Source organism: Desulfovibrio desulfuricans (assembly GCF_004801255.1).
Lineage (GTDB): Bacteria > Desulfobacterota > Desulfovibrionia > Desulfovibrionales > Desulfovibrionaceae > Desulfovibrio > Desulfovibrio desulfuricans_C.
The window spans coordinates 495,001-610,343 of the sequence record NZ_CP036295.1; the positions used below are offsets into that span (position 1 = coordinate 495,001).

At 55.3% G+C, this 115,343-nt stretch carries 91 protein-coding genes, 2 tRNA genes, 2 rRNA genes, 3 pseudogenes and 1 riboswitch (2 of these 99 only partly in view); of the genes and pseudogenes, 39 read left to right on the top strand and 59 right to left on the bottom strand.

The genetic code is table 11. From position 1 onward, the window contains the following. The 4 genes from DDIC_RS01975 to DDIC_RS01990 all read left to right on the top strand — a co-directional run. Window positions 1–893, top strand: a 23S ribosomal RNA gene (locus DDIC_RS01975) (it extends 2,041 nt beyond the left edge of the window). Window positions 894–941: 48 nt separating this feature from the next. Then, window positions 942–1,056: ribosomal RNA gene (rrf, locus tag DDIC_RS01980) — 5S ribosomal RNA — on the top strand. A 2,386-nt stretch (window positions 1,057–3,442) separates the two neighbouring features. Next, a complete protein-coding gene (locus DDIC_RS01985) occupies window positions 3,443–5,293 on the top strand; it encodes a bifunctional diguanylate cyclase/phosphodiesterase (RefSeq protein WP_168732438.1) in 1,851 nt (616 codons plus the stop codon). Window positions 5,294–5,352: 59 nt separating this feature from the next. Continuing rightward, the gene (locus DDIC_RS01990; protein ID WP_136398898.1) at window positions 5,353–7,107 is read left to right on the top strand and encodes a methyl-accepting chemotaxis protein; all 1,755 of its coding nucleotides are present in this window, start codon (window positions 5,353–5,355) and stop codon (window positions 7,105–7,107) included. 127 nt (window positions 7,108–7,234) lie between these two features. Here DDIC_RS01990 and DDIC_RS01995 read toward each other — a convergent pair whose 3' ends face one another. From DDIC_RS01995 to DDIC_RS02005, 3 genes are all read right to left on the bottom strand, one after another. Next, window positions 7,235–7,843: an indolepyruvate oxidoreductase subunit beta gene (locus DDIC_RS01995; RefSeq protein WP_136398899.1), complete on the bottom strand. Its 609-nt coding sequence runs from the start codon at window positions 7,841–7,843 to the stop codon at window positions 7,235–7,237. Window positions 7,844–7,857: 14 nt separating this feature from the next. Then, window positions 7,858–9,708, bottom strand: a complete 1,851-nt coding sequence (iorA, locus tag DDIC_RS02000) for an indolepyruvate ferredoxin oxidoreductase subunit alpha (protein WP_136398900.1) — start codon at window positions 9,706–9,708, stop codon at window positions 7,858–7,860. 127 nt (window positions 9,709–9,835) lie between these two features. Then, entirely contained in the window at window positions 9,836–10,585 is a 750-nt protein-coding gene (locus DDIC_RS02005; protein WP_136398901.1) for a tetratricopeptide repeat protein, read from the bottom strand. A gap of 185 nt (window positions 10,586–10,770) precedes the next feature. Between DDIC_RS02005 and DDIC_RS02010 the strand changes: the two genes are divergently transcribed. The 7 genes and pseudogenes from DDIC_RS02010 to DDIC_RS13915 form a co-directional block, all read left to right on the top strand. Continuing rightward, on the top strand, window positions 10,771–12,030 hold the full coding sequence (locus tag DDIC_RS02010) for a glutamate-5-semialdehyde dehydrogenase (RefSeq protein ID WP_136398902.1): 1,260 nt from the start codon (window positions 10,771–10,773) through the stop codon (window positions 12,028–12,030). Further along, window positions 12,031–12,744, top strand: coding sequence for a nicotinate (nicotinamide) nucleotide adenylyltransferase (gene nadD / locus DDIC_RS02015; RefSeq protein WP_136398903.1), 714 nt, complete (start codon window positions 12,031–12,033; stop codon window positions 12,742–12,744). Beyond that, the gene (locus DDIC_RS02020) at window positions 12,738–13,556 is read left to right on the top strand and encodes a tetratricopeptide repeat protein (protein ID WP_136398904.1); all 819 of its coding nucleotides are present in this window, start codon (window positions 12,738–12,740) and stop codon (window positions 13,554–13,556) included. The genes nadD and DDIC_RS02020 overlap by 7 nt, the downstream gene beginning before the upstream one ends. Window positions 13,557–13,962: 406 nt before the next feature. Next, a tRNA-Ser gene (locus DDIC_RS02025) sits at window positions 13,963–14,056 on the top strand. A gap of 599 nt (window positions 14,057–14,655) precedes the next feature. Further along, a complete protein-coding gene (locus tag DDIC_RS02030) occupies window positions 14,656–16,653 on the top strand; it encodes a GNAT family N-acetyltransferase (protein ID WP_136398905.1) in 1,998 nt (665 codons plus the stop codon). Next, on the top strand, window positions 16,643–17,059 hold the full coding sequence (locus tag DDIC_RS02035; RefSeq protein WP_136398906.1) for an ASCH domain-containing protein: 417 nt from the start codon (window positions 16,643–16,645) through the stop codon (window positions 17,057–17,059). The genes DDIC_RS02030 and DDIC_RS02035 overlap by 11 nt, the downstream gene beginning before the upstream one ends. A gap of 152 nt (window positions 17,060–17,211) precedes the next feature. Then, window positions 17,212–17,411, top strand: a pseudogene (locus DDIC_RS13915) (integrase core domain-containing protein); the annotation flags it as partial. Between the two features lie 254 nt (window positions 17,412–17,665). Here the strand turns inward: DDIC_RS13915 and DDIC_RS02045 are convergent. Next, complete coding sequence (locus tag DDIC_RS02045; RefSeq protein ID WP_136398907.1) at window positions 17,666–18,865, bottom strand: iron-containing alcohol dehydrogenase; 1,200 nt, start codon at window positions 18,863–18,865, stop codon at window positions 17,666–17,668. Between the two features lie 1,020 nt (window positions 18,866–19,885). Here DDIC_RS02045 and DDIC_RS02050 point away from each other — a divergent pair. Together DDIC_RS02050 and DDIC_RS02055 are read left to right on the top strand one after the other, a co-directional pair. Beyond that, window positions 19,886–20,941, top strand: coding sequence for an acyltransferase family protein (locus DDIC_RS02050; RefSeq protein ID WP_136398908.1), 1,056 nt, complete (start codon window positions 19,886–19,888; stop codon window positions 20,939–20,941). Between the two features lie 341 nt (window positions 20,942–21,282). Beyond that, window positions 21,283–22,296 carry a glycosyltransferase family 9 protein gene (locus tag DDIC_RS02055; RefSeq protein ID WP_168732439.1) on the top strand — a complete coding sequence of 338 codons (1,014 nt, stop codon included), beginning with the start codon at window positions 21,283–21,285 and terminating at the stop codon, window positions 22,294–22,296. Here DDIC_RS02055 and DDIC_RS02060 read toward each other — a convergent pair. The 3 genes from DDIC_RS02060 to DDIC_RS02070 all read right to left on the bottom strand — a co-directional run bounded on the left by DDIC_RS02060 (window position 22,261) and on the right by DDIC_RS02070 (window position 26,768). Next, entirely contained in the window at window positions 22,261–23,568 is a 1,308-nt protein-coding gene (locus DDIC_RS02060) for an oligosaccharide flippase family protein (protein ID WP_136398910.1), read from the bottom strand. The genes DDIC_RS02055 and DDIC_RS02060 overlap by 36 nt on opposite strands. Further along, window positions 23,556–25,016 (bottom strand): oligosaccharide repeat unit polymerase, encoded by a 1,461-nt coding sequence (locus DDIC_RS02065; protein ID WP_136398911.1) that lies wholly within the window; start codon window positions 25,014–25,016, stop codon window positions 23,556–23,558. Before DDIC_RS02065 ends, DDIC_RS02060 begins: the two co-directional genes overlap by 13 nt. Before the next feature lie 972 nt (window positions 25,017–25,988). Beyond that, window positions 25,989–26,768 carry a dienelactone hydrolase family protein gene (locus DDIC_RS02070; protein WP_168732440.1) on the bottom strand — a complete coding sequence of 260 codons (780 nt, stop codon included), beginning with the start codon at window positions 26,766–26,768 and terminating at the stop codon, window positions 25,989–25,991. A gap of 447 nt (window positions 26,769–27,215) precedes the next feature. Here DDIC_RS02070 and DDIC_RS02075 point away from each other — a divergent pair, with 447 nt between their 5' ends. Together DDIC_RS02075 and DDIC_RS02080 are read left to right on the top strand one after the other, a co-directional pair. Beyond that, on the top strand, window positions 27,216–29,090 hold the full coding sequence (locus tag DDIC_RS02075) for an ATP-binding cassette domain-containing protein (protein ID WP_136398913.1): 1,875 nt from the start codon (window positions 27,216–27,218) through the stop codon (window positions 29,088–29,090). Between the two features lie 444 nt (window positions 29,091–29,534). Next, window positions 29,535–31,265 carry a bacteriohemerythrin gene (locus DDIC_RS02080; RefSeq protein WP_168732441.1) on the top strand — a complete coding sequence of 577 codons (1,731 nt, stop codon included), beginning with the start codon at window positions 29,535–29,537 and terminating at the stop codon, window positions 31,263–31,265. 123 nt (window positions 31,266–31,388) lie between these two features. Here the strand turns inward: DDIC_RS02080 and DDIC_RS02085 are convergent, their stop codons facing one another. The 4 genes from DDIC_RS02085 to rdgB form a co-directional block, all read right to left on the bottom strand. Further along, complete coding sequence (locus tag DDIC_RS02085; protein ID WP_136398915.1) at window positions 31,389–32,465, bottom strand: GGDEF domain-containing protein; 1,077 nt, start codon at window positions 32,463–32,465, stop codon at window positions 31,389–31,391. Between the two features lie 290 nt (window positions 32,466–32,755). Further along, the gene (gene fliS / locus DDIC_RS02090) at window positions 32,756–33,403 is read right to left on the bottom strand and encodes a flagellar export chaperone FliS (protein ID WP_136398916.1); all 648 of its coding nucleotides are present in this window, start codon (window positions 33,401–33,403) and stop codon (window positions 32,756–32,758) included. A 50-nt stretch (window positions 33,404–33,453) separates the two neighbouring features. Further along, window positions 33,454–36,543 carry a flagellar filament capping protein FliD gene (gene fliD, locus DDIC_RS02095; RefSeq protein WP_136398917.1) on the bottom strand — a complete coding sequence of 1,030 codons (3,090 nt, stop codon included), beginning with the start codon at window positions 36,541–36,543 and terminating at the stop codon, window positions 33,454–33,456. 558 nt (window positions 36,544–37,101) lie between these two features. Next, a complete protein-coding gene (gene rdgB, locus DDIC_RS02100) occupies window positions 37,102–37,731 on the bottom strand; it encodes an RdgB/HAM1 family non-canonical purine NTP pyrophosphatase (protein ID WP_136398918.1) in 630 nt (209 codons plus the stop codon). A 197-nt stretch (window positions 37,732–37,928) separates the two neighbouring features. Here rdgB and DDIC_RS02105 point away from each other — a divergent pair, with 197 nt between their 5' ends. From DDIC_RS02105 to DDIC_RS02120, 4 genes are all read left to right on the top strand, one after another. Beyond that, window positions 37,929–38,990, top strand: coding sequence for an N-acetylneuraminate synthase family protein (locus tag DDIC_RS02105; protein ID WP_136398919.1), 1,062 nt, complete (start codon window positions 37,929–37,931; stop codon window positions 38,988–38,990). Between the two features lie 2 nt (window positions 38,991–38,992). Further along, window positions 38,993–40,720 carry an LIC12162 family transferase gene (locus DDIC_RS02110; RefSeq protein ID WP_136398920.1) on the top strand — a complete coding sequence of 576 codons (1,728 nt, stop codon included), beginning with the start codon at window positions 38,993–38,995 and terminating at the stop codon, window positions 40,718–40,720. Window positions 40,721–40,723: 3 nt separating this feature from the next. Continuing rightward, the gene (locus DDIC_RS02115; RefSeq protein ID WP_136398921.1) at window positions 40,724–41,767 is read left to right on the top strand and encodes a tetratricopeptide repeat protein; all 1,044 of its coding nucleotides are present in this window, start codon (window positions 40,724–40,726) and stop codon (window positions 41,765–41,767) included. Between the two features lie 102 nt (window positions 41,768–41,869). After that, a complete protein-coding gene (locus DDIC_RS02120; RefSeq protein ID WP_247647519.1) occupies window positions 41,870–42,919 on the top strand; it encodes a GlxA family transcriptional regulator in 1,050 nt (349 codons plus the stop codon). A 105-nt stretch (window positions 42,920–43,024) separates the two neighbouring features. Here DDIC_RS02120 and speB (DDIC_RS02125) read toward each other — a convergent pair whose 3' ends face one another. The 8 genes from speB (DDIC_RS02125) to DDIC_RS02160 all read right to left on the bottom strand — a co-directional run bounded on the left by speB (DDIC_RS02125) (window position 43,025) and on the right by DDIC_RS02160 (window position 49,988). After that, complete coding sequence (speB, locus tag DDIC_RS02125; RefSeq protein ID WP_136398922.1) at window positions 43,025–43,978, bottom strand: agmatinase; 954 nt, start codon at window positions 43,976–43,978, stop codon at window positions 43,025–43,027. A gap of 105 nt (window positions 43,979–44,083) precedes the next feature. Beyond that, window positions 44,084–44,683, bottom strand: coding sequence for a DUF1989 domain-containing protein (locus tag DDIC_RS02130; RefSeq protein ID WP_136398923.1), 600 nt, complete (start codon window positions 44,681–44,683; stop codon window positions 44,084–44,086). A 23-nt stretch (window positions 44,684–44,706) separates the two neighbouring features. Then, complete coding sequence (locus DDIC_RS02135) at window positions 44,707–45,504, bottom strand: amino acid ABC transporter ATP-binding protein (protein ID WP_136398924.1); 798 nt, start codon at window positions 45,502–45,504, stop codon at window positions 44,707–44,709. A 14-nt stretch (window positions 45,505–45,518) separates the two neighbouring features. Beyond that, a complete protein-coding gene (locus DDIC_RS02140) occupies window positions 45,519–46,199 on the bottom strand; it encodes an amino acid ABC transporter permease (protein ID WP_136398925.1) in 681 nt (226 codons plus the stop codon). Then, a complete protein-coding gene (locus DDIC_RS02145; RefSeq protein WP_136398926.1) occupies window positions 46,199–46,840 on the bottom strand; it encodes an amino acid ABC transporter permease in 642 nt (213 codons plus the stop codon). The genes DDIC_RS02140 and DDIC_RS02145 overlap by 1 nt, the downstream gene beginning before the upstream one ends. A gap of 249 nt (window positions 46,841–47,089) precedes the next feature. Further along, window positions 47,090–48,049, bottom strand: coding sequence for an agmatinase (speB, locus tag DDIC_RS02150; RefSeq protein WP_136398927.1), 960 nt, complete (start codon window positions 48,047–48,049; stop codon window positions 47,090–47,092). An 84-nt stretch (window positions 48,050–48,133) separates the two neighbouring features. Further along, entirely contained in the window at window positions 48,134–48,970 is an 837-nt protein-coding gene (locus tag DDIC_RS02155) for a transporter substrate-binding domain-containing protein (protein ID WP_136398928.1), read from the bottom strand. Between the two features lie 286 nt (window positions 48,971–49,256). Then, the gene (locus tag DDIC_RS02160) at window positions 49,257–49,988 is read right to left on the bottom strand and encodes a sulfite exporter TauE/SafE family protein (RefSeq protein ID WP_136398929.1); all 732 of its coding nucleotides are present in this window, start codon (window positions 49,986–49,988) and stop codon (window positions 49,257–49,259) included. A gap of 1,031 nt (window positions 49,989–51,019) precedes the next feature. On the opposite strand from DDIC_RS02160, the gene DDIC_RS13750 reads away from it, so the two are divergent. Then, the gene (locus DDIC_RS13750) at window positions 51,020–51,781 is read left to right on the top strand and encodes a GGDEF domain-containing protein (RefSeq protein ID WP_168732442.1); all 762 of its coding nucleotides are present in this window, start codon (window positions 51,020–51,022) and stop codon (window positions 51,779–51,781) included. Window positions 51,782–51,796: 15 nt separating this feature from the next. Here DDIC_RS13750 and DDIC_RS02170 read toward each other — a convergent pair whose 3' ends face one another. The 4 genes from DDIC_RS02170 to DDIC_RS02185 form a co-directional block, all read right to left on the bottom strand. After that, window positions 51,797–54,457: a bifunctional diguanylate cyclase/phosphodiesterase gene (locus DDIC_RS02170; RefSeq protein ID WP_136398931.1), complete on the bottom strand. Its 2,661-nt coding sequence runs from the start codon at window positions 54,455–54,457 to the stop codon at window positions 51,797–51,799. A 284-nt stretch (window positions 54,458–54,741) separates the two neighbouring features. Then, a complete protein-coding gene (locus DDIC_RS02175) occupies window positions 54,742–57,948 on the bottom strand; it encodes a type I restriction endonuclease subunit R (protein ID WP_136398932.1) in 3,207 nt (1,068 codons plus the stop codon). Beyond that, complete coding sequence (locus DDIC_RS02180) at window positions 57,945–59,210, bottom strand: restriction endonuclease subunit S (protein ID WP_136398933.1); 1,266 nt, start codon at window positions 59,208–59,210, stop codon at window positions 57,945–57,947. The genes DDIC_RS02175 and DDIC_RS02180 overlap by 4 nt, the downstream gene beginning before the upstream one ends. 1 nt (window position 59,211) lies before the next feature. After that, window positions 59,212–60,759, bottom strand: coding sequence for a type I restriction-modification system subunit M (locus DDIC_RS02185; protein ID WP_136398934.1), 1,548 nt, complete (start codon window positions 60,757–60,759; stop codon window positions 59,212–59,214). Between the two features lie 526 nt (window positions 60,760–61,285). On the opposite strand from DDIC_RS02185, the gene DDIC_RS02190 reads away from it, so the two are divergent. Further along, window positions 61,286–62,506 carry a tyrosine-type recombinase/integrase gene (locus DDIC_RS02190; RefSeq protein ID WP_136398935.1) on the top strand — a complete coding sequence of 407 codons (1,221 nt, stop codon included), beginning with the start codon at window positions 61,286–61,288 and terminating at the stop codon, window positions 62,504–62,506. A 252-nt stretch (window positions 62,507–62,758) separates the two neighbouring features. Here the strand turns inward: DDIC_RS02190 and DDIC_RS13755 are convergent, their stop codons facing one another. From DDIC_RS13755 to DDIC_RS02265, 15 genes and pseudogenes are all read right to left on the bottom strand, one after another. Then, complete coding sequence (locus DDIC_RS13755) at window positions 62,759–62,920, bottom strand: hypothetical protein (RefSeq protein ID WP_168732443.1); 162 nt, start codon at window positions 62,918–62,920, stop codon at window positions 62,759–62,761. Window positions 62,921–63,127: 207 nt separating this feature from the next. Continuing rightward, window positions 63,128–64,750: a cobaltochelatase CobT-related protein gene (locus DDIC_RS02195; protein WP_168732444.1), complete on the bottom strand. Its 1,623-nt coding sequence runs from the start codon at window positions 64,748–64,750 to the stop codon at window positions 63,128–63,130. A 4-nt stretch (window positions 64,751–64,754) separates the two neighbouring features. Further along, window positions 64,755–65,792, bottom strand: coding sequence for a DUF3150 domain-containing protein (locus DDIC_RS02200; protein ID WP_136398937.1), 1,038 nt, complete (start codon window positions 65,790–65,792; stop codon window positions 64,755–64,757). A 369-nt stretch (window positions 65,793–66,161) separates the two neighbouring features. Next, window positions 66,162–67,130 (bottom strand): annotated as a pseudogene (locus tag DDIC_RS02205) (AAA family ATPase); the annotation flags it as partial. A 91-nt stretch (window positions 67,131–67,221) separates the two neighbouring features. After that, on the bottom strand, window positions 67,222–68,385 hold the full coding sequence (locus tag DDIC_RS02210; protein WP_136398939.1) for a hypothetical protein: 1,164 nt from the start codon (window positions 68,383–68,385) through the stop codon (window positions 67,222–67,224). 68 nt (window positions 68,386–68,453) lie between these two features. Beyond that, window positions 68,454–69,179: an ERF family protein gene (locus DDIC_RS02215; RefSeq protein WP_348769734.1), complete on the bottom strand. Its 726-nt coding sequence runs from the start codon at window positions 69,177–69,179 to the stop codon at window positions 68,454–68,456. 262 nt (window positions 69,180–69,441) lie between these two features. Further along, a pseudogene (locus DDIC_RS13920) lies at window positions 69,442–70,304 on the bottom strand (IS3 family transposase); the annotation flags it as partial. A gap of 335 nt (window positions 70,305–70,639) precedes the next feature. Beyond that, the gene (locus tag DDIC_RS02230; protein WP_136398942.1) at window positions 70,640–70,873 is read right to left on the bottom strand and encodes a DUF2188 domain-containing protein; all 234 of its coding nucleotides are present in this window, start codon (window positions 70,871–70,873) and stop codon (window positions 70,640–70,642) included. Between the two features lie 13 nt (window positions 70,874–70,886). Then, on the bottom strand, window positions 70,887–72,041 hold the full coding sequence (locus DDIC_RS02235) for a hypothetical protein (protein ID WP_136398943.1): 1,155 nt from the start codon (window positions 72,039–72,041) through the stop codon (window positions 70,887–70,889). Window positions 72,042–72,048: 7 nt separating this feature from the next. Further along, window positions 72,049–75,324, bottom strand: a complete 3,276-nt coding sequence (locus DDIC_RS02240; RefSeq protein ID WP_136398944.1) for an AAA family ATPase — start codon at window positions 75,322–75,324, stop codon at window positions 72,049–72,051. Window positions 75,325–75,335: 11 nt separating this feature from the next. Further along, complete coding sequence (locus DDIC_RS02245) at window positions 75,336–76,565, bottom strand: exonuclease SbcCD subunit D C-terminal domain-containing protein (RefSeq protein ID WP_136398945.1); 1,230 nt, start codon at window positions 76,563–76,565, stop codon at window positions 75,336–75,338. A 4-nt stretch (window positions 76,566–76,569) separates the two neighbouring features. After that, window positions 76,570–79,146 (bottom strand): AAA family ATPase, encoded by a 2,577-nt coding sequence (locus DDIC_RS02250; protein ID WP_136398946.1) that lies wholly within the window; start codon window positions 79,144–79,146, stop codon window positions 76,570–76,572. A gap of 294 nt (window positions 79,147–79,440) precedes the next feature. Beyond that, window positions 79,441–79,623: a hypothetical protein gene (locus DDIC_RS02255; RefSeq protein ID WP_136398947.1), complete on the bottom strand. Its 183-nt coding sequence runs from the start codon at window positions 79,621–79,623 to the stop codon at window positions 79,441–79,443. Window positions 79,624–79,639: 16 nt separating this feature from the next. Continuing rightward, window positions 79,640–79,921: a hypothetical protein gene (locus DDIC_RS02260; protein ID WP_136398948.1), complete on the bottom strand. Its 282-nt coding sequence runs from the start codon at window positions 79,919–79,921 to the stop codon at window positions 79,640–79,642. Between the two features lie 459 nt (window positions 79,922–80,380). Continuing rightward, window positions 80,381–80,848, bottom strand: a complete 468-nt coding sequence (locus DDIC_RS02265; protein ID WP_136398949.1) for a helix-turn-helix domain-containing protein — start codon at window positions 80,846–80,848, stop codon at window positions 80,381–80,383. Window positions 80,849–80,886: 38 nt separating this feature from the next. Here DDIC_RS02265 and DDIC_RS02270 point away from each other — a divergent pair, with 38 nt between their 5' ends. The 3 genes from DDIC_RS02270 to DDIC_RS02280 all read left to right on the top strand — a co-directional run bounded on the left by DDIC_RS02270 (window position 80,887) and on the right by DDIC_RS02280 (window position 82,628). Further along, window positions 80,887–81,336, top strand: a complete 450-nt coding sequence (locus DDIC_RS02270; protein WP_136398950.1) for a hypothetical protein — start codon at window positions 80,887–80,889, stop codon at window positions 81,334–81,336. A 21-nt stretch (window positions 81,337–81,357) separates the two neighbouring features. Continuing rightward, on the top strand, window positions 81,358–81,720 hold the full coding sequence (locus DDIC_RS02275; RefSeq protein ID WP_136398951.1) for a hypothetical protein: 363 nt from the start codon (window positions 81,358–81,360) through the stop codon (window positions 81,718–81,720). A 230-nt stretch (window positions 81,721–81,950) separates the two neighbouring features. Further along, window positions 81,951–82,628, top strand: coding sequence for a lysozyme inhibitor LprI family protein (locus DDIC_RS02280; RefSeq protein ID WP_168732446.1), 678 nt, complete (start codon window positions 81,951–81,953; stop codon window positions 82,626–82,628). 193 nt (window positions 82,629–82,821) lie between these two features. Here DDIC_RS02280 and DDIC_RS02285 read toward each other — a convergent pair whose 3' ends face one another. From DDIC_RS02285 to DDIC_RS02335, 11 genes are all read right to left on the bottom strand, one after another. Continuing rightward, window positions 82,822–83,565: an endonuclease gene (locus DDIC_RS02285; RefSeq protein WP_136398953.1), complete on the bottom strand. Its 744-nt coding sequence runs from the start codon at window positions 83,563–83,565 to the stop codon at window positions 82,822–82,824. 65 nt (window positions 83,566–83,630) lie between these two features. Next, complete coding sequence (gene hxsA2, locus DDIC_RS02290) at window positions 83,631–83,885, bottom strand: His-Xaa-Ser repeat protein HxsA2 (protein WP_136398954.1); 255 nt, start codon at window positions 83,883–83,885, stop codon at window positions 83,631–83,633. Window positions 83,886–83,893: 8 nt separating this feature from the next. After that, window positions 83,894–85,018: a His-Xaa-Ser system radical SAM maturase HxsC gene (hxsC, locus tag DDIC_RS02295; protein WP_136398955.1), complete on the bottom strand. Its 1,125-nt coding sequence runs from the start codon at window positions 85,016–85,018 to the stop codon at window positions 83,894–83,896. Continuing rightward, window positions 85,005–86,453, bottom strand: coding sequence for a His-Xaa-Ser system radical SAM maturase HxsB (hxsB, locus tag DDIC_RS02300; protein ID WP_168732447.1), 1,449 nt, complete (start codon window positions 86,451–86,453; stop codon window positions 85,005–85,007). The genes hxsC and hxsB overlap by 14 nt, the downstream gene beginning before the upstream one ends. Continuing rightward, entirely contained in the window at window positions 86,446–86,784 is a 339-nt protein-coding gene (gene hxsD / locus DDIC_RS02305) for a His-Xaa-Ser system protein HxsD (RefSeq protein WP_136398957.1), read from the bottom strand. The genes hxsB and hxsD overlap by 8 nt, the downstream gene beginning before the upstream one ends. 117 nt (window positions 86,785–86,901) lie before the next feature. Further along, the gene (locus tag DDIC_RS02310) at window positions 86,902–87,525 is read right to left on the bottom strand and encodes a YagK/YfjJ domain-containing protein (RefSeq protein WP_136398958.1); all 624 of its coding nucleotides are present in this window, start codon (window positions 87,523–87,525) and stop codon (window positions 86,902–86,904) included. Between the two features lie 489 nt (window positions 87,526–88,014). Then, window positions 88,015–88,626: a DUF3987 domain-containing protein gene (locus DDIC_RS14020; RefSeq protein WP_136398959.1), complete on the bottom strand. Its 612-nt coding sequence runs from the start codon at window positions 88,624–88,626 to the stop codon at window positions 88,015–88,017. Then, the gene (locus DDIC_RS14025; RefSeq protein ID WP_136398960.1) at window positions 88,626–89,072 is read right to left on the bottom strand and encodes a DUF3987 domain-containing protein; all 447 of its coding nucleotides are present in this window, start codon (window positions 89,070–89,072) and stop codon (window positions 88,626–88,628) included. The genes DDIC_RS14020 and DDIC_RS14025 overlap by 1 nt, the downstream gene beginning before the upstream one ends. A 2-nt stretch (window positions 89,073–89,074) precedes the next feature. After that, window positions 89,075–89,833 (bottom strand): DUF3987 domain-containing protein, encoded by a 759-nt coding sequence (locus DDIC_RS02325; RefSeq protein ID WP_136398961.1) that lies wholly within the window; start codon window positions 89,831–89,833, stop codon window positions 89,075–89,077. An 81-nt stretch (window positions 89,834–89,914) separates the two neighbouring features. Further along, window positions 89,915–90,181, bottom strand: a complete 267-nt coding sequence (locus tag DDIC_RS02330) for a hypothetical protein (protein ID WP_136398962.1) — start codon at window positions 90,179–90,181, stop codon at window positions 89,915–89,917. Beyond that, window positions 90,165–90,578: a hypothetical protein gene (locus tag DDIC_RS02335; protein ID WP_136398963.1), complete on the bottom strand. Its 414-nt coding sequence runs from the start codon at window positions 90,576–90,578 to the stop codon at window positions 90,165–90,167. Before DDIC_RS02335 ends, DDIC_RS02330 begins: the two co-directional genes overlap by 17 nt. 542 nt (window positions 90,579–91,120) lie before the next feature. Here DDIC_RS02335 and DDIC_RS02340 point away from each other — a divergent pair. After that, on the top strand, window positions 91,121–92,512 hold the full coding sequence (locus tag DDIC_RS02340) for a hypothetical protein (RefSeq protein ID WP_136398964.1): 1,392 nt from the start codon (window positions 91,121–91,123) through the stop codon (window positions 92,510–92,512). A 218-nt stretch (window positions 92,513–92,730) separates the two neighbouring features. On the opposite strand, the gene DDIC_RS02345 is transcribed toward DDIC_RS02340, so the two are convergent. The 4 genes from DDIC_RS02345 to DDIC_RS02360 all read right to left on the bottom strand — a co-directional run bounded on the left by DDIC_RS02345 (window position 92,731) and on the right by DDIC_RS02360 (window position 97,314). After that, window positions 92,731–92,806: transfer RNA gene (locus DDIC_RS02345), tRNA-Asn, on the bottom strand. A 70-nt stretch (window positions 92,807–92,876) separates the two neighbouring features. After that, window positions 92,877–93,581, bottom strand: a complete 705-nt coding sequence (locus DDIC_RS02350; RefSeq protein WP_136398965.1) for an epoxyqueuosine reductase QueH — start codon at window positions 93,579–93,581, stop codon at window positions 92,877–92,879. After that, window positions 93,554–96,298 (bottom strand): Rne/Rng family ribonuclease, encoded by a 2,745-nt coding sequence (locus DDIC_RS02355; protein ID WP_136398966.1) that lies wholly within the window; start codon window positions 96,296–96,298, stop codon window positions 93,554–93,556. Before DDIC_RS02355 ends, DDIC_RS02350 begins: the two co-directional genes overlap by 28 nt. A 329-nt stretch (window positions 96,299–96,627) precedes the next feature. Then, entirely contained in the window at window positions 96,628–97,314 is a 687-nt protein-coding gene (locus tag DDIC_RS02360) for a metallophosphoesterase family protein (protein ID WP_136398967.1), read from the bottom strand. Window positions 97,315–97,386: 72 nt separating this feature from the next. On the opposite strand from DDIC_RS02360, the gene DDIC_RS02365 reads away from it, so the two are divergent. From DDIC_RS02365 to cobI, 6 genes are all read left to right on the top strand, one after another. Next, window positions 97,387–98,088 carry a 5-formyltetrahydrofolate cyclo-ligase gene (locus DDIC_RS02365; RefSeq protein ID WP_247647520.1) on the top strand — a complete coding sequence of 234 codons (702 nt, stop codon included), beginning with the start codon at window positions 97,387–97,389 and terminating at the stop codon, window positions 98,086–98,088. Further along, window positions 98,079–98,834 carry a polyphenol oxidase family protein gene (locus DDIC_RS02370; protein ID WP_136398968.1) on the top strand — a complete coding sequence of 252 codons (756 nt, stop codon included), beginning with the start codon at window positions 98,079–98,081 and terminating at the stop codon, window positions 98,832–98,834. Before DDIC_RS02365 ends, DDIC_RS02370 begins: the two co-directional genes overlap by 10 nt. A 26-nt stretch (window positions 98,835–98,860) precedes the next feature. Next, window positions 98,861–99,038: riboswitch (cobalamin riboswitch) on the top strand. 210 nt (window positions 99,039–99,248) lie between these two features. Continuing rightward, on the top strand, window positions 99,249–100,328 hold the full coding sequence (locus tag DDIC_RS02375) for a FecCD family ABC transporter permease (RefSeq protein WP_136398969.1): 1,080 nt from the start codon (window positions 99,249–99,251) through the stop codon (window positions 100,326–100,328). After that, the gene (locus tag DDIC_RS02380) at window positions 100,328–101,314 is read left to right on the top strand and encodes an ABC transporter ATP-binding protein (RefSeq protein ID WP_247647521.1); all 987 of its coding nucleotides are present in this window, start codon (window positions 100,328–100,330) and stop codon (window positions 101,312–101,314) included. The genes DDIC_RS02375 and DDIC_RS02380 overlap by 1 nt, the downstream gene beginning before the upstream one ends. After that, a complete protein-coding gene (locus tag DDIC_RS02385; protein ID WP_247647522.1) occupies window positions 101,253–102,140 on the top strand; it encodes an ABC transporter substrate-binding protein in 888 nt (295 codons plus the stop codon). Before DDIC_RS02380 ends, DDIC_RS02385 begins: the two co-directional genes overlap by 62 nt. Window positions 102,141–102,177: 37 nt before the next feature. Further along, window positions 102,178–102,885: a precorrin-2 C(20)-methyltransferase gene (gene cobI, locus DDIC_RS02390; protein ID WP_136398970.1), complete on the top strand. Its 708-nt coding sequence runs from the start codon at window positions 102,178–102,180 to the stop codon at window positions 102,883–102,885. 64 nt (window positions 102,886–102,949) lie between these two features. On the opposite strand, the gene DDIC_RS02395 is transcribed toward cobI, so the two are convergent. Next, window positions 102,950–103,399 carry a GyrI-like domain-containing protein gene (locus tag DDIC_RS02395; RefSeq protein ID WP_136398971.1) on the bottom strand — a complete coding sequence of 150 codons (450 nt, stop codon included), beginning with the start codon at window positions 103,397–103,399 and terminating at the stop codon, window positions 102,950–102,952. A gap of 127 nt (window positions 103,400–103,526) precedes the next feature. On the opposite strand from DDIC_RS02395, the gene DDIC_RS02400 reads away from it, so the two are divergent. Continuing rightward, the gene (locus DDIC_RS02400; RefSeq protein ID WP_136398972.1) at window positions 103,527–104,432 is read left to right on the top strand and encodes an AraC family transcriptional regulator; all 906 of its coding nucleotides are present in this window, start codon (window positions 103,527–103,529) and stop codon (window positions 104,430–104,432) included. 251 nt (window positions 104,433–104,683) lie between these two features. Here the strand turns inward: DDIC_RS02400 and DDIC_RS02405 are convergent, their stop codons facing one another. Beyond that, entirely contained in the window at window positions 104,684–105,001 is a 318-nt protein-coding gene (locus DDIC_RS02405; protein WP_136398973.1) for a hypothetical protein, read from the bottom strand. Window positions 105,002–105,018: 17 nt separating this feature from the next. On the opposite strand from DDIC_RS02405, the gene DDIC_RS02410 reads away from it, so the two are divergent. Next, on the top strand, window positions 105,019–105,789 hold the full coding sequence (locus DDIC_RS02410) for a methyltransferase domain-containing protein (RefSeq protein WP_136398974.1): 771 nt from the start codon (window positions 105,019–105,021) through the stop codon (window positions 105,787–105,789). A 109-nt stretch (window positions 105,790–105,898) separates the two neighbouring features. Here DDIC_RS02410 and DDIC_RS02415 read toward each other — a convergent pair whose 3' ends face one another. From DDIC_RS02415 to DDIC_RS14030, 4 genes are all read right to left on the bottom strand, one after another. Then, entirely contained in the window at window positions 105,899–106,861 is a 963-nt protein-coding gene (locus tag DDIC_RS02415) for a carbohydrate deacetylase (RefSeq protein ID WP_168732448.1), read from the bottom strand. Continuing rightward, window positions 106,858–107,823 (bottom strand): glycosyltransferase family 2 protein, encoded by a 966-nt coding sequence (locus DDIC_RS02420; protein WP_136398976.1) that lies wholly within the window; start codon window positions 107,821–107,823, stop codon window positions 106,858–106,860. Before DDIC_RS02420 ends, DDIC_RS02415 begins: the two co-directional genes overlap by 4 nt. A gap of 9 nt (window positions 107,824–107,832) precedes the next feature. Further along, complete coding sequence (locus DDIC_RS02425) at window positions 107,833–109,473, bottom strand: translation initiation factor 2 (RefSeq protein ID WP_136398977.1); 1,641 nt, start codon at window positions 109,471–109,473, stop codon at window positions 107,833–107,835. Between the two features lie 487 nt (window positions 109,474–109,960). Beyond that, window positions 109,961–110,083 (bottom strand): hypothetical protein, encoded by a 123-nt coding sequence (locus DDIC_RS14030; RefSeq protein WP_282097275.1) that lies wholly within the window; start codon window positions 110,081–110,083, stop codon window positions 109,961–109,963. A gap of 1,097 nt (window positions 110,084–111,180) precedes the next feature. On the opposite strand from DDIC_RS14030, the gene DDIC_RS13760 reads away from it, so the two are divergent. The 6 genes from DDIC_RS13760 to neuB form a co-directional block, all read left to right on the top strand. Continuing rightward, the gene (locus DDIC_RS13760) at window positions 111,181–111,378 is read left to right on the top strand and encodes a hypothetical protein (RefSeq protein ID WP_168732449.1); all 198 of its coding nucleotides are present in this window, start codon (window positions 111,181–111,183) and stop codon (window positions 111,376–111,378) included. Next, complete coding sequence (locus tag DDIC_RS02435; RefSeq protein ID WP_136398979.1) at window positions 111,378–112,385, top strand: NAD-dependent 4,6-dehydratase LegB; 1,008 nt, start codon at window positions 111,378–111,380, stop codon at window positions 112,383–112,385. Before DDIC_RS13760 ends, DDIC_RS02435 begins: the two co-directional genes overlap by 1 nt. Before the next feature lie 25 nt (window positions 112,386–112,410). Beyond that, on the top strand, window positions 112,411–113,565 hold the full coding sequence (locus DDIC_RS02440; RefSeq protein WP_136398980.1) for a LegC family aminotransferase: 1,155 nt from the start codon (window positions 112,411–112,413) through the stop codon (window positions 113,563–113,565). Then, entirely contained in the window at window positions 113,565–114,242 is a 678-nt protein-coding gene (locus DDIC_RS02445) for a hypothetical protein (protein WP_136398981.1), read from the top strand. The genes DDIC_RS02440 and DDIC_RS02445 overlap by 1 nt, the downstream gene beginning before the upstream one ends. 69 nt (window positions 114,243–114,311) lie before the next feature. After that, a complete protein-coding gene (locus tag DDIC_RS02450) occupies window positions 114,312–114,956 on the top strand; it encodes an acetyltransferase (protein ID WP_136398982.1) in 645 nt (214 codons plus the stop codon). Next, window positions 114,949–115,343 carry the start of an N-acetylneuraminate synthase gene (neuB, locus tag DDIC_RS02455; protein ID WP_136398983.1) on the top strand. The gene runs 619 nt beyond the window's last position, so 395 of the gene's 1,014 nt are visible here — the first part of the coding sequence; it begins with the start codon at window positions 114,949–114,951; the stop codon falls past the right edge of the window. The genes DDIC_RS02450 and neuB overlap by 8 nt, the downstream gene beginning before the upstream one ends.

Sequence of the window (115,343 nt, forward strand, 5' to 3'; positions counted from 1 at the left end):
TCGGTGAAATTGAAGTCGCGGTGAAAATGCCGTGTACCCGCAGAAAGACGGAAAGACCCTGTGCACCTTTACTATAGCTTGACATTGGGATTTGGAACTGCATGTGTAGGATAGGTGGGAGACTGTGAACTCTGTACGCTAGTATGGGGGGAGTCATTGTTGAAATACCACCCTTGTTTTTTCAGGTCCCTAACCCTCTACCGTTATCCGGTGAGGGAACAGTGTCTGGTGGGTAGTTTGACTGGGGCGGTCGCCTCCTAAAGAGTAACGGAGGCATGCAAAGGTTCCCTCAGGCTGATTGGAAACCAGCCGTCGAGTGCAAACGCATAAGGGAGCTTGACTGCAAGAGAGACATCTCGAGCAGGTACGAAAGTAGGTGTTAGTGATCCGGTGGTCCCGAATGGAAGGGCCATCGCTCATTGGATAAAAGGTACGCCGGGGATAACAGGCTGATCGCATCCAAGAGTTCACATCGACGATGCGGTTTGGCACCTCGATGTCGGCTCATCACATCCTGGGGCTGAAGCAGGTCCCAAGGGTACGGCTGTTCGCCGTTTAAAGTGGTACGCGAGCTGGGTTTAAAACGTCGTGAGACAGTTTGGTCCCTATCTTCTGTGGGCGCTGGAGAATTGAAAGGGCCTGTCCCTAGTACGAGAGGACCGGGATGGACGCACCCCTGGTGGACCTGTTGTCGTGCCAACGGCACAGCAGGGTAGCTATGTGCGGAAGGGATAACCGCTGAAAGCATCTAAGCGGGAAGCCTGCCTTAAGATTAGTTCTCCCTGGAGCAATCCCTAAAGGGCCGAGGTAGACTACCTCGTTGATAGGCTGGAGGTGGAAGCGCCGCGAGGCGTGCAGCTGACCAGTACTAATAGCCCGTGAGGCTTGTTTTTGAAAAAAACTCCTTCCGTCCCTGTCAATTAATATTTTTGACAAATTTCGTTGATAGCCATGGAGGAGAGGGTACACCCGATCCCATTCCGAACTCGGAAGTTAAGCTCTCCATCGCCGATGATACTGCATAACGTCATGTGGGAAAGTAGGCCGCTGTCAACGATTGCTCCAAAGCCCCTTGCTGCTGCTAGCGCAAGGGGCTTTGTGTTTTGTTGCGCTTCCCTTGCCCTGCTTCGCCTCCTCCGGCCCCCACATACGCCCCGCAGCCGCTGCCTGTAGTTTGACCAGGCCAGCAGTACCTGCAACGCCCTGCCGTGTTCCGTCGTCGCTTCCTTCCTGCATCCCTTTTCATCACTTCCTTTTGCACCACTTCCTTCTTCCCTGAACCACCGCATCCCTTAGGCCTGCTCCCATTTGAAATCCCTTGCCTACAGTTTCTGGTGAGCCCGTCAGGCGCATTTACGCAAACCCGCCTTTTTTGGTCTGACGGCGTCAAAAGCATTTTTTTAATGCTCACGTACTTGAGTACGCTGCGCTTTAAAAAATGCTTTTTCCTTGCCAGACCAGAAAAATACGTATTTTGCAAATTCACCTAACACCAACCATCGCCTCGCTCCGCTCCGGCGAGTCAAAGGAATTCTACCCCACAACCTGCTTCTGGTGTCGGGATGTAAAAGGCAAATGCAAGTATCATCATAGTTTATGCCGCTGACTTCGTGCACAGCTTAAGGGCAGTCTTGAGTGCCGCAAATGTTGTGCTCCGCGTAAGGCGTCCCAAATTCCGCCAACCGGCGAACGATCACGCCCGAACGGCGGCAACCCGCCCAGCTCCGGCGAGTCAAAGGAAGGTTACCCCCCCAAAACCTGCTTCTGGTGACGGGCTGCGAAAGGCAAATGGAAGTAACATCGTAGTCAGTTCTTCTGACTTCGTGCACAGCTCAAGGGCAGTCTTGAGTGCCGCAATGCCGTGCGCCGCGTAAAGCGTCCCAAACTTCGTCAACCGGCGAACGATCACGCCCGGAGGGCGGCAATATTCCCAGTGCAGGCTGATCACTCGGGAGGAAAACCTTTCACCCGTGGTTTTTGGTGAGCCCGTCAGGCGCATTTATGCAAACCCGCCTTTTTTGGTCTGGCGGCGTCAAAAGCATTTTTTTAATGCTCACGTACTTGAGTACGCTGCGCTTAAAAAAATGCTTTTTCCTTGCCAGACCAGAAAAATACGTATTTTGCAAATTCCCCTAACACCAACCATCGCCTCGCGCCGCTCCGGCGAGTCAAAGGAAGGTTACCCCTCAACCTGCTTCTGCTGCCGGGCGGTTAATTGCCAATGAAAGCAACCCGCAGCCTACGCTTCTGATGCCGTGCAACTCAAAGGCAGATGAAAGCGCCGCTACAATCCGTAAATTTTACTGTGCGAAACGTGAAGACAGTTGATAAACAGCGCGAGCAATTTTTGAACACGAGTGGAGCTGGTCTAGCTCCAGACTTTCAATCATTGCAGCGGACAGTGGTTATTGGCTGAAGCGGAATAACATTCAAAGCGGCAGCGGACTTTGGCATTTACGCGGTGCGGAGGGAGATCACCTGAGCGAGCGTAGCGAGGGAAGGAAGCTCCCGCAGCTAAAGCCGCGTGCCCTCGCTAGCCCAAGGAAGCTGAAAACTTTTCCTGGGGGTGCTTCGGGGGGGATGCAAGGGGGGCCGCGAAGGGGGCGAAGCCCCATAACCGGCCCCACCTTGCCGTGCGCCGCGCAGGCGTCCCAAACTTCGCCAACCGGCGAACAATCACGCCCGGAGGGCGGCAACCCGCTCCGCTCCGGCGAGTCAACGGAAGGTTACTCCGCAACCTGCTTCTGGTGTCGGGATGTAAAAGGCAAATGCAAGTATCATCGTAGTTGATGCCGCTGACTTCGTGCACAGCTTAGGGGCCGTCTTGAGTGCCGCAATGCCGTGCGCCGCGCAGGCGTCCCAAACTTCGCCGACCGGCGAACGATCACGCCCGGAGGGCGGCAACCCGCTCCGCTCCGGCGAGTCAAAGGAAAGCTACCCCCACAACCTGCTTCTGGTGTCGGGATGTTAATGGCCAATGAACGCAACCCACAGCCTAAGCTTCTGATGCCGTGCAGTTAAAGACAGGCAGGAATCACCTGCAGCACCTCGCATGCGCACCATCCATCGCCTGTAACCCTGGCGACATATTGCCCGTCATGCAACCGTCACACTGACTGCTGAATGCTACTGCAGCTTAGTAAGAAAGCCTGTTCATTAGCATTGAGCAAATATTTTTGCCGTCAAAATCAATTATTATTGTAACGGATCCGCCATAGTATCGGCTTAGTGATGTTGGTGGCAAAGACGAGGGCCAAACTGCGGTTGCCGAGCCGCATGCCGCAAGCCATTATCACCGCACGCAGTCTCCCCCGTCCCGCCTAGCAGGATTGTCCATAATCTGGCCATGTATTCACATTATGTGGAGGGGGTCATGCCCGATTCTTCCGCGCAAGACTTGTTTGATGAAACTTTTTGTGACCTTCCTCTGACAGTGGGGCACATGCCTCATTTGCAGGCGCAGTTGCGCTGTGCGCCTGCCCTTGCTCCGCCGTCAGTTTCCATGTGTCTGCCCGTGGATGCCCCGGAGAGCAGCACCCCAGCCCGCGTTCCTGTTGAGGAGACCGACCGGCAGGCCTTTTTGGACGTCCTGCACAATCAGGAAATCACCAGCGTTCTGCAGCCTATTGTTTCACTCCGGGACGGCGCTGTTTTTGGGTATGAGGCCCTGGGGCGCGGCCCTGCGGGCACACTGCTTGAAAATCCAGAAACGCTGATTCAGTGCGCGCTTGAAAACGGCTGCATGCTGGAACTTGAGCATCTTTTCCGGCGCAGCGCGCTGCGTGCCGCCAGGCAGATGCCTACGGGCATTCGGCTTTTCCTCAATGTGAATCCCAACATCATTCAGGATCCGCATTTTGGCATGGGCTTTACCAAGGAATATCTCACCCGTTTTGCCATCAGTGCCGAGGATATTGTTTTTGAAATCACCGAGCGCGAGTCGGTGGAAAACCTGCGCGGCTTCAAGCAGATAATTGAGCACTACAAGGGGCAGAACTACCAGATCAGCATTGACGACGCCGGCGCTGGCTACTCTGGCCTCAACCTCATTTCGGACGTTCAGCCCCACTTTATCAAGCTCGATATGCAGCTTATACGCGGCGTGGACAAAGACCTCACACGCCAAGCCCTGATCAAGAGCATGCAGGAGTTTGCCGCGCTCACCAATACCCGCATCATTGCAGAGGGCATTGAGACGGAGGAGGAGCTGGCAACCCTCATCAGCTTTGATGTGCCCTATGGGCAGGGCTATTTTATTCGCAAGCCGTCGCCCTCGCCGCGCGTGGTTGAGCCCGCAGCCATGCAGGTCATCCACCGCGAAAACAAGATAAAAAACCGCTTTTTTGGGGCACGCGTTCACAAATTTCATGTGCGGCACATATGCAGGTCGGGCACGGTTATACCCCCGCATACGCCCATTCGCACGGTTGTCGAGCTGTTTGAAAACAACAGCAAGCTCAACGGGCTTTGCGTGGTCATGGGCGAAGTGCCCGTGGGGGCCCTCACCCGCAACCGCCTGCACGAGCAGCTCAGCGGCAGGTTCGGCTTTTCCCTTTTTGCGGACAAGGCCGTGGAAGCCGTAATGGACAGATCTTTTTTGAGTGTTGACCATCAGTGCACAATTGATCTTGTGGCCAGACAGGCCATGCGGCGCGACGACGCCAAACTGTATGATTTTGTCACCGTCACCCGCGAGGGCCGGTATCAGGGCGTTGTAACAGTCAAGGAGCTGCTGGAAAAAAGCATCGAACTTGAGGTGGCCAATGCCCGTCAGCTCAATCCCCTTTCAGAGCTGCCGGGCAATGCTCTTATTGATATCGAGCTGGAGAGGCTCGTGCGCCTTGGTCTGCCCAGAATTGTGCTCTATTTCGACATAGACAATTTCAAGGCTTACAACGACAAATACGGGTTTAAAAATGGCGATCGCGCCTTAAAGCGCCTCTCTTCCATTATCAAGGAGAGCGCCGCCGAAGACGATTTTGTGGGTCATATAGGCGGCGACGACTTTATCGCGGTTGCCGACGGGCGTACAGCGCAGGGCGTGTGCGAAACCATCATCAAGGCCTTTAACGAGAGTGTCCCCGCATTCTACAGCGCGGAAGACGTGCAGCGTGGTTACATTGAGGGCAAAAGCCGCAGTAATGTTGAAGAGCGCTTTCCTCTCATGTCCCTGACCATTGTCGGCGTTCGGGCCAACAATTATCAAAGCAGTTTTGATCTGGCGCGAGCCGCGGCAGCGCTGAAAAAGCAGTGCAAGCGCATACAGGGCAGCAATTATCAGCTTGAAGCATAGCCCTCACTTGCCTTTCCGCTACGCTCGCCCCCACACAAACAAGCCCCACGGGAGTCTTCATGAAGCTGACCACGAAATTAGTTCTTTCGTTCAGCAGCATCATTGTGCTTATGCTTGCCCTGTTTGGCGTATATTTTGTCAATACGGACCGCATCGACCGCGCCGTCAGTCACATGGACCAGCAGTATCTTCCCTCGCTTGTGGCGGTGCAAACCATGGCCGCCATGTTGTACTCGGCGCGGTCCGATCTGGCGGCGCTTACCCCGCACACCGACCGCGTAACCATTGCCGAATACCGCGACCGCATCAAGCGCGCCCTCAAGCAGTTTGCCAACCATGCAGAAGCCTATCAGGCCCTGATGCAGACGCGCAAGCAGGCAGGGGAACCCGTGGATGACGAATTGTGGAATAATATTGTCGCCCAGATGCGCGCTGATGAGACCACCCGAGAAGAAATCATCCGTCTTGCGGGCGAGGGCGACACGGACGGTTCCATCGCCCTGTTTACCCGCAGCAGGGCCGATTTTATTCGCCTTGCCCGCTATTTTGACCAACTGGTGCAGCACGATGTGGAGCGCAGTCAGGCAGCGGCGGCCAGCGCGCAGGATATAGCCCGCAAATCGCGGATCGCCGGGGCAGCTCTGGCCCTGGTTGGCATATTGTTCAGCATTGCCGTAACAGCGGGCATCACGCTGGCCATCAAGCGCCAGCTGGGCAAAGACCCTGCGCAGCTGCAGCTTATTGCTGGACGAGTGGCCGCAGGAGATTACGAGCTGGAGTCCTCTGGCCGCCAGCAGGGCGTATATGCCTCGCTGGTGCTCATGGTTCAGGCGCTGCAGGCTCATATAGCCAGCGCGCGCTGCGAGTCGGAAAAAGCACGGGAAGAATCCGTACGGGCCAACGCCGCCCTGCTGCAGGCTGAGGCCGCCGAGCGCGACGCTCGGGCAAAAAGCGAGGCCATGCAGCAGGTGGCCGAAGCGCTGGAGGAAGTAACCCATGTGGTGGCAACGGCATCCGGGCAGGTGAGCGACACCATCCGGCAGGCGGAAGAAAGCGCGGACAGCACTGCGCAAAGACTGGCAGAAGCCGCTACCGGTATGGAGCAGATGAATGCCACGGTGGGCGAGGTTGCGCACAATGCGTCCGTGGCTTCGGATTCCTCCGCGGCGACGCGCTCACGGGCCGAAGCTGGCTCCAAGGTGGTGCAAAATGCCCTGCAAAGCATTGAAAAAGTGCGTTCTACCTCGCTACGTCTCAAGGACGACATGGAGCAGCTTGGCGGGCACGCGCAGGCCATTACCCGTATTATGAATGTTATTTCAGACATTGCGGACCAGACCAACCTGCTGGCGCTCAATGCCGCCATCGAGGCCGCGCGGGCTGGCGATGCCGGGCGCGGCTTTGCCGTGGTGGCCGACGAGGTGCGCAAACTGGCGGAAAAAACCATGGCCTCAACCCACGATGTGGATACGGCCATCAAGGCCATCCAGCACAGCGTGGCCTGCAGCGCGCAATCGGTGCAAGAAGCAGTGCAGGGCATCGCCGTGGCGACGGAGGCTGCCCAGCAGTCTGGGCAGGCGCTTGAGGCCGTTGTGGGCACCGTGGAGGAAACCGCCAGCCAGGTCAGCGCCATTGCTACGGCAAGCGAGCAGCAGGCTGTGGCGACAAACCAGATCAACCGCACCATCGGCGAGGTAACCGACCTGTCGCGCCAGACGGCAGCGGCCATGAGCACTGCCTCCCGCGCGGTTACGGGGCTTTCCGCGCAGGCGCGAAATCTTGAAGGCCTTATTGAACAGATGCAGCAGTGCTGACTTTAGACGACGGAGCAGCAGGCACCCGGCGGGGCGAGCGGGTAGCAAGCCTGGCCCAGAATAAAAAATGGAGCCTCCTGCAGGAGGCTCCACCTGTGAAGCGTTCAGTTTGTCTGGCCGGGGCTGGCTACCTGTTGAGGTAGGCCTTTCCCAGTTCCAGGGCTTTAAGGTTGGATTCCTGCAGCTTGGGCGGCAGGAATTTTTTTATGGCCGCTTCCAGAGCGTCCACGCCAAAGGGCAGTACGCCAGAGGCGCAGACCACGCTCAGCAGCACGGTGTTGCCGCTCTGCACTGATCCGGCCTGCAGGCCAAGATCACGGCAGGCCACAAAATGGCACTGTCCGGCGACCTGACGGGTTCTTTCCATGATCTGCTGCATGTCGGGGTACACTGCCTTGCCCAGCGAAACGCTGAGCGGGGGCAGGGGGTCGCTGCTGGAAAAAACAGCGCCGCCTGGCTGCAGATAGGGCAGGGCGCGCAGGGTTTCGAGTGGTTCAAAGCCCAGCAGCACGTCGGCTTCGCCCAGATCAAGCTTGGGCGAGCGCCAGCCGCCGAGCAGCATGACAGATTCCACCACGCCGCCGCGCTGAGCCATGCCGTGCACCTCGCCTGCCACAACCTCAAGCCCGGCTTCAAGAGCCGTGCGGGCCAGCAGGGTCGTGGCCGTCAGGGTGCCCTGACCGCCAACGCCGGTAAAGAATATACGCATCCGCTTTTGCATTTCTTGTGTCTTCATAATATTTGCGCTCCCTACCGTTTCCGCGCCTTAAAGGCCGTAGGCGCAACCTGCAGACAGACCATGCAGCCCGTGCAGAGTGTGGCATCCACAGCAAGATTGTCGCCCTCGCGGTAAAAGGCGGGGCAGGCCAATTGCTCAAGGCAGCGCATGGCTTCCGGCCCCTGCTGGGCCACCTCGGCCACCTGGGGTTGGGCCTTTTTGAGCTGACGGCGGGCGTAAAGCACGCAGGGCTCTTCAGTAATAAGTACCCGCACGCCGGTCTGGGCCTTCATTTCTTCCAGCGCCTTGGCGACGGCCTTGACGTTGAACGAGCGCACCTTGGCGCACTGGGTAACGCCCATGGCCCGCACGATGGCTTCAATATCCATGTGCTGGCTCATGGAGCCGAGCATGTCCTGAATCATGCCGGGGTTGGGCTGGTGCCCTGTCATGGCCGTCGTGCCGTTGTCCAGAATGACCAGAATGATGTCATGCTGGTTAAACACCGCATTGGCCAGACCCGTCATGCCGGAATGGAAAAACGTGGAATCACCGATAAAGGCCACCACGGGTTTTCCGGAAGCACGGGCAAAGCCGCTGCCTGCGGAAACCGAGGAGCCCATGCACACCAGAAAGTCAGCCGTGCGCAGGGGCGGCAGCAGACCAAGGGTGTAGCAGCCAATGTCGCTGGAGTAGTAGGCGTCGTCGCCAAATACCTGCCGCGCGGCATAGTAGACTGCGCGGTGCGAACAACCGGCGCAGAGGTTCGGCGGGCGTCCGGGCAGCTCCAGGTCTACGCTTCGCACTGGCTTGGCCGGGCAGGGGGTGTCCAGCCAGGAGGAAATGCGGCGCATGACCAGGGTTGTGGAATACTCGCCCTGACCGGTGAGGCCTGCATCCTTGCCTTCAATGCGCACGCGGATATCGTGCTTTTGCACCATGGCGCGGATGTCCTGCTCCAGAAGGTCAACGCCTTCTTCGAGCACCAGCACGCGATCGCAGCCGTGCAAAAATTCGGTAATCATGCCCGTGGGCAGGGGCCAGGTCATGCCAAGCTCAAGCACGCGCACGCGGTCTCCCCATCCGCCCACGGCAAGGGCGTCGGACAGATAGTCGCGCGCCACGCCGCTGGTGATGATGCCAAGGCGCGTGGGCGTCTGCGGCTCGCGCACGGTGTTGAACCGGCTGGATTCAGCAAACTGGCGGGCCTTTTCTATGATGCCGTCAAGGGCCACATGGCGCTTGCGGGCAACGGCGGGCACTGGCACAAAACGGCCTGGGTCGCGCTTGAATTCAACCTTGGGCTGGGCTGCGGGCAGATCGTCAAAATCCACAGCGCCGCGCAGGTGGCTGATGCGGGTGGTGGTGCGCAGCATCACCGGCTGTTGAAGCTCGCGGGCAAGGCGAAAGGCCTCGCGGGTCATGTCCTTGGCTTCCTGAGCCGAGGCGGGCTCAAAACAGGGCAGCTGGGCAAAACGGGCATAGGTGCGGTTGTCCTGCTCGTTCTGGCTCGAGTGGCAGCCGGGGTCGTCGGCTGTGAGCACCACCATGCCGCCGGGCAGACCCGTGTATGCGGATGTGAACATCGGGTCGGCGGCCACGTTGACGCCCACGTGCTTCATGGTGACGAGGCTCATGGCGCCGCCCAGGGCCGCACCGGCGGCCACTTCCATGGCGACCTTTTCATTGACGGAATATTCCAGCCTGTAGCGGCCTTCGCCGCCAAGGCGGTGGAACGTGTCCGGCACTTCCGAGGACGGCGTGCCGGGGTAACAGCTGACCATGTGCACGCCCGCTTCAAGCGCGCCGCGCACGATGGCCTCGTTTCCCAACAGCAGGTGACGCTCGCCGCGAGCGCCCTGCAACAGCGGATTATTGCTCATGTTCCCTCCAGGCCCAGACGTGCCGCCTGAACCGCAACTGGATACAAAATGGCGCGGCCCATGCGGCCCCGCCTACAATGACGCAAGCCCGCGCTGTTTGCACATGCGCGGGCTTGCGAAGAGATATTTACTGAGCTTTGCCGGGGGCTTTATCGGCCCCGCCGTCTGGCGCCGCCGGGCTTGCGGCCTGGGCTGCTTCTTCATCAACAATCTTGGGGGCAAGCGCGGTGGCGCGGGCGCGAAAATATTCGCTGTTGAGGCCCTGAGCCTCGCGTGCAAGGGCCAGATACATACGTGCCGCCTGCTCCGGCTGCCCCGCGACCACGGCGGCCTCGGCCGTCATTTGCTTGAGCTGGGGAGCGGTAACCTCGCCGGGCAGTGACGACTGCAGCTTTTGCAGCGCGGCCAGCGCCTCGGCATATTTGCCAGCCTTGAGCAGGGCCCCCGCTTCGTTCATGCCTGCCACCAGCGCAAGGGAGCTTTTTCCCTCTTTGGCGGCCTTGGCAAAGGCATCCGCCGCAGCGGCATTGTCGCCATTGCTCATGGCGCTTTGCCCCAGGGCAAGATAGACGGAAAACCGCACATCTGCAGGGGCTTTTTCGGCCAGGGCGGCAAGCTCCTTGATCTGGGCTGGGCCGCTGGTTTGCAGCACAATGCGGGCCAGTGACTGGCGGGCCTCGTCGTTTTTGGACGTGGTGTACCAGCGCCAGATGCCCGTGCCAGCCAGCACCAGTACGAACAGCACCACAATACTGGCTATGGTGCCAGCGTGGCGCAGCATAAACTGGAGCATGGGGGCGCTTTCTGAGCTGACTTCGGCCTGCAGGTCGCGCAGCAGGGGGGATTCCTCCACGCCTTGATTCTTTTGCGGATTCATGTATCAAAACTCCTTACAGGGAGGCGGAACCGCCGTTGTTTTTCCGCGCATTTGCCCTGCGCGCGTATCATCGGCGGAGCTGGACGGAAGCTTTTTTCTTAGGCCAGAATCAACCCCTCTGTCAAAACAAATATCCTCTGGTCAGGCTGCCTGCGCGGCCACGGCCACTACCACAAGGAGCACGCATGACGCCTGCAGAAGAAATGTCGCGCCTCGGAGCGCGGGCTAAGGAAGCCGCCAGGGCCATCGCCAAGGCGCACCCCGATGCCAAAACGCAGGCCCTTTTGGGCCTGGCCAAGCTGCTGCAGGATCGCGAGCCCGAAATTCTGGCGGCCAATGCAGCGGATCTTGAGGCTGCCCGTGCAGCGGGGCAGGATGCGCCCCGGCTTGACCGACTTACGCTCACCCCTGCCATTATGGAAGAAATGCGCGCGGCCTGCCGCCACGTGGCCAACCTGCCCGACCCCGTGGGAGCCACCGAGCGTCAGTGGCAGCGGCCCAACGGCCTGCTGGTGGGGCGTATGCGCGTGCCGCTTGGCGTAATCGCCATGATCTACGAGGCGCGACCCAACGTAACCATAGACGCCGCCATCCTGTGCATCAAGGCGGGCAATGCGGTTATTCTGCGCGGGGGCAGCGAGGCCCTGCGCTCAAATATCGCGCTGGCCAAAGCCCTGTGCGACGCCCTGGTCCAGGCCGGGTTGCCGGGCGATGCCGCGCAGCTTGTCTCCATACCGGGGCACGAAGCCGTCAATGCCCTGTGCAAGCTCGACCGTTATATTGATGTGATTATTCCGCGTGGGGGCGAGGGCCTTGTGCGGGCGGTGACCGAAGCGGCCACCATGCCGGTGCTCAAGCATTTCAAGGGCGTGTGCCACGCGTATATTGACGCGGGCGCCGACCTCGACGCCGCTGTGGAGATCGTGTTTAACGGCAAGGTGCAGCGCCCCGGCGTGTGCAATGCGCTGGAATGTCTGCTGGTGCACCGTGATGCGGCTGGAGTCTTTTTGCCCAAGGTCGGGGCCAGGCTTGGCGCGGCTGGGGTGGAGTTTCGCGCATGCCCGGCGTCCCTGCCCCTGCTGGGGGCGACCGCCGTGGCCCAGCAGCCCGACGACCTGGGGCAGGAATTTCACGCGCTGGTTCTTGCCGTGCGCGTGGTGGAAAACATGGATGCGGCGCTGGACCACATCGCCCGTTACGGTTCAAACCATACGGAAATCATCTGCACCAACAACCACGAGCACGCCATGCGTTTTTTGCGCGAGGCGGACGCCTCCATGGTGGCGGTCAACGCTTCCAGCCGCTTCAACGACGGCGGGCAGCTTGGTCTGGGCGCGGAGATTGGCATTTCAACCTCAAAGCTGCATGCCTACGGCCCCATGGGCGTGGACGAGCTGACCACCACCAAGTTTGTGGTGCTGGGGCAGGGGCAGGTGCGCCGTTAAATGACCGAAACGGCCTCCCATCCGCCGGGCAGAGCCATTTTGGGCGGCAGTTTTAATCCGCCCCATGTAGGGCACATGCGTCTGGCCATTGAGGTGCGTGAAGCTCTGGGAGGCCTTGTGCAGGGAGTGGATATGGTTCCCTGCGCCGTGCCGCCCCACAAGGCGCAGCAAGGCATGCTGCCCTTTGAGCTGCGCGCCCGCATGGTGGAAGCCTGCGCGGCAAATCTGCCCTGGCTGCGCTGCAACCGCGTGGAGGCGCTGCGGCAGGGGCCGTCGTTCACCTGGGATACCCTGTGCGCCTACCGTGAAGCCGAGCCGGGCACGGATTTTTATTTTATTCTGGGCAGCCCGGATTTTGCCACGCTTTCCACCTGGCACAGGGGGGTGGAGCTGCCCCGGCTGTGCAATTTTGTCGTTGTGCCCCGTAGGGGGCACACAGCAGAAAATTTTATCGCCGCAGCAAAAACGCTCTGGCCGCAGGCTCATCCGCGCCCGTCCGTGCTGCCCTCGTGCGCGTGCGTGGCATTGCCGGGGGGAGGGCTGGCGCATTTTCTTTCTTTGCCGTGGCTGGCGGTGAGCGCCTCGCGGGTGCGGCAGTTGTGGCTGGCGGGTCGCAACGTGGATTTTCTTGTGCCAGACGCGGCCTTGCGTATTTTGCGGGAAAACTCTCAAACCGTGCGGCAGCACTGGCTGAAGGAGAGTTTGGCATGTTGACCACTGCTCCAAAAGAAATTCGGGAAAACATCGCCCGTGCCACCGGGTATCTGCGGCGCGACGAGGTTGAGCGTGCGCTTTTGACCATGAGCGAAGCCGTGCGCCAGCTTGCGGAAATAAAACTGCTGCGCTCGGTCAGGGCGGAGCTTGATATCCAGATCGGCGACTTTCTGGCGACCGTGGTGCGGCACAGCATGCTGCAGCCTCTGCTTGACCCCTGCCATACGGGCAAGCCTCGCAGCATCACCCTGCAGCCGGGCAAGGAGGCCGCGCTCTCTACCGTGCTGGATGGGTTGGCGAAAATTTTGCAAACTGCGGCGGAGCAGTCGTTGCAGCAGGAGGCCGAAGTACGGCTGGCGCGTAAAAAACAGCTCATCAGCAGTGGGCTGGATTTTTTGCGCGAGGGGCAGGTGGCCAAGGGGCGCGCCTTCTTGAAGCGCATGGTGGAAGAATTCAGCGACGAGGAAGGCATTCGACTGCAGATGGGCCAGATTTTTGCCGCTGCCGGACTGTTTGCCGAGGCCGCCGCCATGTACGAGGAATCCATCAGCCTGCAGCCGCGCGATTCGGCGGCATACAGCGGGGCCGTGGCGGCCTGGATGGAACTGCGGGAATACGAAAAGGCCGAGAAGGTGTACAAGGCCGTGCTGCGAACCTTTGGCGGGCACGCCTCCACCTTTGGCAAAATGGCAAAACTGTATCTTGTCTGGCACAAAAAACAGGCAGCGGAAGATGCGGCCCTGCGTGCCCTGCAGACAGACCCTGAACAGGCCGACGCGCTTGAGGTGATGGCGGCGCTGGACAAGCATTAGCCACCGTGGCGCGCCGTAACGGCGAGCGCTTGCGCTGATGCCGGGCCGGATGCGGTGGGCGATGCTGCAGAAACAGCGGCCGGAGCCGGGCTAAATATGACACGCTGACTTTTCCCGCGCAATTTGGGGCAAAGCCGGGGAAGCCCCAACCAAGACTGCCGCAGGCTCTGCTGCGGACGTTGATGTGAAATGTCGGGATGAACCGAGGCCAAGCCTGCAGAGAACTTTTTTTATGCGGGGCTGACGTGCGCTGGGTATGGAGCGAAAACGGCCAACGGTTACCCCTCTGGTTCAAATAAAGGCCGCATGCGGCATCTTTGCGACAGAAGCATTGCCTTTCATACAAAGATAAGCTATATACCGCCTTCGGCTGCAAGCGGGGTGCCCAACGCCCTTTGTGGCCTGCGGAGAGGTAGCGAAGCGGCCGTAACGCGCTCGACTCGAAATCGAGTTAGGGGTTAATAGCTCCTACGTGGGTTCGAATCCCACCCTCTCCGCCATTAATACGTAATAAAAACGGCGTGTTGCTTTAGATAGCAACGCGCCGTTTTCGCGTTCAAAAAGGGTATGTTTTTAGCGAGTGTGCGAACAAAATACATACCTTCTACATACTTTGATTCGATCTGCGGGGAAAATTTGAGTGAATCTGACCTTACCCGAACAAGGCATCCAGGAGGAAGCGGCTCTTAGACTTGGCGGTGAACTTTCTTCTCGGTTTAAACATAAAAGCCTTCTTTGGCTTCTTACGTCCACCTTATGGTCCAGTTTCCCGACCCCACTTCTGCTGGCAATGCTGCGCGTTGCCACAAATGCGAGTATGTGTGGGATGTCTTCAATCTGCTAGATATGTGTGGGATAGAGTCGTCTTAGCCATCTGTAGCTCCGACATTGGTGTATTTCCTTGAGCAGCGAAGGGCTGGCCTCGGCGATGATTCTGAGCTAGATGGGTTGTTTTTAGAGCTGTACGATTTCCTGTTGACTATGTTGGACGAAGATGCCGTGCTGGTGTGAGAGACCGGTGGGTATGATTAAGAAGTCCTACCAAGCTATGCTTTTGATCTAAGACTTGATATTAAAATCAGCAAGCAAGCATGCCAGTATGAAGTACTCAATACACAACATCACCGAAAAAAGGGACTTGCTCCCCGACGTGATCTCTCTTGGCGACAGTCAGAAGAAAACCCTCGGCTTTCTACCTGAAAACGCCTTTGAGGACTACGCAGCAAGAGGCAACATTATTGTTGCTGTTTCCGAGTCCAATGAAGTTCTCGGTTATGTTCTCTTTGCTCAGAAGCAAAACCTCGTGTGTAGGCTGGCACATGTTTGTGTGCGGCCGGATGCCCGAAGACAGGGCATTGCTGAAGAACTCATTTCTCATCTGAAACAACACACATCCCATATGAACCGTATAACTGTCCGATGTAGACGAGACTACGGTATAGACGTTTTTTGGGAAAAAAATGGGTTTATTGCCCGTGCAGAAACCGCCGGACGAGGGAGCAAGGAGACAACTCTGACGATTTGGGAACTTGCCCTGCAACCAACGCTTCTCTCTTTGATGCCGGACTCAGTCAAAATTTTCGTTGTATTAGACCTTAACGTTCTCATCGCTGCGAAATTAGAAAACGACATCGTATCCGAATCGCTGTTGACATTTACATATTCTGATGAAATTGATTACCGCATCTCTCGTTACTCTTTCAATGAGGTGAATAGGAGTTCAGACAAAATAAAAAGGCAACATACAAGGGATTTATTAAATTCATTTAGCGTAGTTGATAAATGTCAAAATCATGAACTTACAGAAAGTGTAGTAGCAATTGTCGGCGAAAAACATCGATATGACGCAAACCAAATAGCCTCTGCAATTTACAATAGAGCATACAGTTTTATAACAAATGATACGAAGATAATCAGTCATTCAGATGAAATTGCAAGAAAATTTGGTATACATTTGTACACCCCTACGGAGTTTGTGGTTAATTACTGCAATGATCAAGGGAAAGACCTTTACTACCCTGCCTACCTACCTCAGTCTGAAATTCAATTCCGCCCGATCGGAGAGTATCGTCATTCTAATTTGTTCAGAAAATACAAGGCAAGCGGGGAGAGAAAACACGAGTTCAAAGCCAAAACGACTATCAATCCCGCGCTAATATCCGAGTACTCATTGCTACGCATCTGCATTGACGGGGATGAAGTAGGCATTCTCATCAGCTCTATGAAAGGACAACAACTCGTTATCCAATTCCTTCGGCTAAAGCAATTTGCAAATCACCTCCACACCATAAGTATTCATATCATAGAAAAAATTTTGCTAAATGCCGTTGAAATGGGAGCCACCGAGATAGTGGTGACCGATAACGATTGCGGAGAACTTGTTGTCTCGGCTTTACTCAAGGCGGCGTTTCAGCAGACAAACAAAGGGCTTGTAAAGCCCGTTGAGAAGGGGCTTATCACTCCGCAACAAGCTTTCAATCGACTAGGCATCAACGCCGTAGACGATGAGATGCTTTCTGCTCAGTCTTTGTTCGCAGTGGAGCGCATTCTTTGGCCAGCCAAAATTCAGGGGCTGGACATTCCAACTTACATCGTGCCGATACAGCCCCAATGGGCAAAGCAATTGATTACAGCAAAAGACTTTCAAGGTTTATTGTTCGGAACCCCAGAGCACATTCTGCAAACGCGTCGTGTATACTATCGGCACAGTAAAGGAACGATGATCAATCAACCCGCCAGGATTGTGTGGTATGTCAGTCAAAATAAGCATCCTGGGCCGAATAAATGTGCTGTTGGAATTTCACTGATTGACGAAGTTGATATTGCTCCAGTAAAGAACCTTTTTCCCAGATATGAACGATTCGGGGTCTATTCTTGGAAGAATATCCTTGAGACTGCGGGGGGTGATCCGCACAAGGAGATGATGGCAATCTCCTTCTCAAAAACTGAGGTGTTCAAGACGCCTGTTCCCCTCAAGAAACTCGCGGAAATTATTGCGGAGAGCGAAGTTAGAAAACTTTTGACGGTTTCACCATACCGTATTGAATCAAAAACTTTTGAAATGATATACCAGTTAGGATTCCGCGATGTCCGATAGACAAAGCATCCTGATCTCGATCAGGCAAAAATATGTGGAAAGCATCATAAACGGGAAAAAGAGGGCTGAGATAAGACGAATGTTTCCAGATGGGGTCTCCAGAGTATACGTATATGTACCGACTCCGAAGCGACATGTAATTGGCTTTTTTGAGGTGAAAGAGGTTCATAGGTTGCCCGTTGCTCAGCTATGGAAACAGGTTGGGCGGATTTCTGCGCTATCCCAAGATTATTTTTTTGCTTATCTTTCCGGTAAAGAAGTGGGAACGTCTATATATTTTGATGAATTTACCGTCCTGCCCCACTCAACGCCTCTTGCAGAACTCAGGCAACGCTTTCCCAAATTTCATCCCCCTCAATCATTTATGTATGTCTCAGAAGATATGGAGAAGTTGTTGTTGAGATAGCGACCACGATTACTTGAGCAAAGATGACAACGACCACAACAAGATTAACCTCGCTCAAGCTAGGACACTTGCAGTGGATATATCGTTGCTTGGAGTTCGGGGGGGCGTGTGCTTGAAAAGCTACCCGTTAAGCAAGATTGCTGCAGCGTAGGAAGATTGATAACGGTCCACAATTTTGTGGTAACACCTTGGATGCATAGGCTTTTGAGCACGGTGTGCAGATTGAGTTTACTCGCCCTTGAGGCCCACGGATAATGGGCACATTGAAAGCTTTAACGGAAAATTCCGGGATGAGTGTTTAAATTAGAATGTATTTCTGTCCCTGCACGATGCACGAAGAACGGTTGAAGCATAGCGACAGGATTACAACCAGCAGCGACCATACAGCTCATAGGGCTAGCTGACACCGGAAGAATTTCGCGAAAAAATATAACCTGCAACCCATTGGAAACCACTAACTTACAGGTGGTATGCGCAGTGGGGTAAAGTCAAAAACCGGCGTGGATATTTCGCGCCGGTTTTTACACTGCATCTTTCGGGTAGCGCCGTGTTGCCCGTTGCGCTGCGCAACGGCCAAAGTCGGCAATACCGGTATTCAGCCCGTTATTACATGGCCGCCTTGTACACGGCAGCCACGTCCGCATCGGTCATGGTACGGGGGTTGGTAAAGCAGCAGACATCCTTTTGGGCATTGGCGGTCATAGTGGGGATGTCGGCTTCGCGCACGTCCTTACCGTACTTTTTGCCCAGGGCAACCAGGCCCTCGGGAATGCCCACGTCCCTGGACAGAATGTTGATGGCGGTAATGGCCTTGCGCGAGGCTTCATCGGCGCTGATGCCCTGCGTCAGCTCGCCCAGTAGCTGAGCAACGCGGCCAAAACGGCGTCGGCTGGAAATGCGATTGTATTCGCACACATGCGGCAGCAGAATGGCGTTGCATTCGCCGTGGGGCAGGTCATAAAAACCCCCAAGCTGGTGCGCCATGGCATGCACATACCCCAGGCTTGCGTTGTTGAAGGCCATGCCGGCCAGATACTGCGCGTAACACATGCCCTCGCGGGCTTCTTTGTCCCGGCCGTTGGCCACTGCACGACGCAGATAACGGTTGACGTATTCCATGGATTTTTCAGCGCAGGCGTCGGTCATGGGGGTCGCCGCAATGGAAACATAGGCCTCCACGGCATGGGTCAGCGCGTCCATGCCCGTAGCGGCGGTCAGTGCCGGGGGCATGCCCATCATCAGCAACGGGTCGTCAATGGCCACGCTGGGGGTACAGCGCCAGTCGCCAATTGCCATTTTGACTCTGCGGGAAGTGTCGGTGATGACGCAAAAACGGGTCATTTCCGAAGCCGTGCCCGCCGTGGTGTTGACAGCTACATACGGCGGGAAGGGATTTTTGGACTTGTCCACGCCTTCATAATCATGAATTTTGCCGCCGTTGCTTGCAAGAAAACCCACGCCTTTGCCGCAGTCGTGCGAACTGCCGCCGCCAAGCGTAATGATGCTGTCGCATTTTTCTTTTTTATATACGCCAAAGGCCTCAACAACATTGTTGTCGGTGGGGTTGGGAACAGTCTTGTCATATATGGCGTACTTCATTTTTGCAGCATCAAGGATGTCGGTGATCTGCCTGAGTATACCGGCGTTGACAATGCCTGGGTCGGTAACAAGCAAGGGCTTGACGCCGCCAATGTTTTTCAGACGATCAGGAATTTCTTTGGAACACCCCTCGCCGACGAGAGTGACGTTGGGAATAAAAAACGAGGTGATCTGTCCCATATGCATCCTCTTAAGCTCCGTACTCATTCGTGACTCCTTTTGTTATACATGACTACTATAGTGTAAATTGTCATGCATGGGTTAAGGTATGTTCTGTGAACAAATGTATACTACGTCGATTGACATATCAAGAAAATAGCAACAATTACTCAATTCGTTATTCTTATTTTTTTACATAAGGTGTTATTTCCTGTTCATTTTTAAATTTACGCCTGTTTTATTGAATTTTAGATGATATTTTGATTGATTGAACAACAAATTTTTTTGCAACTATGATGTGATATATTGCACAAACATTCCTTTTTCCTGAGAGCGCGGCACGCAACAATCACAGGGCAGGGAAATGAGCCGGAAAAGAGGATGTTGCATCGGGCCCAGGCGAATGAAATTGGCCCGCGCATTGCCCGCTAGCGATGCGTGAACACAGGCGATTTGCGCAATCTGCATGCATCCAAGGCAACGGCAAACAGTCTCACGATTTGCCGGATTTTGCCTCTGAGATTTTTGAGCGAGTTGCATACTTGTTTTTTATTGGTATACCTAGCTTTGGAGCCAATCCTGAACGGCTTGGCTAGGCAAGACCCTTATCAATTAAAGCAGTGAATTGTGTTAAAGCTCGAATCCCACCCTCTTCTTCATTAATACATAATAAAAACGGCGAGTTGCTTTAGGTAGCAGCTCGTCGTTTTCGCGTCTAAAATGGGTATGTTTTTAGCGATGCGCGGCCATAATTACATACCGTCATACATGCTTTGGTTGATCTGTGCGAAAATTTGGTGGGATTCGAGGATAATAGCGAAGCCACTACAACAAAAAGACATCTGAGTAGATAGGGGCAGCTTTTTGCATTTAAAGTCGCTCAGGCCACCCCCGCTGAAAAAATGAGTTCACTTGTTCGGACCAGCCAACGGCAAAACTTGGCGTGTTCGGTTTAGCGGGGGCAGCTCCATAATCTGACTACAATAACTTATTGTAACCTACTATAAAAATAATTATATTATAAAGAGACATGTTAGGTCATCTCTGCTAATCTTAGATAGGTTCATAATGAACAAAATTGCTTCTATTCAAGTTCTACGGGCTATTGCCTCAATTATGGTGCTTATTCGCCATTCTCAGTCGCAACTGTCGGGATATGAAATTAAATATGGCCTCGAGCCATCTTTTCTCAACAGTATTGATCCGCGTCAGCTTGGAGCTTCTGGGGTTGATATTTTTTTTGTAATAAGCGGCCTTGTCATGGCGCTAGTCACATACACCCCAAGAAGGGGCTTCGCAGAAATCTTGCCCTTTTTGCGAAAGCGAGTGGTTAGAATTTTTCCTCCGTATTGGTTATGGACTGGTGTGTTGATCGCTCTTCTATTACTGCTGCCCTCCGCATTCAGCTCTCGTTCTTTCTCATTGAGAGATGCCTGCTTCTCCTTGTTTCTAATTCCGTATACGCCAACGCCTGGCAACACAGCACCTCTTATGGGGTTGGCCTGGACACTGTGGTATGAAATGTATTTTTACTTACTTGTAGCTGCAGGGCTTCTTGTCCCAGAAAAAATCTATCCTTGGGCACTCGGCGGCTTCTTTTTTCTTTGTACGGTAGTGATCCCTTCGCCCGCAGGACCTGTCTGTGAGGTAATAACTAACCCCATCCTTTGGGAATTTTTCAGTGGATTTATCCTTGGGGTAATCTTTTCTCGGGGTGTGATTCTTAGTAGCGTTCTCAGTGCTACAATGATTGTGTTTTCGATAGCCTTGTTCATTTTGTCGAATGTAAGCGCATTGCCGTTTGTTCGTTGGGTTTCATGGGGCGTTCCCTCAGTCCTACTCGTTGCAGGCCTGCTTTTTTTCGAAAGGGCAAAAAAAAATTTAACCTTCCCCGCATGGCTGGTCGCGCTTGGTGACAGTTCCTATAGCCTTTATCTCAGCCACCTTCTCGTATTGGCTGTTATTGGCAAGCTATTTGTTGTTGGTGGAATAGATAAGGTCGTGCCGTCTGATATTTTTATTTTCCTGTGCGTGATTGGGTGTATATCTGTAAATGAAATTATTTTTCGATTTACTGAAAGGCCGCTTCTTCGTCTGCTGCGCCACCAAAAACGTCTTAAATAACAGAAGTAATATACTCAACACCATAAAAATTAGAAGTAGGCTCACTTCCTCGGACCAGTCAACTGCAAAACTAAGGTGGACTGGCGATGCCGTCTTTTTGGGGGAATCAGAAGGAGCCCCAGATTTGTACTGCTAGTATATCTCCATCGGCTTTCTGCCGTCAAAGGGCTTGTGCGGATGTGTGGTCGGTACGTTTCTATTTAAGTCCGCAACAACGTACTTTCCTACGATTTCCTTTTGCTGTATTTATGGCTGTCAGTCTTTCGGTCGGGCAACCTGGCAACACGCGGGTTATTATCAACTTGCAGAGCTAGAGCGCAAAAACACTTTTTAGGATGGCGATGTCTTTCTATCTAATCATTAAACTCGGCGCGATTGGTGATGTTGCCATGGCAAGCATCATGGCGGCGGAGCTGCGAAAGGTAAAACCGGACGCTCGGCTGGTATGGGTTGTGGGCCGAGCAGCGAGGCCATTGCTGGAAGCGACGGGCATTGTAGATGAAATTATTACCGCCGACGAAGATGCTATCCTGCACGGCAGCCTGCCACAAAAAATCCGCGCGGTGTGGTCTGTCCTGCGCAAGCTGGGCAGACGCAAATTTGACCTTTGCCTGATTCCGTACCGAGACTGGCGGTATCACATCCTCCGCATTGGTGTGCGGTGCAAAGAAGTGCGTTCTTTTCGGCATGGCCGCTGGCTTATTCCTGGCCGCTATCATGGGTTTGAATACTCACGCTTGGCCCTTGGCAAAGATAGCGATCCTGACGCTCCCATCGCATTGCCGCCGGTGCAATCCGCACCCTGCATTACTGAAGAAATGCCTGCCATACTGCTGGCGCCGGGAAGTCCCAGCCCTTTAGCCACAGACAGGATGCGGCAATGGCCGCTAGATTTTTATGTGCAACTGGCCAAAATGCTGTCTGAAAGTGGCCGCACGGTGGGGATTGTGGGGATTGACAAGACGGGCAAGCTGGCCGAGGCCTTCAATAATTTACCAGTGGTGTCCTTTGTCAATCGTACAACTCTTCCAGAACTGCTGCACGTGCTCAAGCAGGCACAATTGCTCGTAACGCACGATACCGGAACAATGCACTTGATGGGAATGTGCGGCGGTGCATGCGTGGCGTTGTTTGGCCCCACCCTCGCGAGTGAAAAGCTTTTTCCCGCCAGCAAAAATCTTGCGCTGCAGTCTTCCGTTTTTCTACCTTGCATGCCTTGCTATGATGGAAAGGAGTATGCGGAATGCAGCTATCTGCTCTGCATGCACAATATTACGCCGCAACAGGTTTTTCTGGCGGTATGCAACCATATGGAAAAATTATCCCACCCCGACAATGCAGGGGAAGAATCCTAGCCGGCGTTGAATAAACACGGCCTGTCCTACCGCTTGCGTTACCGTGCTGATTGCAACGGCAGCCGCAGCTCCTTCAAGTCCGTATGAGGGGATAAGCAGCCCCCCCAGAGCCATCACTGCCGCCGCCAGCCCCACAGCAATGCAGTGCTCCCTGCTGTGACCTGTGGTTATCAGGGTAATGCTGGTAGGTCCAAATATTAGCGCCAGCATTTCTCCGGCCGCGAGTATGCGCAGCGCACTGGTGCCTTGCACAAAATCCGCCCCAAGCAAACCAAGAATGGGCGAAGCCAAAAGCGCAACGCTCCCCAGCACAACAGCCGTAAGCCCGGCAATGAGGCGCGTACCATTGCGGTAATATGCCGCAATTTCGTTCATATCGCCTTTTTTTTGCAACACGGCGATCTTGGGGCCAATAACGGTGCAGCAGGCTGTCTGGATATTTGAACCAAGCAGGGCCAGCTTTTGCGCCATGGCAAAAACGCCCACAGACGTAGCTGAGGCCCAAGCTCCCAGAAAAAGAATGCCCGCCTTCGCAACCACTAGAGACAGGGCGGAAGCAATAAACAGCGGCATGCCCAGCTTAAGCAGGTTGGCAAATGCAGGCGGGTCTTGCTGGTGCGCACCAGCAAACAGGCGCGCAGACATGCCGCAGCCAGCAAAATAGGCAACCCAACTTGCCAGGGCAAACCCCATGGCAGCACCGGTTACCCCGTAGGGGATGGCCAGGGGCAAACTCAGGCACAGAGCCGCGCCAAACACCAGTACCCCGCCGCCATCGCCCTGAAGCATTTGAGATGCCCTGATGCAGCTTGCGCCTTTGAGGGTTTCAGCCTGCAAAAAAAGCAGCGTCTGCGGTATCAGCCCCGCTGTCATGGCAATAAGAGGCATATAAAGATCTGGCTTGCCAAAAACCTCGGTGCAAAACCATTGACCCAAGACGGCAATGCCAATGGTTAGTGTCAGGGCCATGCCTCCGGCAAACAAATTGGCCTGTCGACACCATGCCGCAAGCACTCCCATTTGGCCACTGGACGAGTACAGGGCCGCATGGCGCAACAGCACATAGTCAAGTCCAAACCGGCCCAAAAATGATGCAGATATCACTATGGCAAAAGCCAGGGCAAACAGTCCAAGCCCGTCGCTACCCAGCATTCTTGCCAGCACAAAATGAAGCAGATAGCTGAAAACAACGGCAAAGCCCTTGCAAAAAACGGCTATGCACATGCCCTGCAAAATTTTGTTGGTATCTCTACTGCCGGTCAGTTTTGGCATGCCAACCTCTTGAACAGCCTCTCCATAGCCCAAGCCGCGCAAGTTACCACCACCACTCCATAAAAAATGCCATAAAAGTCAGACACCATGACAGTAAGCAACGAAATTAAAAAAAACATTACCCAGCCACCTGAGCAATTTTGAATCGTTCTTTGCCTGCACCGCCATGCCCCCAAGAGTATCCCCAGAACAACGCCAAACAGGATAACTCCAACAAGGCCTCCATTAAGATATGCTTCACCAACAAACGTAGGCCTCAGGCCCCCATATGTTGGAGCAATGGGCGAAGTCTCGTTCAAAGAGAACACCTCAAGAGAGTACCGGCCAAAGCCGTAGGTTTCTCTGAAAGGAAAAATTGAGCTTGGTACAAAGGATAATAGCGCTGAAAGATACGTTTTTCCCCAGCAAAAGGGCACGTCATGCGTATTCATAGACTGAATTAACAGTGCCGCATCACTAATTTCGGGGAATACTCTTGACAGAGAATCCAGCCCTGATCGGATACGTGAGAGGGTTAAAATACAAAAAGTGGCGCCACAGAAAGCGATTGTAATCAATGCGGGCAAAAGGCGTTTTTTTGCGGGCCAGAAGAAGGTTATTCTTATGCCGATAAACAGCACAAGCGCACAGAAGTCTCCACGTGAACCACTGCCAAGCACGCATAGCAGGGTTAATGTTACGCAAAAAAAAGCTGTGATTTTTCTTTTTAAGGATAGGTTGTTGTTGATCAGGACTATAATATACATGGATGAAATCATGGAAACGGCAGAAAAAACTCTAAAGGCAAAGCGAAAAAGATTGTTGGTAAACGGGCCATTAAAGAACTGATAACGAGCCAGGGGGGGATTGTCAGAAAAAAAGGGAATGCTGCCAAAATAAGCGTAGATCATGCAAAGACCAACGCATGAACCTGCGCATAGTGCAAAAATGGTATGCCAGAAGCTGTGCGATGCAAAATGCTCAGGGGATACTGCCCAACAGAATTTTTCAACACCCTGCGAAATCCCTTGAGCCCTGGTGCCAATATGCATCCCCGCCCTCAGAGCCAGATAGCCGATAAGCAGCAGCCACAAAAATTGAACAGTCGCACTCGGTACAGGCCCCGGGGAATATATCTGACCAAAAAAATTCCACACGCCCAGGCTGCAGGCCAACAGCCACCCGGCAGCGATCAATGTCGGCCAGTTGTCTTCACAGAGTCCCCATTGCGTGCCTGCGATAATCAATTCTATCCACAGCATGTAAAGAGCTATGGTTATAAATGTGTCCGTGTTCTCTAAAAAATACCCTGCAAATAGTGCAGCGCTTGCACAAGCCAGCAACCAATGGCTCGTCCACTGAAGCAGCGACTGTTTTTCCTGTAGAGGGTCAAAAAAATTGATTCGCAATAATTTCATCAGATTGACCGAGCTTGCCTGGATGTTGGAGATTATCTTGTCTGTCAGCAAGAGGTGACCTTGCCCCACTGCGTATGCACCTGTAAATTAGTGATTTCCAAAGGTCCGCAGGGTATATTTTTCATGGAATTCTTTCGGTGTCAGACAGCCCTATAAGCTGTGTGGCCGCTGTTGGTATATCCTGTCGCCAGGCTTCAAGGGGTCTGGGCGTCGTGCCTGATAGAAACATGTTCTGGTTTAAACTTCATTATGGAATTTTTCGTTAACGTATTCAGTATGTCCATTGTCCGCGACTCCCCGGACGAGTAAACTCTATCCGCGCACCGTGTCAAAAGCCCATGCATCCAGGACCTTATCGCGAAGTTCTGGGCCGTATCAACGTTGCTCGCTGCGGCAACCTTCCTTGGAGGCGTGGTTTTTCAGGTACGCGCACGACCCGAATTCCTGGCAACGACATATCCACTTCAGGCGCAGGGCTTGAACGATCACACAGATCAGCCATCGTCAAAATCCGGCTGCGCCGTCCCCCCGCAAGGGCATCGCTTACAAAATCCATCGTCTATTGCTCATCCGGGCCGCAGGGCCAGCCTGAACAGAAGTGGGTTCACTGCACGAACCATTCAACGGCAAAACTAAGGTGGACAGCTTTATGGCTATACCGTCTTTCTGGGGCAAGACAGAGGGGAACTTCCTCGGCTTGAATGCGATGCCGTCCAGCCACACCGCAAAAAGCGGCGGGCCGCTTTAACGGCAGTTCGCCGCTTTTCGTCTGTATGTGGCACAAATTCATTAACAAATGCCGCAGGGTATGAACCCCGGCGGGTTTGACCAGCGCAGTGTTTCAGGGGGCTGCATCATCCCTGATGGTTCGTCTGCGGGGTGGGTGCGGCACTACAGGTTAGGGTTGAAAAAGATGGCCTTAACCGGGCAGCCGTGTTGCTGGCGCGTTTACACTTCCATAAAAATGGAGATTCCCATTTCCTTCAAGGGGCACCTGTCAGATCAAGTCGAAACTAGTTCATATTATGGCAACGGCAACAGATCATGTCCCGTCAGCTGCGCCTGAAAAAATGCCAGAGTGCGCTGTTCCGCATCCGCGGCGGTCGCGCCGCCAAAGCCGTGCCCCGCGCCCGGGTATACCACCATCTCCGCTGATTGGCCCAGGCTGCGGGTCATGTCTACCAGTTCCTTGCCGCGCTCCATGGGCACGGTGGCGTCGGCGTCGCCGTGCAGTTCCAGCAGGGGCGGCATGTGGGCGGGGCTGCGTTTGTCGGGGCTGCGCGTTGGGGAAATGCCCCCGTAAAAAACCACCAGCGCCGAAACCCTGTCGTCCCTGCTGGCGACATCAGCGCCCAAAAAGCCCCCCTGCGAGTACCCCACCAAGCCAACGGCGCGAGTATTGCGGCCATCCGCGAGGATAGACGTGACCACATCGCTGACCATCAGCGACCATGCCATTATCCTTTTGGCAAAATTTGCGCGGCGCTGTTCAACAGTTTTAGCGCAGGCCGCATCCTGCCCGTTGTAGTAAGACAGCAGATATGCGTTGAAGCCCGCTCGCGCCAGGCTGGCCGCATTGCGTTCGTAAAACGTCCGAAATTTTTCTAGCCCCTGGCTGCCGTGCAGAATAACGACGGCAGCGTGCCGGCCTTGGTCGGCGGCAAAAAAAGCCTTAACCGCGACCGCCCCCTGAGACGTGGCTTGGGTGGTCTCGCGTATCTGTATGTCGGCAGCATGCGCCCGCACACTCCAGGCAAGGAAAACTGCCAGGCAAGACCAGCAAAAAATTTTGGCGCTGTGCATATTGCAGCTCGTGGATAAAAGGAAAATCATCGGGTTCATACCCCCGGTTACGCTCATCAGGCGCGCAGCACAAGGCAGGCAGGTAGCCCTGGGGCGCTCCAGGCAAGCCCTTGCGAGGCGTCGCACGGTGGCTGTCAGGACTTGTGCCTACCTGCCTGCAAAATTCTGCGCGCAGTATCGCGCAGAGCGCGCATAACGCTGTCTGCACGCTACCGCTGCATACCCCCCGCGCCGCCTCCCTGCCGCATCGGGTGCGTGCACTATCCCGTGTTTCTCGGCATTTTGCAGGCCCGTTGCGTCAGTTTCGTCGCTGGGGTAATGATACGCTTCTGCGGGGGCGTAGCGGCGGGCGTTGTAGCGCGCGGCGCGCAGCCCCCAGCGGATCGCACAGACAGCATCCGCAGGGTACGGCCCTCAGCGGACTCATATCAAGAGATGGAGAATATTTTGGCATTTTTGAGCATGCAGGGCGTAACCCTGAACCTCGGCGGCAAACCGCTGCTGGACGCGGCGGATCTATCGGTTGAAGTCGGCGACAGGCTCTGTCTGGTGGGCCGCAACGGCGCGGGAAAATCTTCGCTGCTGGCGTTGCTGGGCGGGCAAATGCCGCCCAATTCGGGTCTGATCATCCATCCGGGAACCCCCATCGGCCAGATGCCCCAGGATGTGCCCGAGCGCTGGCGCGGCACGGTATTTTCCCTTGTGGCCGAGGTGCTGGGCGAGGAGGGCAAAGCCCTTGCCGCCGCCCATGCAGGGTCGGAGCAGGGCATGGAGCTGACCAGCGGCTGGGAGCGTTACGGCGATGTGCTCGCCGTTATCAACCATCTGGGGCTGGACCCTGACGCCGATTTCACCTCGCTCTCGGGCGGCACCAAACGACGGGTGGCGCTGGCGCGGGCGCTCATATGCTCTGAAGACCTCATCCTTGACGAGCCCACCAACCATCTGGATATAGCCACCATCACCTGGCTGGAAGATTTTTTGCTGCGCAAGGCCCGTACGCTGATTTTTGTCAGCCATGACCGGGCCTTTGCCAGGCGTCTTGCCACTCGTGTGGTCGAGATCGACCGGGGCAAGCTGCACAATTATTCCTGCGGCTTTGACCGTTACCCCGAGCGGCGCGAGGAACGCCTTGCCGCCGAGGAGCGCGCCTTTGCCCTGCAGGATAAAAAGCTGGCGCAGGAAGAAATATGGATACGCCAGGGCATCAAGGCCCGGCGCACGCGCAACATGGGCCGGGTACGCGCCCTGGTGGCCCTGCGGGCAGAGCGCGCCGCGCGGCGCGACAAACAGGGCAATGTACGTATGGCCGCCCAGGAGGCCGGGCGCTCGGGCCAGCTGGTTATTGAGGCCGATGCCATTACAGTTGGGTATCCCGGCCAGCCGCCGCTTATCAGCAATTTTTCCACCATTATCCAGCGCGGCGACCGCGTGGGCCTCATAGGCGAAAACGGCACCGGCAAAACTTCGCTTCTGCGCGTGCTGCTGGGCGAGCAGCAGCCCATCGAAGGCACGGTGCGTCTGGGCACAAACCTCGAAGTCAGCTATTTTGACCAGCTGCGCCAAACCCTCGACCCTGAAGAAAGCGTCATGCACAGCGTAGCCGAGGGTAACGACGTGGTCACCGTTGGCGGCAACACCCGCCATGTTGCCGGGTATCTTCAGGATTTTCTCTTTACCCCGGACCGTCTCCGGTTGCCTACCAAGGTGCTGTCCGGCGGCGAGCGCAACAGGCTGCTGCTGGCCAAGCTTTTTACACGGCCCTCGAACGTGCTGGTGCTGGACGAACCCACCAACGATCTGGATGCGGAGACCCTCGAACTGCTGGAAGAACTGCTGTCAGACTATGCGGGTACGGTTATTGTGGTCAGCCACGACCGCAGTTTTTTGGACAACCTTGTGACCAGCGTGATAGCCCTTGAGGGCGACGGTATGGCGCACGAATACGTCGGAGCATACACAGACTGGCTGCGCCAGCGGGCCACGCCAGCACCAGAGCGCAAGGCGGAAGAAAAGCCCGTCAGGCAAAATCCGCGCCCCGTGGCAGACAAACCCCGCAGACGCAGCTTCAAGGAACAGCGGGAGTTTGAGCAGCTGGGCAAGGAACTGGAGGCCTTGCCGGAACGGCTGGACGCCCTGGAGCAGGAGCAGAAAAATCTTGAGGCCGCCCTTGCCGACCCGGAGCTTTTTGCCAGAGATCCTGAAGCCTTTAGCCGCACAACTGACCGTCTTGTGGCGCTCGAGGGCGAGCAAACCGAGCTGTTGCAGCGCTGGGAGAGTGTGGAGCAACGCCTGCAGGATCTGGGCGAGCTTGCCGGCTAGGGGCGAGAGCTTTTATTGCCGCTGCGGCGGCGTGATGAGGAGCGGCCCCCTATGGCGTCCGCTCCTCTTTTTTGGCAGGTTGATTTTGTTTGTCACGAAAAATATTTTTGCGGGTAATAATGGAAAATCCCAATCATCCGTTAAGTATTTGAGAGGTAGGGCTGCCAGCAGCGCGCGGCGTATCCGGGGGGCGGCAACGGGAGGTCGGTAACCATGCGGCGGCATGTGCAGTGTACGAAGTCGAGGGCCAGTTAGGGGTCACGCCCTCTGCCTCAAGGCCTGGGGCAACCAGCAGGCGTAGACCAGCAGATTTTATGCGTTCAAAGAAAGAATGATTTTTAGCCACTGCAACGCTGTTCGGAACGTGTCAGGCCTGGCGCGGCGCCGGGTATGAAAAGACGCAGATATGGAAGTGGCGCATCTGAGCACACTATGGGAGTGAGCATGTCCATCGAAGCAGGAACAAGCCTTAAAATCCGTTTGTTCGCCTCAGCTGCCGTACTGATGTGCGGGGGCGCGGCATCATTCACCTACGGCGTTATTTCAGATGCCTCCTTGCTGGTGCATGGCGCGCTGTTCTGCATTGCGGCATTGGCGGGCGTTTTTCTTTTGTGGACAGTCTACAGTCAGTTGCTGCTGCCCTTGCGCACCATCCGCAATTATGCGCGGGATGTGGCGGCGGGGGGCGCAGCGGCCTGCCCGCGCGACGCCATGCCCAAGGAATATTCCGACCTGCGCGACAGCATCTGCTCCATGGTCGCAACCCTGGCGCAGGCCCTTGCAGATGCCCGCCGCAAGGGCGACGAGGCCGAGCGGCTCGCCGCCGACAGCAATCAGGCGTTGCAGGAAAGCCGGGCGGCGGAATCCCAGATCAGGCAGCTGCTCAACGACATGAACGTTGCCTCGCAAAAAGCGGCGACGGCCTCGGCCAGCATCTTTGCGGGCATTCGCGAGCTTGGCCAGAACATGGAAAACGTGGACCACGACGTGGTGCTGCAGCGCGAGCGTATGCAGGAGGCCTCGCAGGCCGTTGAGCAGATCAATAACGCCATCCAGAACATTGCGCTCAATACGGGCAAGGCCGCTGAAGATGCGGAAATGGCCCGGAAGGGCGCTGTCGCCGGGGCGCAGGGCGTGCGGGGCGCAGTGACTTCCATCGAGCAGGTCAAGGGGCGTATTCTGTCGCTCAAAGAGACCATGGCCAGCCTGGGTCAGCAGGCCGAGGGCATCGGGGCGGTGCTGGGGGTCATTACTGATATTGCCGACCAGACCAACCTGCTGGCGCTTAATGCTGCCATTGAGGCCGCCCGTGCGGGCGAGGCCGGGCGGGGCTTTGCCGTAGTTGCCGACGAGGTGCGCAAACTGGCGGAAAAAACCATGAACGCCACTCGCGAGGTTGGCGAGTCGCTGCGCAGCATTCAGGCCAAGGCCCGCGAAAATGTGCAGGCTGTTGACGCCGCAGCGCAGGATATTGTCAGCAGTGCGGGCACGGCCGAACAGGCCGCCGAAGATGTTAACCGTATCGCTGAATTTGTGCAGCAGGCCGCCAACGAGGTCTCCGCTATCGCCGAAGCCAGCAATGCGCAAACCACCGCCAGCGAGCAGGTGCGACGCGGCGTCACAGAAGTCAACGCCGTTGCGGCGGAAACAGCCGATCACGTCAACCGCTCCATCCATGTGCTGGTGGAAATATCGGGCCAGGCGGAAGAGCTGGACGCCATTATCGGGGCCATGGGCAAGGGCAGGTTGGGCGGCGTGGTCGATTCCGACCAGCTCATAAGCTGGACGGATGAGCTCTCTGTGGGCGTTGCGGTCATTGACGAGCAGCACAAGGGGCTTGTGACGCTGATTAACGAACTTAATGCCGCCATGCGGCAGCGCCGGTCTGATACCGTGCTGGCAGGCGTGCTCGACAGGCTGAAGCAGTACACCGTAAAGCATTTTGCCACTGAAGAAGAATTTTTTGACCGCTTTGGCTACCCTGACGCCCCCGCCCACAAAAAAGCCCACCGCGAGCTGGTGGAAAAAGTGCTGGCCTTTGAAAAAGAACTCAAATCGGGCCGTGCCAAGGTCACCATGGAGATCATGCGCTTTCTGAAAGACTGGCTGGTGGGGCACATCATGGGCACGGACAAACGCTACGGTCCCTTCCTGAACAGCAAGGGCGTGCGTTAGGGGCGCTGTTGCCGGTCGTGCGACCAGAGGCCCCGCCTGCACCGCTGCAGCATGCAAAAGAGCTGGACGCCATTGGGGGTCCAGCTCTTTTGCATTGCCGCGCAACCTCGCTGGCAGGGCGGATCAGGCCGCGTCGTCGTTTTCGTCGTCCAGGATCAGATACCGGTCGTTGGGCTTGAGCACAACGGCACGGGCGCGGGCCTTGCGCTTTGCGTGGTACAGCGCCCTGTCGGCCCGTTCAAAAAGCTGCTCGATGGTGCGGATCTGCGGCGACAGGTTGTCGAGCACGGATATGCCCGCGCTTACCGTGATGTGGAGGTTGTTTTTTTCAACGTTGCCTTCAGTATCGCGGATCAGCAGATTGAAATTTTTGATGGCATTGCAAAAGCGGTTTATGACGCCCCCCAGCGCATGCGCGTTGGGCCCGGAAATGACCATGGCAAATTCGTCGCCGCCAAAGCGGGCGGCCATGACCTCGGTCTCCTGCCCCAGTTCTTCTCTGGCCCGCTTGAGGTGCACGCCCACAACCTTCAGCACCTGGTCGCCGATGAGGTGGCCGTAGGTGTCGTTAAATGACTTGAAGTGGTCAATGTCAAACAGGGCCAGCGCAATGGGATGTCCCTCGCTTTGCCAGCGCGCGTCGGCGTTCTTCATGAACATGTCAAGGCTCAGTCGGTTGGCAAGCTCTGTCAGCGGGTCGATGAAGGCGAGATTTTCAAGATTGCAGATGTCTTCTTCAAAAAGAACCTTGACCCGGTGAAAGGCCGACTGAAGCTTTTCAAGCATCTCGGTGCTGTTGGCATTTTCAGCAACAATAGAAAGGCTCTCTGTTTCAAGGTGGGCTATGTCGCCATAGCGGGAAGAAAGCTTGCTGAAAAACTGGTCGATGACAGAGGAAGTCTCGTGAACCATGCTGTTAAGCTGATTTACGAGGGGCTTGCTGAATATCTCGCTGCATTTGCGGATTGTAGAAACAAGCTGATCGTCAGTATACTGCTTGTTTTTTAAAATCTCTGCCATCTGTGATAGAATGGCAATTTTTTGATCTTCATCAAGGTAATGATAGTCGTTCATTTCCCTGAAAAAAAGTAAAAGAGAGCGCCAGCGTGTTTCTGGTGGAACACCTGCCTTGTCAAACATCTCAAAGAGATTGAGGTAGGTGCTGGTGCAATGCGCTGAGGCTGTTGTTGATTTCGGCATGGCTGCGTTTGTTTGTATGGATGAAAATATGTAGAAGGGGTGCGGAATAGCCGTCCCGTTTTTTTCAATTCCGTGTGTAGTAACTTCTGTGCAACACCATGTCAAAGATTGTAATGATAGGTTTTCAGAAAATTAATTATCGGCGCTGCGTATGTATTCTCAAGGGTATTTTTAACCTGGCTATTTTTTAACGTAAAAGGCGGCGACATTATATGCCGCCGCCTTTTGCATCGCGCCTGGTTGCACTGCCGGTTATGGGCGGCAACCTTGCATAACTGCTGAAAAAAACGTCAGGGTTTGCCATAGCCCCCCGGCAGGCGGGGAGCAGGGGTAGCAGTCTGGGGCAGGGCCTGGTCAAATGACTGCACATGGGCGCGGGGCGCGTCCGCTGGCGCGGCATTGGGCTGGCCCGCTGGCGAAGCAGGACGCATGGCGCTGCGGCCATATGCCGCCTGGGCATGCGAACGCGGCACTGCGGTCATTGTCGGTTGAATGATGGGTTGGGCGGTTTTGGTCACCGAGCCCATGGGCTGCATGCGGCTGGCTATATCGTCTGCCGCCTTGCGGGCCTCGGGGGTTTCAATAATCTGGGCGTATGCGCCCCGCAGGCCGGAGAGTATGGATTCGACGCTGTTCAGCGAGTCCATATCCATCTTGAGGTTGGCCCGCAGCAACCGCGCAGTGCAGAGCAGGTACAGGTTGTTGAGGTTAACAGCCAGGCTGCCGCCCTTGTCCATGTTCAACGACGCGGCAAGCTCGTTGATGATATCGATGACCTTGGAAATAAGGATGCCTTTTCCCGCATAGTCATTGGCAAGCATCTTGGTGCGCGCCTGCTGGATAAACTGGAGAGCGCCGTCGTAGAGCATGAGCAAAAGCTGCCCCTGATCCGTTGTGCCTACCTTGGTCTGAAAATATGCTTGCGCCGCTTTGTTCATATATTGTCCTTATGACGGTGTTCGTTGGCGGTGTGCTGCAGGTTGCTGATTTAGCTGCTGCTAGTGGAGCTCTTCATGCTTGCGATCTGCGATGTCAGCTGATCTTTTTGCGTATTGTACTTCTTGAGCAGGGTTTCCAGATTGGCAAAATACGCCTTTTGCCGTGTTTCCCACTGCTCAAGGCGCGTCTGCTCCTGGGTAATTTTTTTGTCGATGTTGTCCATGATGGACTGATAGTTGCTTTTTAGAACCATCAGGGCGCCGTTTTGCGATTTAAGCGCAATGGCTGCCGCATTCTGGTCGTCCGTGCCGGTGGTGGTAACGTTTACATCCGTGTAGGTCAGCTCGCCCTTGAGGAAGGTGCTGACCGTCTGCACCAGGCCTTCCTTGATGCGGATCTGCCCGGAGTGGTCGCCAGCCGAGAGGTTGTCTATCTGCAGCGACAGACCGCGCGCATCGCCGGTGGCGACGCTGTAATAGTAGCCGGGCTGGCTGGTGTCGCGCGTGGCTTCCACGCCGCCCACCATGACTTTGGTTATGTTGCCCGATGCGTCCACCGAGTAGTTCACATCATATGTGCCGCCCTTGGTAATGCCAGAAATGTGGCTGCCATAGCGGAAGTCGGCGCTTGTGCTCGCACCCGTGCCGGACGAGCAGAAAAAATCCACCACATCCGACAGGTGGTTGTTGATCATGTTCTCGTAGTTGCTCTGGTCCATCTGTTGCAGTTCGGCAATGCCGGAAGACGGAGCAATTTGCAAGAGACCGTAGTTGGAGCTGGTCTGGTCGGTTTCAACCTTGATGCCCATGTTGGCCAGGTTGGCCAGCACGTCGCCCGACAGCACATCGCTGGCGGTTGTGCGGCTGGTAAAACCAGGAGGCGCGCTGTTGAGCATGGAGGTAAAGCGCGATTTGAACAGCTGCACGCCGTAGTTGCCCTGCAGCAGGCCGCCTTTTTCGGTGGTGAGCTGCGAGGTGCTGTAGTTGTCGCTGGTCTTCTTTTTGGGGTCGTTGGTGGTGACCGCCTTGTCAGGATCGTACTTGCTGGCTTCGTTGATGGTCATCAGGATGGAGTTGACCGAATCCAGAAAGCTCTGGATGGACTTTTCCACCGAGGTGATGTCCGTGCCGACCGAAAGAGTGGCGCTGCCCTTGTCCTGAATGGTAAAAACCACGCCCTCAAGGACGTCGCTGACGCTGTTGGTGGCGGATTCCATCTCCACCGGCCAGTTGTCCACAGTATATTTGGCGTTGGCCGCGCTGCGGATGTTCCAGTTGGAGGAGCTGGTAACCTGCCCGTCAATGTTCGGCCCGCTGAACGTATCGATATTGTTGAGCTTGAGGTAATAATTGCCCGTGGTGGGCAGCGTGCCTGTCTGCAGGTCGATGGTTGTCGTGCCGTCGGCGCTCACCAGCGAGCCGGTGAGGCCCTTGTTTTTGATGGCCGTGAGGATGTCGGTCATGCTGGAGCCGCCCGACAGCGTGATCGTTTGCGGGGTTGTGCTGGAGTTGGTCGTGTAGGTGTAGACCAGGTTTGGCGGCGTCTCCAGCGTATCGGTGGCCGTCATGTTGGTGATGGTGGTCGAGGCGTTTGTTTTGACGGTGACTGCATCCATGCCGCCGACAGAGCCGCCGGCGCTCATGTAAAAACTTTCGGTATTCGACAGGGTAACTGTATTGCCGCTGGCAGCGCCGTAGCTTGAGAGCTTGGTCAACAGATCCTGATAGGTCTGGTCCTGGGTGAGGCTGAAGCTCTGGGTGCTCCCGTTATGGTCTACAATGGTGTAGGTATAGCTTTTTGAGCTGTCGGCGCTGGTTCCGCCAAGCTTTTGGCTGAGCTTGGCGCTGTCAAAGGTAACGTCGGTGCTGGCGGTATAGCTTTGCGTGCCGGCGTTGCCCACGACCTTGGTGCCCATCATGGAGGCATCCGAGGTAACCGTGGAGGTTATTTTGCCAGAGTCGCTGCTGCTGTCGGCAAAGGTGAATGTCGCGCCGTTGACGTTGGAAAGGTTCAGGTCCCATCCGCCGCTGCTGTTATAGGTCATCTCGGCCGAGCTGGCCCCGGAGGCCTGCGCAATCTGCAGCGCGGCGTCCTTCATGGTGGTTCCGGCCTTGACGGTCAGCGTGCGTGTGCCGGTGGTTGCTCCGTCGTTCATGTTGAGCACCACGGTCATATCTGCGGCAAGGGTCGTGGTGGTCGGCGACGAACCCACCGTAAATTTGGTGACAGGAGTGCTGAAGGTGGTCTGCTTGTCCGCGTCGCGGCGGTACGCTGCCTTGACGTCGGTAAGCTGCAGGTTGCCCGAGCTGTCGACGCTGGCAATGTTGCGCCCCACCTGTGAATTAATGGCCGACGCAAGGTCGCTGTTGGTTTTGTTGCCGGCGATCTTGACCGAAAACGTGTTGCCGTCCTCCATGATGAGGTCGTAGGCAAAATTTGTGGGATCGGTAACGGAGCTGGACATGTCCAGCACGTTGTTGGATTTCCAGGTGGATGTGGCCCCTGTGGAGTTCATGCCCACAAGGTTTGAGCTGTGGATGACAAGCCCGTTGGCCGCGCCTGTGCTTTTGCCCGCAACCTGAAAGACATAGCCGGAGCTGGCCTGCACAATGCTGACCTTGATGCCGGGGTTGTCGGCGGCGTTGTTGATCATGCTTGCAAAGGAGTCGAGCGTGGTATTTGCCGGAACGGCCACGCTGTATTCCTTGCCCGCATATTCGTATGAAAAAGTCTGCGACGCACCGGAGGTGTTGATGATGTCGGTCTTGCTGCTGAAAACGTGCCCGGTATTGGCCCATATGGCGTTGCTGGCCACCTGGGTCACGTTGATGGTGTGCTGCACGTCGTCGGCTGCGGCGCTCGCGACAGCGGAAATGATGTTGCTGTCGCTGCTGGTCACATTTTTGGTGACAAAGCTGTTTTTGTTGGCCAGGTTGGCCAGCACGCTGCTGGCGGTGCTGACCTGGGTTATAACCTTGCCAAAAGCGTCATAGCGCAGCTTCCAGTCGCTTTTCCAGGCCTCCAGCTGGTTGAGTTGCGTGGACTCAACCTTCTTGAGGTTGGCAAGCACTGTGTCAAAGTTCGTATCCGAACCACTCAGGTTGGATATGGCATTTGAACCGGATATGCTGACTCCCATAATCGCCTCGCATGAAAGATGTGCAGCCCCTGCGCGATACTGTCGCGATCAGTGGGATCTGCCAGCCGCCGATGGTGTAAAAGCGGCAAGAGATGCCGAAAATCTGGCGGACATAAAAATTTTTGCAAGATGCGTGCAAACCGGCGGACTGTCAAAACCACAGTTTGGGGTAGCAAAAAAACATAAATAAATCGCACAATAGCGAGCGCCTTCATGCACTGCGTCGGTGTGCCGAGCGCTCAGGGGCGTGCGAACGCTTTTTGCTGTCCTGGGGGCAGTTTTTGCCCCCGCGCCGGGTGCAGGGCGGCTGACGCCCTGTAAGATCCTTAACGGAACACAGCAAAAAAAGTTTAGACAACCCGCCAGCCAATAGATGACGCGGAAGGGTAAACGCGGGGAGGCGGGCGGGCGTAGGCGAAAACCGCCAGGGTGTTGTGTCGGAGCCTTGCGGCAGGGCAGACTGCCAGGGCAACACGTCAGGCAATCGGGGGCAGGCTGTTGAGGCGGGCGGGTCTGCGACAGGCAGGTAACCTCCCCGCCCGCCGCAGCGCCAGCATGCTATTGCATAAATTCAGTCCAGCGGGCCAGCAGAGCGCGCAGGGCGTTGCCGCGATGGCTGCGGGAGTTTTTTTCGTCCCTTGTCAGCTCCGCTGCGGTTTTTCCAATAAGTTTGTCAAAAAAAAGAGGGTCATAACCAAAACCGTTGTCGCCTCGCCGGCTTTCAAGCAGCTGACCTTCCCAGGTGCCGCGCACGACCAGCTCCTTGCCGTCGGGTCTGACGGCGGCCATGCAGCTGACAAAGCGGCAGCCGCGCTTGTCCGCAGGCACATTGGCCATTTCGTGCAGCAGCTTGCGTATATTGCGGGCATCACGGCTTTCGCCGGGCTGGCTTTGCCAGTCGTCGGAATAGCGGGCGGAATAAACGCCGGGGGCCTTGGAGAGCGCGTCCACCTCAAGTCCGGAGTCGTCGGCAACGCTTACAAGGCCGGTCAGGGCCGCCACGGCCCGCGCCTTGATGAGGGCGTTTTCTTCAAAGGTGGTTCCGGTTTCTTCAATTTCGCCTATCTCGGGAAAGGACGAGAGGCCCAGAACCTCCACGCCAAACTCGGTCAGGGGGGCGGCCAGCTCGCGAACCTTGCCGGCGTTGTGTGTGGCCAGAACAATACGGAGAGCCTTGCTTTGCGACATGTATGCATCCTTTATGGGTTTGAGCAAACAAGATAGCCGCTGCCCGCCCGCAGGTAAAGCTGGCGAAGGCTGTTTTGTGCCTTGTTAAAATTATAAATTATACTGGCATGTTATAATAATGACCACCTCCCACGCTTTTCTTTTGCCGCATGCGGGAGTATAGTTTTCACCCATCATTCATCAGCGAGGAAATGAGCATGAAACTCATGGAAATATTTGACGTTCCCACCCAGGACACCCGCATCCCCGTGCCCTATGTCATTGCCGAGGCTGGCGTAAACCACGAGGGCAGCATGGATATTGCCCGTCGGCTGGTTGACGAAGCCGCCGAGGGCGGCGCGGACGCCATCAAGTTTCAGACCTACAAGGCAGGAACCCTGGCCTCCAAGGATTCGCCCGCGTACTGGGACACATCCAAGGAGCCGACCTCCAGCCAGTACGAGCTGTTCAAGAAGCACGACTCGTTCTGGAAAAACGAATTTGAAGCGCTCAAAAAGTATTGCGACGCCGCAGGCATTGCCTTTATGTCCACGCCCTTTGACGTTGAGTCTGCGCATTTTCTTAACGATCTCATGGACGTGTTCAAAATTTCCTCGTCAGACATCACCAACAAGCCTTTTATCCGCATACTGTGCGATTTTAAAAAGCCCATCATTATGTCCACCGGCGCGGCCCATTTGCATGAAATCGCCGAAGCTGTTGAGTGGATTGAAGAAAAAGGCAACAAGCTGGCCCTGCTGCACTGCGTGCTCAACTATCCCACTGCCGATGAAAACGCGGCCCTGGGCATGATACCCGCGCTCAAGCGGCATTTTCCGCAGCACACCATCGGCTACTCCGATCACACCCTGCCCAAGGACATGCACATACTGGAAACCGCGACCCTGCTTGGGGCGCGTATTCTTGAAAAGCATTTTTCGCACGACAAAACCCTGCCCGGCAACGACCATTACCACGCCATGGACAAGGAAGACCTCAAGCATTTTTACAAAAGGCTCAACGCAACCCTTGCCAGCGTTGGCGACATGGAGCTGCGCGCCCTGCCTGAAGAAGAACCCGCCCGCCAGCACGCCCGCCGCTCGCTGGTGACGGCCCGCGCCGTACCCGCCGGTCAGCCCCTTACTGCGGCCGACCTCACCTGGAAGCGCCCTGCCCACGGCATTTCACCCCGCAATTACGACGAGGTGCTGGGCATGCGCGCCCGCCGTGATCTGGCCGAAGACACCGTGCTTTCCTGGCCCGACCTCGACAGGGCCTGATCATGAGCAACGGGCGCGTAACCCTTGTTCTTGGGCGTATGCCCCTCAAGGCCGACCCCGCGCTTTTTCGCGCGGCCGGGCCTTGGTGTTTTGCCGAGCAGGAGGAGTTTTTTCCCGACTGGGACAAAACCTTTACCTTTGCTCCCGAACCGCTGGTGGACTTTGATTTGCAGTTGCGGGCCTGCAAGGAGGTCAAGGCCCTCTGCGCGGACATTCTGCCCCACATTGCAGACCGTCTGTGCCCGCATGCCCGCACACTGCCCGCCGCTTACTGGGAAACCCTGCTGACGCCATGGGCCATGAACGTCGCCAAGCAGGTGGTGGAGCGCTGGTGGCGGGTCAAGGCCATGGTGCAGAGCTGGGGGCAGGAGCCCCTGCACGTGCCCCTGCTGCCGAGGAACTGCTCCCTTACCTTTGCCACCGGGCCGGATTTTGTCCTGCACGGGGCACTGGGCCATTCATACAACCACTGGCTGTTTTCGCGCCTGCTGGAAGAGGTTTTTCCCGCTGCCTGGAGCATGGAGTACCTGCCTGCCGTGCAGAAAAGTTACGGTGAGCAGGAGCCGCTCTCCGGCAAGGAAAAACTGCGCGAGGTGCTGCGCAAGCTGATGCTGCGCCTGCCTTGCCCGCGTCTTAAGGGCATGAGCATCGGGCAGAGCCTGCGCTTTTCGCTGGCCTTGCTGCACCGCAGCAAGGGGCCGGACATGTCTCGTCCGCAGGTGGAGTACAGCAGCGCCGTCACGGGCATAGCCGCCGATTTCCCGGATAACTTTGCGCGTACCCTTGTGACCCTGTTTATGGCGTCGCTGCCGCAATTGCTGGCCAACCAGGTTCATCCCGCCAGGTTAACGCCTGATCCGCTGGGGCCGCGTCTGCGCGTGGCTAGCGTGATGGCTTACGAAGATGCCGCTTACCGGCAGTCGCTGGCCAGGTGGCGCGGTCGGGGCAACCGCCTGATGTATGTGCAGCACGGCAGCGACTATGGACAGGTGCGTTGCGTGTCCGACGTCGAGATGGTGGAATACAGCCAGCACGCCTTTGGAACCTGGGGCTGGAAAGAGCACAAGGGCAGCGCGGGCAATTTTGTGCCCCTGCCGTACCCGCAGCTGGATGGTCTGGAAGGCCGCTGGCAGGGACAGCAGGGCGAAAACCTGCTGTTTGTGGGTACGGAAATGCCCGCATTTCCCTACCGGCTGGACGCGCACCCCTCGCCCTTGCAGGTAGTGGAATACCGCAAGGACAAAGGACGTTTTTTTGCGGCGCTGGGGCGCGATGTGCAGGCCTGTTCGCTGTACCGTCCCTACTTCCCCGTGCCCGGTTCGCTGCGCGACGCCGACTGGGTGCTGGCGCGCTTCCCTCTGGTGCGCATGGCCACAGGCATGCTGTCAAAGCACCTGTACGCCTGCCGTCTGCTGGTGCTTGACCATAACGGAACCACCCTGCTGGAATCGCTGGTGGCCAATATTCCCATGGTGCTGTTTTGGCGGCGCGAGGCATGGGCGCTTACGAGCGATGCCACGGCGCTGCTGGACATGCTGGCCCAGGCGGGTATATGGCACGAGACGCCCCAAAAAGCCGCCGCCAAGGCCGCCGAAGTCTGGAAGGACCCGCTGGCCTGGTGGATGAGCGACAAAGTGCAGCAGGCGCGCCGGGCATACTGTGCGCAGCAGGCCCTGACCGTGCAGGGGGGCCCTAACCCTTACTGGCTGAAAATGCTGAAGAGTCTGTAACTCATGCAAGTTCGTGTTTTTTCGTTGTCGCTGTTGATGGCTGCGGTCTTTTGCTCGGTGCTGCTTGTGGGTGGCATGGCTTGGGCGGACGACGCCTCCACCCTGCGCGATGCGCAGGCCGCCCTGGACAAGGCCGACTATGATCAGGCCGTGCGCATCCTCAAGCCGTTGGTGGACAGCGGCAATGCCGAGGCCCTCTACGTCATGGGGCGCCTGATTCTTGAAGGAAAGGGCGTAAAGAAAAACAACACCCGCGCGGCGGAATTTTTCCGCCTTGCTGCGGAAAAGGGCGATGTCAGCGCCATGAATTCGTGGGCCACCTCGCTGGTTACCGGCGACGGCGTGCCCCGCAATTTTCACGAGGCCGCACGCTGGTTCCGCAAGGCCGCCGATCAGGGGCTGGCCATGGCCCAGTTCAATCTGGGCTATCTCTATGCTTACGGCAAGGGGCTGCCCAAGGACGAAAGCGCCGCCATCGACTGGTACACGCGCGCGGCCAATCAGGGCCTGGCCTCGGCGCAGTATTCGCTCGGCTGGACGTACATGAACGCCAAGGGCGAAAACCAGAGCGACACCAAGGCTGCCCACTGGTTTGAAAAGGCTGCGGAGCAGGACCACGCCAAGGCGCAGAACAACCTTGCCTACATGTACGCCGAGGGGCGCGGCTACGCCCAGGATCCGGCCAAGGCCGTGCAGTGGTACACTCGTGCCGCCGAACAGGGCTATTCCGAAGCGCAGTACAACCTTGGCTACATGTACGAACAGGGGCGGGGCATTGCCCAGGATTATACCCAGGCGGTGGACTGGTACCGCAAGGCTGCGGAGCAGAACGAAGCTGCCGCCCAGTACAGCCTTGGCCTCATGTACGAGCAGGGCACGGGCGTTCCGCGCAACCTGACCGAGGCCAACCGCTGGTACCAGCTGGCTGCCAAAAACGGCGACCCGGACGCCAAGGCCGCGTTGCGCAGCATGTCCACAAAGGCTCCTGCGTCAGCCAAGGCTGCCGCCAGCCCCACCAAGCAGACCCGCGAAAAAAAGAAGCAGTAACCGTCAGGGCTTTTTGCCCCGCATGCGGTTTGTCGGGCCGCCGGACATGCCTTGTTGGCGTGCCCGGCGGCTTTTGCTTTACGGAGCCGCAGGACTGGCCGTATGGATGCCCTTTGCGGACATGCTGGCATAAAAAGGCTGTTTATTGTCATTGCTGCCAGAGCGGGCATCTTTTACGCTGCCCGCATGAAGCAGAATCTTGTCATTTTTCTCTACCCCGGCATTGTCGCTCTGGACGTAACTGGCCCGCTGGAGGTGTTTGCGACGGCAACCCAACTGCTTAAGCTCGGCAACAGGCATAATGAGGGCTATATGCCGGCGTTTGCGGCCACCCGCTGCGGTTCCGTGCGTTCGGCTTCCGGTCTGAGCCTGATAGCGGAGGTGACGCTCGGGAGCACCCGCCCCGACATCCTGTTGGTGCCAGGCGGCCCGGATGCGGAATCCGCCGCTGAAGACCCTCAGGTGGGGCGGCAGGTGCGCGCGGCGGCAGCGCAGGCAAGCCGCATAGCGGGCGTGTGCACAGGGGCGTTTGTGCTGGCGGCCTGCGGTCTGCTGGACGGCAAAAGGGCCGCAACGCACTGGCTGGCTGCCTCCCGGCTGGCGGAGCGCTACCCGCAAATACAGGTGGAGGCTGACGCCATCTTTGTGCGCGACGGCAATACCTCGACCAGCGGGGGCGTAACGGCTGGCATAGATCTGGCGCTGGACATGGTGGAGGAGGACTACGGCGGCAGGCTGGCAGGGGATGTGGCGCGCATGCTGCTGCTGTACCGCCGCCGACCGGGCAACCAGAGCCAGTACAGCGCCGTGCTGGCGGCGCAGGCCCATGCGGGCAGGTTTGCCGGGCTTGTGCAGTGGATGGAGGCTAATATTGACGGCGACCTGACCGTTGAGCGGCTGGCCGAGGTTGCGCACATGAGCCCGAGGTCTTTTGCGCGGGTGTTTCCTGCTGAAACGGGCAGCAGCCCTGCGCGCTTTGTGGAAGGGCTGCGCCTTTCGCGGGCCCGCGAGCTTGTGGAGTCGGGCGTGGATTCGTTTGCCGAGGTGGCCAGACTGTCCGGCTTTGGCAGCGAGGACAGGTTGCGCAAAACTTTTGCGCGGCGGCTGGGGCTCAGCCCATACCAGTACCGTCGCCATTTTTTCAGAGGGTAGCTGGTTAGCGGTTTATCGCCCCGGCAGGGCAAAAAACAGCGGCGCAGTTCTGTGAGGGTTCGGAACGGCGCCGCTGAAGTGGTAGCGTGGTTGCGGGGCAGCCTGCTAGCGCAAGCCGCTTTTTTTCTGAAAGGCAAGGATGGACAAAAATTCAAAGCCGATGTTGGCGGCAAGATAGGCGGTCAGCTCGGCCTGATCAATGCCGGGCATGACCTCTACAATGTCAAACCCCACATAGTGCAGGTTTTTGAGCGCGCGCACGATGCTCAGCACCTCCCACGAGGTAAAACCGCCGACCTCGGGCGTGCCCGTGCCGGGGGCGTAGGCGGGGTCTACAAAATCAATGTCAAAGGTAAGGAACACCTTTGTGTCGCCTACCCTCTGCTTGATGGCTTCGACAACCGCGGGCAGGCCCATCTCGCGCATGACGTGCGCGGGCAGCACCTTGAAACCCAGATCAGCGGCAATCTTGAAGTCGTCCGGGTCGTAGAGCGAGCCGCGCATGCCCAGCTGGATGGAGGTTGCGGGGTCGATGAGCCCTTCTTCGAGAGCGCGGCGAAAGGGCGTGCCGTGGTTGTAGGGCTGGCCGAACACGGATTCGTTCAGGTCCAGGTGCGAGTCAAAGTGCAGCAGGCTTACCTTGCCGTGCCGGGCGGCAACGGCGCGCAGCTCGGCCAGGGTGATGGCGTGGTCGCCGCCAAGGCCCAGCGGTACAACGTCTGCGTCAAGCAGGGGTTGCATGAACTGGGTGATGGCCTCGTAGGACTGCTCGATATATCCGGGTATGATATTGACGTCGCCAAAGTCGCCGCCAGCCAGTTCGCCAAGAATATTGACCTCAAAGACGACGTTGTTGGGTTTGATCATGCTTGAGATGTGCCGGATGGCGGAGGGCCCGAAGCGCGAACCGGTGCGGTAGGAGCTGCCCGTGTCAAAAGGGATGCCAAAAACCGCAAAATCCATGCCCAGGGGGTCGTCCAGGCGCTGCATGCGCATAAAATTGCCGGTATTGCAAAATCGCGGGGATGAAGAAGCGCTGGGGGGCTGTTTGACAGACATATAAACCTCGATGGTTGGGCCGGTAAAACTCGGTCGATTTGGTTTGTGCCGTATTGCGGCGCAGAGGGGTGCCCTGGCGCGGGGGCGCCCCGGGCATGGACGCGGTCAGGCCGCGCAAACCCTGTATTGCACGTCCGAGGGCACGCAGTTTTTGCCGTTAATGGGCAAAATATCCTGCGGGCAGGCGGACATGACCACCACGCAGTCAAAGTGCGCCTCCAACAGCACATGGTCGCCCGGCTTGCTCAGGGGCGGCAGCCACCGGGCTGCGTTGTCCACAATGGGGGTGTTCATCCACAGGTTCAGCGGGCAGGGGCAAAAATTTACGTTTATGCCCACATTGCGCAGGGCCGCGTACATGTTGTCCGTGCAGTTGGCGTGGTAGCCCTGCACGCCAAGGCCCATGTAACGGTATATGTCGCAGGCGGCCATAAAGGTGTCGTGCGCGCCGTTGCTGGTGTCTTCGAGCATGGTGAGCACGGGGCGGCGGTAGTTGGTCACCAGCCTGTCGCCGGGGCCGGGGACGCCCTTGTTGAGGTCCGGGCGCACATGCTGCATGGACATGTATTCAAGCGGGTTGCGCAGGTTAAAGGCCCAGGTGTCCACCACCTGCTCGCCGGTGATGTTGACGATTTCAATGCGTTCTCCGGCGCGTACAACGGCGGCGTCGCCGCAGCGTCCTGGTATGGTGATGTATTGGCTCATGCGATGTTTTCTCCTGCCGCTGGTCAGGCGACCTGACCGTTGCGGTGCGTCCAGCTTTTTAAAAATGCCGCAAGCCGGGGGCTTTCGGGCGAATGAAAAAGTTTGTCGGGCGGCCCCTGCTCAACCACAGACCCGTCTTCCATAAACACGACCCGGTCGGCCACCTCGGCGGCAAAGCCCATCTCGTGGGTCACGATGAGCATGGTCATGCCGTCGCCAGCAAGGCTGCGCATAACCTGCAGCACATCGCCCACCAGCTCGGGGTCAAGGGCTGATGTCGGCTCGTCAAACAGCATGATGCGCGGCTCCATGGCGAGGGCACGGGCAATGGCTACCCGCTGCTGCTGCCCGCCGGAGAGCTTGGCCGGGTAACTGTGCGCCTTTTCCGCAAGGCCCACGCGTTCAAGGCATTCCATGCCCTTTTTTTCCGCCGTCGCGCGGGGCTTGCCCGCAACGGAAATGAGCGCCTCGGTGACGTTTTCCATTGCCGTCATGTGCGGCCACAGGTTGAAATGCTGAAAAACCATGCCCAGATCACGCCTGCTGTCGCGGATGCGCGCCTCGCCAGCCCGGCGGCGGGTGCCGTTGTATTGCATCTCGTAGCCCATCAGCGCGCCTTCAACCAAAATTTCGCCCTCGTCGTAGACTTCCAGAAAATTTACGCAGCGCAGCAGGGTGCTCTTGCCTGAACCCGAGGGGCCTATAAGACAGACGACCTCTCTGGGCATCACTTCCATATCTATGCCCTGAAGCACCTCATGTTGCCCATACCGCTTACGCACATCGCTGATCTTGATGGCCGGGGTGATTGTTTCTTCCATGGGCGTGTTCTCCTTTAGCGCGTCAGATGCCTGGTCAGGCGTGCTTCGGCCTTGCCGGACACGACGGCCACGGCCTCGGATATTATCCAGTAGAGCAGGGCCAGCAGGCAAAGCGGCATGACGATTTCAAAGCTGATGTTCATGATGCGGGTGGCTGTTTTGGTCAGCTCCGCCACCGTGATGATGGACAGCACGGCCGAATCCTTGATGAGCGTGATGATCTGGTTGACGGCGGGCGGCAGCACTATCTGCGCCATTTGCGGCAGCTCTATGCGCCACAGCCTGCGCCACGGGCGTATGCCCAGACAGTGGGCCGCCTCGCGTTGACCCTCGGGGATGGATTCAAACCCGGCGCGGAAGATTTCGCAAAAATACGCCGCCGCGTACAAGGACATGCCCAGCATGCCCGCTGGCTCAGCATCCAGCACTATGCCGACGCGTGGGCCGCCGTAATAGAGCAGGTAAAGCTGGATGAGCAGCGGCGTCCCGCGAAAAAATTCGACATAGCAGGCCACGGGTCTGCGCAGCCAGGGGCAGATGCGGCGGCCAAGCTCGGCGGCAAAGCCAAGAATCAGCCCACAGACAATGGCGACCAGGCTTATGCGAATGGTAACCCACAGGGCCGCGGCAAAATCCGCTCCGTTTTCAGCCAAAAAACTCTGCCAGCGCAGCAAAAAGGTTGTGAGTGCATCCATCAGTGCTTCCCCTTGAGGCGCTCGCCCAGGCGGGAGATGATCAGGCACAGGGCCAGATAGATAATGGCGGCGGCAAGATACACTTCCACTGGTTTGTAGGTTGTGGATACAAGCTGCTCGCTGCGGCGCATGAGTTCGGTGACGCCGATAACGGATATGAGCGAGGAGTTTTTGAACAGGATGATAAACTCGTTGACGAGCTCCGGCCCGGTCAGCGAGAGCACCTGCGGCAGCTGGATGCGCGTGAGGATGCGCATGCGGCTCAGGCCCAGAGCCTTGGCGGCCTCAATCTGCCCTGCTGGTATGGAATTGAAACCGCCACGGTATATCTCGGCCTGAAAGGCGCTGGTGTTGAGGCCAAGGGCCAGCACGGCGACCAGCAGCGAGGGAACTTCAATATTTACCGCAGAGGGCAGGTAGAACAGCAAAAACAGGATCACCAGCACGGGTATGCCCCGCAAAAAGCTGATGTACAGCCCCGCCGCCCGCACCAGCGGCCAGTATTGCGAGCGGCGCATCTGGCACACCGTAATGCCCAGGATAACGCCAAGCGATATCGCAGCCAGGGCCACAAAAACCGAAGTAATTGCGCCGTGGAGCAGCCCTGGCATTATGGAAAGGATAAATCCGACTTCGTTCATGGTAGCCTGCAGTGGGCGCGCCCACACTGTTGTCCGGTTTCAGCCGGTAGCGGCGCTTTGACGCCTACCCTGCACGGGTTGCTGCCTGCCTGAAGATAGACTGTTATGAGCAAATCGCGTGCCGTTGCAATGAATATATGTTATTATAAATAGTTAGATGAACTTTTCCCGTTTTTTGCGCAGTGATGTAAAACAAAAATGTTTCAAACCTGGAAAATCGGGGGCTTGCAAAACATTTTTGTTTTGCGTTTAGCCGTTGCCGGGCGTCTGCGTGCGCTTCCACGCGGCATGGGCCGCCAAAAAGGCAAATACCACCGATGCGCCAGCCAGGGCGGTAATGCCGGCCACATCCTTGTCGGGCAACACCTCGACCAGATCCATGCCCACGGTGCGGCACTTGCTGCAAATACCGCGCACCAGGGTCATGGCCTCGTAGGTGGTAAAGCCCTCCACCTCTGGCGTGCCGGTACCGGGGGCGTATGCCGCATCAAGAAAATCAATGTCGAAGCTCAAAAACACCGGGGCGTCGCCGATGCGCGCCAGCGCCTCGCGTATCACCGCCTGCAGGCCCATGGCGTGCGCCTCGTGCCCCATGATAATGCGCAGCCCTTGCTGGCGGGGCCAGTCGAGCGCCTCGCGGCTGTAGAGCGGCCCGCGTATGCCGATCTGGGTAGAGTGCTGGGGGAGGATCAGGCCTTCTTTAAGCGCCCAGTAAAAGGGCGTGCCGTGGTTGTATGGCTTGCCGTAATAGCTGGGTATGGTGTCGCTGTGCGCGTCAAAGTGCAGCAGAGCCACGGGCCCCATGGCCGCATGCACGGCGCGCAGGTTTGGCAGGCTTATGCTGTGGTCGCCGCCCAGAATGACGGGCAGGGTTTTTGCGGCAAAAAAAGGCGTCAGGCTGCTGGTGATGGCGGCAAAGCTGTCTTCCATGTAGCCGGGGATGGTGTCTATGTCGCCGTGATCGGCAATGCTGAAGTGCTCGTCCACATCCACATCCAGCTCGGGGCAGTAGGGCTTGAGCAGCGTGGATGCCTCGCGGATGGCCGCCGGGCCAAACCGGGTGCCCGGTCGGTACGACACGCCGCTGTCAAAGGGCACGCCAATGACCGAGACATCGGCCTGTGGGGTTTCGTCCGTGGCGGCTGATTGCCGCATAAATGTACGGATGCCGCAAAAGCGCGGCGACTTGAGGGAATTGACCGGGCACATGGCATGTCTCCTGAATGGATTGGGGCGAAAAAACAGGCCCCGGCCTCAAACGACCGGGGCCTTGCTCATGACGACGCGTGCTGGCTATTGCACGGGATTGGGCAGATCGGTGGGAATTTCCATGGTAAAGCCAAACCATTTTTTCTGCAGTTCGGCCATCTTGCCGCTGGTGATAAGCTTGCGCAGGCCGTCGTCAAAAAAGGCCACAAGGCTTGCGCTGTCTGCGTCGTTACGGCCGACCCAGGTAAAGTACACCTTGGGGCCGAAGGGAGGGGTGAGAATTTTGAACACGCCGGGGCGGCGCTTGATGACGTCGGCAAGGTTGGGGTAGGACTGCGCCACGCCGTCAAGGCGGCCAGCGGCAAGGTCGGCATAGGCTTCGTCAAAGGCCACATATTCCTTGACCTTGATCTTGTCCTTGCCGCCCAGTTTTTCGGCCAGCAGGTCAATGGCCTTGATCTGGGCGGAGCCGGTCTGACAGCCAACGGTTTTGCCGTTCAGGTCTTCCGGCTTGGCAAAGGGGCTGTCGGCCCGCACCAGCATGGCCACAGTGGCGTCGGCCACGGGTACGCTGAGGGCGTAATGTTCTTTGCGTTCCCTGGTGGCAGTGACAGATGTGACGATATAGTCAAACTTTTTTGCGCTCAGGCCGGGCAGGATGCCCTGAAAGGGAATGTCCATGCGCTTGACTTTGACGCCGGGCATGTCCTTCATGATAATATCAAGCATATCGGTGCTGTAGCCGACAATTTTGCCGTTTTCCATAAATTCAAATGGGGTAAAACGGGCTTCTGTGCCAATGACGATTTCGCCTTTGGCCTTGATGTCTGCAAGCAGGTCGGCGTGCGCCGCATTGGCGCCAAGCATAAGGGAACCGGCAAGCGCAGCGCCAAACATGAATTTTTTTAGCAGCATGTTCATACAAAAAACCTCCAGATTTACAGAAGGTAGTGCAAGATGGCTGCCAAAACTTAAAAGCGTGTTATTTTAGAGCGTTGAATTATTTAATACAGTTTCGCTATGAAATATTAAAACATTATTGTTTCATTGGGCGTGTAAAGCCAGTTTGATTTGCAAAATTGTATCAAAAGGTCCGCAGCTTTTATTTGCCGGGCAAATTTCAGGTCTGGCTGGCGCAGGCTGTAAATCTGCTGGCCCGAGGGCATAAAAAAGCCCCCTTGCGGGGGCGGTCGCCGTGGGGGCGGGCTTATAGCCATGCCCGCCAGATGCACACAAGGGCCGCTATGGCAATAATGCCTTGCAGCACATTGCGAAAGGGAGCGGGGTCGATGCGTTTTACAAAGGGGAAGGCGCAGAGGGTACCCAGCATGGTGGCAGGCAGGCCGTATGCGGCATAGCGCAGCACCTCGGGGGTGTAGAGCCCGGCCCCGGCCTGCAGCACGCAGGTGAGCGACGCGCGGATGACAAAAAAGACGCCCAGCGTGCCAAGAAATGTTCGCGGCGCCCAGCCAGCATACAGGCCGTATGCGCCCACCGGCGGCCCATCAAACGAGATGGCCGACCCCAGCACGCCCGAGGCAAAGCCCGCCATGCCGCCCGCGAGCCACGATTCGCGCCCCGGCTGGCTAAATGAGCCCTTGCGCTGCCACAGCACAAAGGCCAGCAGCAACAGCCCCGTCAGCCCCTGAAGCATGCTGCCCGGAACCATCTGCAGGATGAACAGGCCGATGATCGAACCTGGTATGGCCCCAGCAAACATGGGATAGAGCGCCCGCACCTTGCAATGCCTGAAGTGCAGGGCCGCAATCATACCATCCATGGCAATGTTGAGGATGCAGCTCAGGGCGATGACGTCCTGAATGGGAATAAACAGGGCGGCAACGGGCAGGGCGATCATAGCGCCGCCGATGCCGCTTGCGCCGGAGACAAAACCGCCTGCAAACCAGGCAAGCACAACAACAAGAGCGGGAACATCCATACAGTATTCGCAGTCCACCGTGGGGTCTATATACCGGGTACACAGGCTGCCTGCAGGGCAGGGCGACAATCCACGCCCTTGGAAGTACGCGTGATTCCCTACTTGGGTCAACCTTGCTCTCGGCAGCGTATACCCCCCCCTTGCGCCTCTTTTACTCCGATGGCCCCCAGTGCTGTGCTGTTTTGCTGGCGTTGATTTGCGGCCTGAGTCCCATGCCCTCGCGTGTCTGGACAGGCCGCCCGGCAAAATGTAGTCTTTTGCTATAAAATGGAGATGGCCGCCATTACGGTCTGAGCCTTTGACAGGAAAGAAATTTATTTTATCGGATGTTTTGTTATCAATAAAAATATATGGCGCATATCAGTGGATTTATAATCAATTATTTTAATTAATTATATAATTATCAATGCTAAAGACATGCTGCGTTGAAAAAAACTGGCTCAAAGGGTCGGCACAGGCAGCTTTTCAGGTGTTGAGTCTCGTGCTAATTTTAACAAATTATATCTTAGCAGACAGCGCGCGCAGATTTTAACCCTGATGGATCCAACATGTCGGAACTGTTGCGTAACTTTGATGCCTATACGATGGCGTTTCTCGTGGCAATTCTTTATTTGTCTTTGTCTGCAGTTCTTGTTTACACCGCATTGTACCGCCGTACGTACCCTGGATTCGGCAATATGACTCTGGCGCAGGTGTCATGGTCTGCAGGGTTGCTGTTAAATTATTTTAGACCACTGGATATAGTGCTTTCACTGTATTTTGGTTCGGTGCTTATGCTGCTTCACGGAGTGTTGCTGTACAGGGGGTTGCTGTTGTACGGCGGTGTTCCGCATAAAAAGCGCATGGCTGTAAATATTACCGCTTTTGCCGTTATTTTGTTGCTAATGGCATATTATATGTTTGTGGATTATGATACGTGCGCGCGTGTCGTTATATTTTCAACGGGTATGGCCTTCTTTTCTTTTCGCATCGCTGTAGAACCCTATGCCTCAAAAAAATGGAAACGACACGCAACGCAGTCTGTTTTTTCCGTGTTGTTTCTTCTGCTTTGCGTGATGTTTGTCGTGCGCGCCTACAAGGCCCTGCACGCCGGAAGCTGTCTGCCGTCCGGGCCGGACGATACGGCCAAACTGCTGTTTTTGATGGCAACGGTGATCACGCCGATTGTGACGTTCAGCATTATCGCCATGACCTTTGCCCGCATGGAGGCGGAGCTGCGCTGCGCCAATGAAGAGCTGCAGGCCATGTCCGAGACTGACGCCCTCACCAGCCTTGCCAATCGCCGCAAGTTTGACGCGGCCTATAAAAGCGAGTGGGACAGGGCCATGCGTCTGCAGCAGCCCATGGCGGTGGTAATTCTGGATGTTGACGACTTCAAGCACTACAACGACAGGTATGGACATCAGGTGGGCGACGCCTGCCTGCAAGCGCTGGCGCAGGTGCTCAAGGCGCATACGCGGCGTGCCATGGACGTGGCCGCCCGTTATGGCGGCGAGGAATTTGCCATGATCCTGCCGGGCATGGACGGGGCTGCTGCGACGGCCCTGGCCGAAGACGTGCGCAGGTCTTTTGAGCAGACAGGCATTGAGCACGCGGGCCTTGAACCCGCAGGCCTTGAACCCGCAGGTCCTGGCCAGACGAAGGGCCGCCAGCGCACCGTGGTTACCATCAGCGCCGGGGTTGCCGCTCTTGTCCCTTCGGGCAAGGAGCGCCGGTTTGACCTGTTGAGCGCGGCAGATACCGCCCTGTACGCCGCCAAGGCCCTGGGCAAAAATGCCGTTGTGCTTGCCTGAGCCCGCTATGGCCCGCTAGCTGTCGGGCCTGATGGTCGTCGGCCCGGCAGCGACAATGCCTTTTTGTTCCAGATCCGCCACCGAGAGGGCCTTTGAAAAAAAGAAGCCCTGCCCGACATTGCAGCCCATCATCTTGATTTTTGTATACTGGCCTTCGTTTTCAATGCCCTCTGCTATGGACAGGATGCCGAGGTATCTTGCCAGATCAATAACCGTTTGCGTGATGGCGCAGGCGTCCGGGGCCTGATTGAGATCGCGCACAAAGGACTGGTCAATTTTCAGCAGACTGATGGGGTAGTGGCGCAGTGAAGACAGCGACGAAAACCCGGTGCCAAAATCGTCAATGGAAATTTCCAGACCCATATCCCTGAATTTTCCCAGGGCGTTGCGGGCTTCCTTGGGGTCGGTCATCAGGGCGCTTTCGGTCAGTTCAATGGCCAGCAGGTGCGGCGGTATGGCGTATTTGGCAAGGATGCGCTCTATCATGGGCAATGCCGCGCCCCGCAAAAACTGCGAGGGCGAAATGTTGATGGACACCTTGGGCGGGGTTATGCCAGCGGCAAGCCACCGCTCCACCTGTGCGGCGGCGCTGTCGGCGACCCATTCGCCCAGCTTGTCGATAAGACGGCTTTTTTCCGCCTGCGGAATAAACTTGCCGGGGAACAGCAGCCCGTCGTGCGGATGCTGCCAGCGCACCAGGGCTTCAAGCCCAACTACCCGCCCTGTATCAAGCGCCACCTGCGGCTGGTAGTGCAGCACAAGCTCGTTGTCGGTGATGGCGCGGGGCAGGCCGCTCTCTATCTGCAGTTGTATGGCCGCCTTGATCTGCAGGTCGTCGTTAAAGAAACTGTAAGTGTTTTTGCCTTGTTCCTTGGCATGGTACATGGCGATGTCGGCATTTTGCAGCAGGCTGCTGATGTCGTTGCCGTGCCCGGGGTGCAGGGCTATGCCGATGCTAACCCCGGTGTAGATCTCATACTCGCTGACAGTGATTGGTTGCCGCAACGATTCTATGATCTGCTGGGCGATGGACGTGGCCTTCTGGGCGTCGGCGTCTTCAAGCAGCAGCGTAAACTCGTCGCCCCCGAAGCGCGAGACGGTGGCCTTGTTGCCCGCAGCGGCGGTGAGGCGTCTGGCCATTTCTTTCAGCAGGTTGTCGCCAGCGGCATGCCCGATGGAATCGTTGACGATTTTAAAATCGTCAATGTCAATAAAGGCGATGGCAAATTGGCAGCCCGTCGAGGGGCATGACTCCAGCAGTTTGTTCAGGCGGTCGCAGAATACGGCGCGGTTGGGCAGCTCGGTAAGCTCGTCGTGGGTTGCCAGAAACTCGATGCGCCGCTGGGTGACGGCAATTTTTTTAATGTCGGCAAATACGCCGATATAATTGGTGATGTCGCCGCGCAGGTCGCGCACAACCTTGATGTTGAGCCATTCCAGATAGTAGGTTCCGTCTTTTTTGCGGTTCCATATTTCGCCCTCCCACCAGCCCTTGGCGAGCAGCTGATCCCACATATGCCGGTAGAATTCCTGCCCGTGGCGGCCAGAAGCCAGCTCCCTCGGGGTCATGCCCAGAATCTCGGATTGCGCATAGCCCGTGAGGCGGCAAAATGAATCGTTGACCGCGAGGATATTGGTTTCACTGTCCGTAATGCAGATGGCCTCGCCGGTAAAATCAAAAACCTGCCCGGTCAGCGCCAGCTGCCTGTTGGCATCGTCGCGCCGGCGCAGGCTGTCGTAAGCAAGCAGGGCCAGCGCCACCAGCAGGGCCGATACCAGCGAGGCCCCCCACAGCGTGACGTGCCGTATTTGCTCAAAGGGCGTAAAGGCGTTGGCCACAGCGCTGCCCACCACAAAGACCATGCCGTACTGGTTGAGCTTGTAGTAGCCAAAAATGCGCTCGATGCCGTCAATTTGCGAAGGGCGTCTGAAGTTGCCGCTGACGGGCGAATTTGCATCAAGATAGGCCGTATCCCGTATTACGTGCCCGTAGACAAGCCCGTTGCCTGTGGAGCGTACAAGCAGCGTGCCGTCTGAGCGTATGACATCGATGGAATCCAGATCGTCCAGACCAAGACTGCGAAAAAAAGATGCAAAGTAGCTCGGCTCTACCGAAAGGACAATAACGCCCACAAGTTTGTCGTCGCGCACAATGGGGCTTGAAAACTGGATTGTCCATTTGCCGGAAACCCGCCCCAACACGGGTTTGCCCACGTAAACATCACGCCAGGGCGGGGTGAGGTGCACCCTGAAATGCTCGCGGTCTGCAATACTGACTGCGGCAGTGAGGGGCAGCGTGGAATAGCGGACCATTCCGTCGGCGTTTACAATGGTGATTTGCAGGGCGAGGTCGCCAATGCTTTTTTTAAGGCGGTTCGCCTGCGCATCGATGTTGTCCGTGCCGGGCGTCCATGCGTCGTCAAGCTCGCGTGCCGTGAGCTCGAGCCGCTTGACCGTGGACATCATGTGCTCGCTCAGGGCGCGGGCCAGCGTGCGCGTGGTGATTTCAATGGTGGATTGAACTTCTTTTTCGGACCGGGAGAGATCCCACAGGGTTGCCGACCAGATAAGCGCCAGCAAAAAAAAGAGAGACGACGCGGTAATGAAAAATGTGCGTCGGTTGTTGCCGCGTGGCGAGCCGTTGGTGGGCCAGGTGCTGCGTTCATCTGCGGGCATTAATTCACCATGGTGTGAAAAGAATACAACATAGCTCCAAGCCTGCGGGGCACAGCGGCCATAAAGCGCGGCATGAACAAGTGCTGCTGACGTATGATTACACGATGTTGCGCAAGTTTTGAATACAAAAGCGCAACAGTTTATAACTGATTGTAATGTTATGGTTTTATTTTACAAATATTTTGCATTCAACAATCTGGTCATAAGCCCGATTTGATGGGGGCAAGGGGTACAGGTTTTATTGGGGCAGTAAGCGCCGCTACGCGTCGGCATATTGTTCAGCGTTAACACACGGTGCCCGTGGCTTGCTGGTAGATGCTCTGCCCCGCCCCAAAGTAGTTTTCATAGATGTGCGCGTAGGTCTTCACCCGTTTGTCCTTTTTCAGGTCGGGCGTGTAGACTGTCGGCAGCTTGATGTAGAAGTCCCGGATGGTTCGCTCAACGTCAGCCTTGGTCTGGGCCTTCAGTCGCCAATCCAGCACCAGCTTTTCGGCTTTCAGTTTGGCCAAAAGCTCCTTGGCCACCTTTTTGACCTCGCCTTTTTCTTTGTCGCTCAGTTCCGGCTCGGGCTGCGTCAGCAGGTCGAAGATGGCCAGCTCCTCCTCGGTGAGGTTTTCCCGGTGTGCCCGTTGTTCCTCTTGCGTCAGGTTCTGGGCAAAATCCATCAAATCCTTGAAAAAGGCTTCGAGGTTGTGGCTGGAGGCGTTGTAGCTGTCGATCAGCTTCTTGAACGTCTCCATGAAGTCGATCCGTCCCTTGTTCTCCCGGACCATCTTCTCCAGTTTTTTCTCAATCTGCCCCTTGAGCTTTTCGGTCTCGGTAGCTTTTTTACCCAGCGCAAACTTCTGCTGAAGAGCGGCAAAATCGATCTGCGAGAGGTCGATCAGGGCTTCAGCCGCCGGGCGGTCCCCGATGCGGTAGCCTTCGGTTGCAATGGAGTCATCCAGCAGGGCATCCAGGTCGCTCATCACCCCGGAGATGTCCGGCGCAGGGCGCAGCGCCTTGATCATTGCCCCGAGGTAAGACACCAGAACAGACATGGGGGCGTAAGCATTGGCCTCGGCATCGGGAAGGATCGCCTTGAAGGTTCTAGCCACCTGACCGGCCAGGAGCAGGTATGCCTTGACCGTGTCTTCCCCGGCTTCAAGGATCACGTCCATGGCCTTTTGCAGGGCCTCCAGGCGTTTTTCCGGCGGAGTGTTTACGACCCCCGTCAGATCGATTCCGAGGGCCCCACAGAACGATTGTGCTTGCTTGAGCAGCTCCTTCAGTTGCGCCACCAGAGCCGCCTTGTCCTTGATGGGCATTTGCCCCGGCTGATTGGGCTTGGCGTAGATGCGCAGGGCATCCTGAAGGTTGCGGAAAATACCCACATAATCGACAATCAGACCGGCGCTCTTGCCCGGCGCCACACGGTTGGCCCGAGCAATGGTCTGCATCAGGGTGTGGTTCCGCATTGGCTTGTCGAGGTACAGGGTCGAGCAGGTCGGCACGTCAAAGCCGGTAATCCACATGGCGCAGACGAAGACCAGACGCAGAGAACTGTCGGGGTCCTTGAACTTTTCGTCCAGATCCTCGCTGAGCATCCGCTGACGGTGCGGAACGATATTTAGCCCCCTGGCCTTGAGGTCTTCAACTTCGTTCTGGCCTTGCGACACAATCACGGCCATATCGGTGCTCTGCATGACCATGATTTTTTCGGCGAGCACTTCTCTGGCGTCCCCGGCGGCTGTCTTCAGCTGCTTGCGCAGATCAGCCAGCTGTTGCTTCCAGAGGGCTTGCACCTTGTCGTACATCCGTACAGCCGTGGCCTTGTCGATGCAGACCATCATGGCCTTGCCACGATAGCCTCGACCGAGAAAATGCTTCACCAGATCGGCGGCGATGGTCTCCAGCCGCTCATTGCGGGTAATCAGGTGGTACTCGCGGGCAAATTCCCGCTCCAGCTTCTTTTCCTGGGCCTCGTCAAGCTCGGCTTTTTCGAGGAGGTTCTCGATGTCCCTGTTCAGGTTTTCGTTGGTGATCTGCAGTTCCGGCGTCCGGTTTTCGTAGTAGAGCGGCACCGTGGCCCCATCCTCGATGGATCGGGCAAAGTCATAGACCGAGACGTAGTCGCCAAATACTTCGCGGGTTCGTTCTTCCTCCCCGGCAATCAGCGGCGTTCCGGTAAAGCCGAGAAAGGCGGCATTGGGCAGGGCATTGCGCATGTTCAGCGCGAAGATGTCGTACTGGCTGCGGTGGGCCTCGTCGGTGATCACGATAATGTCGCTGCGGTCCGATATCTGCGGGTAAGCCACGCCCTTGTCCGTGTGGAACTTCTGTATCAGGCTAAAGACGTAGCGGTGATCCTGCGACAGCAGCAACTTCAGGTTTTCCCCGCTGCTGGCCTGCACTTCCGCCCCCGTGATCGCGCCGGTTGCCGTGAAGGTCTTGTAGATTTGATCGTCCAGTTCGGAGCGGTCGGTAACGATCACAAAGGTCCACTTGCCGGGCAGGGTGCGCAGAATCTTCTGGGTGAAGAACACCATGGAAATGCTCTTGCCGCTCCCCTGCGTGTGCCAGAAGACGCCAAGCTTCTTGGCTGCTTCCACATCTCCGGATTTTCGCAGCGTGATCATCTGGGCAATGGCCCTGTTTACGCCCAGGTACTGGTGGTTTTTGGCCATCTTTTTGATCAGGCCGCCGCGCGCCAGCTCGAACAGGGTGAAGTTTTCCACAATGTCGAGCAGCCGCCGTTTGTCGCAGAGACCGCGAATGGCGGTCTCAAGGCTGGTGGAACCGGCCTCTGTTTCATCGTCGATCCGCCGCCATTCAAAAAAATGTTCCCAGGGGCTGGTCAGGGTGCCCACACGGGTCTGCGAGCCGTTGGACAGCAGGATGAAGGCATTGGGGTGGAAGAGCTGCGGGATGCTCTGGCCCTTGTAGTCCTTCAGGTTGTCGTCGTAGGCAGACTTCAGGGGAACGTGCGGGCCCTTCAGTTCGATGAAGATCAGGGGTATGCCGTTGACAAAGCCGAGCAGGTCGCAGCGGCGCTTGTACATCTCGCCCGATACCCACATCTGCTGTGCAAGAAAAAAATCGTTGTTTTCAGGGTTGCTCCAGTCGATGACAGAAAGTTCAACCGTCTGCGGGTTGCCTTTGTCGTCGGTAAGCACAACCTTCACCCGGTCCCGCAGCAGCTTGTAGAAGGCCTGGTTGGCGTTGACGGGAATCTGCTTCGAGCGATCCTCCGTCAGTTGCTCGATGGCCTGATCATAGGCAGTGGCCGGGTAACCGGGATTGATGCGTTCCAGCGCCTTGCGAAGCCGGGGTACAAGGATGACCCCGGCGGCAGACGTGCGGCCTTCCGTGCCATCCGGCCCGAAGGTCTCGTTGTAGAGGTTGGCCGTCTCCCAGCCAAGGGATGCAAAACAGCTGATCGCGTGTAGCTCGACCAGGGGGAGTTCCCCGTAGGAGGCGGATACTTGCTTGGCTGTGAGAGCGCTAGTCATGCCGTGATGACCTCCTCAGGTTCGGGCAGGGTGGAAACGTCGATTTCGCCGGAGATGAGCTTTGGGAGCAGGAGGTCGCGGGTGGCGCGGAGGTTGGCGTTGGTTCGTTGAAGCACTGATGACAGTTCAAGGAGAGGGGTAACTGTCGCAGTGAAACGAGGGAGCAGCGAATGGTCGCTTGGAACCAACATTGGGAATTGCCTCACCACTATCTGGTTAATATTTTGTTGGGCGGCCCCTGCACGTAAATCAATGAGTTCCTGCCGACGAACTTGCAGCGTCAAGTATGCGTAAGTTGTTCCGAAGTTTTCTAACCTGGGGATAACTGCACAACAAGCTTGATTCGTTGCAGCTGCTACACCAAGGATACCTAGTTGGCCTATCGTTGCTCCATACATTGCCACTAGGACTGTCCCTGTAGGAAATATCTTGGCTGATGAGTTGGCTAATCCAATCTCCGTAATTTTTTCAGAGGTCTCAAAAATCCAGTTGTTTTGAAGCTCTTGTGTCTTCACCCAGTGGATATTGCCACCAAAATATTCGGCTCGCTGGCGACTTGGAGTGCCTCCTGATGCGGTCTTGTAGAGTTCATCAAGCCTACAAAGTGACCAACCCTCCGGGATCAACCCAAGCTCAGACTCCACCATCTTTACCTGTTCATGCCCCGGAAAACGGAAGCGGACAAACCACTCCTCATAGATTCGCCGGGCCATTTCCTCAAGTATGGCAATTCGCCGCGTGTTGTTCTCGATCAGCTCGTCGTAGGCGGACAGGATAGAGGCGATACGGCGCTGGGTCGGGATCGGAGGTACACCAATTTTGAATTGCTTAATCGTTGTTCCGTTGAGGTTTCTTTGTGCTCCTGCAATTGTAAGTTTGAGTATTGCTGGACGAAAATAGATCAACGAATACAGAAGGAATTTAGCATCGCATTTTGAAGAGTCTGCGAGCATTGCGCAGCAAGCTTGGTTGGTTGCGCAGGGTTTACGTAACAATCCCACGCTACCCATTGTCTTGCCGTCTCCATACATAGCAAATAAGACTGTGTCATTGGGAAACAATTTGGCAGATGATTCACGAAGTGCAACTTCGGTGATCTGCTCCTGGATGGAGTCGATATACCAATCCTTCAGCTCACCAGTCTTAATCCAAGGGATTGTGCCGTTTTTGTAGTAAGCTGGATTTGAGCGTGAGGGAGTGCCGCCACTCGTAACGCTAGTACAGAGCGAATCAATCGTGGCAAGGGGCCAACGAGTTTCCACTTTAGCTTGCCCCCATCAACTTTGTCAGATTACTAGAGAGCAACTTCTCCAACTCTCTCGCCTCATTATTAAGCCCTTCAAACTCCTCATTCAATTCTTCAAGGCGTTCTACGAAATCAAAATCTTCTATTGCCCGATTCGCCACCCCCACATACCGCCCCGGATTCAGGCTCCATCCTTGGCCTTCAATGTCGGCCAGCGTCGCCACCTTGCACATGCCGGCGATGTCTTGATAGGCCCCCTCGGGGAAATGCTGCTGGAGCATTTCCTGGCTCCCCGCGCACGTTTCGACCGCCTCTCCACGCCATAGACGCACGATGTTGGAGAGAAACTCGATCTGCTCGGGCAGAAACTCGCGGATTGCCTTGCTGACCTGCCGATAGATGCTCCGTGCGTCAATGAACAGCACCTGGTCCTTGCGCTCGCCCTTGGTCTTGCCCTTGTCGAAGAACCACAGGGTACACGGCAGGGTCACGGTGTAGAAGAAGTTGGGACCGACCGATACGATCACATCCACGCCGCCGCTCTGGATCAGCTTTTTGCGGATTTCCAGTTCCGCTCCCCGTGCGTCCCCCGCCGAGTTCGCCATGACAAAGCCGGCGCGGCCCGTCTTGTTCAGGGCGGTGTAGAAAAGCTGAATCCATAGGTAGTTGGCGTTGTCAGGGGTCGGGATGCCAAAGGGGAACCTTGGGTCATCCTTCACACGCTTCTTATCGACGCCCGAGACATTGAAGGGCGGGTTGGCCATGACGAAATCGGACCTGCCGAGGGCCTTGTGCGGGTCTTCGTAGTAGGAGTTGGATTCCCGGATGTCCCCCGAGAGGCCATGCACCGCAAGGTTCATTTTGGCGAGCTTCACCGTGTCGTTGGCCTTCTCGGCGCCAAAGACGGTGAGTTGTTCGCTGGCGCGTTTGTTGCGGCGCTGCACGAAGGCGGCGCTCTGAACAAACATACCCCCGGAACCGCAGGCCGGATCAAATATTTTGCCGTGGAAGGGCTCGATGATTTCGACGATCAGTTGAACAATACTGGTCGGGGTGTAGAACACGCCGCCCTTCTGGCCTTCAGCCATTGCGAACTTGCCGAGGAAGTACTCGTAAATTTTGCCAAAGGCGTCCCCTTCGATCTCCCCGAGGCTGTTCATCAGGCGCAGCAATTCGATCAGGACGGGGTTGGGGAGCTTGCCGTAGGAGCGGGGCAGCACGCCCTTCAGTTCTTCGTTTTCCTGCTCAACAGCCGCCATGGCCTCATTGATGGCTTTGCCTACGTCTTGCCCTTCGGCCAGGTTGAGCAGGTAGGAAAAGCGGGCATTGGCAGACAGGTAGAGTGCGCCCTCCGCCTGATAGTCGAACTTCTCGATCTCGGCAGCGTCCAGCCCTTTCGCGATTAACGCGGCCTCAGCTTCCAGAAATTTTCTTTCCGCGTAGCGCAGGAATATCAACCCCAAAACCGGATTGGAAAATTCGGAGGGCTTCAGCCCGGTGTTAGCCCACAACTGGTCGGCGGCAGCCCAGAGGCGGGATTCAATTTGATTAAAGTCGATAGTCATTTTGGGCAGATAACTTTTGTAAAGGTGTTTAGGTGAGTCAATGGGTTGCCGACGAAGTTAGCAGTGAGGAGGGGGCCGGGGCAAGCCAATACGTCGACAAAAATTGATCCGAAACTGGCTGGAGCGCGGCGTGATATGCCTGAATTGGTATATGGGCGCTATATCCGCCAGCGCTGCCGATGGGCGACAGGCTGCCACGTTTTGCCGCTTTGCACATTACCCCTGCTTACCCCTCCATAACCTGAAATAGCGGGGCAGGGGCGGGATAAAACGCATATAAACAGAAAAAGCCCTCGCGGCTATTAGCTGCAAGGGCTTGATTTCTTTGGCTCCCCGAGACGGACTTGAACCGCCAACCTAGTGATTAACAGTCGTGCGGTTTTATTTTCTTTGCTTTTCATCATGTTGCACTATTCTGATAATTCGGCTAGTTAGTATAGCATTGTGTCGTAGGAATTTTCCTTAGTTTTCTTTTCGCGTGGTAGCCCGGTGGTAGCCCAGAAAATCCAGTAGGAGGTGCCCGAAAATGAAGCTGACAAAAAAAAACATTGAGGCGCTGCAAGCCACAGGGAAGCGGTATGCCGTGTTTGATAAAGATGTAACAGGCTTTGCTGTACGGATTGGGGCCTCTGGCGATAAATCTTTTTATCTGGTTTACAGGGCTGGAAAGGGGCGAGCGGCCACAAAAAGGTGGCTCCGTCTCGGAACATTTCCAACTATGTCAGTTGAGCAGGCTCGCAATGTTGCCAAGCAGAGAGCCGCTCAAGTTGCCCTTGGAGAAGATCCTGCAGAGCTGATAAACGAGGATAAGATTGCACCAACAATACAAGTAGCCTTTACATCTTTTTTTGAACAGCATGACACAAAAGTAAAAAATAGCACATCAGCTGCATACCACCGAATAGCAATGCAGTATATTTTCCCAGCCATGGGAAACATTAAAGTTGGAGCGGTCCAGTATCGACACGTCGCCTCTCTTCACTACGTGATGAAAGACACTCCGTACCAAGCGAATCGAATGGCGGCTCTGCTATCAAAGTTTTTTGGCTGGTGCGAAAAAAACGGATATCGAGATCGTGGAAGTAATCCTGTTGTTGGCCTTGAGAAGTATGAAGAAAAAAAACGCAAGGTCTTCATGGGGCGGGAAGAACTGGAAGCATTGGGGAATGCCTTCCTTGTAATGGAAGCTCATGGCTATGCAGATCCTAAAACGGGCAAAATAACGGCTTTTGACCCCACTATTGCCGCCGCCCTTAAGCTAATGCTTTTTACTGGTGCGCGGTGCATGGAAGTGCTTACCCTCAAATGGGACTATGTTGACAATGATAGGGGAATTGCCAACCTTCCAGACTCAAAGACAGGTGCAAAGGCGCTCCACCTCCCTCCGCCAGCACTCGCTGTGCTGGCCTCGCTCCCTCACATTAATGAATACTGTTTTCCGGGCAGGAGAGGAACTGGGCACATTGTAAACGTCAAAGATACATGGAGGCGACTTCTCGAAACTGCCCGGCTTACAGGCTGGCGTATTCATGATTTACGCCACGCCTATGCCAGTTATGCCGCATGTTCTGGCAAGAGCCTGCCCGTTATCGGGGCCATCCTTGGACATACTCAGGCGGCGACAACAGCACGCTATGCTCATCTCGCGGATAATCCCGTCGCCATTGCCGCAGCCGAAACAGCTGCGCAAATTCAGAAGGATTTTAGCGGCGGCAAAGTTCTGCCCTTCAAAAAGACCGCTGAGTAGGCGCACCTCAAACTTTTATTGATATACAGTAATGTGTAGTTACACTATGCCCAAGCCACGACGGACAAGGTCTGTCAACCGGCTTGAATGACGCCCTGCGTGTGTGCATAGAAGCGGAAATGGGAACATTGCAACCGTAATTTTTTTGTCAGCATTTGCACACGTTCCTGTTGAAAAATGAGAACATTGAAATGCCTACAATCAGGGCGGGAACCATTTGGGGTTCCTGCCCTGCAATTAACCTGTAGTCCTCTACCTGGCTTCGCTTTCAGGCAAGGCCAGCTTCTCCGGTCCTTCCATGGTATCGCCGCTACCGCTTGTCCTGTTTTCCAGCTCCACCGATACCGCCGCCGCAGTGAATACCCCTGCGATCCCTGCCAGTATGCCGCCTATAAATGCCCATTTACTGCTCATGTACTTTCTCCTTCTTGTTAGCCGAGTACAAGCTAATCATCCCAGTTATCTTTGATGGCCTGAAGCACCGCAATAACAACAGGTATCCAGTTCAGGTAATTCATTTACCCCCCTTCATTTAGCAGCGCTGGATGCGCCGCTTTTTGTTAAATAAGAAGAAACGAAATATTTCCGTTCGGTACCAAAGGCTGAAATCGAGGGGAACCATCATACCGCACCACCTTTAAGCAATGCCGCCTGCAGCATGGCAAACATGGCAGGCACCAGGTCGGGCAAGTCGTTGACTACCCGGCTGGTGTGCGGCAGCAGGTGCGTGATGTGTTTATCCCGAATGCCAAGACCATAAACTTCAAATCCAAGTTTTTGGGCCACCCCTATGGCATTGTTTGCAGCCAGTTGGTTGTCCGGCATGCCGTCAGTGATAATCAGGATCATCTTGCGTTGCTCTTTAAGAGGCAGCATGGTTTGCAACACCCACCACAAAGCCCCAGCCAAGGGTGTGCCGCCAGAAGCCCGAATGTCGAACATATCTGGCACCGCCTGTCCGTGTCGCATGATGGGGAATACAGAGTTCGTGACCATTGTGGCAGGGAACGCTGTCACTGCGGGGTTCACGCCACCGATATGGCTCAGTGCAGTTGCCACCACAAAGCAGGCTCGATTGGCAAGATTAACCGGTGCGCCAGCCATGCTACCGCTTACATCCAGCAGGATATGAACAGCGGTGTTAACGCCTTGATGCTCTGACTCTTTTTGGAAAACACGAGCATTGCCAACCTGCAGACGGTGTAGCGAATTGGCATGCAGTGTCCCTCTACGCCCGATGCTGCAACACCTCAGGGTTTGCGCCTGCAGAAATCCCCGAAGGCGAGTGCGCAGGGCAATGCTGGCCTGTAACGCTTGCAGCTTCTGCTCTGCTGGCAAGGAGGCTGCATGTCGGGTGCCTTCCACGGCCACGGTCAGTGCGTCACCAGCGGATTCTGCGCTGCTATTGGCAAGCGCAATAGACATAATTTCGCCGAGTTGCTGGGGGAGATCCTGCGCTTCTGCATGAAACAAGGCCTTGAGCGGTAAAGCACTCGGCAGTTGGACCGGTTCAGATTGCTGGTTGATTTGTGTGGCAGAATCGTTGGCTTCCCCTATCGCCCTTGGTGTGGCTCCCTGACCATTTTTATTCGTGTCTTCGCTGGTTGCAGTTGACTGAGGTGGTTCCCACTGCCTGACGCATATGGCAATTTGTCGAGCATACTCGACTGCTGCCGCAGTATCCGGGCAATGGATGTAAACCTTGACCAAGATGGCATCCAGAACCTCTATCAAGCTGGGGAAGTGCTGCTCCACGATGCTCGCCGCGTGTTGCCGTGCCGGGTTCACCTCATCCACATCCCAGGCTCGCACGGTCAACAGCACATAGTCCAAAACAGCAAGGGCCGGGGAATCATCCCCGGCCCTTGGCTGTGCTTGCTCTACAAAGAATCGTCGTATCAGCCAGTTCAGGTTTCGCCTGCAGCCAGGGAAAATGCCTGACAGCATTTTTTCAACACGCCAATCCTCAAGACAGTTGAACAAATTGAAAGCCACTGGATCAAGGTTTGCAGCTTTCAGCACGCCAAAATCTGTGTGCCGTATATGGGCAGCCTCATGGTCTGTGAACCCCTTGGCCAGAGCCAATAATTCCGGCTCACAATCAATGGGCAACGATGGCAGATGGATAACTTTACCGTTGGTACAGGCTTCCTTGCCGCCAATATATACCTGCACACCATAGCGGTCGCCAAGGATGGACGCCAGCAAGGGCAGACAGTTGAGAACGTCTTTTGTGCGTACCATGGCGTCACCACAGACCAAGGCTGGGGATGGCAGGATGCGGCAAAGCGCTGTCAGCCACGGGAATCTCAGGCAGGATGGGTTCATCGTCCATATTCCCACCCATGGTGTTATCCATCTGTCCAGCAAGGCCGTCCGGCTCGTGGATAACGTCCGGACCAGCCAACAGGGCATCAAGCACAAACGCCGGGCCGTAGCCCTCAACAACTTTTTGGGCGTGGCCCACAAGGGCCGCACTGTCCTTGAGCAGGCAGACCAGCCCTTGCAACAGCAGCAGATCTGTGCCTGTGATGTTGCCCTTCTTGGGCATGCGCAGCAGTGCAGCCTGCACGATGTCAGTCACCGGGGCCACATGCGGCTCGACAAATGACAAGCCCGTGAGCTTGGCATGTAGGGTACGCAGCGGCGAAAGCGCCTTGTGGGTTACCTCCGTTTTGCCATGATAAACCCTGCGCCATATATCGTCAGCCGACTTGGCCACCTCATCAAACAGGGTGCCGCCAAGGCCCTGCACCTCTTCCGCCAGCCCGGCTTCCAGCACAGCGGTGTTGTCTGTGTGCTGTTCAAGCGGGGCCACCTTGTACAGCTGCCAGCGGAAATCCATACGGGCGCGAACATAGTCAGGCCCTACAAGAGAGTTACGGATAATTTCGCCCCACTGATGGTGCTTCTCAATCCATGCCTGCACATTTTGGTCATAGTCAGCTAGAAACGCTTCCTTTTCTTTCTGGAATTCGGTGCGGATGTTAAGCAGCTCCTGCACGATTTCGCCGGCTTTTTCTTCGGGTATGGCCCAGCCGGACATAAATCGCACCCCATGCCGATCAAGGTAGTTGAAGGCGCGGGCCTTGAGCGTGCCGAACACTTTGAGGTTCTCCGGGTTGGCAATGCGCTTGGAACCCAGCGATGCCAAGTCTTCGGGGGGCAGCTCTGCGTCGCCCAGATCTTCCTGACTCATTTTGCGTCGGGCTGACCACAAGCTGACGTTAAGGTTGAGAGCCAGCAAGTTATCAAGAATGCGGATGTCAGAAACAAGTTGTGCCATAGTAGCCTCCTAGAATGAGCTTTTTGTTGTATTAAGGGCGTAGCCTTCTTTGATTTTCTTTTCTGCGCGTGCTTCAAGCTCCATCACGGAATTGTTGCCCTCACAGTTTTCGGCGGGAATAAAATGCTGCTGGCCAACGGTGTCCGGCTTGCCCCACTTTAGCGTGAGGCCCACAGGGCAAGCCTCGCCGATCCAGAACTTGCCGTCCTGCTTTTTGCCAGAAAGGTTGTGGACTACCTGAAGATGGACGAGGGGCTTGGCCACCGTGGGTGTGTGGTGCAGATGGCCGCGCATGAAGCGTAGGGCTTGCTCGCCTTGCAGGATTTCAATTTCTGCCGTTACGGTTTGGGGGGACTCAACTTCCACCTGTTGAGGGAACATGCGCTGAGCCAGCTCGTGCAACATTGCGCGGGTTTCACGGCTTGCACGGTAGGCCAGCGCCCGGTCGAGGGCGTAGGTGACAGGCTGTACGCCCTGATGGGCCAGCGGCTGAAAGCGAACGGTCAGATCCCCCCATCGCAGCAAACTGCGAGTGGAAAATGTAACTTCAATGGCGTTGGTCAGATTGCTGGTGGAAGCCTCGCCCATGAACAGCTTGCGGACCTCATTGGCATAGTCCACCATGGTGGCGCACAGCGATTGGGGCAGCGAAGGGAAGCGCCGGGCAAGCAGGCTTTTTTCCACATCGGTAGATGGGTAGCTAACTTCGCAGATTGTGAAGCGGTCCAGCCATGCAAGGTTCTGCCGTTGGGTGCCCTGATAAAGGCCGGTGTCATCGCCACCGCCATTGGTATTGGCCGTAGCAACCAGACGGAACATGGGGTGCGGCACAATCAGTTCGCCGCCATTTTCCCCTATGCACAGGGGGGAGCCGTCAAGTACGCTGTTCAGGCCTGCTGCTATCTCTGGCGAGGTCAGGTCGATTTCGTTCAACAAAATTATCGCCCCGTAGCGCATGGCAAGGGCAAGTGGGCCGTATTCAAAGGTCATGCTGCCATTTTTTACTGTCAGGTGACCAACCAGGTCGGTAAACTCCAGCCGCCCATGTCCGGTGACCTCAAATACCGGGTAGTTAAGCCTGGCTGCCAGCTGCTTGATGCAAGTCGTTTTACCACAGCCTGTGGGGCCGAAGACGTACAGTGGTTCCTGGGGGTTGAGAAACCAGACCACAACATCGCGGCTGGACTCATGGAAGATATATTCGAGGTCAATAGCCGGGGTGTAGGCCGAAGGGACGGCGAAGCCTCTGACAGTGGTGCCGGATGGTTTGCCGCTGAAGACCTGACCGGCATCAAGATCCGTGGGCTGCAGCTTACAAAGGTCGTTGATATTATTCATGCCTGGCTCCTTAAAACGAAAACTGCCCCAGGGTGGGGCGGTTTTGGCGAACGGGATGAAAGTGAGGGGATGGTCATGAGCGCCCCATTTTTCAGTTTATGGGCGAAATGCTCAATTTTTCGAAAGGTGAGCCTGTGTGCTCACAGCGGGCCAGCAAGGTATCTACGTCGATACCTCCCAAGCGCTCAGCGTTAAAAATTTCGGTCAACTCCTCCCGCAGGGCATCTTTGTCCAAAGTGGTGCGACCAGCTGCCACTGACATGCGGAATCGGTAGTTTCCCGTGTCTACCCAATCCCGAGTGCCAGCATGGCGGTGAACAAGCTTGAGCACAGTCTCCACTTCTTTGATTTCCTTTTCTAAGGCAGTGCGCTGCTCCTTAAGGGCCGCCAGCTTTTCAAGTGCTGGCTGCCATTGCGGCATTTGCACTCCCCGTGGAAATTTGGGGCAGTCGCCGTTGTGCTCGCAGTACGAGCACAATGGGTAAAACCCTTGAGCGCAATCCACTTGTGCCAAGGTTATGTGCCCTGCTCGAAATGCGGTTAGCTCGCTCCACAGCTGCGCCGCATGGTCAAGGGCCGTATCGAGCATTGCCTGATTGAAGCCATAGGGGCCGAATGCTTTAACATCTTTCATGGAAAGACAGAGCAACCATGCCTCCATGCTTGCCTCGGCAGCCGTTGCGGGCAGCTGAAGGCCAAGTTGGGCACGGCAAAGCTGAGGGAATGTCATTTTGTCATGCAGAAGCGTACCGTCCTCAGCACGAAGGCTGAAAACGGGCTTGCTCCATGCCTTTGTTAGCAGGCCGATCTGTCCGTGCAGTTGCAGCAAATGGGAATCGTGCGGGGTGCCGGGAAGCTTGTCGGTGCTTTTTACTTCCAAAATTCGTATGGCTTTGACGGGCGCGCCCCAGACCAGCACAAAATCAAGATGGGCTTTGATGGGCACGCCCTGATGCTGCCAGTTAATCTCAAGCTGGGGCAAAACATGCAAGCCCGACGATGCCAGTGCCTGCCCAACCCCAGATTCAAACCAGTGCCCTCTCTGCAGCGTAAGCAGGCGCTCCAGGCTGTTTGTGGTGGGGAGCACCTTTCTGGCCAATGCAGACCGTGGGCATTCCCAGTGCTGGCCGATATCGCTCATTCCCACATAGCAGGAGCGGTCGCCTAGGTGGGCAAGTGTGTCGTTGTGGGCAACGGCCTGCAGACCTTGCCTGATTAACGCCCTCAATCCTTCCGTGCGGTCCATCTGTTCCATGGTTTAGCCTCCATAAACGTGAAAAGGCCGCCATCAGGCAGCCCTTTCACTCGGTGTTTTGATTTTTTCTATGCAGCATCAACATATTTCCACCACAATTTTCTCTGCGGGCTCCAGAGGAAGCCCGAGCCGGTAAGTAATTCCTTTTTGGCTTGTGTATTGCCGGTGGCAATGATGCAAGGGCGTCCGTCCTGAGCTGTAACTTGCTGGTAGGTGACGCCTTCAAGTGGTGGAAGGCTTTCAAGGCTGGATGACGGGCGATTTGAGGGGCTTGAAAGGTTGTTTTTGATGGAAGGCTCGCGTTGCCGCGTTTTTTGCGATCCAGGGGCGATTACGGGCAATTTTGGTCGGGTAGGCGATTTTTTGCCATTTTTAGCCCCTTCGCCATCGTCATCTTCGGTTACCATGCCCAACATGGCGGTTAACGCGTAGCGGCGAGCATAAGTGATTGCCGATCCCATGCCCTGCGGGTCGGCCTTGGGCAAAGGAACCACGGCCAGAGAGCTTTGCCACTGCCCGGACTCCGCATGGGTGAGCTTGGTGACCAGGCCGAGAGAGTTGGGCTGCTCCGCAGGCACAGGGTACTGGCACAGCCAGATGCCGTTTTCGATAAGCGCATCGCGACAGGCGTCCATGACGCTGTTGAGGCTGGCGTACCAGCTTTTGGTAAAAGGATTTTCAGCATCCTTGGCCATAGGTTGCACGGTGCGCTGGACGTTGAGCAAGGCCTTGGCCAAGTCGGTGATGCTTTCTGATTGGTATTGGTTCATATGAAAATTCTCCTTGGATAGCAAAATGACAAAACCCCGCCCAGCTTAGCGCTGGACAGGGTTTTCAGGTTGTTTGAAATCTTACTATGGTGTTCTCGAAAGAATAATATATTCTTAAACTTGGATGAATAACAATTTTAGCTACCTGGGGGTGCTTTCGTAGGTCTATCTTCTGCGTTTCGTTCTTAGATTCATATGTCAAGATTGACGGGTTTAAAGCAGAGTATAGAGGTGGTCCCCATTGTTCGGACAGCAGACAGCGATTCGTTAGCTTGTTTTTCCCTTATCAGGCTGCCTTTACAAGCCCTTGTTCGTAGTAAGTGTCCGGAGGCAAGCCTCCCAAGCTGCTGTGAGGCCGGAGCCGATTGTAAAAGTCGATCCATCTGCCGATTTCGGCACGAGCTTGGGAGCCGGTTTCAAAAGCGTGCAGATACACGCATTCATACTTGAGCGAGCGCCAGAGGAGTTCGATGAAGACATTGTCCAGCCAGCGGCCACGGCCATCCATGGAAATGCGGATACCATTCTCCCGCAAGACATTGGTGAACGCGAAGCTGGTGAATTGGCTGCCTTGGTCGGTGTTGAAGATATCGGGTTTGCCGTGGTTCGCCAAGGCTTCTTCCAGGGCCGCGACACAAAAATCCGCGTCCATGGTGTTGGAAAGTCTCCAGGACAGTACCTTGTTACTGCGCCAGTCCATAACGGCCACCAGGTACAAAAATCCTTTGCGCATGGGGATGTACGTGATATTCGCTCACCAGACCTGATTGGGTCTGGTGATGGACAATCCCCGCAAGAGATACGGGTAGCGCGTATGCTCTGGATGAGGAATACTGGTTTTGGGCTTTTGGTACACCGCCATCAGCCCCATCAGGCGCATAAGACGCCGAACGCGTTTTCTGCCCACGCTATAGCCCAGCAGGACCAGACAATCACGCATCTGGCGCACTCCTAGGAACGGCCATTCGGTAAAGGCTCTGTCGATTTCCTGCATAAGAACAAGAGTCAGGGCCGGATTCGCCTTTGGGCACATAATTAATACAGGCCGGGACGGGCTATTTTGAGCAGAGCGCATTGACGAACCATACTGAGCTGCGCATGGCTGGAATCAACCATGCTTTGCCTGCGGGAGACGCTCACCGCACGCAAAAAGCCCCTCAGACAACCTGGTCTGCACCCCGTGCGTTGGGCGTTCTGAGGGGCTTGGCCTGCGTTTTGGTGGAGGGAACGACGACCTACCGCAAAACAGTCTCAAAACCCGCTCCCGTCATAACTAATTGATAATAAACGCAGAAGTAATCTTACACAACCACTTCCCGACAACCCGACCAGAGAAACGATTTTTTCTCCTGATTTCCCGGCACCGGACGAGGGTAACGGGTTTGCAGCAAAACCGGATACCTGGCGTTGAACAGCAACAACTTCGAATCCGGTTTTCGGACGCCGGTTCGGTTCCCAATACGGGAATTGAATTGGCCCGGGCATCACCCCTTCGGCGGATATGGATCGTTCCCGTGGCTGTCCTTATTCTGGATCTTCCCGTCCTTGCCGTGGATGTAGAACTCGGTGCCTTGGTTCTGGCTGATATTGCGCCCGGCATCAACGGCCTCCTGCTTCTTGTCGAAGTGGCCGCTGCTGCGGGTCGCCCCATCTTTCTTGACGTCCCAACCGCCGTCGGCGTTGGGTACGACATGATGTGATCCTGGTTTCTTTGGCACGGTCGCCTCCTGTCTATTTGTGAAAATTTCCCGAGGAGATTTGCAGTATGTACATCAGCCACGAATCGCTTTTGAGGAGAATGGCCCTTAGCTGCTCATCGGTCAGCTCTGTTTCCAGTTCGTGGATCCGGCCGAACAGCTCGATCAGCTTCACCAGCGCCCGGGTATCGTGTATTAGGAAGTCGGTCAGCGGATCGTTGTTCAGCTCCCGGCAGACATAAAGCACCCGGGCTCGACGGGTAGGCTTGCCGTCATGTAGCAGGTCCTTTTGGTTGGACACGCCCGGAATCCACGCGGCGACGAGACCATCGGGTGCCAGTCGCCTGAGCAGATGGTTCCATAGCTCCCTGAGCGAGCTCAGAATGTGCCTTGCCCGGTCGGGATTGTTACCATACATGGCATCCCGAGCGCCGATGTAGGGCCGAGCGAGCCCCGGATCGACCTGCTGCAAAAGAGCGATGCAGCCCGATGTTTCCATCTCGGCTTCGGCGACAAGCTGAATTTTCGTTTCTACATCTTCCTCATCCCGTTCATCCCAGGGGCGAAGGGTCTCGAGCGCGAAGCTGGTGGTGTAGATCTCACGAGTGGCCCCCGGCAAAACGAAAGCTGGCAGGCGCGTGATGTCCGAGATCTCCCTCAGTGACTCGGCCAAACTCCCATACGAGGCTGCCACATGGGCTATTGAACTTTCCAGTCCAGAGATGACCGGCATCTCGATCTGGAAACGACCCCTTATCGCCTCGAAATTGATGCCAGCCATGAGCCGTTCCACGGCGGCAAGCCGCAGGGATGTGTCACACAGGACCAGTTTGGCGGATGCCTGAAGCTGTGAAAGATGCGAGAAGTCGTGCCGGATAGGTTTAATCGTATCAAGCCATGACTGATGCGCAGCCGAAAGACTCTCGGTAATACGACTTGTCGCGGTGGCCTGTTTTATTAAATCCTGCCAGTGTTGATTGACACTGACGATCTCCTGTATCCGGGCCGCTGCTCCAGACAGTTCAAGGGCGCGACTGATTTCCAACTGCTGACGACGGATCGGTTCCAGCGTGCGCTCCATCTGCTCGATCACACTCAGATAGGACGGCTTGGCCAGCTTGTTGATAGCCTCCATGTCGTGATGAGGCTTGGCGAGGGCGGTTTTTGCTGTTTTGAGATCGTCCGACATTTTCAAGTCAACCTGCTTCTACGGCCAGCTCTGTAGCCCCCAACCTGCCGCATCCAGGCCCGGCTATCTGGCTTCTGCCACCGGTTTGAGGCGTTACCTGGATCTGCGTGCTGATCCGCTCCTTCAAGGCGGGCACGTGCGAAATGACGCCAATCAGTTTACCGTCCTGCTGCAAGCCCGCGAGGGTTTCCAGGGCGGTGTCGAGGGCTTCCTCGTCCAGGGTGCCGAAGCCTTCATCCAGAAACAGAGAATCCACCCGGACATTCTTGCTGGCCATATGGGACAGCCCAAGCGCCAGGGACAGGCTGACGATGAAGCTCTCGCCGCCGGAAAGATTTTTCGTGGACCGAATCTCCCCGGCCTGATAGTTGTCGACGACGTTGAGCTCCAAGGGCTGAGCATCGTCACGGGCCAGCAAGTATCGGTCGGTCATTTTCTGCAATTGCCGGTTGGCGTGACCAATCATCATTTCGAAGGTCAGACCCTGAGCAAAATTGCGGTACTTTTTGCCGTCTGCCGAGCCGATCAATTCGTGCAGGTTTTCCCACCTGCGGCACTCTTTTTTCTGGGCTTCGATAGCTGTCTGCTTTTCCTTTATCCGCTCTTTTGCAGCCGCATTTTCACTCAACTTGTGCTTGAGACCGGCAATGATGTCACGCAGCTCTTTCAGGGTCTCCTCTTGCTCCTTGAATTGGGGCTCGAGTTCTTCCAGCGACTTGTCTGTAAGCTTGCGGGCCACCTCCGTGGCCAGGCGCGTTTCCCGATCCTTCTGTCTGGCTTTCAGATCTGTTTGACGCTCATCCAGATCCTTGGCCGTAGCCGCCAGCTCAGCCTTCCGTTCAGAGGAAAGCCTGGCCGCCAAAAATTGTTCTTCATCTGAAAAACCAACGGGCACGAGCGCTGCGGAGAATTCGGTTTCCAGCCTTCTCAGTTCAGGCTCTCGTATGTCGATGCGTTTCTTCAGAGATTCGACATGGGCCTTCGCGGTATTCCATTGTTGTTGGAGCTCATTGTGCCGTTCTCTGACCTGCTTTTCGGAACCTTCGGCATCCGAAATTGCCTTGTTGAAACGACGTTCTTCATCATCGGGATTCTTGTCGCCGTACAGTGCATTGCGCTCATCACTTCCGGTGGCGAGTTCCTTTTTTAAGGTTTCAAGACGCTCCAGCTTTTCGGCCAGGGCGGTGCTTTGAGTTTCGATAATCGCATCCAGCCGCTTCACCTCGCTGTCGATGTCGGCAATCTGTTTCTCGATGTCCGCCTTTTTCTTGACCTGGGCCTGCCACGCCTTCAACCGCGCCTTGAGAGTTTCGATCAGTGATGAAATGTCCGTTTCGGAGATGTCCGCAATACCTAGCGGCTGGAGTTTTGTAGTAACAGCCTGCCTGCGTTCGGCAAAATCGGCACGGAGTTTCACCAGGCCGTCCTTCACCTCGGCGAGGGCTTTCTCGGCAGCCTTCTTGTCATTAGCCGCTGCTGACTCCAGCTTTTCAGCCTCTGTCAGGTTTTTGCGGGCCAGGCTTTCAGCTTCTTCGAGTTTCTTGATGGCGACTTCCTGATCCTCGGCTTTGCTGATCAGCCTAGTCAGGGCGTCGATCTTCTTTTCGGTTTCATCGGGAACAGGGACATTCCCTTCCGCAAATGGGTGCTCGGTTGCACCGCAGAGCGGACAGGGCTTGCCGTCTTCCAGCTTTGCCCGGTGATCTTCAAGCTCCGCAATTTTGGTCAGGAAGGCGATTTCACGCAGCAGGGTTTCCTTCTCGGTGCGGTATTCCCGCAACAAGCGGTCTCCCAGCAACTGGCTCAAAGCATCCTTACCCTGCTGAAGCTGTTTTAAGGCGTCCTCCAGTTTCTGCTTCCGAATGCCGGATTGCTTCTGACAGTCATCGAGTGACTTCGTCGCCATTTCCAGAGTCGTATTGGCTGCTTCCTGCGCAGCGTCTTTTTGAACGATTTCATTTTGTTTGGAGAGCAGGCCGCCGATCTGTTCTTCAATGCCAGCCAGACCACTTATCAGCCATTCATCCTGTGCATGCTCCTTGAGATAGCCGTCCACAAGATCCAGCGTCGCATGAGCCTTGGATCGTTTGTCCTGCTCTTCGAGCCGGGCTTTTTTGTCTGCATCAATTTTTGCCATAGCCTTCTTGCAGCCCTGATCCTCTTCCGATACAGCTTTTTTCTGATCGGCAAGTTTCTGATCAAGTGAGCGAACCTTCTGCAATGTAGGCGCGGCCGCTTTCAGCTCTTCTTTGGCCCGAGCAGTTTGTTGCTCAGCTGATTTCAGTACCTCGGCCTGTTCCTTGGCGGAGGATTCCAGTCCAGGAAGCGCCTCTTCCTCGGCTTTCAAGCCTACACTGTCATCCGCCTGCTGTTTGCGGGTGGCGGTGAGCGTTGCGTATGCGCCGTCCAGCGAGGCGGCACTCAAAGCCCGGCCCAGCTTTTCACGATCCGGTTTGAACGCCTCGATATCGCCCTGCAGCTTGCTCGCTTCATCGGCCAGGTTGACGACTTCCTTCCTCAGCCCATAGATGGTGGTGAGCCAGGCTATGGCCTTCCCGATTTCAGCGGCCCTGGCGGCAAGGTCTGTCTCATCCTTCAGCTTTGCTTCGAGTGCCTGCCCAATCTCTTGTTCCTGCTCCGGCTCAAGAATCACGATGCCTGCCGTTTCAGCCTGAAGCAGGTTCAGTTTTTCCCTCTCTTCGCGCTGGCGTTCATGGGCACGGATGGATATCTGACTGTAGATCTCTGTACCCGTTATCTGCTCCAGGATAGGAGCCCGATCATCCGGTGCCGCTTGGAGGAACGCGGCAAAGCCGCCCTGGGCCAGCAACATGGAGCGGGTAAAACGATCAAAGTCCATGCCGGTAGCGGACTCGATCTGGTCGGCAACCCCTCTGATCTTGGATTCGAAAATCTCGCCGGAATCGGCATTGGCAATTTCGTGCTTCGGGGCCTGGAGCTCGCCATCCGGCTTCTTGCGTGCCCGGTGTTGACTCCAGTGACAGCGGTAACGCCCGGTCTGGGTTTCGAAGGTCACCTCGGCAAAGCACTCGCCGGTCTGGCGGGACATGATTTCGTTTCCGCTCTTGGTGACCTTGTTCAGGCGAGGCGTCCGCCCATAAAGTGCGAGACAAATAGCATCGAGGATCGTGGTTTTCCCCGCGCCGGTGGGACCTGTTATGGCAAAGATGCCATCAGACGCGAAGGCCGGGTGCATCAGGTCGATTTGCCATTCGCCGACCAGCGAGTTCAGATTCTTGAAGCGTACTTGCAGTATTCTCATCGATAGCCTCGCTATTCCGCCTGCACATCGTCTTCATAGAGAGACGAGACCGTTTCCTGGTAGGCCCGAAGCAGCTCTGGCCGCTGCTCTTCGGGCACGTCATGGACGGCGAGGCATCGTTCGAACACGTCGTTCACGTTCAAATCGTCGAGTGTTTCCTCTTCATGGATTTGTCCCAGCACGCGGTTGATGATGCGGTTGTTCTTTATGCGGAGAATTTCCATCTGGGTGCCGGAAATCGCAGCCTCCAGGCGTTCACGCAGGTCGCCGATAACCTCAGTACCGTCGTAAATGACTTCGAGCCAGCCTTGGGAGTCCGTCGCCGACAATTCAAGAATGCGGTTTGAGATGCCGTCCCAGTCTCCTTTGACGCGCTCAAGTTTTTGAAAAATTGGCACATCGATCAGCTGTACGGATGCAGCCGTGCTGTGGAACTCAACCTGGCAAACGCTCTTCTGCTGTTTTGCCTCTCCGAACCCCATGGGCAGAGGAGAGCCGCTGTACCGAATGGTTTCGGAGCCGTTCACCTTTTGGGGGACGTGGAGGTGCCCCAGCGCCAGATAGTTGAAGTAGGCAGGAAAAATCCCGGCAGTCACGTGAGCCAAGGAGCCGACATAGAGTTCGCGCACGCCATCACCATCGACGGTTTGTCCGCCTGCGGTGAACAGATGCCCCGTGCCAACGATGGGAATATCTGCCCCGAGTTCTTCACGCTTCTGTTCAGCCAAAGCCGCGACGGCGGCGTAATGGGTGTGAATGCCTTCGATCAGTTTCCGCTCCTTGTCCTCGGCGCTCTCACCCGCTTCCGCCACGCGGATATCCCTGTCGCGAAGGTAGGGCACGGCGCAGACAATCAATTCCGGAGCGTCCTGCTCATTACAGAGCACCAGTACTTCGTCTTCCGGGGATGCGGTGCTATTACCGACCACGTGGACATCAAGGGCCTTGAGCAGCTCCTTGGGAGCATTGAGGAAGGACGGGGAATCGTGGTTGCCCGCGACGACGACAACATGCCGACAGGATGAGGCGGCCACCCGGCACAGGAACCGGTAATAGAGCTCCTGAGCGCGGTTGCTCGGGGCGCTGGTGTCAAATACATCACCCGCCACCAACAAGGCATCAATTTCATTCTGCTGAATGGTCTCCGCCAGCCAGATCAGAAAAGCCTCGAATTCCTCGTAGCGTTTTCTGCCGTAAAGGGTGCGGCCGATATGCCAGTCGGATGTATGGAGAACTCTCATACTGCTACCCAGTCACCGCTGAGGCGGGGCGTTTCGCGTATTCCTCACGCCAGTTTTTCAATGAAGTCATGTCGGCCAACAGATCGTCTGGCTTCGGCAACTCCACAGGTGATTCTGTTGGCTGCGAGTGTTCAAACCCTGAGTATTTGGTCATGAGCGAATCAAGGAGATTGCAATCCGCGTCCTTCAATTTGGCCAGATCCTTGAGTTTCAACGTATGGACCGGTCGTTGGAATCTTTGAACCACCCCGCACAGCAAATCATTTTCAATAGAGCGCTCCACCAATGTCCTGAAGTCGCTACATATCGACTTCAGCAAGATTTCGGCATGTTCAAACTCGCCGTTTTCACTCGTTTTCTTTGCATCCTGATACCGCTGATTCATGAGTGTGTTCAGGGCGGATTTGATGTCGCTCTGTGAAAGTGGAATGGGAGCGGGCTCTCCGGTCCCCCAGTCTGCAGAGCGAATGCTCACCACATCGGACTTGATGGTCTTTTTCTCGGCAAAATGCCGTACCGTTCCCAGCAAGGAAAGGCGGTGAGTAAAGACAATGACCTGCTTGTCCTGAGACAGCTCGATCAGTCTTTGAACCACGGCCTCCTCATAGCTTTGGTCCAGCGAGGATATTGGATCGTCAAAGATAAACGGGGCCTGGTTGCTCTTTCCGGTGACGTCGGCCAAAAAAGCCGCAATGGAAACGATCCGATTTTCTCCCTCGCTCAGCACATCGGCGAGGCCATTCTGAGAGGCCCCCCGAAGCTGGAGCTTATGAAGGACTCGGCCCTTGGAGACTTTTGATTTCACGAGCTCAACCTTCACCTGAGATGCGCCCAGAGCCTTGAGCTCCGCGTTGAACCGTTGCACGAACGCATCCGTGATCAAGGCTTCTGCCAGCTCCCCTTTCTTCTGGGATAGGGCTTTGGTGTTGGTCGACTTCTTGGCTTCCTGAATCTGGTTCAGCAGATTCAATCGGGTGACTTCTTCATCAATGGCGGTGCGGTGTTCAGACAACCACTTTCTGGCCTGCAGGCTGTTTAGCTTCTTCTTGATCTCCTCACGATTGTCGCTTTTGGCGTCTTCGTCATATTTTGCCGCGAGTTCACCGAGTCTTTTCGACTGGGCGTTGGCTTCTTCGATCCATTTCGGTGAGAGTAGAGGGTCGGGAATGGCGTCTTCGGAATCGATCCCAGGGAGCAGGTCTTTTCTGGCCTGTAATTGAGCAAAGAAATCCGTCACTTGGATGGCGACTTCATCCTGTGGAATGCCAGCCGCATCGATACGTGTCTTCAGCGTCTCCGATGTCGGTAGCGCCTCAATAGTTTGATTGGCGGTCTCGTATTCCTTGGCCGCATCCGTTGCGGCTTTCTGCATTTCGCCCTTCACGAAGTTTTCGAAGGAGATCAACCGCTCCTTGGCCTCTTGGGTCAAGATCTGGTGACAGAGGACACAACGGGAGCCATCGGAAACATTCGGGTACTCGGTTTCTTTGTAGGCAGCCGATACGGAGTAGTTCCGGGCCGCTTCCCAAAGTTCTTTCCAGACATCAGAGCCGATGCCTTCCAGCTCGCTGCCGGAGAACACCTTTTGCGCCGCCGTATCTGCCGCAGTCTTTTTAAGGATCCACTTCTTCTTGGCAACGATGATCCGTCGGTAATTCTCGTCCGATAATTGCTCCAGATACTTTTTGGCATCCTGGACCAGAGTGTCGATATGCTGTTTCTGCTTTCTCAGCTGCTTCGCTTTTTCCGCCGGTGCCTGTTCGGCAAGACGCTGCTGCAGCGTTTGCATCTCGGTCTCGTCAGCGCTGCCAACTGCGCAATGCTTGTCAATGTCCTGGGTGGAGGTCTTGGCGCTGATGGCTTCGTACCAGATACCTTCAGGAGTTGCCTTCTTGTCAGCCGGGATATTCGGCTTTTTGGACTGGTGCCGGTTGGCCTCGGTGTCCAAGGCCGATGCAACCTTTTCGCATGCGAGGATGAGCGAGCTGAAGAACGATAGAACCGGCGGCTCGTAGCTCACCTCGTCTTCGCTGCTGACAAAGACCTTGCCAAACGAGGTGTCGAAAATGTCAACGCTATTGAGGTCATCGCAGATCCCTTGTCCTGACCACGTGTGACTCTTCGGTACGCCGTCCTGCTCAAACGAAATGCAGGCTTTCTGTGCGGCAGCGCCGGGCTTATAGACATTGCGGTGGAGGGTACCCCTCTCGCGGGCTCCGCATACATGTTTGAGGAGTCTGACATAACCGGATTTGCCTGACCCGTTGTTGCCATAAACAATCGTGATATTGCCCTTGCCAAACTCAAGTGGCTTTTTCGGAGCAAGGGCGTTTACTCCTTCGACATCACTGATTGAGCACAAACGCAGGGAGCCTGCTGCGCCCGGGGAGAACGCGGTAGCAGGAAAGGAACAGGTCGTTTTGGGCAGCTTACCTTCGGCTTCCTGCTGGCATAGGGTTGCGAACTCAGAGACATCTTTGTCGGTAAGCTCAGGCTGCTGGAGTAGCCGAGTTGCCGCGATCTGGAGCCACTGGGGGCGCGTTGAAAACCATTGGGTCAGTGATGCCGACATCCCGCTCATGCTATTCCCCCTCAGCTTCCCGCTTGTGCTTAATAAACGTCACCTCGAACGCCCTTGCACGCCCGAACTACTGCTCGCCACAACGAAAGTATGCTGCAAATGAGAAAGGAGAGCAACAGTACCAGGACATTGGAGAGATGAGATGGGGCCTACTAATAATCCTTGAAAGAAAAAAACATCGTTTTTAATGCAATGCTGTGCCCCCTTCCCCATGGGCAGCGATTTTCCACGAAGACACAAGGCCGATACACAGATGGAACCGACCTTGGAACCTGCCCAAATGAGTGTGCGCCATCACCTGAGCCATTCAATGAGATGACTGGCCTCATTTGCTGTCATATCGCCATATTCCTTGCGAAAGTTTATGGAGCAAAGAGCTTCAGCGTCTAGTCCCTGCCGCTCCGCGAGGTCATAGGCATAGCAAAGTTGCTTGTCAGAAGCAGGCTGATTGGCCCTGTGCGGGGTAAAATCGTACATAATCACCTCAAATTTGTCATAATAGTTGAAACTTTTTCCGAATATACGCCATGGCTGAGGCGCGGGTGTAGCCAATCTTTGATCCTGCTCGTACGCGCTCCGCGGGACCTTTGTGCAAAGCGTCTTCGTTTGAGAGTGTTTTGGCTGAAATGAGCCCACCAGTTGCCTTTGCCAGTTCAGCCCGTGATACCACAGGGGGCAATTCCTGTTCGATGGACCTAAAAAAGGCTTCTGTACCGAGGCCATGGTTTATTAGTCTTTCAGAACGCTCAAAATTGCGTTGCCAGTATTGTTGCATGTGTTCTCCTGCATGCTGGGCTAATAAGGGTTGGTGTGGGAATACACATTATAGTTAGTATGATTGAATAGTTACGATTAAAAAAATGTGTACACGCCAAGTTTATGCTTTATTAAATTGGCAGCATAAGAAAAGGCGAGGGATCTGCATGATCCCTCGCCTTTCGTGTACCCATTAAAATGTGTTTAGATTATTTTCTCAGAGCCTTGTTACACGAGAAGTGGAAGCAAAACGATTACCCAAGAATCACTCATGGCTTACTCCTTGTTCGTATAAAAGAGTTTTGAAAATCTCTATAGCAATTCAAAAATATTGATTTTTACGAATTTAATCAAGGAGATTCATGTTGAACAGCTTCGCTGAGGCTGTCTCCACGGCTAAGACTAGGGGACAATAGAGGCTAGCGATAATCTTGTTGTCAGCAACAATCAGACGTTCTGAAGGATCACCGCGAAATTCTTAATTTTTTTCACGGTCACGCAAAAAATGTATGAGTTGAGCGGCTTGCCGGTGAACAAAAACACGCTGTTCATCAGAAAGAGCACTAAAAAGCTCTGCCAGCGATGCCGCATAGAAGTCAGCCGACTCTTGTGGTTCAGCAAAGAGATCAACAACTCTGCAGTCCAGTGCATCTGCCAGGTTTTGCAAACGTTCGAAGCGAGGCGCAGTTTTCCCCTGTTCCATGCGTGATAACGATTGCTGCCCAATTCCGACTTTCTCTGCAAGCTCTTCCTGAGACATTCCCAATGCCCTACGGCGCTGAAAAATTGCCTGTCCAACTATCTGTGTCAAAGAATTGGGCCGCTCTTTCACCGCATCCTCCTCCAGTAATTCAGAGTAAGAGTTTATGCGGTCCAAGTGGTATTGACATGTATTAAAAAGAGTGATTTTACTCATTAAAAGAGTAAAATCACTACAGCTAAGCATATCAACCCCACAGAAACACAGGTAGCCAGGAGGGATAAATGACAAATGGCGTAACTATTTTGGGAAGAGTGACCTTAATGGTGGTCGTTGCCCTCTTTCTATGTGCGTGTGGATCAAGCGGGAACAACCTCGAGAAATTGCACGGCAAGTGGCAAATGGACAAAAAGGCTACTGTTGAGCTGAGCAAAGAATTTGGCAAAATGTCCAAAGAAATGAAGGCAGAGCTGATAGGAAGGCTGGGGCAGCATGGTCTCGAGTTTGATGTTTTCGCAAAGGATATCTTGTTTGTTTTTGACAACGCAACTCATGGGACGCTGAGACTACCTTTTGAAGTAAAAAAAGATAGCGGTGATACTATCAGCATATCCGTAAATCGAGAGCCGCCTACAAAAATTACCTTCGAAAAGGACAATAAAATTATCGTGGATTCATCTCGCCTCCAGCATGTGACAGGCATCCCAGAAATGGTTTTTGTAAAAGTAAAGTAACTCCATTTGAAAGGACATGACATGAGTGATGAAGTAAATGGTGCAGGATTTATTGGAGATTGTATCCGATATATGGTGATTTCGGGTGTGTTGGCATTGGTGGCAGTCATCTACAACGCCTTTGCTGGCAAGGAAAGTTATGGTTTCTGGGGAAGCATTGCTATTCTTGCTTTTTATACCATAATTCCGGCCATTGGTGCTGCCATCGGCAACTTACTGCGGAAGATTGCTATGCCCATGTTCATCGTTACCAACGGTGGTATGGGGGGACTGCTGAAGGCCAAGGCCTTCTGGGCCTTTGGCCCGCAAATTATTGGCTGGATCTGCGGCGCGGCCGTTGCCATTGATCTGTTGAATAAATGGTTCGGATTCCATTTACGATAACAGGCGAGAGACTGTGAAGGTGAAGAATTGCAGAGTAGCTGCGAACCTCAAGGCTGGTCGCTGCTCTACATGATATAGTTTAATGGAGCATAAGATCAACTTTTTGCCTAATGTATTTTCTAATGCTGCAATGCATTTTTTCATAACTGCGAATCTTGTACGATGTCGCCTTGGTATCCGTTTTTTTAAAAAAAGATAAATTTTCTATGAATATGTTTTCGAGGAGACAAATGAGAAAAGCATCCTTACTTGCAATACCCCTGGCGATTGCTTTGATATTGTCGTCTACTTCTTCCTTCTCCGCAGAGATACGCGATCAGGGCAAGGAAGCACACACGCTTAAACTGACTGACGCCCTGCACGAAGAGTTTTTGGCAGATGAAGACTATGCCTTGGCAGATGCCCTTCTCAACGCCACATGGAAGCAGGTTAAGCTGAACGTCAGCGAAGACCAATACAAGAAGCTCCTGCAGGAACAGAGGAAGTGGACTTCCAGTGGGCGGGACGAAGCTGCAGGCATTCATGCGTCATCCATGCCTCCTAAGGCTGCTTTTATTAGGGCGATGCAGGACCGTACAAACTCCTTACTTCGAATTGTACGCATACCCCCGAAAGCTGGTGTGTACTCAAGCCCAAATGCCACTTTCACCGTTCGCATAAATGAAGCTGGATATGCGTCAATCACTGTAGAAGGCAATGCTGAGGACGGACAGGGGCACTCCTGTGAGTTCACAGGGAAAGGAATCATCAACACTTATGACTGGACAACTCTGACCCATGATGATTTTCCCAACTTCTATTTACTATTTACACGCGCTGGGGCCGAACTTGTATATGCAACCGGTGGAATAAGCCAAGGGTGTGGCGCAGGAGTTAACTTTAATTACAGCTATACACTGGATAAATAGACAACATCAATACCATGTAATTTGCATTGGCTTTCTGGCAACAGCATCTGAAGTTGTCAATGCAGAATATCATGTGACCATAAAAATGAAATCCCATGCAGCAATGCGCTGCATGGGATTTCATAATCTACTAATTAAATTACCGCATCCATATTTACCCATACGGTTCAGAATTCATGTGCCATAAAATGGCTTACCATAGACCGACTTGCTGGCATGCAGCTTTCACATATTTATTCTCATTGCCCTGCAATGCTTCAATCCGTCTCGCTCGCGTACATTCCCAGCTATCGACAGGGTATTGACGATCCCAGGCTTCCATCAATTGCGCTTGTTGATGGCTCATGTGATATCGCGGTCCATAGGCATCCTGCATGTAAAGGTAAGTGCGTGCAATTTGCCCACGAGAACGGACTGGGGGCTCTGCCTTTCGGTCGCTAATTTTCATCTCACAAACACCAAAGGTTGATGCTTCGCCTGGCAAAACTGCATAGTTAAAATTTGACCGGAGAGCGTTCACTGCCCCAATTGCCGGAAAAAGATTATACATGTCGGCCTGCATGTAGCGGTATTCAATATTAACTTTTTCTGCACATTTTCGGCCTTTAAATGGCTTTCCCTCATGAATGCATTCTGGTGACCCGGTTCGCCACTCTTCAAATGTTTGTCCAAAATTTTCAGCTGGAAGCGAATGCTCCCATTCTATTTTGGCAGCTCGTTTTTCATGTTTGGGGGTGGTGAATCCTTCTGGCAAAACTACATTCCCACGCTCATCGTACGAGGCACCGCAATAAAAGGTGACCCTGTGGTCAGCGTACACCTGTGAGAGCATTTTTTTAGCATGACCAAAGCTATCATTGGTTGTATTTCCACCAGCAGCACCTACAGAAGGAAAAAACATTGCCAGCAGAGCTAAAATCAAGATGCCTTTGCGCATTATTCATCCCTCTTAATGGCAAAAAGGGGTTGAGCTTATTTCTCAACCCCTCAACTAAACACCCGTTAATAACGGCTCGAATAATGGCTTCTGTGGCTGCTATGACTACTGTGGCTGCTATGGCTGTAGTGAGCTGCTATCAAACCACCATCTTTGTTTTGATCCAGGACATCCGAAAAAACGACATTTTTCGCCGTGGTTGTTTTTGTCGTTCCTTCAATCTGGGGTAACGAGCTTGCCTGTACCTCGGTTTTCCCAATGCCCAGGCCTGATGCAATGACACTGGCAAACAGGAAAAGCAAATAGATTACCTTCCTCATTCTCCCTCCTATATTGGTTTAACCAGCTCAGCCGGAAGAAAAGCAGATGTGCTAAAAAATCCCGCGCACGCAGCTTTTTCCCGGCATTGGTCACACTGGGATGGATAAAATTTTTTCCATGATGAAATTGACTGACGGGCAAAGGGCCAAATACGCTCATCACACTGACATAGGGGAATATTGTACACCGAAACAGGCAAGCCTCTTCTATGCATGAAGAGCACAGCCTTTCTCAGATTTTCGCGATAGTCATTAGGAGAAATGCCAACTTCACTGTAATTGAGGCTTGCCTCGCCATGTACTTCCATGCCCATGAAAGCATAATGAGAGCAAAACGGGAAATAATTATAAAGATGTTCTGAAAAGCCAAGGAGCCGATTCCAATTCAATTTTGTGACGACATGGCGGATTTCAAGATGACATCCACATTTAGCAAGATTATATATTCCTAATTGTGTCTTTGAATAACTTCCATTTTTACCAACAATTTTATCATGAATTGTGTCAATATCAGAGTGAAGAGAAACACAAAATTTGACATTTTTATTTGTTATGCTTGCCACACGTTGAGTAAAATTAATGTCAAAAAATGTTTTACCATTTGTCAGGATGTCAATAATTGCGCTTGGATGTTCAGAAACGCAACGATTAAGCACTGCTAAAAAATCATTACCCAAGAGAGTAGGCTCTCCACCAGTGATGCAAATATGCCGAACAGACTTCAATTTAATGAGATCAAGAACTTTATTGGCTTGCTGAATTAAGCGCTTATCATGCTTTTTTGGTGGTTGCGGGCACATCATGCAATGGCAATTACATGCTTCAGTTAGGAATAAAGCGTTTTGATTCGAGCTTTCTTCCCATAAAACAGTTGCATGCCCATCATTATCGAGGCATACGATGTCACCTTCGTGTAGAAAAGAAATATCATCCGCATCATAAATGCTGTCTGGGTAGAAAAAAGCCCTTTGGGGGCCTGTTGTTATGCATCCAGAATAACCAAGCGACTTACTAGTAATTGCATCAGATACAAGAATTGCCTCTGACCGAGCATAAAATGGCTTCCCAGTAAAAGACAATTCTCCAACTATCGGAGAGAACATGCGTGAGGCTTTTCCGCTAACAGTTCTCATGGCGCTTCACCAATTCAGGATTCTTAGTTATCCAACTCCAAATAATATCCATTTCTTCATCTGTCGCATTTTTCAAAATTGAAAACAAGCCATCAAAAATCAGTCTATGTTTTTCACAGAAAGGGGAGCCGCGCATAGCTCTGAGTTCATCGCCAGTCTCAAGATAATTGCGCACAGGGTCGGTGCCGCAATAGGCTTGATATGCACACCAAGCACAACTTGGCGTGGTTTCCACGCAAGCTTTTGCCGTCAACTGTTTCAGCTTCACTCCGGAAAAAATTTTCTCATATGTGTCTGCTAACACATTGCCAAGGGAAAAATGTCGGTCACCCATTCGTGCCAGCATTCTGGCCTCATCAGAAGGAAAAACAGATCCATCAAAATCATAGATCACACCGCTTATTCCACAGCCAGAAGGCGACTGTAGATCAACAAATCCCGTGGAAAATGGCGTCAAAATCCTTGAAAAGAGGAGAGTTGCAAAATGCTCTGGAAAGAAGATTTTTTTATTGAGTTGAATGATATATTTCAGAGCTTCTAGGTAGTTATCCACAAAGCTCCGCATGTCATACCCAAGAATATTAGCTTGCTCCGCTGCAAACCCATATGGATTTAGCGAGCGGATAAATATGCCGCCCATTCCCTGAAGGACGTATTCATCAATAACATCTTTGAGGCAATTTACAGAATATGCCGTAGTAGTCATGAGGGCATCTACACCATCAAAGCCAACAATTTCACGGGCCAAACTGAGTTTATCCACAAACTTTCTGTAGGTGCCATCCCCAATTCTAGCTTTGCGGCACTTGTCGTGAATGTCAACCGGCCCGTCTAAAGACGTTGATATTGCAACATCATGCACTCTGCAAAATTCAAGTTGCTCTTTTGAAATCTCAATAAGATTAGTGCAAATGACGAAGCTTACTTGCTTGTTGGTTTTCTGGGCCACACTTTTCGCATATTTGACTGTGTGCTCAATAATTTTCCAGTTCAGAAGAGGCTCACCACCTTGAAATTCAATCTTTGGGTGGGAAGTAGGAGCACAGAAAATCATGTCAACAATCTTTTCTGCTACATCCTCACTCATGTCATACGAATGCGCATCTTGCTCAGCGCAAGATACTTGGCAATATTCGCAACGCTGATTGCAACGAAGCGTAATGACGAGCATGTGAAGCGTCGTGAACTCTCTTAGAAACAATTTCCGCGTACGATATCTTGCTGCAATCTTTTCAAGTGAAACTTCAAAATCATCTTGGGCCAGAAATAGTTTTGACTTGAGATCCAAAAATACGTCTGAATTTTCATCAAGCTGGTGTCTGACAAACGCGTCAAAGCTGTAATCAGCAAGAAAATAATAATCACCACATTCATTAACTATTAAGACTTCATTTTTTTGAAATCGCTTAAATTGAAAAGGAAGAATTCTATACATCCCTCTTCTCCACCGAAGAAAATGCATATCTCACAATGGTCTTACGGACTTCTCCAAACTCTTTCACCAAATCCAAGCGAACCTGTTGATCGATAAGGTCGTTCATCATGCCTTTCAAACATTCGACAGCTATCAAGCTTCCATCTTTTGTGGACACTGTGATTTCCACATCTCGCTCCCCAGAAGGCTGCACAGAGACCCAATAGCTATCAGAATAGTTGTTCGCAACTGTGAGCACGCAATCTCGCTCAAAAAAATCTTTACTTGCTATAATAACACCCTTTTTGCCATCATCTTTAGTAAAAAATGGAGAAGTTTGATGATCACCCATATTCGCCTCTCTTTATTTTTCTAAGGTTCTTCGCGACTGCTCTTGCATCATGCTGCCTGCAAGATTCGCGAGACCCCCAAACGGTAAAAATATTTGGGGGCTCGGTCAAAGAAAAAGCTAGTTGTTCCTGAACTTTTTCCTGAGCAGAGGGATGCTGCTGATTCTGGTCATGCCAAAGTCTCTGAATCCATCGTTGTAAAAGCCTTTGGTGTGGTTCTTCGCCAAATACATGGCTTGCCGTACAACGGCTTCAATCTTGTCTTCGTAGTTGAGGTCATCACTGCGCAGGATGATGCCATTAGCTTGCCTGTTGCCGTCAGGGTCTCTGTCACAATAGTGGATCAGCCCTTTAGGGTCCACATCGAGTATCCTGCCCCATATCTCTTCTGCTGACTTGATGTAGGGATAGTACCTGCAAGTCTTGTTGCCATCGAGCAATAACATGCAGTGATAGTGTTGATTGTCACTTTTGAGAGATTGCTCTCTTACCCAAAAATACGCTGGTGACACTCCATTGCGTGAACACTGTTGAATAAGCAGCTTCATGAGAGCTGACATGTCGCTGTTATCTTCAACAGTAATGAATCTTTGTGGATAAGTGGTATCAAAACGAACAATCATGGTCTTGCTAAATGTATTTGTATATTCTTCAAGCAATGAGAACAGTTTTTGTGAAACAGTGCCTCTGTATATGATTGGATCGTAATCTTTAATCATCTGTGAAAAATTGATGCTGTTCATTTTCCTTCTCCGCTTGTAGTTGTGTGATTAATTTGATTTCTATTTAATTGTGACACTCTGTTCAATTTGAAAAATATATCATTTCTGTAGATTCACAATGCTTATTACAAGCCTTATTGTTGCAAACATTGTTGCACTGACAACGTTAATATGCTTGTTATTGATAATTCTTATATAAGTAATACAATCATACCTTCAAATTATGCACAGGAAAAACCTGTAGATAAATAAAATAACCCTAGGTAAAGTGCCCGCTTTTCAAAATATGAATTTGAGGGAATTAACTTTACATATCATTCTCAAAATAAAAATGATTATAACCTTATGCAGCAGATCTAAGTTGCGGGGAGTTTGTAAATATGATGGGCTTATCAAGCTGAGACAAGAAAACTCCCATTTTGCCTTAAAAGAAGACAGAAAAAGCGCCTAGAAGGTCATCCTAGACGCTTTTTTGATGCTCAGATCGGGATTTTCTGTCTTTTTCTGAGCTTAGGCATAAGCGAAGAAATCAGGGTGCAGCGCAATTTTAAGGTTATTAGTTGCATCATCGTAGACAGCTAGGTAATTATGCTCATCAAGAAGCTGCAAGGCGTTATTGACCTCCTTAGATTTAACACCAATGCGCTGCTGGATAGTTGTCGAATCTATGCCATCATCAAGGATTTTATCCTGCTCCCAGCTATCCACGATATTTTTAAGGCTCTGAAGAATCTTTTGGGCAGTACTAAATGCTGTCAGTCCACAGGGGTCATAAGCATACCGAATATGCTGAAAGGACGCGCGAACAAGATCAATCCCCAGCTGCATTTCGGCTTCAGTAATTAGATGTAGATGGGGGTCGTCATGGCTCCATGCATGAATGTCCCAAGCAAACCGCACTGCTTGCCCATGTGCTTTTAACAAGCATGGACGAGCTGCTTCTGGCATTTTTGGAAGGATATCCCAACGAATGTCGTCCTCAAATCGCTTGATAAGCTGTAGAGCTTCAGGTGTGACACCAACCTGAAACCGTTGAGCATTTTTATCTTGTGTATGGAATAATCCCAGCAACTTAGTGATTTTTCGATTGTAGTCATCAGTGGTCAAGTTGGTTACGCCCATTACAGTGATCCTCCATGAAAAAATGGCACAAACCGTGCTGTTACACCGACTTCGTTCAAGTTTTCATTGCAATAAAACGTGCTGGCAATCGTAGGCTGGACTAAATTAACCATGGGTAGTGCCGGATGTGCCAAATAAATCGGTTGCCGAGCATTTTCGTAAACAAAGGGTTCTTGAGTGTGCCCTCGAAGGAATAAGTTAACGGCGTCCGACGAACTGATAAGATTGCTCTTAATCATACTGCCTTCAGCGGTTATACTTCCCTGACACTCACCCTGAGCTTGCATTGTGACTGCAATTTTAAATTGTGTTGCCTTATCCACCAGCAACTGAACAGGGGGATGAATGCTTTCTTCAACGTCTTGAAGAAGTTTTTTTTCAAATTTTAATGATTCATTGACTGCTTCACGTATGAGTTCAACATCTTGATCTATAGCCGAGCTCATAATTATTCCTTTTCACCGTTTAAGACAGTTACAATTTTTTGATGGGCACGTTTCTCTGCGGCCTTCTTCAGCAAAGTCAGTTTTCTTTTTTGATGCCTCATACGAATTTCGGCACCATCATTGACTTGAGCGCAATATTGCTCAAAAGGCATGCGCAAAAATGACGCAAGTGATGACTTTCTAGTTCCGGAGCTCGAAACATGAAGCAGCATGTCGACGGCAGGTTCCGACCACTCTGGAGTCAATGTTATCGAAACGCGGCCCCAGGTTGCTATCGAAACGGACCCAAGGATTGCTAAACATATACCTAGAGGATCTAGCCCAGTATTTTTTGCTAAACATTTAGCGATGTTCACGAGACTAACGGGCAGATTCCTTACAACACGTGAATCAAATTGGGGCTGCAAAAGAGGCCTGATCTTGTACCTGGCAAGACTTTGCCGCGCCCGAACGATATTTAGCCTGCGGGTCCTTTCTTCACTATTTTTTCTGCTTTCCTTCAGAGCTTTAACCAGCCGATTTTCTTTTTCTAACTTCTGAAGCAGATCATCGCTGTTGTAGCTAGCATCAAGTTCAATCGGCGGAATATATTTCGCCAAAGATGAAGGTCCCGCCGGATGACCCTTGAATATAGGCTTATTAACGAGCCGATGATCTGATTTTTCTATTTTCCGATTCACAATGACGCGCTGCAGGTTAATGGCTTGGCTGGCCATCCCACCATTGCTCTCAGCGGCATCTACGAGGTTGTCAAAACTCATGGGAAACACTCCGTTGGGTTTAGTGATTGGCCTTGATGGGAACCCGCGTTCCCATCAGGCCGCTTTAGTTTAAAACAACAGCTACTTCTTGAGAGTAATGGCCATTTCCATTTCTTCGGGAATTACCTCAAAGCGATAACGCGCTTTGAAGGTAATCGTCTCTATCCTTTCAAGCTTTTGGGGAGAGGTACTTACAATATTGTCTAGAGCTGAACTAAGCATGTTTGCCGTAGTTTCGCGGACTGTCGTAACGATGCCAGACGAAGAAAATTCCGGGGAAAGAATTTCCACATCAATAGCCTCATTTTTGGAGAAAGCCATGTTTTCAGCATTAGCGGGCAAGTTCATTTTCGTCTCCAGTTCTGTAAGGGGTTAAGAGCGTGCCGCGCTCGGTATGCTCCACACGAATGTATTCAACAGAATCGTCAGCAAATGAGAGCACGGACCTAATTGGCGCAGATGCCACAGTCAGTTCGTACAAAGGGACAATAGGGGTGAGCTCTCCTGTCATGAATGCGTGCGCAAGCATCTCGTGAAACTGAGATTTACTGAGGTGATGCCGCAGCATGATTGCAAGGCTTGGATGCCCTGCCCAGTAATCAGCTGCGACCGCTGCACGCTTTGCCTTTTGGGCCTCGGCTGAAAGACGGTTGCGCTTTTTTGAAGATATGGAATTCACCTCATTCTTTTTGGGGGGCGTCGTAGCCCCGGCCGGGGAGGCCTCCATGAATTGGTCATTAGCCATAGGTGTGTCTTCCTTTAGCTCTCTCCAGCAGCAGAGGCTGGAGAGAGTCTGTGACGGTTAATGCGTGTGTCCTCGCCGGGAGCCATGTGGTATGGCGTATTTCGGTGTGAACCTTTTCCAGACATTTCCGATGTTGACATCATCGAATTGTTTGGCGTCAAATGTCGATGACATCCTCTCTTCTCCACTAATTGGAGCCAACCTAGTTGTCGGTAAGGATCTGGTGCTCCTGCATGTATTTGGTAATTTCAGCCTCGGAATAGCGAACAAGTCGTGCACCGACCTTTACATAAGGGAAGCCCGTCCCTTTGAACCGCAGCTTCTGGAGTAAAGAACAGCTTATGCCTGTAAGTGCCGCGACCTGTTTTTCAGTAAGCCAACGGGGCCGATTAGTTTGGATGTCTGTCAACATTGCCATCACCTCCTTCTGATTAAGTTGTCAGAAGAATACCATCGTGGGATTGGTAGATCACTGACATTCGGCTTCCGCTGGAAGGAATTAATGGCATTTTTAACTTTTTATTACGGCATGTTATCTGAAAATGCTCTTACTGCAGACTTACAATTTACTTGGAGTTAATGAAATGGGGGTCACTGACTTTCAATTAGGAAGACATGTTTGTGAGAAATTGTGCATTTCACCACTGAAGCTGGCTGAGCTTTGTCACGCAGGAAAACTGACTGCCTATCGCTTTGAAGATCGGAATCAGATTCTGGCTTCAAGCCAATGCAACATGAAATTCAAATTTTCAGGCAATACAATATTTACTCTTGCACCATCTGATGGCGTTTGTATTATTGCAATAAGTAAGAAGGCGAATGAAGATTTTGATATATATATAGATAAAAAACTGAATGACTCTAAGGTGCATGACAAAAGTGAGCATGTTGTATCAAGGTTCAACGAGGCAGTTTTCATGGCCTCAATGATGAATACTAAACTGCGCCTGAAAAATATCAGAGAAGTTGAGATTGGATATTGTAATAAAAAATATATAGCCTACTACAATAGGCTGGTAGTTAGCTCTCCTTTTCAGCCTACTGGAATTTTCAAGCTTTATGGAAGTGATCAGATATTTTTTGAGGCGGTTGGGAAAGAATGTGATATAGATATTGAATATATTGAAATGAATGATTACAGTAATGGTGGGATAAAAAAATGTATTGAAAGGATATGCATAAAAAAAATTCAAGATGATTATGGTAATATTAAATATATATTATCAGAATATAACGAAAGAGTTATAAAGATTAATACAAAGATATTTATAACAAGTTTGTGTTGCATTGAATTTGATGAATCCAGGATAAATTACGATCGTAGCTATAAATATAAGTGTGATTCTTTGCGTGCGTATTTGCAGCAATATTCTGCAGACTATTTTCGAAAAGAAGATTTGTCCTTCTCAATGCCGCTAAAGCATGAGATGGACTTCTTCATTTTTGAGTATGATGATTACAAAAGACGTTATCATTTTCTTGAAGATGAAGACGTTTCGCGTAAGAAATTTTTTAGCTATATAGAAAGATTAGTGTTTGATGCAGGCGAAGTCAAAAAAGTAATGGAATATGACATGGTAAGTAGTGAGATAAAGCAAGACCCACAAAGGTACATGAAAGAACGGTGCCTGGAGTTGGAGAAGAACAGTAATTATGATGACGATACTCTCAAGGTTATCAGAGCCTACCGCATGGCAGTCACGGGAAGTAGCTGGAAGGTAATCCATAAAGAATTATGGCCCCATCGTAGCCAAGATGAGTCGGCTAACGACAGATTTGTTAGTGGCAAGCTTGATAAATTTAAGTGTATTGCCGAGACTAATAAAATCCCATTTATCAAAGCAAAGGCTCTGAGGGATATGAAAGCTTCCGAAAAAGAAGCAATTGTGAAAGAGATGCTCAAGCAGCACGGAAGTTTTTATTCTGTTGTCTAAGGTGGGGAGAGGGGGCTATTTAGTTGGGGGCGATTGTGTATTTCTACCACACGGTAGTGTTGGAATGGCAAATGAACTGACCAGAAAGCTGTTGGAAAAACTACCCATCAAGAGGACATGCCCCGCCTTTGTTGTAGAGCCTGTAGAGCGGTGGTAGCCCGGTGGTAGCCCAACGAAAAAAGCCCTCGCAGCTATTAACTGCAAGGGCTTGTTTTCTTTGGCTCCCCGAGACGGACTTGAACCGCCAACCTAGTGATTAACAGTCACCCGCTCTGCCAATTGAGCTATCGGGGATCGTTGAGGCAAGGAAGTGTTTACGGAAAAACAGGAGAAACGTCAAGCGAAAACTGCAAAAAAAATTGTATCAGCCGTTTATGCAGCGCAAGAGCTGCTTGTGGTAACGCTCCGCCTCGCTGTAGACGCAGCCGCAGTAGGGCTGGCGATAGAGTTGCATGGCCTTTGACCGGTCAATGCCTTCCTGCCAGTCCGTGCGAAAGTCGCGGTAGGCAAAACCCGGCGCGTCAGGTTGCGCGGCCAGCCTTTCGCCTGCCGATTTGATAACCTCATGCGGCTGATAGCGCGAGTAGAGCAGACTACTGCTCACCCAGGCAAAGCCCTTCTGCCGCGCAAAGGCAAACGCGGCCTCCATGCGGCTTTCGCAGCAGTAGGCGCAACGGGCCGGGGGTTCATCGCGTCCGGCTACGGCGCGCAGCCAGGCGGTGATGTTCCAGGTTTCGTCCGCAAAGATGATCGGCACGCCCAGACGCTCGGCGCATTGGGCGGCCGCCTCTCTGCGGCGCAGATACTCTGCCAGCGGCTGTATGTTGGGGTTCATGAACCACGCGGTTACGCTAAAGCCCTCGTCGAGCAGGCGTGTAATGGGCATGACGGCGCAGGGGCCGCAGCAAACGTGCAGCAGCAGGCTGTTGTCAGCCGTTGCCGTGGGGCGCGTCTCTGCGGGGGCGGGGGCGGGGTCTGCGGCAGTGCGCGCTGCAGACAAAGCAGCCGGGGCCTCGACACCGGCTGCCTGTATGCCTGTAGTTACGGGCGAACCATTATTTCCAGACATTTGCCATAATCCTGCTCTATCTCGCGCAGTGTGTCGCGCTTGTGGTTCAGCAGATAGAGGGCCAGCTCGGGGCTGGCGGCGTAAACGCATTTTTCCTTGGGCTCGACGCTCATCATGCGGCGCAGTTCGCGCAGGGCCTGCAGGGCCTGCCACTCGATGTTGCGGCGCATGCCGGTGCCCCCGCAGGCGGGGCAGGGCTCAAGCGAAATGGCCAGAGCGGACGAGCCGGTGCGCTGGCGTACCAGCTCCAGCAGGCCAAAGGAACTCATGCGCGCAACATCATGCCGGGCGCGGTCGTTTTTCATGGCTGTGCGCAGGGTTTTTTCCACTTCCAGCACATGTTTTTTGTCGCGCATTTCAATAAAGTCGATGACCACCTGCCCGCCGATGTCGCGCAGCTTGAGGTGGCGGGCAATGGCTTCGGCGGCTTCCATATTGGTTTTGTGCGCCATGGCTTCAAAGTTGCCCTTGCCCGAAATTTTGCCGGAGTTGATGTCGATGGCCATGAGGGCTTCGGTCTGGTCAAACACCAGGCGACCGCCGGAGGGCAGCAGCACCTCGCGGGAGTAAATCTGATCGAGCTGGCGGCGCAGGTTAAAGCGCTCCCACATGGGCGTACGCATATCGGTATGCATGCGCACAATATCCCGGCGGCGGGGGAACAGCAGATTCACCGTGTCGCGCACGCTCTGCGCCACTTCTTCGCTATCCACCCAGATTTCAGAAATATCTTCGGTCAGGTAGTCGCGCACCGCGCGTTCCGACAGCCCCGGCTCCTGATAGATGAGGTTGGGGGCGGAAACCTCGGTGGCCTTTTTGCGAATATCGCGCCAGACGCGCTTGAGGTACTGCAGGTCGTTTTTGAGCGTGGTCTTGGTGGTACCGGCGCTGACGGTGCGCACGATCACGCCCAGACCCTGGCCGGGATCAATGCCGTTCATCATTTCACGCAGGCGGGAGCGCTCGTCGTCGTCGTCCACCTTGCGGGAAACGCCGATTTGATCCTGCCCCGGCGTGAGCACCAAAAAGCGCCCAGCCAGCGAAAGCCATGTCGTCAAAAAAGCGCCCTTGCTGCCGGTGGGTTCTTTAACCACCTGAACAAGCACTTCCTGACCCGCCTTGAGCACCTTTTGGATGGGCGGAAATTTTTTGCCCTTGGAGGGCTCGTGGTGCGCCAGCCAGTACTCGGGGTGCACCTCGTCGATCTGCAAAAATCCGTTTTTGCCCGCGCCGTAGCTGACAAAGGCGGCCTGCAGGTTGGTGTCGATATTGTGGATGACGCCCTTGTAGATGTTGCCCTTGATTTTGCGCTGGTGCAGCATGTCCAGATAATATTCCAGCAGCTGACCGTCTTCGGCCAGCGCCACTTCCACCTGCTCGCCGGGCAGCACGCTGATAAACATGCGCCGTCTGCCCTTGGGGCCCTCGGCGGAAGTTTTGGCGGCCTTGCCCGCATTGGCGTTTTTGTCGCCTTCGGCCGGTTTGGCTGCTTCGGGCTTGCCCTGCGGCTGCCTGGCCTGTCTGGAGGGCTGCTGGGGGCGCGATTCCGGCGTGGCTTCAGGCAGATCGCCGTCCAGATCAATGCCGTCGATCTCGTCGTCGAGGGCGTCGTCAAGCGCGTCGTCGAGGGCGTCGTCATCAGCCAGCATTCCGGCCTGCGCGGCCTCCTGGGCCTGCTGCTCTTTTTTACGGTTGCGCCCGCGTCCGCCACGGCGGCCACGGCGATTTTTGCGGCGGGGCGAATCCCCGGCAGCGGCATCGTCCGCAGACGCGTCAGAACCTTCCCCGGTCGCGTCATCCGCAGCAGCGGCTTCGGCGACGTCGCCAGCGCCCTGTGCGGCGCGCGCGGTCATCGGCGCGGCGTCCTGCGGTTGTTTTGCTTGATCCTGTGAAGACTTGTCAGCAATACGATTGGCCGCGCCGCGCTCTGTCGCGTCCGTTTCGGTCGCAATGGCGGTTCCCTGAGCCTCGGCGGGCGCAGCTTGGGCTGCGGTCGGGGCGGTTTCGGTCTTTGCGGTTTTTTGCGCCGCATGTCGTGCGGGCTGGTGCGCCGGTTTGGCCGCCTCAGGGGCCGATGCCGCAGCGCTGACAGCGGCGGCGTCAGCAGCCGGAGCTTCGGCAGACTTGGCCTGCCGTGCCCTGGTGCCACGTGCGGCGGTCTTTTTGGGCGCTGCTTTTGCGGGCTTGGCGGTTTCGCCAACGGGGGCCGCCGGGTCGCCAGCCGAGAGGGCGGGTGTGCTGGCGGGTGCGTCGGCTTCGGTCACCTTGGGCTTGCGCGCAGTCTTGCCGCGTGCGGCAGAGCGGCTTGTGGTCGCTTTGGCGCTGTTTTTGCCAGCCGGTGCGGCCTGTGCGGCAGACTCTGCCGGGGCCGCGCCCTGTGCGTCCGCAGAAATTTTTGCGGTAGCGTCAGCCGTTTTTTTGCTCTCGGCGGACACGGTTTTTGTAGATTTGCCCGCACTGCGTGAAGTCTTGGCGCTTGCCGTGGACTTGGCGGCGGTTTTGGAAGCCGGGGCGGCCTGAGGGGCCGGAGCGTCGGCTGCGCCTTGTGCGGGCACAGATTCGGCAGTTTTGGATGCGGCCTTGCCGGTGGCCTTTTGAGGGGCTGTTTTGGCTCTGCTGCGGGTTGAAGGGGTGCGCTTGGGCTTGGAAACTTCCTGCGACGATGCATCCGTGGCTGGCTGTGAAGCGGCCACGGGGGTGTCTTGGTCTATGGTCATGAAAATCCTTTTGCTGCGGGGCGTATACGCCTCCGCAAAAATTTCAGCCAGCATGCCATGCACTTACGGGAATGTGCCGTTTTTGCTCCGCCGCAGCGCCAACAAGGCGCGCGAAGGCGGTAGCATGCTAATCCGCTTTTTGGAGAGTACGTTTTTTTTGAAAATATGCAAGCAGGCAAGGGGAGGCTGGCAAAATCAGTAAAAAAGAAGGAAAAATGCCGCAGGGATGGGAATAAAAAAAACCGTTATACGGCGTGCGCCAGATACCTGGGGGCTTGCGGCATCCGCCGGAATCTCTGCCGACATTCTGGCGGATGCGCCTGCAAAAGCTAGTCTTCGAGCATTTTCAGCTCGGCGGAGAGCTGGCCGGAGTTGGAGCGCAGCAGCACATAGCCGCCCTGGGCAAGCATGCCAGGGTTGACCACAAGGGTGCGCCCCACGCGATCCATGGCCCGCGCCTCGTGGATATGCCCGCACAGGCAGATGTCGGGCTGGGATTCTTCCAGAAATTCGCGCACGGCCGTGGAACCCACATGGATGCCGCCGGGGATGACATCGCAGGCGGTGTCCTTGGGGGGATTGTGCGAAACAAGCACGCTGTGCGGGTAGTTGCGGGCTTTTTGCCAGCAGGTTTCAAGCCAGGTCGCAAAGGCCGATTCGGGAAATTCGCTGGGCGTGCCAAAGGGCGTAAACGTGGATGCCCCAACGCCAAAAATGGCGATTTCGGGTGTGAGTTCTCGGGTCTGGGTGTGCAGGTTCCAGCCTTTTTCGCTCAGCCACTGGTCGACTTCGGGCCTGTCCATGTTGCCGATCTGGGCCAGCACGGGTATGTCGTGCGCACACAGTGCCGCCATAACGGTTTCTGCCTGCTTGATGCCGCCAGTGATGGTCAGATCGCCGGTAACGATGATGCCGTCAGCCTGCGAAAGTTCGGGTATTTTGGCAAAGCGTTCCGGTTCGTCGTGGATGTCGCCCACGGCTATCCAGAGATAGTCCTGAGAGTCGGCGCTTGGCATGGTGTTGCTTCCTTTGTTACAGTGCCTCAGGCCTTTACAGTGACACACATCGACCTACAAGGAAAGAGCCGCTTGTCCTCCCGCAGTATGCACTCCGCGCCCGGCATGGCCGCCGGCGCCGACGTATTGTCGCCGCAAACAGCGCAGGCCCGCGACGACGTGCGCCGCGCCATGCGCCGCCTGCGCGCCGGGCAGCCGCCAGATATCGCCGAAGCCCGCAGTCTTGCGGCGCAAAGGCGTATGCTGGGAGCGCCCATGTGGGCCAGGGCCCGCTCTGTGGCCCTGTATGTGGGCGTGCGGGGCGAGCTTGGTACGCACGTTCTCTTGCAGGCCGCCTGGCAGACGGGAAAAACCGTATGGTTGCCGCGCGTGCGGCCAGAGGCGTCGGGTCTGATGGATTTTGCGCCCTGCAGCGGGCCGGAACACTTGCGGCCCGGCCCCATGGGCCTGCTTGAACCCCTGGACAGCCTGCCCGGCGTGGGGCCCGAAATGGGCAAGGATGCGGGTCATGGTGCGGGTCATAATGCGGGTCATGATGCGGAGCTGCCGGTCTTTGCGCCGGACATTGCGCTGCTGCCGGGGGTCGCCTTTGACCTTGCGGGTGGGCGTCTGGGGTACGGGGGCGGTTATTACGACCGCTTTCTGGAAAAAGGCCTCAACTGCCCCCGCGTGGGGTTGTGCTTTGAGTTTCAGTTGGTGGAATCCCTGCCCCTGGCCCCCTGGGACCAGCGGGTCAACTACATATGTACTGAAGAGCGTATGCTGTGTCTGTAAGTTATATTCCCTTTGAGTTTCCCGGTGTGCCGCAGGTTGGCTGCGCTTTTCAGACGCGTGGCGGCGGCGTGAGCCTTGGCGAATACGGCGGCGGCAACATTGCCTTTACCGTGCAGGACAACCCCGATCATGTCATTGCCAACCGTCGCAGCCTGCTGGCAGACCTGCGCCCGCAGGGTATGACCGCCTGGGCCGAGCTGATGCAGGTGCATGGCGATGTGATGGTCTTTGAACCGGCGGCGGTGGCCTGCGAGACAGCCGTAACGGCTGAGGGCGACGGCATGGGCACGGCGCGTCCCGGTCTGGGCCTGCTCATCAAGACCGCCGACTGCCAGCCGATTCTTGTTGCCCATAAAAGCGGCAAATACATTGCCGCCATGCACGCGGGCTGGCGCGGCAACCGTTGCGACTTTCCCGTCACGGGCGTGGCCCGCTTTTGCGAGCGCTACGGCCTTGAGCCGCGCGACCTTGTGGCCGTGCGCGGGCCCAGCCTTGGGCCGGGCAGGGCGGAATTTGTCAATTTTGACAGGGAGTGGGGCGAGCCCTACCTGCCCTGGTTTGACGCCGACAGCAAAACCATGGATCTGTGGGGGCTTACGCGGCATCAGCTGGAGCGTGCCGGGCTGCCGACGCGCAGCATTTACGGGCTGGACCTCTGCACGGCCAGCAACAACGGACAGTTTTTTTCGTACCGTTGCGCAAGGCAGTCGGGCCGTCAGGCCAGCCTGGTGTGGATAAAAGCCTGAGCCATTGACAGGCCGCAAGCCCGCGCCTAGAGTGTTGGCGGCATTGGTAGCCGGGAAACCGGCTTGAAAAGGGAATCCCGTGTAAAACGGGAGCGGACCCGCCGCCGTAAGGTTCTTAACCTTGCTCCATCTAGCGCCACTGGAAACGGGAAGGCCGGAGCAGGGGAACCAAGCCGGAAGACCTGCCATGCCCCACGGTGCGCGTCATGGAATGACGGCATCTCGGTGCGGCGCGACCGCCCCACGGCAACGGGTTTTTGCCGGCAGGAAAGAGGAAATACGGGCCTCTTCCACCACGAGTGGAAGAGGCTTTTTTTATGCCCGGGCGGCGCTGGCCGCCAAGAGGCAATGGTCTGCCCAGGGCCAGCCACGCTTTGGCCCGCGTTTGCCCGCTGGGCAAGGCAGAGGACCGGCATGACCAGAATCTCCGCATCTACTCCCTCCTCCTCGCAATCCCGCAGGCTTTGGCCGGTGTTTGCCGGTCTGGCCGTCTTGTGGCTGCTTTCACTGCCGCTGGCCTGCTTGCCGGGACCTGTGCCCCTGAGCGCTCAGAGCGTGTTTCGCGCTTTGGCGGCTGTTGTCGGTCTTGCGCCAGCGCCGGATGATTCCGCGCTTACCGGCGTTGTGGTCAGCATACGGCTGGCGCGCGTATGTCTGGCCGCCTTGTGCGGCGGCGCTCTGGCCATGGCCGGGGCAGCCTTGCAGGGCGTTTTGCGCAACCCGCTGGCTGATCCGTTTACGCTGGGTATTTCAGCCGGGGCAGCCTGCGGGGCCAGTATGGCTATCGCGCTTGGCGGGCCGCTGGTTGCGCTGCTTGGCGGTTTGCCTGGGCTTGCCGGGTTCAGCCACGCGGGGCTGGTGGCTCCTGCCGCGCTGTTTGGCGCGCTGGCGGCGCTTGGCGGCGCACTGTGGCTCGGGCGCGGCGACGGGGCCTTCAGCCGTGAGAGCGTTATTTTGGCGGGCATAGCCGTGGCTGCGTTTTTGGGCGCGCTGGTGGCGCTGGTAAAGGCCCTTAATGAAGAATCTGTGACCAGCATCGTGTTCTGGATCATGGGGTCCTTTCAGGGGCGCGGCTGGAGCAGTATGCCTCTGCTGCTGGTCACCGTGGTGCCCGGCCTGCTGGCAACGGCGCTTGGCTGGCGCGCTCTGGACGTGCTGGCCCTGGGCGACGAGCAGGCGGCCCAGTCCGGTCTTGACGTGGGGCGCGCCCGCTTGTGGCTGCTGGCCGGGGCCAGCTGCATGACGGCTGGCTGCGTGGCTGTGGCCGGGGTTATCGGATTTGTGGGGCTGGTTGTGCCGCACGTGCTGCGCCTGCTGCTGGGCTGGGGCCACGGCCCCCTGCTGGCAGCGGCCTTTATGGGCGGCGGCGTGCTGCTGGTCTGGGCCGACGTGCTGGCGCGGTGCGTGCTCTCCGGCGGGCAGGAGCTGCCCGTGGGCGTAGTGACGGCCCTGCTTGGCGGTCCGTTTTTTGCCCTGCTGGTACGGAGGCGCTGATGGCGGAAGAATGCCGGATGTCCGTGCCGGGGCAGACTGCGACTCGTGGGCCGACAACCGCTCAGGCCTCGCCGCGCGGCGAAGCATCCGGCCCGCCCGTTGTGCGGGTGGCGGGCGTCAGTGCCGGTTACGGCGGGCGCGACGTGCTGCGCGGAGTGGATTTCAGTTTGCGGGCGGGGGAGTGCGCGGCCCTGCTTGGCCCCAACGGCAGCGGCAAGACCACGCTGTTGCGAGCCATCTCGGGGGTGCTTGCGCCGCAGGCGGGCAGTGTGGAGCTTTTAGGGCGTCCGCTGGCGGCATTGCCTCCGCGCGAGCGTGCCCGCATGGTGGCCGTGGTGCCGCAGCGGGGGCAACTGCCTCAGGGGCTCACAGCGCGGCAGATGGTGCTGCTGGGACGCTTTGCCCACCTTGGTTGGCTGGGGGCCTACAGACGCAAAGATTACGCGGCGGCGGACAGGGCGCTGGACGAAACCGGCGCCATGCCCCTGGCGCACCGCAGGCTCAGCGAGCTTTCGGGCGGCGAGCTGCAGCGGGTGTTGCTGGCCCGCGCCCTTGCGCAGGAAAGCCCCCTGCTGCTGCTGGACGAGTTGGCCGCCGGTCTGGATCTGGCGCGCATGGTCGATCTGTTTGACCTGCTTGAGCGCCGCCGCGCCGCCGGAGCCTGCGTGCTTATGGCCGTGCACGACTGCAATCTTGCTGCGCTGTACGCCACGCGGCTCATGGGACTCAAAAACGGCGGTCTTGTTTTTGACGGCCCGGTGACACAGGTTTTTACAGAGGAGAATCTCGGTGAGCTTTACAATATACCCATCTGCGTGCTGCCCCACCCCCGGTTTGGCTTGCCGCAGGCGCTGCTTGCCAGCGCGTCCGGCCCATGGAGCTGCAAGGACGGCAAAAAAAGCGCTGGCGACGCTGGCGCTGATTTTGCCCCTGCTGACGCTGGCCCTGACGGTATCCGTCCCGGCGGCACGGGCCGCCAGCCCTGAGGCGTCGGCGGCAGAGTCTCCCATTGTCGTCGTCGACGACACGGGCAACAGCGTGACGTTTGCGCACCCGGTACAGCGGGTGATCGCCCTGTACGGCGCGTTTAACGAGATTTTTCTGTCCATGGGCGCGGGCGATCTGCTGGTGGCCCGCACTGCGGCGGACGGCAACCTGCCGGAGCTTGCCAGCCTGCCCGCCATAGGCACGCACATGCGGCCCAATGCCGAGCTTGTGCTGGCGCAACGGCCCGATGTGGTGCTGCAGCTCGCGGGGCGCAGCGAGGCTCAGGTCCAGACCGACAACCTTCGTTCTCTTGGACTGAACGTACTGACGTTTGAAGTAAATTCCTTTGAGCGGCTGTTTGAAGTTACGGAAACTCTGGGGAGACTTGCCGGTCGCGAGGAAAGGGCAAAGGCCCTTGTGGCGGCCTGGAAACAGCGCCTTGAGGCCCTGCGTGCCCGCAATGCGGGCAAACCTGCGGCGCGGTTTTTTTATGAAGTGCGCTATCCCAATCTGCTGGCGGCCGGTATGGGCGGCATCAGCAGCGAAATACTGACCCTTGCCGGTGGGCAGAATGTGGTAACCGACGGCAAAAAGCTGGTGCGCTTCAGTGAGGAAGCCCTGCTGGCGGCCGACCCCGATGCGTACATCATCCAGAAAGGCCCCATGAATCCTGCGCCGACCCCGCTGACGGAGCGCGACCACTTCAGGGATCTGCGCGCTGTGCGCCAGGGGCGTGTGCTGGTGGTGGACGAAGAGCGTTTTGCCCGTCCCGGCCCGCGCGCCCTGGATGCGGCGGAAGAGCTGGACGCCTGGCTGCACCGTTGAGCCGCAATTTTTTTGAGCCTCTAAAGCGAGATATGTAATGAGTGGAATACTGTACGGTGTGGGCGTGGGCCCCGGTGCGCCCGACCTTTTGACCCTGCGGGCGGTCAGGGTGCTGGGCGAGGTGGATGTGATACTTGCCGCCGCGTCGCCCCGCAATGATTTTTCTGCGGCGCTGGATACCGCCCGGCCGCATCTGCGGGCGGATGTGCGCGTGCAGCGGCTGGAGTTTCCCATGACGCGCGACCGGGCCGTGCTGCGCGAGGCCTGGCGCGAGGCAGCCCAGACCACGGTCGGGGTGCTGGAGAGCGGATTGAGCGCCGCCTTTTTGACCATCGGCGACCCGCTGATTTACAGCACCTTTGGCTATCTTATGCGCACGCTTGCCCAGACCGCGCCGCATCTGACGGTCGAGGTCATCCCCGGCATCACGTCCTTTCAGGCTGCGGCGGCCCGCACCCGCACCGTGCTGTGCGAAAACAGCGAAACCCTGCGCGTCATCCCCGGCATCAACAACCGCGAGAGTCTTGAAGATTCGCTGCGGCAAACAGACACGGCCGTGATATTGAAGGCCTACCGCAATCTGCCCGCCATTGCCCAGGCGCTGAGCGCCACAAACCGGCTGGATTCGTGCCTGCTGGCAAGCCATGTGGAGCAGCCCGCCGAAACCGTGCGGCAGGGGCTTGGCGACATGCAAAACACGCCGCCCTACATGTCGCTGATTTTGAGCCGAAAGCCGCAGGCCTAAACGCAAAAAATCGCGCGCAAGGGGGGGGCGGCCAGGCCGCCGCCCCCCTTGCGCGCTTAGCCGCTCAGCGTTTTACCGGCATATACAGTTCAAAGGGCGAGGCGGGCGTCCAGTCCGCCTGGTACAGCTCAAAGCAGGAGGCCTGTTCGTTGAGCTTCCATTCGCTCTGTCCGGCAAGCCACGTCTGGTACAAAAACATGTAGCCAGCCCCGATGCTCTCTAGGTTGGGCACCTGACAGCGGGCGTACGCGCCTGCGGGTATCTCCACAGGCGCAAGTTCCGTCGGCAGCGGGCCGTCAGCCGCCTCAAACGCCGCCCAGTAGTCGAAATCCTGGGCGTTGAGCATTACGGATATGCCGTAGACGCCCTTGCGGTAGCCTGCGGGCACGTGACGGCAAAAGTTCTGCCACAGGGCCGGGCAGTCGCGCTGCGCCTGGGCAAGCGAGGTGCGTACCTTGATGCCCGCCAGCCGTTTTGCCAAAAAATCAACAACGCTCACATCAAAACCGTTCATAACTGCTCCTTGGATAAGTAATGGTGCTTGGGGGCAGCATCGGACAGCGGCAAAAAACCCGCTCGACTTTTTTTGCGCTTCTGTCCACCCTTGAGAGGCGGCGCGCGTCGCCTCTGAGGAGGAACCATTGGAAACGCTTTCTTACCAGCAGCGCATCAACCGTGTGCTGCGGCACATCGAGCAGCACCTTGACGAGCGGCCTGATCTGGACGGGCTGGCCCGCATTGCCTGTTTTTCGCCCTACCATTTTCACCGCATTTTTTCAGCCATGGTGGGCGAAAGCGTGGCGGCCTATGTGCGCCGCCTGCGGCTTGAGCGTGCGGCCATGCAGCTTGGGCATTCGGACGAGTCGGTAACGCAGATAGCCCTCGGTGCGGGGTACGAAAGCATGGACGCCTTTGCGCGGGCCTTCAGGGCGCATTTTGGCATGCTGCCCTCAGCCTACCGCCGCAGGCGCGGAAATCTTGAGGCGGCCCGCAGGCGCGATATGGCGCGGCCCCTGTTTTATCACGAAATGCCCGACTGCCCGCCCATGGACGTGCGCATAAAAACATTTGCTCCCTGCCTCGTTGCCGCCGTGCGCCATACCGGGGCATACGACGAGAGCGGCCCTGCCTGGGACGCCCTGTGCGGCGGGCTGGCAAAAAACGGGCTGCTCTCTGCCCAGGCCGTCGCCTACGGCGTCAGCTACGACAACCCCGACATCACCCCGCCCCCCAAATGCCGCATGGACGCCTGCGTCAGCCTGCCCCAGGGGCTCAATGAAACCTGCGAGGCCTTGCGCCCCTTGTTGCTGGATGAAAATATTTTTTTGCGGCATGTGGGCGGGGAGCAAAAATATGCCGCATTGCTGGTCAAGGGCTCGTATATGCTGCTGCATCCTGCCTACCGCTCGCTGTTTGGCATGTGGTTTCCGCAAAGCGGGCATGAGCCGTTTAATGATCCTGGATTTGAAATATACTGGAATTCTCCCAAAACAACGCCTGAAAATGAATTGCTTACAGAAATATGCATTCCGCTTAAACAGCGGTAAAATCGTGCTGCTGGCGCTCTCGGTCATGCAACAAGCATGGTAAAGCCCCGGTTATCCGGACAAGGCGGCGGCAAGCACCGCTGGCGGCGACCCGAACGTGGTTTTTTGCCAGCAGCGCATGACCCGGCGGCCTTTACCTTGGGTTGCAAAACATGGTTGGGCAACATGAAAAACAACATGGCCGGAGCCGAGCAAAAAAACTTTGAGGCGGTGGAACAGGTCCGTCAGGCGGATAGGGTGCGCACCCTGGCCTAAAAACAATGGCTGCCACACAGAAAGTGGGTGGTGTTATCTGGAGCATTCAGGAAGGCGCGCGCAAAAACATCGTGGGGGGGCAGGCCTGCAGCCACCATTGAAAATGCCGCGCGTCGGGTCACATTCTCGGCGAATCGCTCACGCAAATTGCAGCCTCCGTGGAGCTGGCCAGCGATCAGATGCGTTTCATCGCCGCACAACTTGCCGGTGCTCCGCTGCTGCGCATTGCGCCTTGCTGGCGGTTGAGGTATGATTTTTTGCATCGAAAGCCTGTTTGTGGCGCAATCCTGCGCACAATAAGCTTTTGCGGCCATGTCTCGGAGGCTTTAACGTGCGGCGTTTTTATCAGGAAAGCTGGCAAGGCATACCCTTTACGTCCTTTTCACATATATCCTTCTTTCATCTGGCGGAACCAAAGTTCTACGCGGTTTTTTATGAAGAGCTGTTTCGCCGGTACAAAAGCTGGGACGATTTGCCGTCTGTGTGGCGCGAAAACAAGCGCAAAGACGCCAAATGGCTCGTCGGACAGCTGCACGCCAAACTGGCGCAGGATCCGGCGGACCGTAAGGAACCTGTGCGCGTGCTCTCCATAGGCAGCGGCGTGGGCTACATGGAAAGAATTTTGCTCGAAGAAATGCCGGAGCTTGAGCTGCACGTCAACGAGCCAAGCACTGTGGGCATGAAGTGGCTGCGGGAGTATATACCCAGCGACCGCATATACATCGGGCTGCCGCCTGTGTGTCTGCCCTCGGACGTGCAGTACGACATGATCTATCTCTCAACTGTCGATTATGGCATACCCACACGCGAGTTTCAGCATCTGCTGTGGGAGCTGCGCGCCCAACTTGCCCCGGGCGGCGAGCTTGTGCTGCTCTCGGCCTCGCTGCTGGAGGAGGACTCCTTTATCGGCAGCTTTGTTAACGCCATCAAGATAGGCATTCGCGCGGCGCTGCACTATATGGGCATTCGCCGCCAGCAGTTCTGGGGATGGCGGCGCACGCAGGATGAATACCGGGATCTTTTCAAGGAGGCTGGCTTCACCAAGGTGCGGGACGGCTGGCTTGAAGACGGTTTTGAAACCTACTGGATACGCGGCCAATAGCGCTCGAGCGGCGTGAACGTCTGATACTTTGTCGGCCTCGAGGTTGTCCCTCGGGGCCGACTTGTTTTTTGGCAACCAGGGAAAGACCGGCGCGTAGCGGCCAGGGCAATCAGCAGGTTGGGCAGGGAGGCGGCGTGTCTGCCGCAACGTCCGTTACCGTACCGTAGCGGGCCAGAACATGGCTCAGGCTGCCGTCAAGCAGCATTTTTTTTTCGGTCTGTCGGGCGGGACTTTGGTAAAAGCCATTGTGGCGGATGCGGCTGTCTGCGTCTTGAGCGCTGATCCCGCCTGGGTGGCACATTATTTCCACCAGCGGCGAGGGCTGCCGTCTGAGCTGTATGGCGGACAGCGAGGCCGCAACTCTGGCGGCGGTGAGGTTGCCGCCTGCCACAAGCCCGCAAAGATACTGGTTGTGGGCAATGCCCATGCTGTCCAGCAGGCGGACAAAGCCTGCTGACCAGTGCGTAAGCAGGGCGCGCCGGGCGCAGCCCACAAGCAGCGGCAATAACGGCAACGGGGCCAGATGGGCAGGCTCGTTTGGCAAACGCACATAGCTGGGCCTGTGCTCATGCATGAGCTCGGCCATGGTTTGCTGCAGCGCAGGGATGCAGTGGATGTGGAGGTGTCCGTCCAGATGCAGCCCGCTTCGCTGGTGCAAACATCCAATACCGGCGGCAAAGGCGTCTATCTGCGCCTCCAGCTCTGTGCGTATGGCAAAGAGCAGGGCCTTTTTACGGGCTGCGGTACCGGCGGCCAGCGCTGCGAGCATCTGCCCCAGTCCGTAGCGAAAGACACCGGCCTCGTCGACCAGGGGGCGCACTTGCCCTATGGGCGCGGAGCAGCGCCCTTCAAGGATATTGAGGTGCAGGCATACGCGCGTGCGCGGCAAGCCTGCAAGAGCTTGCAGGCTTGCTTTGGTGTCTGAGCCGCCCATGACGACAGAAACGGAATTGAGCGGGCCGTGGGCGAGGCAGTCGAGGATGTCCGCGCTGATAGAGGGGGTCAGGCCGCAGTCGTCCGCATGGACGATAAAGCGCATGGCGTGTTGGTCTGCCGCGTTTTGTCCGCTCATGGCCCGGGGTGCGCCGTATTGTCGGCTTCCAGCGTTTCGGCCAGCAGGTAGCGGGGGCGGCCTTTCAACTCGATAAAGGCGTGGTGAATGTAGGCCGACATGATGCACAGGCCGGTGAGTATGGCGCTGCCGGTAAGCAGGATCAGCAGGATAACGGTGGTAAAGCCCGAATGCGCATGCCCTGCAAGGTAGCTCCAGAGCGCTTCGCAGCCCACAAAAAACGATAGCGCGTAAAACAGCAGGGTAATGACGCCTATGATCAGCAGGGGCTTGCCGCTGAACGACGTCATGGAGTCGACAGCCAGGGTCACCCTGCGGGCCATGCTCCATTTGCTTGCGCCGCCGCAGCGGGCGCAGGGCGTAAACAGTATCTGCTCGTGTCGAAAGCCCATCCACGAGGTCAGGCCGCGATAAAAAAGCTTGCGCTCGCCCAGGCTCTTCCAGGCTTCGACCACCTTGCGGTCAAGAAGTTTGAAGTCGCCTGAACCCTTGAGATCGTATGAGGTCAGCATCTGAAAAATGCGGTAGAACGACACGGCGCAACACCTGCTTAACAGTGATTCCTCCTGCCGTTCCTGCTTGCGCACATCAATCACGTCAACCCCGCCGGTACGCCACAGGGCGACCATCTCGGGGATGAGCGCGACAGGGTGCTGCATGTCGCTGTCCATGGTTATGACGGCATCGCCTCGGGCAGCCGCCAGCCCGGCGGAGAGCGCCGCATCCTTGCCAAAATTTCTGCTCAGGCGCAGGCAGCGCAGGCAGGCATGTTGCCCGGTCAGCGCGCGCATGACTTCCCATGTTTCGTCGGTGGAGCCGTCGTCAACCAGCACGATCTCGTAGCTTGCGCCGCAGTCGTCTTTAAGCCGGGCAAGCTCCGCCGCCAGCGCGTTTACAAATTCGGGCAGGTGGGCGCCTTCGCAATAGACAGGTGCAACAACAGAGAGTGTGGTTTGACGCATGTGATGGTCTCACGGGGTTGCAATTTCTGCCGCAATGCCGCGTTTGGCAATAAACCAGCGGTTACTGCTCCACACGATGGTACCCTGGCGCGCGATGTTCTCACGCTCGGACTTTTTGCCGCACAATATCCACTCGGTACCTGATGCCAGCCATGCCGCCGTTAACCCCTGTTTATCGCGTATGGTGACAAGGTCAAGCCAGCGTGCCGCCCCTTGTGCATCCTGGCTGTAAAGATATGAAGAGCCGTCCTTGAAGGCATAGGACAGGGGCCTGTACAGCCGGTAACGGACGGCCATGGCATCCGGCTCGGCAAACAGGGGGGCGCCTTGAGGCACAAATTTTTCTATCGCCTGCAGCGCCTCGGCATAGTCTGCCCCTCTGCTCAAAACGTGCTGCGCATGCTTCGGCAAGGGCAGGTTGAGCGAATGCGCAAAGGCAAACCGCACGCCTGAGGCCCAGCGTCCCTGGTCAAAAACAAGCACGCAGACGACAGCGGCAATTGCCGCCAGCCCTGCCCATCTGGGGGCGCGTTGCCATAGACAGGCAAAAGCGCCGACAATCATGAGCCAGCACAGAAAAATAATAAATCGTACGCCACGGGGCAACTCCGCGCCCATGGGCAGCCGGTGGAGCATCTCGGCAATGCTCGTCTCCACTACAGAAAGCAGCACGACAATGCCAACCCCCAATATGAGGGTGGGCACAATGGAGGCCAGACGCTTCATGATCGGCGAGCCGCAACGCCGTACAATAAAAAAACTGACAACGCCGGACACAAGCAGCGGAAAACAGTCGCTGCGGTGATGCAGGTGGCCGACCAGCCTGTTCCAGAGGCCGCCTTCGTCTTCAAGAAAGCGGCGGTCGAATACCTGCTGGAACACCGCAAGATCGTTGGCCGAAAACACCGTGGCTGATTTGATGGCGCTGCACAGGTACAGCAGCGTGGGGATGCACCATGCCGCAAGACTGAGCAGCAGCCAGCCCGCGTGACGCGGCAGGCTGTCGCCCTTGGCCCGGTGAAAGAAAAAAACGGTAAAAAGCATGCAGCTGACCACAAGCGAGCTGATGCTGTGCAGGTACATGCCGCAGCCTGAGGCAAAGAGTATGAGGGGCCGTAACTGGGGTTTGTCCAGCGCGGAAAGGGTAGCAGCCAGCAAAAGGGGAAAGAGGGCCGCATAAAAAACGCGCGGGGTGATGTCGCCAGAGCCGAAGCCCCAGTATGTGCCAAAGCTGACCCAGACCGTCACGCCCGTCAGCAGGGCAAACAGGGCGGCAAGCAGTGGGGAGCCCCATAGGCGGCGGCCAAGATAGTAGCAGGCTACATAGTGAAGGAAGGCCCCCGCTGCACCAGCGCGCAGCAGGCCCTGAACAATGTCGTCGCCTGGCTGCAGCAGGCGCGCCAGCGTCGATTCAAGGCTGATGATGGAGTTGGCCGTGGTTGGCGCAGCCAGCAGAGGATCCTGGCTGAAGAGCTCGCGGTGCAGTTCGCCCGCAATGTTTTGCACATAGCAGCACAGATCGCTGCTGATCTTGAGTCCGTCACAGGAAAGAAGGCTCACACCCCAAAGGCCAAACAGCACATACGCCGCAATAACGCCTACAAAGGCCGCATCCCATAATATGTAGCTTTGGTGAGTGTTGGAGGTCATGTTCCAGGCACCTACGTGGATAGGAATGCAAAAAAGCAGTCAGCCGTTGAATGCCAGAATAGGGTGTGCCACACAAATTCATTCATCGTAGCAGGATAGCGATAGGGTTTTGTCCGTCTTTTGACAAGCAGATTCCAGTCAAACGTCATTATTGTCTTGAAAATTAGTTGGCTTGTCGCCCTGACGGAAGACTGGCCGCGCAGAAAAAGAAAAAATCTGGCGTTGCCATTGTTGTAAAAAAGGGCTCTGTTCACGATGCGCGTTAGGTCAGGGCACTGCAGCACCCGCAATATGTGTATAAATACATCAGCCGTTGCCTGCGCGCCCGGCCTGCGATGAGCAAACCGCAGGCTGCAACGCTGCGCGCCAGACAAAAATATGGCTGCCCCTGTGTACGGTGCGCAGATGCCGCCGCAAATTAAAAGGCCGGGATTGTTCCCGGCCTTTAATCACAGGTTGATACCAGCGTGCGGAGCACAGGCTGTGTTCAAAAACGGTCAGCGGCTGACAGCATGCTGCGCCACCAGTTCATCCAACCATCCCAAACAGAGCCGAGGATCGAATCCTCAATGCGCCATCCGACGGACCCCAACAAAACGGCATTTTCCATAGTCTGCCTCCTTGCAATAGGTGGTTGCGAAATAAACTCCGTGGGAAAAAACTAGCACGTCAGTGGGGCGGGCGCAATGGTCTTGGGGGGGGCGGAAAAAAATATCTTGGAGGCCAGCAATGCCATGACCAAGTGCCTTTTGTAACTGATTGAAATATATTTGTTTTGTTGTATTTGTTGCTATTTTGGCGGCTCTACCTCAAAGGCGGGGGCATAGCGTCTCCAAGAAAAAATTGGCCTTCCCCCAGAAAAGCATGCCATTGAAAAGTTAGAATCCCTGCCATAGGAACACTAAAATGGAACATAGCAGATTCACCGAAGCGCAGGTTATTGTGGGATATTGTGGCAGCTGAGGCTGGTGTTCGTGTTGTCGATCTGTGCCGCCAGAATGGCATCTGGCTATGCCAGTACCCAGTGCCGGTGAGCAGCCCAACTCCTTGGGGCTGGTTACCAAACTGACGCATGCAGAGTCAGGGCAGGGCAAAGTTCCCTCGCGGTGGTTCCTTTGCCCGAGGCTGATCCGCAGGGCATGTTTACGGAAAATGACGATGGTGAATGTGCCAAATCCGGCAAGAAATCAACCACACTCCCCGAGTTGCCCATAATTTTCCTTGAATTGCAAAAAGCGCGTCAACGCGACCAAACCATCAAAAAAAACACTACCACGTTCAAATCGCGTGTCGGCTCGTCGTGGAAGCCAGTCTCCCCTGGAAGGCGTGACGGCGCAGGATGGACGGTCCCGCATCATTGCCACGGCAACACGCACAGGCCAAAAAGGAACTGCTCACGGGCGCGGGTTAACGCTGGAGTGTGCAACGCAAACTGAGATGGAAGTATGTTGATGCCGCATGGCAAACGAACCGCATCAAAACATGGAGTGAAAGGACTGACTCTTGATTTTATCGATGAGTTGGACAATGATATCAAGCGAACCCGAAGACTTGCTGTGCGTATGCAGGGTGGACAGGCGCAGAGACCGGCTATTGCAAGGGTGTTGTCCAGCGAGTCGGAGCTGATTATTTTTGATGAAGCCACAAGCTCCATTGATATGGAGAATAAAAGGTACATTCACCACGCCACCCTGTCCTTGCGCCATAATGACCATGGTCATTATGGCGCATCAGTTAAGAGCCGTGGAAAACTGCTATTCCGTCATCTGTCTGGACAAAGGTCATATGCGTATGGCAGGAAGTGCAGATCATGTTCTGCCTGATTATACTGCGGCATTGTGCGGCAGCATAGAACAAGAATTACCCGGCGGGTTTGCCGGAACAGAAATAGAAAAGGATAGTTGATGGCAACTCCTTTGAAAATTTTCGTCACTGGCGCTGATGGCTTCATAGGCTCCCACCTGTGCGAAAGACTTGTGCAACGAGGCTATACGGTCAAGGCGCTTACGCAATACAATTCATTCAATTCTTGGGGTTGGCTCGATCATTCGCCGCTTGTGGGCGAGATGGAAATTTTTGCTGGTGATATCCGCGACCCCAATGGCATGCGCACTGCGGTGAAAGGCTGTGATGCCGTCCTGCATCTGGCGGCCCTTATTGCCATCCCCTATTCTTATCATTCGCCCGATGCTTATGTGGATACCAATATAAAGGGGACGCTCAACATCCTTCAGGCTGCCCGTGACCTTGAGGTGGAACGCTGCATCCACACTTCCACCAGCGAAGTCTACGGCACCGCACAGTTTGTCCCCATTACCGAAGAGCACCCCTTGCAGGGGCAATCGCCGTACTCTGCGACAAAAATCGCGGCGGATCAGCTTGTTCTGAGCTTTTATCGGTCTTTCGGCCAGCCGGTGAGCATTCTGCGGCCTTTCAATACCTACGGGCCGCGTCAGTCCGCGCGAGCGGTCATCCCCACCATCATCACGCAAATTGCCAACGGCGAGCGCCGCATCAAGCTGGGCAGCCTGCACCCCACCCGCGATTTTACCTATGTGACGGATACCGCCAACGCCTTTATTGCCATGCTGGAATGTCCGCTGCAAAATATTGTCGGTGAGGTGTTCAATGGCGGCTCCGGCTTTGAGGTCAGCATGGGGGACACCGCCCGCATGATTGCCCAGGTTATGGGAACGGATATTGAAATTGTTTGTGACGAACAGCGCCTGCGCCCCAAGAACAGCGAAGTGGAACGCCTGTGGGCTGACAATACGCGGCTGGCTTCGCTCACTGGCTGGAAGCCCGAGCATGGTGGCCTGGAAGGCTTCAGGCAAGGGCTTGAAAAAACCGTGCAGTGGTTTGCACAACCAGCCAATCTTGCCGGATACAAGAGTGGTATTTATAATGTCTGATAACAATCAGCGAGATCAACCAAGCATGCCTGCAGCTGATTCTTTTGCGCAGTTGCTGGCTGATATCCGCCAGATCAACGGCATGCCCCAGGGCTATCTGCCCCTGCACGCTCCGGTTTTTCGTGGAGCCGAAAGGGAATATGTGCTGGACGCCATCGACTCCACTTATGTTTCATCTGTTGGGGCCTATGTGGACCGTTTTGAGCGGATGCTCGAAGAAGCCACGGGGGCCGCGCGCGCCGTGGTCTGCGTCAATGGCACGGCGGCCTTGGAGATGTGTCTGATTCTGGCGGGCGTCAAGACCGGCGATCTCGTGCTGACACAGGCGATTTCCTTTGTTGCCACGGTCAATGCTGCGGCGCACCTGGGGGCGGAGCCGGTATTTCTTGATATTGACCCGGACACGCTTGGTCTTAGCCCGAAAGCCTTGTCGGCCTTTCTTCAGGCATACTGCGAGCCTGCCTCGGGCGGCTGCCGTCACAAGGCCACGGGAAAACGCGTGGCGGCCTGCGTGCCCATGCATACCTTTGGTTTGCCTTGTCGTATTGAAAGCCTAGCGGAAATTTGCGAGGCTTGGGGCATCCCGTTGGTGGAGGACGCAGCAGAGGCCGTGGGCAGTACCGTCAGCGGGCGTCATTGCGGCACATTCGGCATCTTGGGGGCGCTTTCCTTCAATGGTAACAAAATTATCACCACGGGCGGCGGCGGGGCCATCCTGACCAATGATACGGAGCTTGGAAAAAGGGCCAAACACTTGACCACCACGGCCAAGGTGCCGCACAAATGGCTATACCAGCACGACCATGTGGGCTGGAATTTTCGTATGCCCAACCTGAATGCGGCCATGGGCTGCGCGCAACTGGAAATGTTGCCAGATTTTTTACAAGAAAAACGTGCCCGGGCAGCCGCCTATGCCCAGCTTTTCGCCAACAGTGACTGGCAGTTTATACCAGAAACAGAAGGCAGCGTGAGTAACTACTGGCTCTGTGCCGTACTTGCCCGTAACCGCGCGGAGCGCGATGCCTTTCTTGAAGCCAGCAATGCCGCGGGGGTTATGACGCGTCCGGTGTGGGAGCCCTTGCACACCCTGCCCATGTACAGAGGCTGCATGCAAGATGCCCTTGCTGTGACCACTGAAATTTCTGACAGGTTGGTCAATCTGCCCAGTGGAGTGTCTTGATGGAAGAACATAAGAAGCCTTTGAGGCATGGTTGCCAAGACATGGGAAACTTGGACAGCCAGTGCATATCCTTTCTCAAAAGGCAGCTTGCTCTGCTTTACGACATATCAGAAATTGAAGAAAAATTGTTACGTAAATATTCGCCGATAACCTTGGCTGAAGCCTGTGCCTGTGTTGCTGGCTATAAAAGAAAAATCATTCCTTCCATACTGCACGCTTCATTTATGTGTATATACACGCATAATATGAGAAAATATTTATGCAATACGGATTTGTTCGACGCACTGTATGTGGTTTGCCGGAGCGTGTTTTCTGTTGATATGTATGGTGCGTCCCTCCCGCCGCATGTATTTTTTGAACATCCATTGGGAACTGTTATTGGGCGGGCTGCGTTGGGAGATTTTTTAACAGTATTTCAGGGCGTCACTATTGGCGGGAGTATTGATGCCGCAGAAGAACGGCAATACCCGACCATTGGGAAAAATGTTATCCTGTATGCGCACAGCGCGGTGATTGGCCAGTGCGTTGTTGGAAACAATGTCGTGCTTGGATCTGGGGCTCGGGTTATTAATTCTGATATTCCAGACAATTCGCTGGTATTTGGCGTCTCGCCCAATCTGGTGATAAAAAGATTACATCAAGAGCGGTATAGCCAGTTGTCACCATTCACTGCTTAGGGTGATGTACTGTTGGCAGACATGTTGCCCGGTGTAACCTACAACAATGCTCGCTGTTACTAAAACGCCATGGATAACATTATAAGTGAAATTTTCGCGCCCATCCTGCTTGTCGGTGGGGGAGGGCATTGCCGGGCGGTTATTGATGTGCTGGAGTCGGCCAATATGGAGATTGCGGGCATTGTACACGGGCTTGAATGTCCCCTCAATCCGGTGCTTGGGTATTCTGCCCTCGGGCGCGATGCAGATCTGCCAGAGTTGCGTTTGCGGTTTTCCCGCGCGGTTATCACTGTGGGCCAAATAAAAAGCTCAACCCCCAGGCAGAATCTTTTTTTCAAGCTACGCGGCATGGGTTTTGAACTGCCTTCAGTGGTTTCCCCTTCTGCACATGTGTCGAGGCACGCATCCATGGGCGCTGGTAATGTTGTCATGCACATGGCGCTTATCAACGCGGGAGCCTCTTTGGCTGATAATTGCATTATCAATTCAAAGAGCCTTGTTGAGCATGACTGTTCCATCGCATCTCACTGCCATATCGCAATTGGAGCAATCCTTTGCGGTGGTGTCAGTGTTGGTAGCGGTTCCTTTATTGGTGCTGGTGCCGTCATTCGACAAAATGTACGCATTGGAAAAAACGTCATTATCGGATGTGGTGCCAACGTGCATGCCGATATCCCTGATAATGCCATTATCAGGGGGAAAAAAGATGTCTAGATGCCACATCATTGCCGAGGCCGGCGTCAACCACAACGGTAGCCTTGACTTGGCTCTGCGACTTGTAGACGCGGCGGCGGCGGCAGGGGCGAATGTGGTAAAATTTCAGACGTTCAGAGCCTCCTGTCTGGCTTCTTGCAACGCACCCAAAGCCCTGTACCAGCAGGCAACAACAGATGCTGACGTATCCCAGCTTGAAATGCTGCGCAGGCTCGAATTGAGCGAGGACGATCATCGGCAGCTTATGAGCTACTGCCAGCAACAGGGCATCGCATTTTTGTCCACGCCATTCGACTTCCCTTCTATTGATTTTCTCGCCTATCTAGGGATGTCCGTCTTCAAAATTCCTTCTGGCGAAATTACCAACCTGCCCTACCTGCGCAAAGT

What these genes read in the sequence shown, in the direction of transcription:
- DDIC_RS02105 (WP_136398919.1), top strand. Translation starts at nt 37,929, where the DNA reads ATGAAACTCATGGAAATATTTGACGTTCCCACCCAGGACACCCGCATC.
- DDIC_RS14025 (WP_136398960.1), bottom strand. Translation starts at nt 89,072, where the DNA reads ATGAGCTCGGCTATAGATCAAGATGTTGAACTCATACGTGAAGCAGTC.
- DDIC_RS02380 (WP_247647521.1), top strand. Translation starts at nt 100,328, where the DNA reads ATGGCGGAAGAATGCCGGATGTCCGTGCCGGGGCAGACTGCGACTCGT.
- DDIC_RS02140 (WP_136398925.1), bottom strand. Translation starts at nt 46,199, where the DNA reads ATGGATGCACTCACAACCTTTTTGCTGCGCTGGCAGAGTTTTTTGGCT.
- iorA (WP_136398900.1), bottom strand. Translation starts at nt 9,708, where the DNA reads ATGAGCAATAATCCGCTGTTGCAGGGCGCTCGCGGCGAGCGTCACCTG.
- DDIC_RS02050 (WP_136398908.1), top strand. Translation starts at nt 19,886, where the DNA reads ATGAACAAAATTGCTTCTATTCAAGTTCTACGGGCTATTGCCTCAATT.
- DDIC_RS02010 (WP_136398902.1), top strand. Translation starts at nt 10,771, where the DNA reads ATGACGCCTGCAGAAGAAATGTCGCGCCTCGGAGCGCGGGCTAAGGAA.
- DDIC_RS02335 (WP_136398963.1), bottom strand. Translation starts at nt 90,578, where the DNA reads ATGGCTAATGACCAATTCATGGAGGCCTCCCCGGCCGGGGCTACGACG.
- DDIC_RS02035 (WP_136398906.1), top strand. Translation starts at nt 16,643, where the DNA reads ATGTCCGATAGACAAAGCATCCTGATCTCGATCAGGCAAAAATATGTG.
- DDIC_RS02245 (WP_136398945.1), bottom strand. Translation starts at nt 76,565, where the DNA reads ATGAGAGTTCTCCATACATCCGACTGGCATATCGGCCGCACCCTTTAC.
- hxsD (WP_136398957.1), bottom strand. Translation starts at nt 86,784, where the DNA reads ATGGGTGATCATCAAACTTCTCCATTTTTTACTAAAGATGATGGCAAA.
- speB (WP_136398927.1), bottom strand. Translation starts at nt 48,049, where the DNA reads ATGTGCCCGGTCAATTCCCTCAAGTCGCCGCGCTTTTGCGGCATCCGT.
- cobI (WP_136398970.1), top strand. Translation starts at nt 102,178, where the DNA reads ATGAGTGGAATACTGTACGGTGTGGGCGTGGGCCCCGGTGCGCCCGAC.
- DDIC_RS02395 (WP_136398971.1), bottom strand. Translation starts at nt 103,399, where the DNA reads ATGAACGGTTTTGATGTGAGCGTTGTTGATTTTTTGGCAAAACGGCTG.
- DDIC_RS02325 (WP_136398961.1), bottom strand. Translation starts at nt 89,833, where the DNA reads ATGAGTTTTGACAACCTCGTAGATGCCGCTGAGAGCAATGGTGGGATG.
- DDIC_RS13760 (WP_168732449.1), top strand. Translation starts at nt 111,181, where the DNA reads ATGACCATGGTCATTATGGCGCATCAGTTAAGAGCCGTGGAAAACTGC.
- DDIC_RS02440 (WP_136398980.1), top strand. Translation starts at nt 112,411, where the DNA reads ATGCCTGCAGCTGATTCTTTTGCGCAGTTGCTGGCTGATATCCGCCAG.
- DDIC_RS02070 (WP_168732440.1), bottom strand. Translation starts at nt 26,768, where the DNA reads ATGCACAGCGCCAAAATTTTTTGCTGGTCTTGCCTGGCAGTTTTCCTT.
- DDIC_RS02135 (WP_136398924.1), bottom strand. Translation starts at nt 45,504, where the DNA reads ATGGAAGAAACAATCACCCCGGCCATCAAGATCAGCGATGTGCGTAAG.
- DDIC_RS02310 (WP_136398958.1), bottom strand. Translation starts at nt 87,525, where the DNA reads ATGAACAGCATCAATTTTTCACAGATGATTAAAGATTACGATCCAATC.
- DDIC_RS02060 (WP_136398910.1), bottom strand. Translation starts at nt 23,568, where the DNA reads ATGCCAAAACTGACCGGCAGTAGAGATACCAACAAAATTTTGCAGGGC.
- hxsB (WP_168732447.1), bottom strand. Translation starts at nt 86,453, where the DNA reads ATGTATAGAATTCTTCCTTTTCAATTTAAGCGATTTCAAAAAAATGAA.
- DDIC_RS02030 (WP_136398905.1), top strand. Translation starts at nt 14,656, where the DNA reads ATGAAGTACTCAATACACAACATCACCGAAAAAAGGGACTTGCTCCCC.
- DDIC_RS14020 (WP_136398959.1), bottom strand. Translation starts at nt 88,626, where the DNA reads ATGGGCGTAACCAACTTGACCACTGATGACTACAATCGAAAAATCACT.
- DDIC_RS01985 (WP_168732438.1), top strand. Translation starts at nt 3,443, where the DNA reads ATGCCTCATTTGCAGGCGCAGTTGCGCTGTGCGCCTGCCCTTGCTCCG.
- DDIC_RS02170 (WP_136398931.1), bottom strand. Translation starts at nt 54,457, where the DNA reads ATGCCCGCAGATGAACGCAGCACCTGGCCCACCAACGGCTCGCCACGC.
- DDIC_RS02265 (WP_136398949.1), bottom strand. Translation starts at nt 80,848, where the DNA reads ATGCTTAGCTGTAGTGATTTTACTCTTTTAATGAGTAAAATCACTCTT.
- DDIC_RS02275 (WP_136398951.1), top strand. Translation starts at nt 81,358, where the DNA reads ATGAGTGATGAAGTAAATGGTGCAGGATTTATTGGAGATTGTATCCGA.
- DDIC_RS02280 (WP_168732446.1), top strand. Translation starts at nt 81,951, where the DNA reads ATGAGAAAAGCATCCTTACTTGCAATACCCCTGGCGATTGCTTTGATA.
- DDIC_RS02340 (WP_136398964.1), top strand. Translation starts at nt 91,121, where the DNA reads ATGCTCTTACTGCAGACTTACAATTTACTTGGAGTTAATGAAATGGGG.
- DDIC_RS02435 (WP_136398979.1), top strand. Translation starts at nt 111,378, where the DNA reads ATGGCAACTCCTTTGAAAATTTTCGTCACTGGCGCTGATGGCTTCATA.
- DDIC_RS02175 (WP_136398932.1), bottom strand. Translation starts at nt 57,948, where the DNA reads ATGACTAGCGCTCTCACAGCCAAGCAAGTATCCGCCTCCTACGGGGAA.
- DDIC_RS02020 (WP_136398904.1), top strand. Translation starts at nt 12,738, where the DNA reads ATGTTGACCACTGCTCCAAAAGAAATTCGGGAAAACATCGCCCGTGCC.
- DDIC_RS02195 (WP_168732444.1), bottom strand. Translation starts at nt 64,750, where the DNA reads ATGGTACGCACAAAAGACGTTCTCAACTGTCTGCCCTTGCTGGCGTCC.
- DDIC_RS02055 (WP_168732439.1), top strand. Translation starts at nt 21,283, where the DNA reads ATGTCTTTCTATCTAATCATTAAACTCGGCGCGATTGGTGATGTTGCC.
- DDIC_RS02200 (WP_136398937.1), bottom strand. Translation starts at nt 65,792, where the DNA reads ATGGCACAACTTGTTTCTGACATCCGCATTCTTGATAACTTGCTGGCT.
- DDIC_RS13755 (WP_168732443.1), bottom strand. Translation starts at nt 62,920, where the DNA reads ATGAGCAGTAAATGGGCATTTATAGGCGGCATACTGGCAGGGATCGCA.
- speB (WP_136398922.1), bottom strand. Translation starts at nt 43,978, where the DNA reads ATGTCTGTCAAACAGCCCCCCAGCGCTTCTTCATCCCCGCGATTTTGC.
- DDIC_RS02285 (WP_136398953.1), bottom strand. Translation starts at nt 83,565, where the DNA reads ATGCGCAAAGGCATCTTGATTTTAGCTCTGCTGGCAATGTTTTTTCCT.
- DDIC_RS02415 (WP_168732448.1), bottom strand. Translation starts at nt 106,861, where the DNA reads ATGAGCGGACAAAACGCGGCAGACCAACACGCCATGCGCTTTATCGTC.
- DDIC_RS02130 (WP_136398923.1), bottom strand. Translation starts at nt 44,683, where the DNA reads ATGAGCCAATACATCACCATACCAGGACGCTGCGGCGACGCCGCCGTT.
- DDIC_RS02160 (WP_136398929.1), bottom strand. Translation starts at nt 49,988, where the DNA reads ATGGATGTTCCCGCTCTTGTTGTTGTGCTTGCCTGGTTTGCAGGCGGT.
- DDIC_RS02250 (WP_136398946.1), bottom strand. Translation starts at nt 79,146, where the DNA reads ATGAGCGGGATGTCGGCATCACTGACCCAATGGTTTTCAACGCGCCCC.
- hxsA2 (WP_136398954.1), bottom strand. Translation starts at nt 83,885, where the DNA reads ATGAGGAAGGTAATCTATTTGCTTTTCCTGTTTGCCAGTGTCATTGCA.
- DDIC_RS02330 (WP_136398962.1), bottom strand. Translation starts at nt 90,181, where the DNA reads ATGAACTTGCCCGCTAATGCTGAAAACATGGCTTTCTCCAAAAATGAG.
- DDIC_RS02115 (WP_136398921.1), top strand. Translation starts at nt 40,724, where the DNA reads ATGCAAGTTCGTGTTTTTTCGTTGTCGCTGTTGATGGCTGCGGTCTTT.
- DDIC_RS02145 (WP_136398926.1), bottom strand. Translation starts at nt 46,840, where the DNA reads ATGAACGAAGTCGGATTTATCCTTTCCATAATGCCAGGGCTGCTCCAC.
- DDIC_RS02355 (WP_136398966.1), bottom strand. Translation starts at nt 96,298, where the DNA reads ATGACCATAGACCAAGACACCCCCGTGGCCGCTTCACAGCCAGCCACG.
- nadD (WP_136398903.1), top strand. Translation starts at nt 12,031, where the DNA reads ATGACCGAAACGGCCTCCCATCCGCCGGGCAGAGCCATTTTGGGCGGC.
- DDIC_RS02185 (WP_136398934.1), bottom strand. Translation starts at nt 60,759, where the DNA reads ATGACTATCGACTTTAATCAAATTGAATCCCGCCTCTGGGCTGCCGCC.
- DDIC_RS02120 (WP_247647519.1), top strand. Translation starts at nt 41,870, where the DNA reads ATGGATGCCCTTTGCGGACATGCTGGCATAAAAAGGCTGTTTATTGTC.
- fliS (WP_136398916.1), bottom strand. Translation starts at nt 33,403, where the DNA reads ATGAACAAAGCGGCGCAAGCATATTTTCAGACCAAGGTAGGCACAACG.
- DDIC_RS02085 (WP_136398915.1), bottom strand. Translation starts at nt 32,465, where the DNA reads ATGCCGAAATCAACAACAGCCTCAGCGCATTGCACCAGCACCTACCTC.
- DDIC_RS02270 (WP_136398950.1), top strand. Translation starts at nt 80,887, where the DNA reads ATGACAAATGGCGTAACTATTTTGGGAAGAGTGACCTTAATGGTGGTC.
- DDIC_RS02190 (WP_136398935.1), top strand. Translation starts at nt 61,286, where the DNA reads ATGAAGCTGACAAAAAAAAACATTGAGGCGCTGCAAGCCACAGGGAAG.
- DDIC_RS02045 (WP_136398907.1), bottom strand. Translation starts at nt 18,865, where the DNA reads ATGAGTACGGAGCTTAAGAGGATGCATATGGGACAGATCACCTCGTTT.
- DDIC_RS02155 (WP_136398928.1), bottom strand. Translation starts at nt 48,970, where the DNA reads ATGAACATGCTGCTAAAAAAATTCATGTTTGGCGCTGCGCTTGCCGGT.
- hxsC (WP_136398955.1), bottom strand. Translation starts at nt 85,018, where the DNA reads ATGAGAACTGTTAGCGGAAAAGCCTCACGCATGTTCTCTCCGATAGTT.
- DDIC_RS02255 (WP_136398947.1), bottom strand. Translation starts at nt 79,623, where the DNA reads ATGTACGATTTTACCCCGCACAGGGCCAATCAGCCTGCTTCTGACAAG.
- DDIC_RS01990 (WP_136398898.1), top strand. Translation starts at nt 5,353, where the DNA reads ATGAAGCTGACCACGAAATTAGTTCTTTCGTTCAGCAGCATCATTGTG.
- DDIC_RS02360 (WP_136398967.1), bottom strand. Translation starts at nt 97,314, where the DNA reads ATGCCAAGCGCCGACTCTCAGGACTATCTCTGGATAGCCGTGGGCGAC.
- DDIC_RS14030 (WP_282097275.1), bottom strand. Translation starts at nt 110,083, where the DNA reads ATGGAAAATGCCGTTTTGTTGGGGTCCGTCGGATGGCGCATTGAGGAT.
- DDIC_RS02405 (WP_136398973.1), bottom strand. Translation starts at nt 105,001, where the DNA reads ATGGCCGCAAAAGCTTATTGTGCGCAGGATTGCGCCACAAACAGGCTT.
- DDIC_RS02260 (WP_136398948.1), bottom strand. Translation starts at nt 79,921, where the DNA reads ATGCAACAATACTGGCAACGCAATTTTGAGCGTTCTGAAAGACTAATA.
- DDIC_RS02420 (WP_136398976.1), bottom strand. Translation starts at nt 107,823, where the DNA reads ATGCGTCAAACCACACTCTCTGTTGTTGCACCTGTCTATTGCGAAGGC.
- DDIC_RS01995 (WP_136398899.1), bottom strand. Translation starts at nt 7,843, where the DNA reads ATGAAGACACAAGAAATGCAAAAGCGGATGCGTATATTCTTTACCGGC.
- DDIC_RS02210 (WP_136398939.1), bottom strand. Translation starts at nt 68,385, where the DNA reads ATGGAACAGATGGACCGCACGGAAGGATTGAGGGCGTTAATCAGGCAA.
- fliD (WP_136398917.1), bottom strand. Translation starts at nt 36,543, where the DNA reads ATGGGAGTCAGCATATCCGGTTCAAATGCCATATCCAACCTGAGTGGT.
- DDIC_RS02450 (WP_136398982.1), top strand. Translation starts at nt 114,312, where the DNA reads ATGGATAACATTATAAGTGAAATTTTCGCGCCCATCCTGCTTGTCGGT.
- DDIC_RS02110 (WP_136398920.1), top strand. Translation starts at nt 38,993, where the DNA reads ATGAGCAACGGGCGCGTAACCCTTGTTCTTGGGCGTATGCCCCTCAAG.
- DDIC_RS02235 (WP_136398943.1), bottom strand. Translation starts at nt 72,041, where the DNA reads ATGTCGGACGATCTCAAAACAGCAAAAACCGCCCTCGCCAAGCCTCAT.
- DDIC_RS02425 (WP_136398977.1), bottom strand. Translation starts at nt 109,473, where the DNA reads ATGACCTCCAACACTCACCAAAGCTACATATTATGGGATGCGGCCTTT.
- DDIC_RS02445 (WP_136398981.1), top strand. Translation starts at nt 113,565, where the DNA reads ATGGAAGAACATAAGAAGCCTTTGAGGCATGGTTGCCAAGACATGGGA.
- DDIC_RS02080 (WP_168732441.1), top strand. Translation starts at nt 29,535, where the DNA reads ATGTCCATCGAAGCAGGAACAAGCCTTAAAATCCGTTTGTTCGCCTCA.
- DDIC_RS02375 (WP_136398969.1), top strand. Translation starts at nt 99,249, where the DNA reads ATGACCAGAATCTCCGCATCTACTCCCTCCTCCTCGCAATCCCGCAGG.
- DDIC_RS02005 (WP_136398901.1), bottom strand. Translation starts at nt 10,585, where the DNA reads ATGAATCCGCAAAAGAATCAAGGCGTGGAGGAATCCCCCCTGCTGCGC.
- DDIC_RS02240 (WP_136398944.1), bottom strand. Translation starts at nt 75,324, where the DNA reads ATGAGAATACTGCAAGTACGCTTCAAGAATCTGAACTCGCTGGTCGGC.
- DDIC_RS02350 (WP_136398965.1), bottom strand. Translation starts at nt 93,581, where the DNA reads ATGTCTGGAAATAATGGTTCGCCCGTAACTACAGGCATACAGGCAGCC.
- rdgB (WP_136398918.1), bottom strand. Translation starts at nt 37,731, where the DNA reads ATGTCGCAAAGCAAGGCTCTCCGTATTGTTCTGGCCACACACAACGCC.